General features: G+C 47.2%; 67 protein-coding genes and 1 pseudogene. 58 read left to right on the top strand and 10 right to left on the bottom strand.

The genetic code is table 11. The annotated features are described in order from the left end of the window. Window positions 1-114: 114 nt before the first annotated feature. The 4 genes from Selli1_RS03320 to Selli1_RS03305 all read left to right on the top strand — a co-directional run bounded on the left by Selli1_RS03320 (window position 115) and on the right by Selli1_RS03305 (window position 6,329). Window positions 115-294, top strand: coding sequence for a hypothetical protein (locus tag Selli1_RS03320; protein ID WP_281872291.1), 180 nt, complete (start codon window positions 115-117; stop codon window positions 292-294). 214 nt (window positions 295-508) lie between these two features. Further along, entirely contained in the window at window positions 509-3,562 is a 3,054-nt protein-coding gene (gene lacZ, locus Selli1_RS03315; RefSeq protein WP_191436794.1) for a beta-galactosidase, LacZ type, read from the top strand. A gap of 221 nt (window positions 3,563-3,783) precedes the next feature. Continuing rightward, a complete protein-coding gene (locus Selli1_RS03310) occupies window positions 3,784-5,028 on the top strand; it encodes an aspartate aminotransferase family protein (protein WP_191436791.1) in 1,245 nt (414 codons plus the stop codon). A gap of 56 nt (window positions 5,029-5,084) precedes the next feature. After that, entirely contained in the window at window positions 5,085-6,329 is a 1,245-nt protein-coding gene (locus Selli1_RS03305; RefSeq protein WP_281872289.1) for a (S)-ureidoglycine--glyoxylate transaminase, read from the top strand. Here the strand turns inward: Selli1_RS03305 and Selli1_RS03300 are convergent. After that, entirely contained in the window at window positions 6,296-7,159 is an 864-nt protein-coding gene (locus Selli1_RS03300) for an oxamate carbamoyltransferase subunit AllH family protein (RefSeq protein ID WP_140398863.1), read from the bottom strand. The genes Selli1_RS03305 and Selli1_RS03300 overlap by 34 nt on opposite strands. A gap of 223 nt (window positions 7,160-7,382) precedes the next feature. Here Selli1_RS03300 and Selli1_RS03295 point away from each other — a divergent pair, with 223 nt between their 5' ends. From Selli1_RS03295 to Selli1_RS03280, 4 genes are all read left to right on the top strand, one after another. Further along, on the top strand, window positions 7,383-8,630 hold the full coding sequence (locus Selli1_RS03295) for a dicarboxylate/amino acid:cation symporter (RefSeq protein ID WP_087169048.1): 1,248 nt from the start codon (window positions 7,383-7,385) through the stop codon (window positions 8,628-8,630). Between the two features lie 147 nt (window positions 8,631-8,777). After that, entirely contained in the window at window positions 8,778-10,151 is a 1,374-nt protein-coding gene (gene allB / locus Selli1_RS03290) for an allantoinase AllB (RefSeq protein ID WP_087169049.1), read from the top strand. A 28-nt stretch (window positions 10,152-10,179) separates the two neighbouring features. Beyond that, entirely contained in the window at window positions 10,180-11,547 is a 1,368-nt protein-coding gene (locus Selli1_RS03285; RefSeq protein WP_087169050.1) for an NCS1 family transporter, read from the top strand. A 2-nt stretch (window positions 11,548-11,549) separates the two neighbouring features. Then, window positions 11,550-12,104, top strand: a complete 555-nt coding sequence (locus Selli1_RS03280; RefSeq protein WP_087169051.1) for a peptidylprolyl isomerase — start codon at window positions 11,550-11,552, stop codon at window positions 12,102-12,104. A gap of 87 nt (window positions 12,105-12,191) precedes the next feature. Here the strand turns inward: Selli1_RS03280 and Selli1_RS03275 are convergent, their stop codons facing one another. The 3 genes from Selli1_RS03275 to Selli1_RS03265 are packed head-to-tail and all read right to left on the bottom strand — an operon-like array spanning window position 12,192 to window position 14,896. Further along, complete coding sequence (locus Selli1_RS03275) at window positions 12,192-13,010, bottom strand: class I SAM-dependent methyltransferase (RefSeq protein WP_087169052.1); 819 nt, start codon at window positions 13,008-13,010, stop codon at window positions 12,192-12,194. A gap of 15 nt (window positions 13,011-13,025) precedes the next feature. After that, entirely contained in the window at window positions 13,026-13,880 is an 855-nt protein-coding gene (locus Selli1_RS03270) for an alpha/beta hydrolase (RefSeq protein WP_087169053.1), read from the bottom strand. Window positions 13,881-13,912: 32 nt separating this feature from the next. After that, a complete protein-coding gene (locus Selli1_RS03265; RefSeq protein WP_087169054.1) occupies window positions 13,913-14,896 on the bottom strand; it encodes an Rpn family recombination-promoting nuclease/putative transposase in 984 nt (327 codons plus the stop codon). Window positions 14,897-15,198: 302 nt separating this feature from the next. On the opposite strand from Selli1_RS03265, the gene allE reads away from it, so the two are divergent. The 24 genes from allE (at window position 15,199) to Selli1_RS03145 (ending at window position 40,469) form a co-directional block, all read left to right on the top strand. Further along, window positions 15,199-15,987 carry a (S)-ureidoglycine aminohydrolase gene (gene allE / locus Selli1_RS03260; protein ID WP_087169055.1) on the top strand — a complete coding sequence of 263 codons (789 nt, stop codon included), beginning with the start codon at window positions 15,199-15,201 and terminating at the stop codon, window positions 15,985-15,987. A 316-nt stretch (window positions 15,988-16,303) separates the two neighbouring features. Continuing rightward, a complete protein-coding gene (gene allD / locus Selli1_RS03255) occupies window positions 16,304-17,356 on the top strand; it encodes an ureidoglycolate dehydrogenase (RefSeq protein WP_087169056.1) in 1,053 nt (350 codons plus the stop codon). Window positions 17,357-17,370: 14 nt separating this feature from the next. Then, a complete protein-coding gene (locus Selli1_RS03250) occupies window positions 17,371-20,376 on the top strand; it encodes a bifunctional FdrA/YlbE family protein (protein WP_087169057.1) in 3,006 nt (1,001 codons plus the stop codon). A 28-nt stretch (window positions 20,377-20,404) separates the two neighbouring features. Then, the gene (gene arcC, locus Selli1_RS03245; RefSeq protein ID WP_087169058.1) at window positions 20,405-21,340 is read left to right on the top strand and encodes a carbamate kinase; all 936 of its coding nucleotides are present in this window, start codon (window positions 20,405-20,407) and stop codon (window positions 21,338-21,340) included. Between the two features lie 15 nt (window positions 21,341-21,355). Next, window positions 21,356-22,966: an L-lactate permease gene (locus tag Selli1_RS03240; protein WP_087169059.1), complete on the top strand. Its 1,611-nt coding sequence runs from the start codon at window positions 21,356-21,358 to the stop codon at window positions 22,964-22,966. A gap of 13 nt (window positions 22,967-22,979) precedes the next feature. Beyond that, window positions 22,980-23,183: a hypothetical protein gene (locus tag Selli1_RS03235; protein ID WP_087169060.1), complete on the top strand. Its 204-nt coding sequence runs from the start codon at window positions 22,980-22,982 to the stop codon at window positions 23,181-23,183. A 19-nt stretch (window positions 23,184-23,202) separates the two neighbouring features. Continuing rightward, complete coding sequence (locus tag Selli1_RS03230; protein WP_087169061.1) at window positions 23,203-24,441, top strand: M20 family metallo-hydrolase; 1,239 nt, start codon at window positions 23,203-23,205, stop codon at window positions 24,439-24,441. 171 nt (window positions 24,442-24,612) lie between these two features. After that, window positions 24,613-26,277 (top strand): PucR family transcriptional regulator, encoded by a 1,665-nt coding sequence (locus tag Selli1_RS03225; protein WP_087169062.1) that lies wholly within the window; start codon window positions 24,613-24,615, stop codon window positions 26,275-26,277. A gap of 137 nt (window positions 26,278-26,414) precedes the next feature. Beyond that, window positions 26,415-27,656, top strand: coding sequence for a Zn-dependent hydrolase (locus Selli1_RS03220; RefSeq protein ID WP_087169063.1), 1,242 nt, complete (start codon window positions 26,415-26,417; stop codon window positions 27,654-27,656). Window positions 27,657-27,684: 28 nt separating this feature from the next. Further along, the gene (locus tag Selli1_RS03215) at window positions 27,685-28,842 is read left to right on the top strand and encodes an NAD(P)/FAD-dependent oxidoreductase (RefSeq protein ID WP_087169064.1); all 1,158 of its coding nucleotides are present in this window, start codon (window positions 27,685-27,687) and stop codon (window positions 28,840-28,842) included. A gap of 79 nt (window positions 28,843-28,921) precedes the next feature. Next, window positions 28,922-29,716, top strand: coding sequence for an electron transfer flavoprotein subunit beta/FixA family protein (locus Selli1_RS03210; RefSeq protein WP_087253780.1), 795 nt, complete (start codon window positions 28,922-28,924; stop codon window positions 29,714-29,716). Beyond that, complete coding sequence (locus tag Selli1_RS03205; RefSeq protein WP_281872288.1) at window positions 29,716-30,696, top strand: electron transfer flavoprotein subunit alpha/FixB family protein; 981 nt, start codon at window positions 29,716-29,718, stop codon at window positions 30,694-30,696. The genes Selli1_RS03210 and Selli1_RS03205 overlap by 1 nt, the downstream gene beginning before the upstream one ends. A 24-nt stretch (window positions 30,697-30,720) precedes the next feature. After that, window positions 30,721-31,245, top strand: coding sequence for a nitroreductase family protein (locus tag Selli1_RS03200; RefSeq protein WP_087169067.1), 525 nt, complete (start codon window positions 30,721-30,723; stop codon window positions 31,243-31,245). A gap of 164 nt (window positions 31,246-31,409) precedes the next feature. Beyond that, the gene (locus Selli1_RS03195) at window positions 31,410-31,868 is read left to right on the top strand and encodes a hypothetical protein (protein ID WP_087169068.1); all 459 of its coding nucleotides are present in this window, start codon (window positions 31,410-31,412) and stop codon (window positions 31,866-31,868) included. Between the two features lie 42 nt (window positions 31,869-31,910). Further along, window positions 31,911-33,203, top strand: a complete 1,293-nt coding sequence (locus Selli1_RS03190) for a TrkH family potassium uptake protein (protein WP_330677465.1) — start codon at window positions 31,911-31,913, stop codon at window positions 33,201-33,203. Window positions 33,204-33,223: 20 nt separating this feature from the next. Further along, window positions 33,224-33,889 carry a potassium channel family protein gene (locus Selli1_RS03185; protein WP_087169070.1) on the top strand — a complete coding sequence of 222 codons (666 nt, stop codon included), beginning with the start codon at window positions 33,224-33,226 and terminating at the stop codon, window positions 33,887-33,889. Window positions 33,890-34,015: 126 nt separating this feature from the next. Next, complete coding sequence (locus Selli1_RS03180) at window positions 34,016-36,013, top strand: beta-galactosidase (protein WP_138373346.1); 1,998 nt, start codon at window positions 34,016-34,018, stop codon at window positions 36,011-36,013. Between the two features lie 319 nt (window positions 36,014-36,332). Next, window positions 36,333-36,668: a hypothetical protein gene (locus tag Selli1_RS03175; RefSeq protein ID WP_138373345.1), complete on the top strand. Its 336-nt coding sequence runs from the start codon at window positions 36,333-36,335 to the stop codon at window positions 36,666-36,668. Window positions 36,669-36,730: 62 nt separating this feature from the next. Next, window positions 36,731-36,901 (top strand): sigma-70 RNA polymerase sigma factor region 4 domain-containing protein, encoded by a 171-nt coding sequence (locus tag Selli1_RS03170; RefSeq protein ID WP_195481779.1) that lies wholly within the window; start codon window positions 36,731-36,733, stop codon window positions 36,899-36,901. 6 nt (window positions 36,902-36,907) lie between these two features. After that, window positions 36,908-37,573: a zf-HC2 domain-containing protein gene (locus Selli1_RS03165; protein ID WP_087255508.1), complete on the top strand. Its 666-nt coding sequence runs from the start codon at window positions 36,908-36,910 to the stop codon at window positions 37,571-37,573. 152 nt (window positions 37,574-37,725) lie between these two features. Further along, window positions 37,726-38,088 carry a hypothetical protein gene (locus Selli1_RS03160; RefSeq protein ID WP_138373344.1) on the top strand — a complete coding sequence of 121 codons (363 nt, stop codon included), beginning with the start codon at window positions 37,726-37,728 and terminating at the stop codon, window positions 38,086-38,088. A 167-nt stretch (window positions 38,089-38,255) separates the two neighbouring features. Next, window positions 38,256-39,035 (top strand): hypothetical protein, encoded by a 780-nt coding sequence (locus Selli1_RS03155; protein ID WP_138373343.1) that lies wholly within the window; start codon window positions 38,256-38,258, stop codon window positions 39,033-39,035. 360 nt (window positions 39,036-39,395) lie between these two features. Further along, a complete protein-coding gene (locus Selli1_RS03150) occupies window positions 39,396-39,944 on the top strand; it encodes an AAA family ATPase (protein ID WP_281845011.1) in 549 nt (182 codons plus the stop codon). A 72-nt stretch (window positions 39,945-40,016) separates the two neighbouring features. Continuing rightward, window positions 40,017-40,469, top strand: coding sequence for a DUF4143 domain-containing protein (locus Selli1_RS03145; protein WP_281845012.1), 453 nt, complete (start codon window positions 40,017-40,019; stop codon window positions 40,467-40,469). Window positions 40,470-40,661: 192 nt separating this feature from the next. Here Selli1_RS03145 and Selli1_RS03140 read toward each other — a convergent pair whose 3' ends face one another. Next, a complete protein-coding gene (locus tag Selli1_RS03140) occupies window positions 40,662-41,720 on the bottom strand; it encodes an Rpn family recombination-promoting nuclease/putative transposase (RefSeq protein WP_281845013.1) in 1,059 nt (352 codons plus the stop codon). A gap of 392 nt (window positions 41,721-42,112) precedes the next feature. On the opposite strand from Selli1_RS03140, the gene Selli1_RS03135 reads away from it, so the two are divergent. The 12 genes from Selli1_RS03135 to Selli1_RS03080 all read left to right on the top strand — a co-directional run bounded on the left by Selli1_RS03135 (window position 42,113) and on the right by Selli1_RS03080 (window position 56,742). Then, on the top strand, window positions 42,113-42,970 hold the full coding sequence (locus tag Selli1_RS03135; RefSeq protein WP_281845014.1) for a tyrosine-type recombinase/integrase: 858 nt from the start codon (window positions 42,113-42,115) through the stop codon (window positions 42,968-42,970). 314 nt (window positions 42,971-43,284) lie between these two features. Then, on the top strand, window positions 43,285-43,719 hold the full coding sequence (locus Selli1_RS03130; protein WP_281872285.1) for a hypothetical protein: 435 nt from the start codon (window positions 43,285-43,287) through the stop codon (window positions 43,717-43,719). A gap of 100 nt (window positions 43,720-43,819) precedes the next feature. After that, window positions 43,820-48,466: a DUF7601 domain-containing protein gene (locus Selli1_RS03125; protein WP_281872283.1), complete on the top strand. Its 4,647-nt coding sequence runs from the start codon at window positions 43,820-43,822 to the stop codon at window positions 48,464-48,466. Between the two features lie 114 nt (window positions 48,467-48,580). Next, window positions 48,581-49,963: a SpaA isopeptide-forming pilin-related protein gene (locus tag Selli1_RS03120; protein ID WP_281845017.1), complete on the top strand. Its 1,383-nt coding sequence runs from the start codon at window positions 48,581-48,583 to the stop codon at window positions 49,961-49,963. A 105-nt stretch (window positions 49,964-50,068) separates the two neighbouring features. Then, the gene (locus tag Selli1_RS03115) at window positions 50,069-50,992 is read left to right on the top strand and encodes a class C sortase (RefSeq protein ID WP_281845018.1); all 924 of its coding nucleotides are present in this window, start codon (window positions 50,069-50,071) and stop codon (window positions 50,990-50,992) included. Further along, window positions 50,992-51,876, top strand: coding sequence for a class C sortase (locus Selli1_RS03110; protein ID WP_281872282.1), 885 nt, complete (start codon window positions 50,992-50,994; stop codon window positions 51,874-51,876). The genes Selli1_RS03115 and Selli1_RS03110 overlap by 1 nt, the downstream gene beginning before the upstream one ends. Before the next feature lie 49 nt (window positions 51,877-51,925). Then, the gene (locus tag Selli1_RS03105) at window positions 51,926-52,936 is read left to right on the top strand and encodes a DUF5979 domain-containing protein (protein ID WP_281872281.1); all 1,011 of its coding nucleotides are present in this window, start codon (window positions 51,926-51,928) and stop codon (window positions 52,934-52,936) included. A gap of 13 nt (window positions 52,937-52,949) precedes the next feature. Then, complete coding sequence (locus Selli1_RS03100) at window positions 52,950-53,486, top strand: hypothetical protein (RefSeq protein WP_281872280.1); 537 nt, start codon at window positions 52,950-52,952, stop codon at window positions 53,484-53,486. After that, window positions 53,486-54,253, top strand: coding sequence for a hypothetical protein (locus tag Selli1_RS03095; protein ID WP_087169667.1), 768 nt, complete (start codon window positions 53,486-53,488; stop codon window positions 54,251-54,253). The genes Selli1_RS03100 and Selli1_RS03095 overlap by 1 nt, the downstream gene beginning before the upstream one ends. A gap of 15 nt (window positions 54,254-54,268) precedes the next feature. Continuing rightward, window positions 54,269-55,093 carry an LPXTG cell wall anchor domain-containing protein gene (locus Selli1_RS03090; protein WP_087169668.1) on the top strand — a complete coding sequence of 275 codons (825 nt, stop codon included), beginning with the start codon at window positions 54,269-54,271 and terminating at the stop codon, window positions 55,091-55,093. Next, window positions 55,090-56,193: a MucBP domain-containing protein gene (locus tag Selli1_RS03085; protein WP_281872279.1), complete on the top strand. Its 1,104-nt coding sequence runs from the start codon at window positions 55,090-55,092 to the stop codon at window positions 56,191-56,193. Before Selli1_RS03090 ends, Selli1_RS03085 begins: the two co-directional genes overlap by 4 nt. 30 nt (window positions 56,194-56,223) lie before the next feature. Continuing rightward, window positions 56,224-56,742, top strand: coding sequence for a signal peptidase I (locus Selli1_RS03080; RefSeq protein ID WP_243424936.1), 519 nt, complete (start codon window positions 56,224-56,226; stop codon window positions 56,740-56,742). Window positions 56,743-56,817: 75 nt separating this feature from the next. On the opposite strand, the gene Selli1_RS03075 is transcribed toward Selli1_RS03080, so the two are convergent. Next, a complete protein-coding gene (locus tag Selli1_RS03075; protein ID WP_281872278.1) occupies window positions 56,818-57,909 on the bottom strand; it encodes an Rpn family recombination-promoting nuclease/putative transposase in 1,092 nt (363 codons plus the stop codon). Window positions 57,910-58,239: 330 nt separating this feature from the next. Between Selli1_RS03075 and Selli1_RS03070 the strand changes: the two genes are divergently transcribed. The 5 genes from Selli1_RS03070 (at window position 58,240) to Selli1_RS03050 (ending at window position 61,991) form a co-directional block, all read left to right on the top strand. Next, a complete protein-coding gene (locus tag Selli1_RS03070; protein ID WP_087169671.1) occupies window positions 58,240-58,854 on the top strand; it encodes a lactate utilization protein in 615 nt (204 codons plus the stop codon). Window positions 58,855-59,267: 413 nt separating this feature from the next. After that, a complete protein-coding gene (locus tag Selli1_RS03065; RefSeq protein ID WP_330677460.1) occupies window positions 59,268-60,041 on the top strand; it encodes a GNAT family N-acetyltransferase in 774 nt (257 codons plus the stop codon). Between the two features lie 89 nt (window positions 60,042-60,130). Further along, on the top strand, window positions 60,131-60,424 hold the full coding sequence (locus Selli1_RS03060) for a hypothetical protein (RefSeq protein ID WP_144289697.1): 294 nt from the start codon (window positions 60,131-60,133) through the stop codon (window positions 60,422-60,424). Window positions 60,425-60,636: 212 nt separating this feature from the next. Continuing rightward, window positions 60,637-61,176, top strand: coding sequence for a helix-turn-helix domain-containing protein (locus Selli1_RS03055; RefSeq protein ID WP_281872277.1), 540 nt, complete (start codon window positions 60,637-60,639; stop codon window positions 61,174-61,176). Window positions 61,177-61,181: 5 nt separating this feature from the next. Continuing rightward, window positions 61,182-61,991, top strand: coding sequence for a HipA domain-containing protein (locus Selli1_RS03050; RefSeq protein ID WP_281872276.1), 810 nt, complete (start codon window positions 61,182-61,184; stop codon window positions 61,989-61,991). Window positions 61,992-62,338: 347 nt separating this feature from the next. On the opposite strand, the gene Selli1_RS03045 is transcribed toward Selli1_RS03050, so the two are convergent. Beyond that, window positions 62,339-64,093, bottom strand: coding sequence for an ABC transporter ATP-binding protein (locus Selli1_RS03045; RefSeq protein ID WP_087168859.1), 1,755 nt, complete (start codon window positions 64,091-64,093; stop codon window positions 62,339-62,341). A 232-nt stretch (window positions 64,094-64,325) separates the two neighbouring features. Between Selli1_RS03045 and Selli1_RS03040 the strand changes: the two genes are divergently transcribed. The 9 genes and pseudogenes from Selli1_RS03040 to Selli1_RS03000 all read left to right on the top strand — a co-directional run bounded on the left by Selli1_RS03040 (window position 64,326) and on the right by Selli1_RS03000 (window position 77,413). Then, entirely contained in the window at window positions 64,326-65,024 is a 699-nt protein-coding gene (locus Selli1_RS03040) for a response regulator transcription factor (RefSeq protein ID WP_087168858.1), read from the top strand. 23 nt (window positions 65,025-65,047) lie between these two features. Beyond that, a complete protein-coding gene (locus Selli1_RS03035) occupies window positions 65,048-67,720 on the top strand; it encodes a sensor histidine kinase (protein ID WP_118636905.1) in 2,673 nt (890 codons plus the stop codon). Between the two features lie 104 nt (window positions 67,721-67,824). Then, a pseudogene (locus Selli1_RS03030) lies at window positions 67,825-68,960 on the top strand (class I SAM-dependent methyltransferase). 16 nt (window positions 68,961-68,976) lie between these two features. Beyond that, window positions 68,977-71,487 carry a hypothetical protein gene (locus tag Selli1_RS03025; RefSeq protein WP_138374097.1) on the top strand — a complete coding sequence of 837 codons (2,511 nt, stop codon included), beginning with the start codon at window positions 68,977-68,979 and terminating at the stop codon, window positions 71,485-71,487. 54 nt (window positions 71,488-71,541) lie between these two features. After that, the gene (gene asnS / locus Selli1_RS03020) at window positions 71,542-72,933 is read left to right on the top strand and encodes an asparagine--tRNA ligase (RefSeq protein ID WP_191436780.1); all 1,392 of its coding nucleotides are present in this window, start codon (window positions 71,542-71,544) and stop codon (window positions 72,931-72,933) included. 26 nt (window positions 72,934-72,959) lie between these two features. Further along, the gene (vanR, locus tag Selli1_RS03015) at window positions 72,960-73,652 is read left to right on the top strand and encodes a VanR-ABDEGLN family response regulator transcription factor (RefSeq protein WP_087168854.1); all 693 of its coding nucleotides are present in this window, start codon (window positions 72,960-72,962) and stop codon (window positions 73,650-73,652) included. A gap of 1 nt (window position 73,653) precedes the next feature. After that, window positions 73,654-74,850, top strand: coding sequence for a sensor histidine kinase (locus Selli1_RS03010; protein ID WP_087168853.1), 1,197 nt, complete (start codon window positions 73,654-73,656; stop codon window positions 74,848-74,850). Next, window positions 74,804-75,868: a metallophosphoesterase family protein gene (locus tag Selli1_RS03005; protein WP_087254135.1), complete on the top strand. Its 1,065-nt coding sequence runs from the start codon at window positions 74,804-74,806 to the stop codon at window positions 75,866-75,868. The genes Selli1_RS03010 and Selli1_RS03005 overlap by 47 nt, the downstream gene beginning before the upstream one ends. 39 nt (window positions 75,869-75,907) lie before the next feature. Beyond that, on the top strand, window positions 75,908-77,413 hold the full coding sequence (locus Selli1_RS03000) for an ATP-binding protein (RefSeq protein WP_191436782.1): 1,506 nt from the start codon (window positions 75,908-75,910) through the stop codon (window positions 77,411-77,413). Here Selli1_RS03000 and Selli1_RS02995 read toward each other — a convergent pair. Genes Selli1_RS02995 through Selli1_RS02985 form a run of 3 tightly spaced genes read right to left on the bottom strand, consistent with a single transcriptional unit; the run spans window position 77,410 to window position 80,712 of the window. Then, the gene (locus Selli1_RS02995; RefSeq protein ID WP_087254141.1) at window positions 77,410-78,594 is read right to left on the bottom strand and encodes a ribose-phosphate pyrophosphokinase; all 1,185 of its coding nucleotides are present in this window, start codon (window positions 78,592-78,594) and stop codon (window positions 77,410-77,412) included. The genes Selli1_RS03000 and Selli1_RS02995 overlap by 4 nt on opposite strands. A gap of 11 nt (window positions 78,595-78,605) precedes the next feature. Continuing rightward, window positions 78,606-79,589, bottom strand: coding sequence for an ATP-binding protein (locus tag Selli1_RS02990; RefSeq protein WP_087254144.1), 984 nt, complete (start codon window positions 79,587-79,589; stop codon window positions 78,606-78,608). Between the two features lie 16 nt (window positions 79,590-79,605). Next, window positions 79,606-80,712, bottom strand: a complete 1,107-nt coding sequence (locus Selli1_RS02985; protein ID WP_191434276.1) for a DnaD domain protein — start codon at window positions 80,710-80,712, stop codon at window positions 79,606-79,608. Between the last annotated feature and the right edge of the window lie 112 nt (window positions 80,713-80,824).

Genomic DNA, 80,824 nt, shown 5'->3' with positions numbered 1-80,824 from the left:
GCACTGAGCTGAAAGAATGCAGGAAAAGAGGCATGACCGTGTCGTTGAGATGCGATTGTGCTTTTTTTCTGGAAAAGTTGGCGATTATAAAATGCTGTTTGTGGCTACCAGAAAGTGTCGCTCGACAGTCTGGAATCTGCCGCAAAACGGATTTCTGCCTGGCTTTCCAATCCAGAGCAGCCGCTTGAAGAACTGGAAGAAAAGAGGGTATGCTTTTGGCCGGAGGAAGACAGAATCTATTCCTTCAACCGCTGGGAACAGATTGTAAGCGCATCCAACATGAATGCATTATAAAGAAGAAAGTATCTGGATAGGAAAGGGAGCTGGTTTCTGCCTGATGGCGGGAATCCGGCTCTTTTTTCACCACCCTGCGCAATGAAATGCCGGAATAAAAACATGGATTTTCCGGAAGCCGTATTGCAAAAAGAAAAACCTGATTTTATACTGGTTACAGGCGGTAAAATATAATAAGAGGATTACGGAAAAATAAAATGAACATGGAGGAACTATGAAGCGAGAAAAGATCAAAAGACACCTGGCTGATCCGGAGTTTTTTCAGGAAAACCGGATGGATCCGGTATCGGATCACAAATGGTATGAGACCGAGACAGAAGCGCTTCGGGAAGAGGAAATGACCTGGCGCCACAGCCTGAACGGGCGGTGGAGATTTTTTTATGCACTGAATCCTGACAGTGTACCGGAAGGATTTGAAAAGAAAACTTTTTCCTGCGAAGGATGGGATACGATTCCGGTACCGGCTCAGATGGAGCTTTGCGGGTACGGAGCGCCGCTTTACCGGGATACGGACTACCCGTGGGACGGGATCGAGGCAGTAAAGCCGCATGAAGTTCCGGAAAAGGAAAATCCGACCGGCTGCTATGTGACAACATTTACGGTACCGGCGCAGATGAAGGGAAAACGGATTCAGATTCACTTTGAAGGAGTGGAGACGGCATTTCACTTCTGGATCAATGGAACATACGTGGGATACAGCGAGGACAGCTATACTCCGGCGGTATTTGAAATTACGGATCTGCTCAAAGAAGGGGAGAATAAACTTGCCATGGAGGTATACCGGTTCTCTTCCGGCTGCTGGCTTGAGGATCAGGACTTCTGGCGGATGGGAGGAATCATCCGTGAGGTGGCGCTGACAGCTGTGCCGGATCTGCATATCCGGGATCTGGATGTGGAGACGGACCTTGATGAAACGTATACCGATGCAAGCGCCAATATCAGGCTGACACTGGACGGAAGTCTTTCAGAAGAAGGGGAAGTGTGCTGGTGTCTGCTGGACGGGGAAATCCGGATGGAAAAGCTGCATGAAATGGATGAAAAGGAAATTCTGTCGGGATGTGAAAAGATCCGGAACGGAAAGGCAGAGATTTCCCTTGATGTACCGAGTGCAAAGCTTTGGAGTGCTGAACTTCCGTATCTGTACCGGCTGATTCTGACGGTCAGGGATAAGGATGGAAATGTCTGTGAAGCGGTTCCGTATCTGATTGGTTTTCGGAAGGTGGAAATCCGGGATGCAGTCCTTCTTTTTAATGGAAAGCGTCTGCGGTTAAACGGTGTCAACCGGCATGAGTTTTCGCCATCGAAGGGTAGAGCGATTGGCATGGAAGAGATGGAATGGGATATCCGGTTCTTTAAGAAAAATCATTTTAATGCCGTGCGGACGAGCCATTATCCGAACCAGAGTGCCTGGTATGATCTTTGCGACCGGTTCGGTATTTATGTGATGGATGAGGCGAATCTGGAAACACACGGAACCTGGCATACTATGAAGTTTGAGCATACCCTGCCGGGAGATTTCCCGCAGTGGCGCGAGGCGGTATTAAGCCGTGCGGAGGCGATGCTGGAGCGGGATAAAAATCATGCCTGCATTTTCTGCTGGAGCATCGGAAATGAATCCTGGGCAGGAAAAAATCTGTATGATATGAGTATGTATTTCCGAAACCGTGACAAGAGCCGGCCGGTACATTATGAAAATGTGTGCCATACGCCGGAGTGGGCGGACACAACGGATCTGGAAAGCCATATGTACGCTTCGCCGGAAAAAGCGGAGGCATACTTGAAAAATAATCCGAAGAAACCGTATGTGCTGTGCGAGTATGCGCACTCTATGGGAAATTCCACCGGAAACCTGGATGAATATACAAAGCTTCTGGATAAATATCCGCAGTACTGCGGCGGTTTTATCTGGGACTATATTGATCAGGCACTGTATAAGACTGGACCGGACGGAAAGCAGTTCCTTGCGTACGGAGGAGATTTCGGTGACCGGCCGTCCAATTATGCGTTCTGTGCTGACGGCGTGATTTTCGCAGACCGTACGCTTTCTCCGAAAATGCAGGAAGTAAGATACCTGTATCAGCCGTATGAGCTGATTCCGGAAGCAGACGGAATTGTTATCAGAAGCAGACAGCTGTTTGAAACATCAGAATCCTGGAAGCTTTGCTGGACACTGGAAAAGGAAGGCCGGATTCTGCGCAGAGGAACGAGTGATGTTGTGGTAAATCCGGGGGAAGAGGTAAAGGTGCCGTGTGATCTTGCTCTTCCGGAAGAAGCAGGAGAGTATGTCCGGACAGCAAGACTTCTGTACAAAGAAGCGACTTCTTACGCAGAGGCAGGGGAGGAATTCTGCTTTGGACAGTCGGTGGAGACGGTGGAAAAGACAGAGCCGGAATTTGGCTGCGGGACAGAGCCGGAAGTGGTTGAAGGAGATTTTTCTCTTTCGATTGTGGGAACAGGTTTTCGCCTGACATTTGATAAGGTGACCGGAAAACTTGTGGCCTGCAAGATCGGGAAAAAAGAGCTTGTGTATGATGGCATCCATACGTTGAAACCGGAGTTCTGGCGCGCGCCGACAGACAATGATGCCGGATACCATATGGCAGAAAAATGTGCGCCGTGGAAGCTTGCATCCCTGTATCCGCAGGTGAAGAAGGTGGATATCAGAAAGGAATCTGGTTTTGTGACAGTTGAGACGGAATATCTTCTGTTCTCCGGTGTGACCTGCAAGGTATCCATTCAGGTGGACGGACAGGGTACCATGAAGGTATGCGAGACTTATGACGGATTCCCGGATACGCCGGCAATGCCGTGCTTTGGAATGTCCTGGAAACTTCCGAAGGAATTTGACCAGATTACCTGGTACGGAGTCGGGCCGGAGGAGACATACTGTGACCGGAAATGCGGAGGAAAAACAGGTGTCTTCCGTGCTACGGCAGCAGATGGAATGACGCCGTATGTCAGACCGCAGGAATGCGGCAATCATGTGGAGACCAGATGGATGGAGCTGACCGATCAGGAAGGTAGCGGTATCCGGATTGAATCGGACGGAACATTTGAATTTTCGGTTCTTCCATATACTTGTCATGAAATTGAGTCGGCGGAACATGCATATGAACTTCCGGCGGCATACGCTTCGGTGCTTCGTATTCTGGACATGCAGACCGGAGTGGGCGGAGATAACAGCTGGGGCGCATGGGCCCATGAGCCGTACATTGTCAAAGGTGAAGAAGCGCGGACATTTACATTTTATGTGCGCCTCCTTGGCTGATACAAAATTTTCCCAAAGAAGAAAATTTCGGAAAAAATATTTGACATACCGGAGAAAACGGGGTAAACTATCCATATCGCGTGACAATGGTGTCAGATCGAAAGAAGATCTGGCACCATTTTTTTATTCTGCGGGAAAGTTTTCCGGACTTTCTTATAGAATAATAAGTCCTCCGGACAGCGCGGCGAAATGAAAAGGAAGCAGAAAGGAAGAAGATTGGTATGAGATTGAAAGATGCAGGGCTGACAGCCGAGAAACTGAAAAAAATCGTGAGCAAATATATGGTGGAAACATATGAACGGTATCCATTTATCGCAGAACGGGCAGAAGGTATGTATCTGTATGACGAAAAGGGAAATGCCTATCTGGACTTTTACGGCGGTGTGGCAGTAAACAGCGCAGGAAACCGTAACCCGAAGGTTGTGGAGGCAATCCACGAACAGACAGATGATATCATTCACACGTTTAATTATCCATATACGGTTCCGCAGGCCTTGCTTGCAAAGAAAATCTGTGATACCATCGGCATGGACAAAATCTTCTATCAGAATTCCGGAACGGAAGCAAATGAATGCATGATCAAAATGGCTAGAAAATACGGAACAGAGAAATTCGGACCGGAACATTATCATATCGTAACTGCCAAAAACGGTTTCCACGGCCGGACTTACGGCGCGCTTTCCGCGACAGGCCAGCCGGACAATGGATGCCAGTTGGGATATAAGCCGGTACTCCCGGGATTTTCCTATGCAGAATTTAATAATCTGGAAGACTTTAAGAGTAAATGTACCGAAAATACGATCGCGATTATGATTGAGCCGGTACAGGGCGAAGGCGGAGTGCATCCGGCCAGTCAGGAATTTATTGAAGGCCTGAGAAAGCTCTGTGACGAGAGAGGCATGCTTCTGCTCTTTGACGAGGTACAGACCGGATGGGGCAGAACCGGAGACATCATGGCGTTTATGGGATATGGCGTGAAGCCGGATGCGGTCACCATGGCAAAAGCAATGGGAGGCGGAATGCCGATCGGCGCATGCTGCATGTCAAAAGAGCTTGCAAAAGTCATGACATCCGGATCACACGGCTCCACTTACGGAGGACATCCGGTGGCATGTGCGGCGGCGCTTGCATCAATTTCAGAAATTCTGGATCAGAATTTAAGCGAAAACGCAAAAATCATGGGAGAGTATTTCATGAAGCGGATGAAAGAACTTCCGCATGTCAAGGAAGTCCGCGGAAGAGGACTTCTGACAGGATGTGAATTCGATATTCCGATAGCACATGAAGTCAAGGCAGAATGTATGAAGAGACGCCTTCTGATCACCGCGATTGGCGAGAGCACCAACCGGATGATCCCGCCGCTGATCTTAAAGAAAGAGCATGTAGATCAGGCGATTGATATTATGAAAAAAGCCGTCCATGCGGCAGTGCTTTCCTATCAGTCCGAGAATTTCCGGACTGCATAATAAAAGCAGGAATTCAAAAAGAAGGGTATGTTAAGTAGGAAAAGGAGTTAAGAAACATGAGAAAATTTAAAGAAATCAATCCATCACCACGCACACTGATGACACCGGGACCGGTAGAAGCGGATCCGCGTGTGTTGCGCGCGATGAGTGCACATATTCTGGGACAGTTTGATCCGGAGTTTACCGAACTGATGAATGAGACGATGGAGATGGAACGCTACGTGTTCCAGACGAAAAACCGTCAGACATATCTTGTGGATACCACATCCAGAGGAGGACTTGAGACAGTTCTTACCGGAGCCATCTGTCCGGGAGACAAAGTGCTGATCCCTGCATTTGGCCGTTTCGGATATCTGCTTGCGGAGATTCTGGAGCGCTGCGGAGCGGATATCACACTTCTGGAAAAAGAATGGGGAACCGTATTTGACCCGCAGGAAGTAGAAGACGCACTGAAAAAGGACAGCTACAAGGCAGTAGCCTGCATCCACGGGGAAACTTCCACATCCATGATGCAGCCGTTGAAAGAAATCGGGGAAATCTGTGAACGCTATGGAGTTCTTCTGATTGTAGATGCGGTGGCAACTCTGGGAGGAACAGAAGTGAAGGTTGACGACTGGAAATTATCTGCCTGCATCTCCGGAACACAGAAATGTATTTCCGCTCCATCAGGTTCTGCGCTGATCACTTATAATGAGCAGATCGAGCAGATTGTCAAAGCGAGAAAACGTGTGGAGAAAGGAATCCGTACGGCGGATGATGTGGCGGGGCAACTTGCCGGAATCCCAAGCAACTATCTGGACCTTGGACAGCTGGAAGATTACTGGAGCCCGCGCCGGCTTAACCACCATACAGAGGCAACCAGCATGCAGTATGCGGTGCATGAAGCGCTCCGCTGTATCGTGGAGGAAACGCTCGAAGCACGGTTTGCAAGACATCAATTAAATGACCGGGCACTGACAGCCGGATTACAGGCGATGGGCCTTACCATCTTCGGAGATCTGGAACACAAAATGCCGGTTGTGACAGCGATCAATATTCCGGAAGGAGTTGACGGAAAAGCGATCCGCGGCATGATGTTAAATGAATTCGGAATCGAGATTGCAACTTCTTTCGGACCGCTGGACGGAAAGATCCTGCGAATCGGAAACATGGGCTACTCAAGCCAGAAGAGAAACATCCTGATTCTTCTTGGCGCACTGGAAGCAGTCATGAAGAGAAACGGCGTCAAAGTATCTACAGGCGAAGCTGTGAACGCAGCGATGGACGTTTACGAGAACGCCGCAAAGAAACAGGAAGCATAGAAAATTCCGCAGAGTGTGTCGATCCCGGAGGAGTGGCCGATCTGAGAAAATGAGGAAAGGATCTTGCGGGAATCCGGGCAGGGAAGCTCTTTTACCGGACGGCTGAAATGCCCCTGGAGAGCGCAGGAAAGAAACGTCCGGCTGATATCGTTCGTATCGCCAAGATGCTGTGAAATTTCTTTCCGGAGAAGCCGGGCAAAAGGGTGCTCCCACTGTCCGGCAAAGCGCAGGCCCGCAAGGAAACCGCAGAGAAAATCGTCTCCCGACGGAGTCAGGCCGATGCCAAGGCCGATCAGACCGGCAAGCGAGGTGGAAGATTCCTCATAACAGGAAGAAGCGGCCAGATGCCTGGCATCTTCGAGGCGTTTTCCGGCAACGGCAAGAAAAGCCTCTTTCCCAAAATCAGAAGAATCCTTTTGCGGTTCCGGAGAAAAAAGCTCGGAAAAGCCGCCGGAGCCGGACAGACAGATAGCCTCTTTTACGGCGGAAGTATCAACCGGAACAGCCTGATCCGGGAGAAACGAGTCAAAAACCAGGGCGTCGGACAGATTGAAAATGATCCGGGTGCCGTGGGAATGGATCGTAATGCTTTGGCCGTCTGTGGATACCGGATCTTCCGGCTGGATAGACAGTGCTTCCATTTCCGGAGCCTGCAGATCTGTGATCAGGCTGACCGGGGATAAGGGAGAGGAGGCTGCCTGCAGGGCAACGAGCGCCGGACCAAGGTGCAGATTGATTGTTTTCCGGTATACAGAATGAACCGTTCCGGTGGAATATTGACTGAGTATACCGGCAGCAAAAGATGCCGTCTCCGTAATGTGGTATTTCATATATAAACCCTCTCTTACGCGGAATATTGTTTCTATATCAGGTAAAATTTTAGCAAAAAGACGAGAAAATGGCAAATATAACGGGTAAATTATACAAGGTGGATAAAAAAGAAGTTTTTTTTTACTTCTTTTCTACATTGTAACTTGACACTTTATCCGATAGAATTACAATATATCATCTGGTTAGGCAGTAACCAAGTTTTGAGAAAGGAAGGAAAGATGGATGGAGAAAAAGAAAAAATTCTCAATTTCATTGACAACGCAGATCCTGATTGCTACAGTCGGCGGTCTTGCCTTTGGAACGATTGTAGGACCGTGGGCATCTAATCTGAAATTTATCGGCGATATCTTTTTACGTCTGATTCAGATGTCAGTAGTGCTTCTGGTTATGTCCGCTGTGGCCGGCGCTGTCGGTGGAGGAGACGGACGGGATGTAGGAAAGATGGGCTTCCATACATTCAAATGGATTATCGTGTTTACGATTTTCTCAGCTGGACTGGGCGCCGCGCTGGCGATGCTGGTTAAGCCGGGACTTGGAGCGGATTTATCTTCTGCGGAGGAAGTTGCGGCAGCAGCGGTTGAGTCCACATCTTTACAGGACACGCTTACAAATTTTGTACCGACGAATATTATTCAGGCGATGGCAGAAGGTTCCATGGTACCGTGTATCGTATTCGCCCTGTTCTTTGGTGTTGCGATGGGACAGTACACAAAGCAGACCGGAAACAGAAATATTGCAGATCTGGTAATTGGCGTGAATACGGTTATCACCAATATCATCAAGATTGTCATGAAAGTTGCTCCGATCGGTATCTTCTGTCTGCTGGCAGACGTTGCAGGAAAGACAGGATTGGACGTAATTAAGCCGATGCTTAAATTCCTCGGAATTCTCCTTGTCGGCGACGCGATTCAGTTCCTCGTATTTGGACCGCTTACCGCGGCTCTGTGCAAGGTCAACCTGTTTAAGATGCCGAAAAAATTTGCCAAGATGTCTATGATGGCGATCACAACGACATCCGGTGCAATCTGTCTTCCGACGAAGATGGAAGATGCAGTGGAAAAATTCGGTGTCAGCCGTAAGGTTGCAGACTTCACAGGACCGATCACCATGTCTATGAACAGCTGTGGTGCGGCTCAGTGTTACGTGGTTGCGATCTTCTTTATGGCACAGGCTACAGGAGTTGAGTTAAGTGCATATCAGATGGGTATGGCGATTCTTCTTTCCTGCCTGATGTGTCTGGGAACAATCTCCGTTCCGGGCGGATCTGTAATTGTATATACATTCCTGGCATCCTCACTGGGACTGCCGATGGACAGTATCGCAGTACTGATCGGTATCGACTGGTTCGCAGGAATGTTCCGTACACTGATGAACGTAGACGTAGACGTTATGGTTGCAATGCTTGTTGCATGCAAGATCGGTGAATTTGATTACGACGTTTACAACGGCAAAAAGACTGTAAAATATTAATACATAGTAAAAAGCACAAAGAGGTGTGCGGATTCGGAAAACAGCCGGGTCTGCGCACCTTTTCTTTTGTTGAATTCGGAGAGCCGAACTGGTAAAATCTATAGTAACAACGTGAAAAGAAGTGAAAGGAAGAGAAGGAGGAGAGAGATGTACGAATTATTGGTGAAAAACGGAAAAATCGTGACGGCAGATTCTGTGGAAGACGGAAACATTGCCGTAAAAGACGGGAAGATTGCCGCGATTTTAAGTCCGGGAGAGGAGCCTGAAGCCGAAAAGGTGATCGATGCAGGCGGGAAATATGTGTTCCCGGGTGCGATCGATACCCATGCGCATTTAAACGATCCTGGATATGAATGGAGAGAAGATTACGCGCACGGTACGGCGGCAGCGGCAGTCGGAGGTTACACGACAATTATTGATATGCCCCTTCAGAATGAACCGGCCATGACGACGGCGGAGCTTTTTGACAGGAAAGTGGAGGCGGTGGATCTGAACGCTTATGTGGACTACTGCTTCTGGGGCGGCCTGATTCCGGACAACTTTGATGATCTGGAAGGACTTCATGAGAAAGGGTGCGTCGCTTTCAAATCCTTCATCGGTCCGGTATCTCCGGATTACAGTTCTCTGAATTATGGACAGGCGTATGAGGCCATGCAGAGAATTCAAAAGTTCGGAGGCAGGGCAGGTTTTCACTGTGAAGATTTCTCCACCATCAAGTGGCAGGAGCAGCGGATGATCCGGGAAGGCCGGCTTGACTGGCAGGGATTTCTGGACTCCCGTCCGGTGATCGCAGAGATGCTTGCGATGGTGGATATTATTGAGATTGCAAAAGCAACCGGATGTAAAGCGCATATCTGTCATGTCAGCAGCCCGGATGTAGCCCAGAAGATCAAGGAGGCACAGCAGGAAGGCTATGATATCACTGCTGAGACCTGTTCCCATTATCTGAGCATGACGGATAAGGATGTCCTTGAAAACGGACCGCTCTTTAAATGTGCTCCGCCGCTTCGCTCCCAGGAGGAAGTAGACCGTCTCTGGTCCTATGTGGAAGACGGCACATTCAGCGGAATTGCAAGTGATCATTCTCCGTGCTCCTACGATGAGAAATACAATGAGATTCTCGGAAAGAAGATTGAAAATGTGTTTGATGTCTGGGGCGGTATCAGCGGAATCCAGAGCGGTTTCCAGACGGCGTTTTATGAGGGATGCGTAAAGAGAAATCTTTCTCCAAGTGTTCTGGCAGATGCCATGTCAGTGCGCCCGGCCAAAGCGTTCGGTATCTACGGGAAAAAGGGAGATATCCGGATCGGGTTTGATGCGGATCTTCTGATTGTCGATCCGGAAAAAGAGTGGGAGATTACGGCGGATTCCCTTCTCTATGTAAATAAGATTTCTGCTTTTGTCGGAATGAAAGGAAAGGGACTTCCGGTGTGTACAATCCTTCGCGGAAAAGTGGCTGCGGAAGATGGAAAAGTAACAGGAGAAAAAGGAGCAGGCATGCTGGTCAGAAGATTATCCTGATCAGCCCGCAGGAAGGAAAGGAAAAATTATGAGTAATATTGTTGACAACAAAAATCTGAACCCGGAACTGGCGAAAAACGTAGATCCGGATTTGCAGCCGACGAAAAAGAGAATTATGGATCCGGTATCCTATGCGGCAAGCTTCATGGGCGGCTGTGTATCGATCGGTACCTTTTCCATGGGTGCAGGACTGATCGGAGCCCTGACCGTGACACAGGCCATACTTGCCATGGTGATCGGATGTCTGGTTATCGCGGTTGCCCTTGTCGTGATCGGACAGTGTGGGCATAAATACGGAATTCCGTTTACGGTACAGCTTCGGAGCAGTTTTGGTACGACAGGAATCAAGGTGCCGGGACTTTTACGAGGAATCCCGGCGATCATCTGGTTCGGATTTCAGAGCTGGGTCGGAGCAGGAGCCATCAACAGCTGTCTGGACATCCTCTTTGGGTTTGACAATCTTCCGGTTGTCTACGTCCTGTTTACGATTCTTCAGGTGGCACTGGCAATCAAAGGATTTGAGGGAATCAAATGGATGGAGAATATTTCCTGTATCTTCATCATTGCCATCCTGATTTATATGCTGTACGTGGTACGGACACAGTTTTCTACGGAGATTGATGATGTATTTTCCGGAATCAAGGGGACATGGGGAATGCCGTTCTGGGCAGCCACCACATCATTCCTTGGTATTTATTCCACGATGATTATCAATGCATCCGACTATTCCCGTAACGTAAAGGAAAATGTAGGGCCGGTCAAAACAGGATCGATCTATACGATCGCAATTCTTCCGGTTACTCTTTTCATGGGGCTGATCGGACTGCTTGTTACAGCGGCAACCGGAAACAGTGACCCGGTTGTAGTATTCTCTACAACAATGGGAAGCAAATTCCTCACTGTCGTTACCCTGCTTTTCATCGCATTTGCACAGGTGACGACAAACGTGCTGAACAACATCGTGCCTCCGGCTTACGTGCTGATGGAAGCGTTCCACGTAAAATGGAAACTTTCCACCGTCATTGTCGGTGTCCTTTCCATCTGTTGTATGCCATGGAAGCTGGTAACCGATGAATCCGCAGCAGGACTGAATCTGTTCACACAGTTCTACTCCGCGTTCCTAGGACCGATCTTCGCGGTAATGGCAGTAGATTACTTCATTCTGAGAAGACAGAAGCTTGACATCAATATGATGTACGATAAACAGGGATCATTTAAGGGTGTGAACTGGGCGGCGATCATCGCCATTATCGTCGGTTCCCTCTGCTCCCTGCTGATTGTGGAGCTTTCATGGTATGTCAGCCTCATCCCGACGGGAGTTGTATATTACTTCCTGATGAAGAAGATGAAGAGTGCGGCACCGTTCTGCAAGGGAACGATTTTTGAAAGGGAATAGAAATGAAAAATCCAATGGCGACAATGGAACTGGATGACGGGCGCAAGATTGTTCTGGAACTGTATCCTGACATAGCGCCAAATACAGTAAATAATTTTATTCAGCTTGCAAACAGCGGACGGTATGACGGGCGGAAGATTCACCGCATCGTGAAAGAATTTGTGCTGCAGGGAGGCTCTTTGACAGGAACCTGCCATCAGCCGAATGATGAGTTCTCTATCAAGGGAGAGTTTGAAGAAAATGGATTTCATAATCCACTGAAACATGAGACAGGCGTGATTTCCATGGCCCGAGGATCACATTTTGACAGTGCGGCGACACAGTGGTTTATCATGCACCGCCCGGCGGAACGGCTGGATGGAAAATATGCAGCCTTCGGAAAAGTAGTGGAAGGACAGGAAGTGGTGGAAGAACTAGGATATCGTCCGACGGACGAGACACCGGGAAAGTATAACCCGCCGCTGGAACCAGTCTATACGACACGGATTCGCGTAGATCCAGGGGATTGGAATTACACCGAGCCGGAGCGGATTGTGCCTGGCGTACCGGAAGATTAAGAATGGAAAAGAGAAACTATTTGTTATGGAAAGACACCCCAAAGCAAAACACCGGGGTGTCTTTTTAACTGTTTCGATCGTGAAAATTTAGTTTTTAGAACCAATATACATGGCATGCCCGCAGGTTTCAATAATTTCCTTAATTTCCGAAGTTTCTTCTATGAGGTGAAGGATTTCATCAAACATTCCCCTGTCAGGGATATGATATAACTGTTCCTCTTTTTCGTAACCAAAGCCGCGTATAGATGAAATAGAAATTTTCGTAAAATGATGCTTTGCAAATAATTGTTCGATTTGATCAGAGGAAGGATAATAGCCTTCCTGAAATCCGTTCTGATCCATGTTGGTAAATTTACCTGAATGGAATACCTCACGCAAATTGGTTTTGTTTACCTGTTCTGGATGTCGGCAATATCTGTCTACAATTGCGATACTTCCGGAAAGATAAGGAATAAAGCTCGCAAAAACCAAACCGCCATTTTTCAGAACCCGAGACACTTCGCTGATACATTTTTGCCGTTCGCTTTCTTCTAACAGATGGTATAGAGGGCCAAACAATAAAACTACGTCAAATTGATTGTCTTCATAAATATTTAAATCTATTGCGTTTACGACATTGCAGGAAATTACATTTTTTTCGTTCAAAGCATCTACTTTTTCTTTTGCTTTGTCAATTAGTGTTTCTGATAGATCGGCCAGATACATTTGGTATCCAAGAGATGCCAGGGGAAATGTATAAGCTCCTGCGGCACCGCCTAAGTCCAATATTGCTGCGGATTCAGGGAGGTATTTTTTCAGTTTTCTCATGGTCATGTCATATTCCAGTTTTCCGCTGTAATCAGTGGTTAATCGTTCATCTTCGTTAAATACGCTATAATACTCCTGTATTTTTTTAAAATCAGTCATAAAAGCCCCTCACTGTTAACTCTGTATAATTTCATCCAGAAATTTCACTGTTTCTTCAAGAAGCCGGGATGTTTCCGGCGCCTCCTCGTCCCGGTCAAAGTCGTGGACGTTTCCGGCGGAAATGAAACGTGCCGGTTGATATTTTTCACACAGTGCCAGAAATTCTGAGTACGGTACATCCGGATCGTTTGTGCTGTGTGCCGCAAAGAGCGGACATGGGAGTGTGTCACTGGTACGAAGAGAGTAGTCAAGGTAGAAGAACTTCTCCCGGCCCTCATAGACGAGGGATTTCCAGTTTCCGGTCTGGCGGGCGTAAACATAGACACTGTAGTGGGTACTAAGATCTCCGGAGCAGTGAATTTCCTGCGGAACAGCGTCAAGGCATGATGCAGATACGGCAGGGAGATTCTGATAGTAAGGGCTCGGGGAGTCAAACCAGTTGTCACAGAGAAATCCATATCCATAGTAAGAAAGAACTCCGGCAGGTTTCTCATCCGGATTCCCGTGGGCCGCCGCAATCAGACAGAGGTAAGCTCCGGCGGAACGTCCAAAGAGGATGTACGGAAGCTTTTTCGGCACATACTGTTCCCAGTGGCGCAGATAATGATTGATGGAATCTGTGACACTTGAGAGGATGGTATCCAGCTTCGCGGCCGGGGCCAGAGGATACTCAAAAGAGACAACCGGGTATCCGGCTCCGGTAAGAGTACGAAGATGCAGGGACGGCAGGTCTTCGGCATTGCCGTAAAGCAGGCCGCCTCCATGAAAATACAGGATACATGCCTTCGGAGTGACAGTCGGGTCTTCATACAGAATGGCCCGTACCGGAAAAGCACTGTCTTTTGTTTCAAATTCTTTCATCAGCATCATAATCTACGATCCTCGTCTTTCTTGTTGTTCTCTTACAATAAAAATTTTCGGAATTCTTCTGTTGTTGTACCATATTCCTCTGCGGCCTGTTCCAAAGTCAGCAAATGTTTACGGTACAGATTGACCAGCAGTTCTTTCTTTTCCAATGCTTTGCCTTCTTCCCTTCCGATGGTCTTACCCTCTTCTCTTCCGATACTTTTACCCTCTTCCATACCGGCGATTCTGCCATCCTCCCAGCTTTCCCGCCGAAGATCTTCCTCATATTTTTCCTGATCAAATTCTTCCAGGATCACATCGCTCACCTCCGCGCTGTTTTGTTCCAGGAATTCCTTCAGGATATCCTTTTCGATACAGCTTTTCTGCGCTTCCTGGACCGCTGTTTCTATGGCAAGCCCCTGTTTCTGGTTCTCTCTTACTTCATTTATAAAGTAGGAGTATTCCCATAGAACTTTACAGCTTTCGAGAAGTTCCTGATTGTGCCCAAGATTGATGTTGAGCATCAGTGCCCGGCATTCCAGTGCCGCCTGTCCCGCAAACGCAGATTTCATAAAGGAATCTGAAAGGTTTAATTCCCGGTATTCCGATTCTTCGCTTTGTCCATTATAGAATACCACATATACCGGTACGGGTAAAGGAATCCGTCGTGTGCTGTAAAGATTCAGTCCGTGTTTCTTGATATAGTTCTGGTAAATTCGCGCCATATAAAACAGGCCGCGGATTGGCATATTGGGATTTAAGGTGCTTTGATGTTCGTACAGATTCAGAGTACTGGAAAAGAGAAAAGATACGTCATTTTTCATTCCTACATAGATGACGTCTTCCAGAGTGGTGATTTCAAGATCTTCTTCGTTCGTATAGGAAGAGTGGTTTAATGCGTTATAGAGGGATAAGAGATTGTGTCTGTCCCGGAAAATCATACGAAAAAGAGTATCTTTGTACTTCCGGTTGACAGGTTTGCCCAGAGACCGGTTCCGTTTTTTAGTTTTAGATGTGATTTTTCTTTGTTTTTTCTTCATAGGCAGAAGCCCCCTTTGAATTGAAAATAGAATTGAATCAATAGATAACAAGAAGTGTCCCGGCCTTGTAGGAAAAGGCGGGAAAGAATGTGCCCCTAGTATAGCAGTAGAAACTGTGAAAATCAACACTTTCCGGTACAAATTGGAAGAACACCGGCCCATACAGGAGAAAAACAGGGGAAACATGGATAAAAAAATAGAGGGATTTTATCCTATATTTTGCTTGAAAAAGAGAAATGAAATTGCAATAATAAAGACATAGAGACTGAACGGTCATTAAAAATGAAAGAGAGGTTAATGTTATGAGCTATTTAAATGGTCAGACAGGATATCGTGAAGATCTTCTGAATACAAGATCCGTTGTAAAGATGGGAAGCTATGCTGTGATCGAGCCGGACGGAATCGTAAAGAACGCAATCCCGGGATATGAAAACTGTGACGTGACGATCCTCGGATCCCCGGCAATGGGAGCGACATTTGCAGATTACCTGATCACTGTACATGAAAATGGAGGCAACCCGGCATTCGGCGGAGAAGGACTGGAATCTTTCATCTATGTGATCGAAGGAAGCATTACAGTAAAGAATGCAGATGAGGAAGCAACTCTGACAGAGGGCGGATACATTTACTCCCCTGCAAGCAACACGATCGCAATTAAAAACGAAGGAAAAGAAGACGCTAAACTTTTCGCATACAAACGTAGATACGAAGCAGTAGAAGGATACAGCGCACACACTGTTGTCGCAAATATCAATGACACACCGTGGATGCCATACGAAGGAATGGAAAACTGCCACAGCAAGGATTTCCTTCCGGCAGCAGGAGATTTCGGTTTTGATATGAACATGCATCTTCTGAAATTCAAACTGGGCGGATCCCACGGATACATCGAGACACATATCCAGCAGCATGGTATGTACTTCCTTCAGGGCAAGGCAATGTACCGGATCGGAGATGACTGGATTCCGTTAAAGAAAGGCGACTATGTATTCATGGACTGCTACTGCCCGCAGGCATGCTACGGAGTAGGCAAGGATGAAGATCTGATCTACATCTACTCCAAAGACTGCAACAGAGACGTACAGCTCTAGGCAGTACCGGAACAGACGATTCCCTAATAGTTTAAATAGATTTGTTTGCGCAGAGACCGGCATTATCCAGTTTGGATAATGCCGGTTTCATTATTCCGGACCGGGAAAAAGCCTTTTGACATGCCTGACAGCGGGCTTTCTGCTGTTTTGCACAGAAGGACGGCTGAAATTGACAAAAAACAGACAAAATGCACAAAAATAGATAAAAATGAAATTTCAGTTTATCTAGTTATCTGCTTGAAAAGAGAGCCGCAAATTGGGATAATAAAACTAACATATCTCAGAAGGGAATAAAGATTAAGGAGAGGATGAATCTATGAAACTATCTAGGGAAGAACTGAAAGGCCTGATGAAAAACAAACTGATGAATGCGGGCCTGAACGAAGCGCATGCAGAGATTGCAGCAGAAATTCTGACATGGTCAGATGAGAGGGGTTATCATTCACACGGAGCGGTACGTGTGGAGTACTACAGCGAGAGAATCGCAAAAGGCGGAATTACAGCAAATCCGCATTTCACATTCAAGGAGACAGGACCGTGTTCTGGAATGTTTGACGGGGACAATGGATGCGGTTATGCGGCTGCCAAGGAAGCGATGGACAAGGCCATCGAGATGGCGAAGAAAAACGGAATCGCAGTGATCGGAATCAGCAACATTTCCCACAGCGGCTCCATCGGTTACTACACAGAGATGGCTGCAAAACAGGATCTGGCGGCGATTTCTTTCTGTCAGTCAGACCCGATGGCAGTACCTCCGGGAGGAACGGAGCCTTACTATGGAACCAACCCGATTTCCTTCGCGGCACCGACAGCAGACGACCGGATCGTTGTATTTGATATGGCAACCACCGTACAGGCGTGGGGCAAGATTCTGGACAAGAGATCCAGAGGAGAATCCATCCCGGATAACTGGGCAGTAGATGAGAAGGGAAATCCGGTGACGGATCCGAACAAGGTAAACGCCCTGCTTCCGATTGCCGGAGCAAAAGGCTACGGCCTGATGATGATGGTGGACGTATTCTCCGGAATCATGACAGGTGTTCCGTTCGGAAAACATGTCAGCTCCATGTACCATGACTGCTCCAAGGGAAGAGAACTTGGACAGATGCACATCGTCATGGACCCGGCACGGTTTGTCGGACTGGAAGAGTTCAAAAAGAACATGTCCGCGACATGCGATGAGCTGAACGCAATGCCGGTAGCGGAAGGATATGACAAGGTCTACTATCCGGGCGAGCGCGCGCAGATCAGAAAGAAAAAAGCGTACGAGACCGGCGGAGTAGAGATTGTAGATTCAATCTATGAATATCTCAAGAGCGACGATATTCACTATAACAGATACGATCATAAAAACAGATTTGCAGAATAGGAGAGATACGAAACATGTTAAAAACAGTAGTGAAAAAGGGCAGTTATCATGACTCTGTTGTGCTGATGCTTCTGACGAACAAGATCTCGGCACTGGACGGAGTGAAGAAGGTCTCCATCATGATGGCGACTCCTGCCAACAAAGATATCTTCAAACAGAGCGGCCTGGATACCGAAGAGCTGATGGAAGCGACCGCAAACGACATGGTAGTTGTTGCGGACGTGGATGATGAAAGCCTTCTGGATACGATCATGGACGAGACAGAAGAGTTCTTCCGTCAGCAGTCTGCAAAGAGCGGCGGCAAGAAGGAATCTGAGAGTGTGAAGTCCTGGGACAAGGCGCTTGACAAGCTTCCGGATGCAAACCTGGCAGTCATCTCCATTCCGGGAGCGTATGCAGCCCTGGAGGCGGACCGTGCGCTTGACGAAGGCATGAATGTCTTTATGTTCAGCGACAACGTGACACTGGAAGACGAAGTCAAACTGAAAAAGAAAGCACATGAAAAGGGACTGGCTGTGATGGGACCGGACTGTGGTACAGGTATCATCCAGAGCGTTCCGATTGCATTTACAAATAATGTGGCACCGGGTTCCATCGGTATCATCGGAGCATCCGGAACCGGAATCCAGGAGCTGACAACGATTATTGACCGTCTGGGTGAAGGTGTGACCAACGCGATTGGTATCGGCGGAAGAGACCTAAATGCTGCAGTAGGCGGAATTACCATGATGGATATGATCGACGCCATGGAAGATGACGATACGGTAAAGGTTGTCATCATCGTTTCCAAGCCGCCGGCAAAAGAAGTGCGTGACAAGATTTCCGCAAGACTGAGCAGCTTTAGCAAACCGGTTGTAACGCTGTTTGTAGGAGAAAAGCCGGAATATCATGAGGAGAACTTCTACCATGCCTATACACTGGATGAGGCCGCAAGACTTGCAGTCGGTCTGGTGAGAGGAGAAGAAATTCCGGAAGCAGAAGCGGATGTAGATGAGAGCACCTTCTACAAAGCAGAGGACAAGAAAACGATCAAGGCATACTATTCAGGCGGAACGCTTGCAAATGAAGCTGCAATGCTGATCAAAGATGCTCTTGACGTGAAAGTACCGCCGGAAGATATCGAAGGATATATGCTTCAGCTTGACGGCAATGTTGTTGTGGATCTGGGCGATGATGCTTATACACAGGGTAAACCGCATCCGATGATCGACCCTGCAAAACGAATCGAATGTATGCAGGAAGCGGTCGATGATGAAAGTACAGGAGCCGTTCTTCTGGACATCATGCTTGGATATGGTTCTCACGAGGATATGGCAGGGGCCCTGCTTCCGACGATCAAAGAGCTCAAAGCAAAGGCAGAAGCTGCCGGAAGAAAGGTATTCTTCATCGCTACTGTCTGCGGAACGAGAAGAGACTATCAGGGATATGACGATGCAGTCAATAAATTAAAAGAAGCAGGCGTGATTGTCTGTGAAAATAATAAACTGGCGTGCCGTACGGCAATCCGTGCCATCGGAAGAGATTTCGCAGAGCCGGTGAAGGAAGTACGCCCGAAAGAAGCGGCAGATGCACCGAAGGCAGAGCCGTCTGAGAAGCTTCGCACTCTCCTTTCTGAGAAACCGAAGATCATCAACATCGGACTCAAGAGCTTTGCGGAAGTGGCAGAGCAGTTTGGATGCGAAGTCGTACAGTATGACTGGAATCCGCCGGCAGGAGGAAATGTGGAACTGATCAAAATCCTGAATTTCCTGCGCCACTATGACGGACTGGATATCGATGAAGCAAACCGGGAAGTGATCGCAAAAGTAGTAGCGAGCCAGCCGGTGATCATCGACAACGTAAGAGCAAAAGATGTGATTCCGGAGCTGAATGAAGGAAAAGTCATCCTTCACGCAGGCCCTCCGGTTGCATATGAAAACATGCCGGACCCGATGCAGGGTTCCTGTGTGGGAGCTGTCCTCTTTGAGGAATGGGCGGACAACGAAGCGGACGCAAGAAAGCTTCTGGAATCCGGAGAAATCAAATTTATGCCATGCCACCATGTCAATGCGGTGGGACCGATGGGCGGTATTACATCCCCGAACATGGCAGTGTTTGTTGTAAAGAACATGACAGACGGAAACGAAGCGTACTGCACCATGAACGAAGGAATCGGAAAAGTACTCCGTTTCGGAGCATACTCCGAGGAAGTCGTAGAACGTCTCCGCTGGATGAGAGATATTCTGGGACCGACACTTGGAAAGGCAATACGCGAGCTTGGCGGCATTGCGGTTAATCCGCTGATCGCAAAAGCGATTGCCATGGGAGATGAATTCCACCAGAGAAATATTGCAGCGTCCCTTGCCTTCTTAAAAGAAGTAGCGCCGACCATCACGAAGATGGAGATGGACGAGAAGGACCGCTACGATGTCATCAAGTTCCTTTCCGATACAGACCAGTTCTTCCTGAACATCATGATGGCCACAGGAAAGGCTGTAATGGATGCGGCACGGACGATCCAGAAGGGAACAATCGTAACAGCAATGTGCCGGAACGGATACGAATTCGGTATCCGGATCGCGGGCATGGGAGATCAGTGGTTTACCGGACCGGTGAATACTCCGCAGGGACTCTACTTCACAGGATACGACGGAGAAGACGCGTGCCCGGATATGGGAGACAGTGCCATCACAGAGACCTTCGGTGTCGGCGGTATGGCAATGATCGCGGCTCCTGCCGTAACAAGATTTGTCGGAGCAGGCGGCTATGAGGACGCTCTGCGTACAAGTACGGAGATGACAGAAATTACCATCGACCGGAACCCGAACTTCATCATTCCGAACTGGAACTTCCAGGGAATCTGTCTTGGAATCGATGCAAGACTTGTTGTAGAAAAAGGAATTACACCGGTAATCAATACCGGAATCGCGCATAAAGTGGCCGGATACGGACAGATCGGAGCCGGAACAGTTCATCCGCCGATCGAGTGTTTTGAAAAAGCGGTCAAAGCTTATGCAGAAAAACTGGGCTTTACTTCATAAAGAATAACAGCCGGAAAAGGAGGAAGCCGTGGAAAACAAAAAGATTGTGATTGCCCTGGGCGGAAACGCTCTGGGGAATGACGTGGAAGAGCAGAAAGAGGCGGTTGCGAAGACGGCGGAGGTCATCGTCGATCTGGCGCAGCAGGGCTATCATCTGATCGTGACACACGGGAATGGACCGCAGGTCGGAATGATACAGACCGCAATGGATAACTTTGACAAAGATCTGGCGGCATCCAAGAAAGTTCCGCTTCCGACGAGCGTGGCCATGAGCCAGGGATATATTGGAATTGACCTGCAAAATGCCATCAAGTACGAGCTCTACAGAAGAGACCTTGACATGAAGGTTTCCACCATTCTTTCCCAGGTGGAAGTCGATGAGCAGGATGAGGCATTTGAACATCCTTCCAAGCCGATCGGAAGATTTATGACAGAAGAAGAAGCAAAAGAAAAAGAGGCAGAAGGGATCCGCTGCATGGAAGATGCAGGCAGAGGCTACCGCGTGGTGGTAGCCTCCCCGATGCCGAAACGAATCCGGGAGCTGGAGACCATCCGGACGCTGATGAACGCAGGGCACATTGTCATTACCTGCGGGGGAGGCGGCATCCCGGTGATTAACAAAGGAGGAAAACTTGTCGGTGTGAGCGCAGTCATCGATAAGGATAATGTAAGCAGCCTCCTGGCATCCAAAATCGGGGCAGATTATCTTGTAATTCTGACCGCGGTGGAAAAGGTTGCCATCAATTTTGGAAAGGAAAATCAGGAATGGCTGTCCGACCTCACGGTAGAACAGGCGAAAGAATACATTGCACAGGAGCAGTTTGCAAAAGGCTCCATGCTTCCTAAGATCGAAGCGGCGGTGCGTTTTGCCGAGTCCGGAGAGGGAAGAAGAACACTGATTACGCTGCTTGAGAAGGCAGCGGACGGAATCGCGGGAAAGACGGGTACAGTCATTCATATGTAAATCGGGAGAGATAGTATGAATATACCAGTAAATCTATTTATGTGGGTTTTGGCATGTCTGCCGATCATCGTACTGCTTGTGCTGATGATCAAGTTTCAGTGGGGAGCGACAGACGCAGCTCCGGTCGGACTTGCCATTACCGTATTCACGGGAATCGTATTTTATAAGGCAGATTTGAAAGTGATTGTATCGGAGGGGAGCAAGGGAATCTGGAATGCATTGACCATTCTGATCATTGTATGGACGGCAGTCCTTCTCTATCAGGTCGGGAACGAGACGAGGGCCTTCTTCGTCATCCGGGACGGTATGAGAAAGCTCCTTCCAAACGAATTGCTTTTAGTCCTGGCTATGGGATGGATCTTTGAAAGTTTCCTCCAGGGGATCACAGGATTCGGCGTGCCGGTGGCAGTCGGCGCTCCGCTTCTGATCGGGATTGGAGTCAAGCCGATGTGGGCGGTTATCATTCCGCTTCTTGGACAGTCCTGGGGCAATACCTTCGGGACTCTGGCGGCGGCGTGGGATGCCCTCGCCATGAGCGCCGGACTCAGCGCGGGAAGTAAGGAATATCTGATTACCGCATTCTGGACCGCACTCTTTATCTGGTTCTGGAACATGATCATCGGTATGACAATCTGCTGGTTTTATGGAAAAGGCAAGGCGATCCGCAAAGGCTTTCTGGCCGTGGTTCTGCTTTCGGTAATACAGGGAGGCGGAGAACTTCTGCTGACCCAGGTCAACACGACAATCGCATGTTTTGTTCCGGCCTGCATTTCTCTGATCGCCATTTTGCTGCTCGGGAGGCTTCCGGCGTTCCGAAAGGAATGGAGCGTGGAGGACAGCCGGGTTATGGAGCGGGGAAAAGATACACAGGAAACAGAGGAAAAACCGGAAGGTATGACACTGCTGCACGCATTTGTGCCGTACATCCTCTTATCCGTGATCGCGCTGGTTGTGCTTTTAGTGGAGCCGGTACATACCCTCCTCAGCAAGGTGCAGATCGGATTCTCCTTCCCGGAGACCGTGACCGGATATGGATATGTGAACGAGGCAGTGGAGAGTTTCTCACCATGGACACCGTTTACCCATGCGAGTATGTTCCTTTTTGTATCGGCCGTAATCGGAATGATCTACTATAAGAAAAAAGGGTGGATCCAGAAAGGCGGAATCGGCCGGATCTTTGTCAGGGCAGTCTCCATGACGATGCCGTCCGGCATGGCGATCATCGGACTGGTCATCATGTCAAAGATTATGGCAGGAACCGGACAGACCGAAGTCCTCGCAAATGGAATCGCAGGCGTGCTCGGAAAAGTTTACGTGATCCTTTCACCGTTTATCGGTCTTCTCGGATCATTTATGACCGGAAGCAATATGAGTTCCAATATCCTGTTCGCAGGCTTCCAGTCTACGACGGCGAACCTTCTGAATGTCGATCCGTCCATTGTTCTGGGTGCACAGTCATCCGGCGGCTCGATCGGAAGCGCCATCAGTCCAAGCAACATCGTGCTTGGTACAACAACAGCCAACATACTTGGAAGCGAAGGAAAGGTACTCAGAAAAATTATCGTTATCACGGTGCCTGCAGCGCTGATGATCGGTGTCTTTGTACTGGCACTGACCAGCCTGTAAGAAGGAGGATCACATGGAAGAGAAAGGATTTTTTCAGACAAGACCAGGAAGACTTACAATCGCGTTTTGTGTCATCATGGCGGCGTTTGTCCTCATGCTGACAGGACTTCATTTAGAGAATGACATCCTATGTCTGATCGGATTTATCATGACAGCGGCGGCGATGCTGTATTCCCCGATCGAAGGACATCTGTATGCACGTTTTAAAAATAAATAGAAAGGCGAGGTAACACACTATGGGAATTGAAGAAGTAACAGGAAGAATTGCAGAAAATCTGGAGCACCTGAAACAGTACACAGCCACACCTGGCGAAGGCTGTACAAGACTTCCTTTCACAAAGGAGGCAAGAGACGCGGCTGAGTACCTGAAAGGGCTGATGGAGGCTGCCGGACTGGAGGTCCGTGAAGATGCAGCAGGAAACGTGATCGGAATCATGAAAGGAGAAGACCCGTCACTTCCATGCGTTATGATGGGATCGCACTATGATTCGGTTGTAAACGGAGGAAACTTTGACGGAATCGCCGGCGTCATCTGTGCCATCGAAGTTGCAAGACAGCTAAAGGAAAAAGGCATCAAGCCAAAGAGAAACTTTGCTGTTGTCGGATTCTGCGATGAAGAGGGAATGCGTTTCGGTACCGGCTACTTCGGATCCGGAGCAATGCTCGGACACCGGGATGTAGAGTACTGTAAGAAATTTAAAGATACCGATGGCGTTTCCATTTATGACGCAATGAAAGGTTACGGACTGGATCCGGAGAAGATCGAGGACGCAAAATGGCCGGACGGATCCATTGGATACTTCCTTGAGGCCCATATTGAGCAGGGACCGGTTCTGGATGCTGAGAACATCGAAATCGGACTGGTTGACTGTATCGTAGGTATCCAGCGTTACATGGTGACTGTACATGGAAGATCCGACCATGCAGGAACCACACCGATGGATATGAGAATGGATGCTGTGGATGCTGCCACAAAAGTAATTTCCAAGATTGCTGACTGGGCAAGAGAAAAAGCAGACGGTACCGTTTCCACAGTCGGATATATCAACACCGTACCGGGCGGAATGAACATTGTGGCAGAAGAATGCCAGTTTACAGTGGACATCCGTTCCAAGAACAATGACAATATCAACGATATCGCAAACCGCATCCGTGCAGCACTGGACCGTGAGGTAAAGGCAATGGGCGGAAGCTACGATATCGAAACCAAACTGGTTATCACACCGGTTGACCTTTCCAAAGACATGCTCGGCATCATGGAAGAAAGCTGCAAGGAACATGGATACAGCTACAAATATCTTCCAAGTGGTGCAGGACATGACGCACTGGAAATCGGTCAGGTGCTTCCGACAGTGATGCTCTTTGTACCGAGCAAAGAAGGAAGAAGCCACTGCCCGGTAGAATTTACAAAATACAGCGATTTTGCAAAAGCTTCCACGATTATGACAGAGCTTGCCGAAAAGCTGCTTGCATAAGCATAGCAGAAAAATACCCAAGCCACACCGGCCGCGCTGCAGGATGTTCTGTGGCGCGGCTTTTTGCAACCATTGTTCCGGGGAGTGGACAGAAGGGGAAGCAGGGTATTTCATGACTGGTGAAAGCATGCTATACTGTAGATATTACGAAAAAGAAACGGATGAGGAATCATGGGATTTACAGTAGAAGATCTCCTGCGGACGGAAGAGTGCAGAGAGATGAAACTGCTTTGCGGGGAGCAGGGCCTGAAAAATGAAATCAAAGGGGTAACGATTATCGAAGCACCGGATATCGTCAAGTTTATCAACGGAGGTGAACTTCTGCTTACGGGACTTTATGCATTCAAATCCTGCAGCATAGAAGAGTTTGAGAATTACATTTCAGAATTCCGGAAAAAGAAAATCAGCGGGCTGATCGTAAAGAGGGGACGTCTTGTGGAGCAGGCGGACAGAAAGATCCAGCTTTTACAGGAGTACGCAAGGAAAAACCAGATCCCGCTTCTGGATGTTCCGTTCGGAATCTCGTTTCAGAAGATTCTGGCCATCGTTATGGAGCATCTGTTCAATGAGGAAGTCACGCAGTTAAAGTATTTCAAGACGACCCACGACAACTTTACGGCGCTGACTCTTGGAAACAGCGGCTCAGACAGTATGATCCGGGACATCCTCGACATGCTGGAAAAGCTGATCCGTAATCCGGTGGCTCTCTACAACCAGAACCGGACCTGCTATGCGTCTACGTCGGGTGAGACAAAAGATCTGGAGTTTCTTGAAAATCTTCAGGACTATGATCCGGAAGTGCTGACCAACTATCAGTACTGGAGACAGGAAGGCGAGGAAGTGCAGTATCTGATCCGGATCCGGCTCAATGTGGGTGTTCAGATGTATCTGGTAGTGACGGAGAGAACAGCACCGTTTACAAAGATGGACTGCATTGCTATCGAAAATGCCATTGTGGCGCTTCAGTACGAGTTTTCCAGACAGTTCGCCATCCAGGAACTGGAGAAGAAGTTCCAGAATGATATCCTGAATAATATTCTCAACGGCAAGGTAACGTCCGAGGCGGAGATGGAGAAAAGCGCAGGACTTCTTCAGATGGACAAGGACGGAACTTACCGGGTGATTGTTTTTGGCACAAAAAATGAGGGACATTCACAGAAAGACATCAATGAAAAGCTGATGCATGTCAGTTGTCTCGAGGAAGCGGTCAGAAGGTGTCTTCCGGATCTGAAGATTCACCGGGATCTGGATAAGATTGTTGCCATCAAGGAGGCAGATCCGACGAAAACCCAGGCGGAATGCAGAAAAGAGATGCAGGAAATCCTCAGCCGAGTGCAGGCGGAGATGAAGTATCAGAATAAGAATTTAAGCGTCCGGGCGGGCGTCGGAAGGATCGTAAAGGGGATTGAAAACCTTCCGGAATCCTACAAGGAGGCGGACGATGCGCTCTCCTTCATCGACATCGCAGGAGATATTTCCGGCGACGGGGATGCTTCTGTCATGATGTTTTCCGATTTTGGAATCTTTAAGCTTCTCTGCCAGCTGGATGATCCGCAGACGCTTATGGAATATATACCGGAGTCACTGCAGAAGCTGCTTCAATATAAGAAGCCGCAGCAGGAGGATCTGATTATTACACTGAAATCGTATCTGAAAAATAATCAGAATCTTTCCAAGACCGCGCAGGAGCTTTACGTCCATTACAAGACCGCGGCCTACCGGATCGAGAAGATCGCCCGGATCACGGGCATGGATTTTGACAATGCCAATGAGATGCTTGCCGTCCGGATCGGACTGGTCGTCTGCAAAATGATAGAAAATTACAACAAAAAGTAAAAGAAGAAGATGCTTTTAGGCAGTTTATCCAATCTGGATAAACTGCCATCTTTTTTTTATCATCTTCCGCCGATGTAATTTGTTAAATAATTATCTATACTGATCTCATAAGGAAGAGCCGGAAAGGAAGGGATTACGTGGAAGTTGATGTAAAAAAAGTCATGGAACATCTGGACGAAATCTATCAGTGCGGTGCAAAGCCGGACGGCACTTTTACAAGAATGGCATACTCCGAAGAGGATAAAAGAGGAAGAGCACTTTTCCGGAGCTGGTTTGAAAAACTTGGAATTCCGACACGGGTGGACGAGGCAGGCAACCTGATTGCCCGCATGGAAGGATCCGATCCGTCACTGCCGGCGATTCTTGTCGGCTCCCACCTGGACACGGTGCCGGACGGAGGAAAGTACGATGGAGCAGTCGGATGTATGGGAGGGCTTGCCGTATGTGAGACACTCAAAGCGGCGGGACAGATGCTCCGCCATCCGCTGGAAGTCATCGTCTTTACCGATGAGGAAGGCTTCCGATTTGGAAGCGGCCTGACGGGAAGCAGCGCCATCTGCGGAGAAAAGCTGGATATCAGTCCGGATGATCTGGATATGGACGGAAGAACGAGACGGGAAGTCTTTGAAAGCTGCGGAATTGACATTGAACGTATTCCGGAGGCAAAACGGGATCCGAAGTCCATTCACTGCTTTATCGAGCTTCACATTGAGCAGGGAGGAACCCTTGATAAAAACCAGATTCCGGTAGGAATCGTATCCTCCATTGCAGGCGTGAGCCGGTACGAGGTGACTATCACAGGCGAGGCAAACCACGCAGGAAGTACGATGATGGAGGACAGAAAGGATGCCCTTGTAGCAGCATCGCAGTTTATCGCAGAAGTGCCGAAGACCGTGAAGGCCTGCGGCAACCCATACACCGTAGCGACGGTGGGGACGATCCGGGTGACACCGAATTCTGTCAATGTGGTGCCGGGTACCTGCACATTCCAGCTGGAGATCCGGGATCAGCATGCGGAAGTTATGAAAGAGATCGAGACGAAGATGTTTGCATATCTGAAGGAGATCTGTGAAGAGGGAGGCTATACTTACTCCGTTTCCCCGATTTCCTACCACGCGCCGGCCCCGATGCACGAGGCGGTCAAAGGCGCGATCGAGCGGGCCGTGAAACGGACCGGAACGAAGTACACGGTGCTCCCAAGCGGAGCATTCCACGATTCCCTGCTGATGACAGGGTTCGTACCGACGGGCATGATTTTCGTGCCGAGCGAAAAAGGAATCAGCCATTCCAGATATGAATTTACAAAAGAAGAAGATATCGGACGCGGCTGTAATGTATTACTGGAAACTGTTTTAGAAGCAGACAATATGAAAATGTAATGAAAAAGAATAGAAAGGAGAACATCTTATGGAGAAGAAAAAAATTGGAATCATCGGCGGAGGAATTTCCGGAACATGTCTGGGCTATCATTTAAGCCTCTATGACAACGCGGAAGTGATCGTATTTGAAAAAGCTACGATCGGCGGAGCTTCCACAGCTAAATCCGCAGGAACAGTATGTCTTTTTGATGACTCTCTGAAAAACAGATACTGGGACGTAAGACTTTACGGATTTGAATCCTATCTGAAAATGGAAGCGGAAGAAAAAGGATCCGCTGGATTTGACAAGACCGGCACACTCGTTGTCGCTACAAACGAGCAGGTAGAAGCAACAATCAAAACCGGTATCGCACTTGCAAAAGCAGCAGGATATTCAGGTGAATATATCACAGATAAAGACAGAATCAAAGAGATTCTTCCGGACATCTCCACAGAAAATATTCTTGGAGCCGGATATACACAGGATGACGGCTACTTTGACGGAACCATGATCTCCAACACTTATGCAAAGAAACTGCAGAAAAACGGCGGAGTGATCAAGACCGGCGTAAAAGTGACAGAAGTCATTGTGAAAGACAATAAAGTCAAAGGATTAAAGACAAGCGAAGGCGAAGAATATGAATTTGACTATGTTGTAGACTGTACAGGACCATGGAGCAAATTTACAGGGGAACTTGTAGGTCTGGATGTACCGATCTGGCATACAAAAGCCGAGGCATTCTTCCTTTGCCCTCCTGGAAAGAAACTCAGCTACACATTCCCGGTACTGAAATATCCGGAATTCTATGCTTTAAGAGCGGGAGACAACATCTTTATCTGCAAATCCCACCTCTCCATGGATCTGAACAATCCGATGCATGCAGGACAGTGGGATCCGGATAAACTTCCGGAAACAGGCGGAACAGACGATTACTTTATCGACTTCCTGCTTGATCAGCTTGAAGTAAAAGTTCCTGGAATCGTAGACAGCGGTCTTGTATCATCATGGCTGTCTTACCGTGCAGAGCCGAAGGATTTCCTTCCGATTCTTGGAGAAACTCCGGTAGAAGGATACATCCTTGCTACAGGCTACGGCGGAAATGGTGTCATCGAAGCACCGGCAGCAAGCCGTGATCTTGCAAAACTGATTATGCGCGGCGAGTCCACTCCGTTACTGGAAGACTGGGCATTCAAACGTCTGCTTTAATTTTAGATAAAAATCTGGTGCAGTCCGGCAGTGAAGTTTCTTCGCGGCCGGACTGCTGTGAAAATTTCAGGAGGAAAACATGGATATAGCGGTTCTTATTAAACAGGTACCTGTTTCAAACAATGTATCAGTAGATCCGGAGACACATGCCCTCATCCGTGCAAGTGCAGAGGGAATGATCAATCCGGCTGACTTAAATGCAATCGAAGAAGCCATGATGCTCAAAGAGCAGACAGGCGGAAAGGTTGTAGTTTTCACGATGGGCCCTCCGGATGCCGAAAAGGCACTTCGTGAGGCAATGGCACACGGCTGTGATGAAAGCTGCCTGATCACAGACAGGGTAGTAGCAGGAGGCGATACGATTGCGACAGCAAGAGTACTGGCCGAAGCAATCAAAAAATATGGACAGTTCGATCTGATTCTTGGCGGCGCTCTGTCTGCGGACGGAGCAACAGGTCAGGTTGGAGCAATGGTTGCGGAATGTCTTGGAATTCCTCACATCTGTGAGATTCAAAGCATCAAGTATGATGAAGCTGCTCCGGACAAAATCGAAGCGGTGAAAAAAGTATACGGGGAACGTTTCCTTGTACGTACTTCGCTGCCGGCAGTACTGTCTGTAAACTTTGGATGCAATGTGCCAAGACTTGCTACACTTCGTAGTACAAGAGCGGCAAAGAACAAACCGCTTGCTGTCTATACTAACGCGGACCTGAATCTTCCGGAGGACCAGGTCGGAATTAAAGGTTCTCCGACAGCAGTCATCGATTCCTTCGAACCGACAGGAGGAAGAATGGCAGAAATGCTGACCGGAACACCGGAAGAACTGGCTGTGAAACTGAAAGACCTGATCGATGAGGAGAAAGGAAATTTATAATGGCTAATGGAATTTGTATTTTCGCAGAAAATTATAATGGAAAATTAGAGCCGGCTTCTGCAGAACTTGTCTCCGCGGCACGTCTGATTCAGGAAACAACAAAAGAGCAGATCAGCGCGGTTGTTGTGGCAAAGGACTGCGACGGTATTATTGAAGAATTAAAAAATATTGGCGTAGAGAAAATATACGCTGTAAAGACAGATCATGATATCCTTTTTCAGGATGATGCTGCAAGTCAGGTACTTGCTGATATGATCAGAAAGATAGATCCGTCTTCTGTTCTGATTCCGGCGACACCGGCAGGACGTTCCATATTCTCAAGAGTAGCGATGAAATTAAACTGCGGACTGACCGCAGACTGTACAGAGCTGCTGGTGGGCACAAAAGAGGATGGAGCCTACTATATTAAACAGAACAAACCATCTTATGGAGAAAACGTTTTTGTTACCATCGTTACAAGAGACGGATACTATCCTCAGATGATGACAGTACGTCCGGGTGTTTACACAATCCCGGAAAAGTCAGAGGGAAACGCGGAAGTTGTCTACATGGATGATATTCAGATCCCGGAATCCAGAATTGAGATCGCGGAAATTCTGCCTCAGGAAGATTCTACAGACAGCATTCTCTCCGCGGAGATTGTTGTCGTAGGAGGAAGAGGAACTCTGGAAGACGATAATTTTGAACTTGTAAAACAGTTTGCGGATAAGATTGGAGCTGCTATCGGCGGTACCCGTCCGATGGTAGATACAGAGACAATTCCGTTTGACCACCAGATCGGTCAGACCGGACTGACAATCCGTCCGAAAATCTGTATTTCTCTTGGTGTATCAGGAGCAATCCAGCACACAGAGGGTATCAAGGATACCAAACTTTTTGTTGCAGTTAATACCGATGAGAATGCGGCGATCTTCAAAGTGGCTGATTATGGAATGGTAGCCGATCTCCGTGAGGTTCTGGAAAATTATCTGAAACTGTAGTACAATACAACTGAGGTGAGACAAATGGAATTATTAGAATTAATGAGAACAAGACACAGCATCCGCAGCTATGGCGATGCGCCGGTATCTGAGGAAGACATCACAAAAATCCTTCAGGCAGGAATGCTTTCCGCGTCAGGAAAAGCAATTCGTCCATGGGAGTTTATCGTCGTGACAGATAAAGATGTCCTGCAGAAAATGTCCGACTGCCGGGCAGGATCTGTGAAGATGCTCAAAGAAGCAGCCTGCGCTATCGTGGTAGTCGGCAATGAGGACGCATCAGATGTCTGGATCGAGGACTGCTCCGCAGTGATGAGCAACATGCATCTGATGGCTCATGCACTGGGACTTGGCAGCTGCTGGGTACAGGGAAGACTCAGAAAAGCAGAGGACGGAAGAGACACGGAAGCATTTGTACGGGATATTCTCGGATATCCGGAAAACTACAAGCTTCAGGCGATTCTTACGGTCGGAGTGCCGGCGGAGGAAAAGAAACCTTATGAGTTAAGTGATCTTCCGACAGAGAAGATTCACTACGGAAAATTCTGATAAAACCCGGTGTCATGCGGGGTGGATCTGTACAGAAAACTGTATAAATCCACCCCGCTTTTTTTGCGTTTTTTTGCGGTTGACAAACGGTATTTTTCGTGATATGTTTAGGACAATTTCGTTATAAACAAGAAGAGAAATCAAGGTGAAAGGCGGTGGAGAATATGGATCTGGTCAAGAAGGTGATAGTGCTTGTCTGCAGTATCATCCTGGTAGGGTTTACCCTGACCGATTTCCATTCTGTCATTGCGGAGGATCCGGCGTATGCCGGACATCTTTTTGTCAATAAACCGGAGAAGCAGACACTCACAGCACACGAGAAGAAAAGCCATCCTGATTCGGACGCCAACAGAGAAGAAGCCGGAATTATGTGGAAGTATCTGAGAAGTGGAAAACAGAAAGCGGCCAGAGGACTGGCACTTTCCACGATCTTTCTGGCCGGGTCGGCTGCTGCATTGTTCCGGATTTTTGAAAACCGGCATTATCTGGGAGGTCTTCTCCTTCAGGTAGTTTATATGGCACGGTTCCTTTATGAACTGTCAGTGCAGAAAGACAAGGACGGCAAGAAAAGAACTTCCGCACGGAGGCTTCTGCTTTCGTTCCAGGACAGTTCAAAAATATAAGGAAGACGTGAAAGGAATTAAGGGAAAACCATGGAACGGTTTATGAATTTTATAAAGCGTCAGTCACCGGGGCTTGTCATCACATCAGGGTTTGCCATTGTGATTTTCATTGGAGCTCTGCTGCTTTTGCTTCCGTGTTCCGTGAAGGACGGGGCGACAGTGACATTTGTGGACGCACTCTTTACATCCACGAGCGCAGTCTGTGTAACCGGACTGATAGCCATTGATACGGCAGATCATTTTACTGCGATTGGACAGGCTGTTGTAGCACTGCTGATTCAGATCGGAGGTCTTGGAGTGACATCTGTCGGAGTCGGAGTTATGATCGCGGTAGGACACCGCGTCAGCTACAGGAGCCGGACACTGATCAAAGAGGCACTTAATGTGGATACCTACAGTGGAATTGTGAAGTTTGTAAAAGCGATTCTTCTGACGACGTTGTTTTTTGAAAGTTTGGGAGCAATTTTAAGCTTTATCGTATTCAGTCAGGATTATCCGACACTTCATGCCCTTGGAATCAGTGTATTCCATTCCATTGCGGCGTTTAACAATTCGGGATTTGATATTCTGGGCGGATTGAGAAATCTGATCCCGTATCAGGAGAATGTCCTGCTGAATCTGACCACCTGCGGATTGATTTTCTTTGGCGGTATCGGTTTCCTTGTCATTATGGATATTCTGAAGCAGAGAAAATTCAAGAAGCTTATGTTTCATTCAAAAGTTGTACTGACAACAAGTATTGTCCTGATTATTGTAGGGACAGTCCTGCTAAAGCTGACCGAGCACATCACATGGCTTGGCGCGTTGTTTCACAGTGTTTCGGCGAGAACAGCAGGTTTTTCAACATATCCGATCGGAAGCTTCAGCACAGCCGGACTCTTTGTCCTCTGTGTTCTGATGTTTATCGGTGCTTCTCCGGGATCAACCGGAGGCGGTATCAAGACGAGTACATTCTTTACCCTTGCACAGGCAGTCCGGAGTATGTTTTCAAAACGTGCGGTTGGCGCATTTAAGAGAAGCATCTCAAAACAGAATGTCAGCAAGGCGTATGCGATCACACTGCTTTCTGCAATTGTCGTGGTCGTAGCGGTATTTTTGATGTGCATTATTGAGCCGGATATCGACTTTATGAAAATCCTTTTTGAAGTGATTTCGGCGTTTGGTACCGTAGGACTTTCTACCGGCATTACGCCGGATTTGAGTGATCCGGGGAAATTGATCATTATCCTTGTCATGTTTATTGGAAGACTCGGAGCTATGACCCTGATCACCATGTGGGTAAACCGGCCGGAGCCGAATATCCGGTATGCGGAAGAACAGATTTCAGTTGGTTAAGAGAAAGGAATAAAATAGAGATGAAAAAGAAAGCATCAGCAAAAACTTTTGGAGTGATCGGGCTGGGACGTTTTGGTATGGCGCTTGCCATGACGCTTGCAAAAGGCGAGAAAGATGTCATTGTTATTGACGAAAATGAAAGTAAAGTAAGAGAAATGAGACCGTACACGGATTATGCATTTGTGACAAGCAATTTGAATGAAGAAAGCCTTCGGGAGGCGGGCATCCAGAATTGTGACGTGGTAATTGTCTGCATTGGTACGAATGTAGGAGTTGGAATATTAACAACACTTAGTGTCATTGAGATGGGAGTACCAAGAGTGATCTCCAAGGCGCTTAGTACAGAACAGGGAGCGGTTTTGAAAAAGATCGGTGCAGAGGTTGTCTATCCGGAAAAGGATATGGCATATTTCCTCGGGAAACGTCTGATTTCCGATAATTTTCTGGACTTCATCCATCTGAATGACAGCGTAGAGATCCGGCAGGTACGTGTATCCGGAAGCGCGAGCGGAAAGAGTATTGAAAAACTTGCTCTTCGGAAACACTATCAGTTGAATATTATCGCTTTGGAAAGAGAGAATAAGACAACGATAGAGATCCACCCGGAAGACACTCTCAGAGAAGGCGATATCATTTCTGTAATCGGAAAGGTCGAAGATATCGACGCTTTTGAAAATCAGCTTTAACAGATAAGATAAAAGGTTCTCCTGACAGGAGAGCCTTTTTCGATGTGCAGAACAGTCAAAAAAGAGGTGCATTGTGAGCTGATTTCTATATAATAGAAAGCAGGAATGAAAGGAGTGAAACAGACGATGGAAAAGGAAATCTTGTTTGGCGCTGCATACTATCCGGAGTACATGCCGTATGAAAGAGTAAAAGAGGATATCCGGATGATGAAAGAAGCGGGAATGAATGTGGTGAGAATTGCGGAATCTACATGGAGCACGTTGGAACCGGAAGATGGTGTATTTGATTTTTCCTATATCGACCAGGTTATAGAAGAAGCCGGTAAAGCCGGAATGAAAGTGATTATCGGGACACCGACCTACGCGGTACCGTCATGGCTTTGCAGGAAAGATCCGGGTGTACTGGTAGAAACCGGACAGGGAGAGTCTTACTACGGAAGAAGGCAGATTTTCAATCTCCTCAATCCGACCTTCCGATGCCACGCAGAGCGGGTTATCCGAAAGCTGGCGGAACATACGGCCGGAGCCGGACCGGTAATAGGATTCCAGATTGATAATGAGACAAAACACTACGGAAATATGGGCAGGGAGATACAAGCCGCATTCAGAAAGGCCATGGAAGAAAAATTTCAAACCACGGAGAATCTGAACAAGGCCTTCGGACTTGCATACTGGAGCAACTCGATTCATAACTGGGAGGATTTCCCCGACATGAGAGGCTGTATCAACGGCGGTCTTGCCTCTGAGTTTTCTGCGTTTCAGAGAAAGATGGCAGCGGATTATCTGATGTGGCAGGCGGATCTGATCCGGGAATACAAGCGGGAAGATCAGTTCATTACCCACAATCTGGATTTTGAATGGAAGAAATTCGGGGCCGATATCGCGCAGGACGGCTATTCCTACGGGGTGCAGCCGGACATTAACCATTATGAGGCAGCAAAAGCGCTGACCCTTGCAGGTACGGATATTTACCATCCGACACAGGACGATCTGACCGGAGCAGAGACGGCCTTTGGCGGAGATTCGGTCCGAAGTCTCAAAGACAGCGGATATCTTGTTCTGGAATGTCAGGCACAGGCTTTTAAATACTGGACGCCGTATCCGGGGCAGCTGAGACTTCAGGCATACAGCCATCTGGCATCCGGTGCCATCGGAACACTTTACTGGAACTGGCACTCCATTCACAGCGGATATGAGACATACTGGCGGGGAGTTTTAAGCCATGATCTGGACACGAATCCGGTCTACGAAGAAGCCGCTGTTATTGGAAAAGAATGGTCAAAACTGGGAGAAAAAATCAACGGACTGCAAAAAAAGAACGAGATTGCCCTTGTAATTGACAACCATTCGATGTCAGCATTGAACTGGTTCCCGATTGATAAGGATCTCAGTTACAACGACGTTGTAAGGTGGATGTATGACAGCCTTTATGAGATGAATCTGGAGTGCGATGTGGTGGATGTCCGGGCGTTGGACCCGTCCAGATATAGGATGATTGTGACGCCGACGCTTTACAGTGTGCCGGAGGAGATGCTGAAAAAGCTGGAGACATTTGTCAGAAAGGGAGGCGTTCTGGTCAGCTCTTTCCGATCCTTTGTGGCGGATGAGTACCTCAGAGTGTACCATGACAAGGCACCGCATATCCTGCACGAATGCTTTGGAATGAGCTACAATCAGTTCACCGAGCCCGGGCGTACCCGGCTGAAAGGGAAGGAGGTCCGGTATTTCGCGGAACTTTTGAAAATGGAGGGAGCCGAAAGCATGGCGGACTATGAGCATAAATACTGGGGCCGGTACGCGGGAATGACGCATCACACGTTTGGAGAAGGACATGCATATTATATGGGATGCTGGACCTGCAAAGAAACGCTGAAAGAACTGTACCGGAAGGCAGCAAAATCCGCCGGAATCTTCTGCCCGGAACTGGCCTGGCCGGTGACAGTAAGAAGCGGAGTGAACCGGGAAGGGAAACAGATTCATTATCTGCTGCATTACAGCGAAGAGGAACAGGAAATTCTCTGCCCGTATGATAATGCCGTAGATCTGCTGACCGGGAAATCATACCGGAAAGGGGAGCCAATCTGTCTTTCGGACTGGGATGTGAAAATACTGGAGGAAGCGTAGATGAAAGCGTTTTTATATACGACAACAGAACAAGTCGAATTTTCCGGAATTTGCTCAGGATTCATGACAGGACATTGCCGGTTCTGTATGGCCGGGACGGTTAAAAATGAAAGAAACTCTATTTTCTCCGTAGCATATCAGGTCCGAATACGGTTATAAATGGGAATTTCTTTTTTTAATCCGTAGTAAAGCAAGTTCTAATACGGTGCGAATAATAGAAAATGGATTTGTAACCGTAGTAAATTGGATCGGGATACGGTTTAAATATAAGAAAATATATTTTTGACCGTACAAACCGCACCTAAAATACGGTTGTAATATGGAAAAATCAATTTGCAACCGTAGAGACCAGGTAAAAAATACGGATGAGGGAGCAATAAGTTTGTTTTTAACCGTACCAGCTTCAATAAAATCAGGTTTTGAAGCTAAAAACTTGATTTGTAACCGTAGAGGAATGCTTGCAGGGGGCAGGACGCATTCACATGTTTTAATAAAATTGAAAAATCTATGTAACGAAATCATCCTTTTTCGGATATATGGGCACAAAGGAGGTGAGGGGGAAGATGCAAAGTTTCCACCTGGCTGTGTCAGATCGCGAAACATCTCTGGTATCAGGAACTGGCGAGGCGCAGGCGGAAAGGCACCAGTGAATTAAATGAAAAGCTTGCCTCCTCCGGCGCAGATCTGTCCGAGACTGTCTCTATCAGGGAAGAGAAGATGGAACTGTTCAGGAAAGTGCACATTCTGGACGAGACTGCGAAGGAGGTTGTGTTTCTCAGGCTTACAGGAGCCTTTTCCTTCCGGGAGATCGGAGACATCTTCGGGAAAAACGAAAACTGGGCCAGAGTGACATTTTATCGGGCGAAACAAAAACTTGTGAAAGGATGATGAAGTATGAAATTAAATTGTGAAATAATCAGGGATTTACTGCCGAGTTATATTGATGGACTGACAAGCCAGGAGAGCAACAGACTGGTTGAGGAACATCTGGAAAGCTGTGCAGAATGCAGAGAATATCTGAAGGAAATGCAGGCGGATCTTTCATCAGAGGCTTCTGTAGAAAAGAACAAGAAAGCCATCCGGCCATTCCGAAAGCTGAACCGGAGGGTAAAGCAGAGGATTGCGGCAGCGGCTGGAGCTGCGGTACTGGTCTGTGTGGTTCTCTTCGGAGTAGGAACGTGGTACTATGGCCGCACATGGACTGCGGATTCCTCGGATGTCAAGATGAGCGTGGAAGCCTCGGGGAGCATTGCAACATTAAGATTCACCCCACAGGAGGACACAGTCCTCTATGTAGAGGCAGATGAAAACGAGGAAAATACGATTGTGATTACAGAAGGATACCGCAATCCGCTGAAAAAGGTATATCAGAAATCCGCCTATTATGGCTATACATTTATTGATAAAAATACCGTGATGGGGCTGAACGGAAAAAGCACAAAAATTGACGAGGATGATGTGCTGACCATCCGGTATGAAGATAAGACAGAAACAATCTCCATGCAGGAACTGGCAAAAGAAGCGCTGGCAAACAATCCGGAACGGACATTCTCTGAATAGAGAATGTCCGCCCGGTCGTTGGGAACAGAAGGGCGGACAAAAGATGAAATAGAGTAAAAGATCAGACGAAAAAAGTACTTTACAATCCTGTAGATATATTGTAAACTCTTGGTTAGTTATTGCTAACCAAGAAAAGACTTGCAGGAGGTACTATGACAATATTAAATCTGATTATGACTGTTATTTCATTGATACTGCTGATCCTCTGTATTATGGCACCCTTTCGGAAAAGCGGTGCGGCAAGAGGACACCAGATGATTCAGGCGGTTTTAAAGCCCCACACGATCTATGGGATTCTCCTCCTTGTGACATCACTTGTCCACGGAATTCTCTCCGGAAACAACCCGGCGATGATGAGCGGAAAGCCGGCATGGCTCTGCCTGTTGATTCTTCTGATTTTCTCGGCGTTCAAAGGCAAGATGAAGACCAGAAACTGGATCAAAATCCACAGAGTACTTTCAGTATTGCTCTGCCTTCTGATTGTGGTACATATTGTACATGCCATTGTAGTATAAAAGCTACGGTTGGAAATGGAAAAGGCAGCGGATGAACATTGTACTTACACAGTGCGTATGGTACAATGGATAAAAGAGCAGAAATACAAGTTGTTCAAGTTTTAGCAACAGATACGACCCTCGAAGCGGCAACTTCGGGGGGGTCTTTTACGAGAGGGGCTGTTTTTATGTTAAAGAAAACCGTACTTTCCGGATGCGCAGCAGGAATCTTTCTGGCAGTATTGGCAGGAACAGTTGTGACAGGGGTAAAAAGTCCGATTGAAAGCCAAATTGCACCGGGACTGAAAAAGGAAGCAAAAGAGATGAAGTCCTTTTTTCGCTCGCCCGAATCAGAAACAATGATTGCTGAAATACAGAGAAATCTTACAACATCACATACCGGAGAAGAAAATTCCGTGGAACTCTATGAGGGCCTGGCGTTTGAACCGAAAAAAGCGTATGAAGTTTACACATTAAAAAGTGAACACGTTATTCGTGAATTTGACCAGAATGGCACGTTTAAGGATAATATATCCGAAGAATATGTATTACAGGTACCGCTCAGCAACAGCCAGAATGAACTGGTCGGCCTGACCTTGTTTTATCAGGAGCAGGGAGGTTTTGAATTAGTCGCCTATGGAGAAATGGAAGAAAAGCAGGAAGTCCTGACAGATATGGAAGAGTTAAACGCACTTGTAAACGGTCAGGAAGAACTGAGAGGGCAGAAAGAAATCAAAGATGCAAAAACAGTTGTTCTGTATCAATATAATACATATGCAATTTATATCGAGACAGCAGACGCAGAATATATGATTCCGATTTCGGCCAACAACGTCATGACACAATTAGAAGAAAACAGAATTTATACAGCAGAAGAATTTATAGATGTGCTGCGATTGACTTCCAGTGAAGATATAAACAGCGAAAACCCGCTAACCTTAAAGGTTGGCGGGTTTCGCTGTTTATAAGTTATCTAAAGGAATGAGAGTAAAGTGCGGCACTTTGAAGTGCCTTACTTTATGAGGGGGGAGATAGTGATTTGTTTATCAACTATCTGATTCTTAGTATAACCAGAAAATGTGTCTAAAATATGTGCAGATCATAAAAGAAAACGAAATTTTCTTAATAGAGGATTAAGATTTGCTGGTAGATACTGGATATACCGGGGTGAAACAGGGGTTTTTGAGTAGAAATCCCGGTGGCAATCCGTTAGGAAAAGTCAAGGACTGTCTGGTGTTGGAAAAACAATATGATAAAAATGTGTAAAAATGAACACGAAATTCCTTAAAAAATGTGTAATAATAACACAGAAGGGAGCGTGATGGGACTTGAAAAGAACTGCAACAGAAAATCTGCTTAGATGGAAAGAGAGCAAAGAACGTAAGCCGCTCATCCTAAAAGGGGCAAGGCAGGTAGGAAAAACGTGGTTAATGAAAGATTTTGGCAATCGCTACTATGCTAGTTATGCATATTTTAACTTCAATGAGGAAGAAGAATTGAAATCGATTTTTGAGAAAAATAAAAATCCGAAGCGAATTGTAGAATTACTTAGTATGCTTACAGGAGAAAAAATTGTACCGGGCGAGACGCTGATTATTCTGGATGAAGTACAGGAATGTCCGGAAGCGCTGAATTCTTTAAAATATTTCCGGGAGAGTGCAAATGAGTACCATGTTATGGCAGCAGAAAGTCTGCTTGGAATCTTGCTTGCAAAATCGAAATCCTATCCGGTAGGGCAGGTTAATCTGCTTAATATAGAACCGTTGAAGTTCGATGAGTTTCTTGCTGCTTTGGATGAATCCCTGTATGAATATTATTGTGGAATAGAAATCGGTACTCAAATTGAAGAAATTTTTCTAAACACAATGGAAAAATAAACAGTGGCCGCATTTTGATGGTTTTTCGGAGTATAGTGACACAGCTTGCAAAAGAGAATGAGAAATTTATATATGGTGTGGTTAGAGAAGGGACCAGAACACCCTCTTCCTGTATTTGACCGGCTTGATGCATTCAAGTTATTCCTTATGGATACGGGGCTTTTGAAACATATGGTGGGTATTGATAATTCAGCCATACTTTTAAAGGCCGATTATCAATTCAAAGGTGCGCTGACAGAAAACTATGTATTGCAACAGCTGAAAGGTCAGTTCTCAGTAGAGCCAAGATACTATTCCACTTCACGGGAGGAGATCGACTTTATTGTTCAGCATGGGATGGAAACCGTGCCGATTGAGGTGAAGGCAGGGGCAGATAAGTCAGCGGCTTCTTTTAAAAATTATATAAAAAAATACAACCTATGCGGTACGTCTATCAAAAAGAGAATATCGAAAAGATGGTACAATTACCAATATTCCGCTTTATCTGGCAGGAAAACTTCCGGTATTTTTAGATTAGTTGCCTGATTGCATTGTTTATTTAGAAAGGCCTTCGGTTATCAGGTGTTCTGATAACCGGAGGCTTTTTGTGAAAAGTGAGGACTGGAGTATATTCCAGAAGCAAATGAAAATGACTTGTCATTGCCCAAAATACCCCGGGAAGAGACCGTGACAGAAACTCTTCCCGGGTTTTTACGCATCCAGACTTGCGGGCGATTCTTATGATTCCTTCAACTCCGGCAGATATTCCGTAATAAATCCCTCCACGGAGGCTGCTCTGGCAGCTCCCTTGACCCAGGTTGTAAGAAGATCCAGATCCTGCTCTTCAAGAATACGTGTGCGCAGATTGTCAGGCACACGGCCAAGATCTTCTAAAATCGAGAGTACAGATTCCGCTTTCCCCTCTGCTTTGCTTTCTCGTCTGGTTGCCTGCACGTCATAGTATTCAAAGTGATCGAAAAACATTTTTAAATCCCTCCGTTCAATCTGATCTGTGAAAGTGCCGATCTCTTCTTTCGGGATATTCAGGCGGTGCAAAAAGGCGGCAACGATCTTTGAAATCAGCTTCAGGAGAGTCTGTGGAGAGTCCCGGCTGATATTCTCAAAGTAGTCGTCCGGAATTTCTTTCAGCTCGTGAAAATCGGCGGCACTTCTTAGTTTGTCAATCAGCATGATCAAAGACAGTTCATCCTCTTTTTCAATAAGTTCCTGATTAGAATAGCGGGAGAGCGGTACAACCAGATACTGAAAGTTTGGAATATATTCTCCCAGAAGATCGGAAAGTGCAGTACGCTCTTGAAAGTTTTTGACGGCTGTCCAGTTCTGTTCCCCATCATAAAAGACAATCGGAAGAACCGGAGGATACCGGAATCTTTTTAAAGCTGTACATCCGGGCTGCTTCTTTTCCGCTTCTGAGGCATAATCTGTCAGGATCAGGACAATATACCGAAGAATCCGGAAAGACATATCATAGTCCACCTTGGTCTGATGCTCGATCAGCGTGATCAGATAAAGCGTGTCCATTTCCCCCTGATTTTTCAGATGAATCTTCTTGACCGTATCGGAATCCCGTTCTTCCTGCCACATGGAGATGAAGCGGTTTGTGACATCTTCAATATCTTCCGGCTGGACATCTTTTAAAAGTTCAATATCCGTATATCCCCGAAGAAACTGGGCACAGAGGATGGGATCGCCGAAAATGAGTTTGGCGCTGCTGTCTTTGAATTTTCTGTTTTGACTGGTAGTTTTTGTTGTTTGCTCTGTTTGTCTGCTGGTCATAAATCTCCTTTCCGAAGGGAGCAAAGACAAACAGACAGACATTGAAATTAATTCTATTGTACCAGTGAATAAAGTGAAATACAATAAACAGCAAGTCCTTTCTATTCTGTTTTCTCTGTTCCCGTCTGTAAAAATGAATCATTGAAAAATATGGCCGAACGGCCGGAAATCAAAGGACAAAAAGAATAACTTTCCTGATTTGATTAGGGACAGTATATACCCGGAAGAGGGGAAAAGCAAGGAGAAAACGTCTATTCATAGCATATTCCGATAGTTATGACAAAAAAATAAGGCAGAAACAACGAAAAGCTGCACCTTTTTTGAAGTTCAAACCGTCTTTATTTAATAGAGGGACAAAAGATGGGGAGCAGTAGGTGCAAGGAGGAATTAACATGAAGGAAAAAGTGACATTGAAGATACAGGGGACAGAAATCAGGGAGTTTGAGATGTATATGTATGAAAGAGAAAATGCAGAGGCGACAATCCGGAAATATATCACGGATCTGAAGTGCTTTTTTTCGTTTCTTGGGGAAGAGCGGGAAGTGGACAAGCCGCGGCTTCTTTCTTATAAAGAATGGCTTCTCGAGCATTATGCAGTAAACAGTGTGAATTCCATGCTGGCGGCTCTGAATCAGTTTTTGATATTCTGCGGATACTGCGAGCTTAAAATCCGGCGCGTAAAAACACAGAAGAACCTGTTTTTGCAGGAGGAGAAAGAGTTGACCCGGAAAGAGTACAAACGCCTGGTGCAGACAGCGAGGGCGGAGGGAAAGGCACAGCTTGCCCTGTGCATCGAAACCATCGCTGTCACCGGAATCCGGGTCAGCGAACTGAAATATTTTACGGTGGAACAGGTGAAAAAGGGCAGAATCGAGGTACACAACAAAGGAAAATACCGGAGAATCTTCCTGACGGGAAGCATCCGTAAAAAACTGCTGATATATGCGGCAGCGCGGAAAATCCGGTCAGGATGTATTTTCGTGACGAAAAACGGAAAGCCAAAAGACAGGAGCAATCTCTGGAGCGAGATGAAAGCGTTGAAAGAAAAGGCGGGAGTCAGCAGCGAGAAAATCTTTCCGCACAATCTCCGCCACCTGTTTGCAAGAGTCTACTATCAGACAACCAAAGACCTTACAGGACTTGCGGATGTCCTCGGACACAGCAGCCTGAACGTGACAAGAATCTACACCTCCAATACAGGAGAACTCTATCAAAGACAGCTCGATCGCATGACCGTATTGCAGGTTTAAGAGGGAAAAGGGGAAAATAAAAAACACCACATAATATCAATTATGTGGTAATACAAAGTCGGCCTATCTCATCTAGTCACCAGTTTTTAGTTTTCTGCCCTATTTTATAGCAAAAAACGTACTGCGTCAATGCAGTGACGGAAGATTTCACAATTTTTATGCATCAAAATAACACCCGCCTTTTACATATCATCTGAAAAATCGACGGGACACCGAAAAACAGGACTTCACTTTTTAATTAAGGAAAAGCCATGTACCACATAATTGATATTATGTGGTTGTTTGCGTTCTATGGAATGAGGCAGAGGAAAGATATGGAAAATAGATGCAGTAGCCTGAAACGGGGAGACATCATAATCTCACCCCAGAGGATGAAATTTATAAACCATGGAATTCTGTTTGTAACGGAGGAAGGAAAGCCCGACAGCCTGGATGAAGACCGGATCCTGCTGGCCTGTATTGAGCAGAGCGGGAAGGACGGCACAATCCGGACCCGGCTTCCCGTGGAAGAGGTTACGTCTGATACGGAAGGACGCTTTTTCCTCGGCACGATTTACGGTACACGGTGCGAAATCCAGACGAACCGGATGGGCGCCACGGCGGGGGAACTGCTGATGGAAATTGTCCGGCATTATCCCTGGCTCTGGATCGGGGATCATGAGTGCCTGGACTCCGGGGACAGGAAGAAATGGCAGGAATTACAGAATATGGTGGAACAAATGCGTGCCTGCAGTATTTTGCTTGACTGAGGGGAGATTTGTTTCGATTAAGAAAGAAAAGAAGGGGGAAGGAAATTGAAACTGATGGATCAGGCAATAGAAAAGAAAGCGGAAGCTAAAGGAGGAGACCATGAAAAGTAAAAGAAGGAAGAGAGTCATAGCAAGCGTGCTTTGCATGGTTTTGATGCTGAGCACGGGAATGTCCACACTTGCGGAAGCAGATGCAGGAACAGTACCTGCAGTGGAAGAGACAACAGCAGCCCAGACGACGGCACAGGAGACGAAAAGCACTTCGACGGATGCGCAGACTGCGGAAACGGAAACACAAACCCAAACGGAGACCGAGAACCAGACAGAAACAAAGCAGACCGAAGAAGCAGCGCAGACAAAGCAGGAAGAAACGACAGCCGTTCAGCCAACAGAGGAAGCTTCCGGTGGAGAGACAACACAGACAGAGACAGATCAGACTGCACAGAATACGCAGGATCAGACTACATCTGCGGAAACTTCCGGGACAGAAACACAGAATGAGACAGTAGAGACACAGACGGAAGAGACAGAAACAACAACGAAGAAAGAGGAAACTCAGGAAACGAAGGAAGAGGCAAAAGTTTCTCCGGCATTTAGTGAGACCTATGAAAATAGTGAAGTCACTGTAAAAGTTACGGCAGAGGAAGGAATCGTACCAGAAGGCGCCAAACTTTCTGTTACTCCGATTGTGAAGAAAGAAATCACTGATCAGATGTCCGAAGAGGAAAAAGCTGAGGCAAAGAAAATCAATGATCAGTATGATCTGACAGAAAAGAAACTGAGCGAAGACAGTGATAAGAATAAGGAAACGATGGAGGGATTCCTTGCATATGATATCAGTTTTCTGGTAGACGGGAAAGAAGTAGAGCCAAGCGGTGATGTGAAAGTAGTCATCGATTTTAAAAAGGCAGCCGTACCGGAAGGTGTTTCTGAAGATTCGAAAGTTTCTATCAAGCATATGAAAGAAGATGTGAATGCTGAGAATGGAATTGTCGTAGAGGATATGGGGGAAAAAGCAGATGTCCAGACGACAGAAAAGACAGAAGTAAAAAAGGTAGAGTTTACAGCGGAAAGCTTTTCAGTGTTTACGATTACTTGGAAAGAAGATAGGCATGAAGGTTCTCTTACTATTATGGTAGTGGACTCCAATGGAAAGTCCATCGGAAATGAACGGGTGGCCTTTGATGAAAAAGATTTTAACTGGCGAGATGAAAAAGCTGTTACTGTAGATGCAATCCTGGATAAGGTAATTCAGAAAATGGAAAGTGGTGAGTGTAGTAAAGAAACTTTTTATAAAGCAGTCTATGGTGAAAACGGTGAGTTCAGTTTTTTTGCACCAGAAATAAATGGATTTAAATATAAAAGTACTGACAGTACATATGAGTTTCGCTATCAGCCTGTAGATAACGAGAAATCATGGAACCCCATTAGTAGCGAGGATGTGATTTACTTTATTTTCGGAGAAGATCCGGAATTAAGTTTTACTCCTATTGATACAGAATCCACGAAAGATACAATTGATATTAACTTATTTGATTATCAGGTTGGAAGTGATGGGGATGAGTCAGCGGACTGGGAGAATTCAGAAGGAATAAATAGAGACCATGTTTTAAAGTTTGTAGATGATAAGGGAGAGAATCATCAGACGGTAAACATTAACCAAGATGGCAGCAGTGGAAAGATAAACAGTGGGATGGTTGAAAACAAATTGGTTGATGGATATCCAAAACTTTCTACAGAAAAAACTGAAAAAGCAGAATTACTTGACTATTTGTTTGACCTAAGCGAAAAAAACAACGTAAAAAAAGTATACAGTGGTTTGGATAAACTGTTTACTATCGATCAAGAGGGATACCATGTATTTAACAGTGATCAGCACTATGCATATTTAAAAAATAACGGAAGTAGTTTTGCTAAGGAGTTTACAGTAGGAAATATAGCAGGCCAAAACAGTCCTGGATTCTATCCATTTTCTCAGCCAACATCATCAACAATTGCGGATATTAAAGAATCCAGCGATGCGGCTACCCTCGGTTATACCGGAGTTAACCATTACTACGGAATGACAATTGCAACCTCTTTCATCCAACCAAAGGGCGGCAAGATTAATAACAATCAAGACATGATTTTCGAGTTCAGCGGTGATGATGATGTATGGGTATTCATTGATGACGTACTTGTTCTTGACCTTGGAGGTATCCACGGTAAAGTATCCGGAACCATTAATTTTGCAAACGGAGAGGTTACAAGAACAGATATAAAGGGCAGCAAGGCTTCGGGAACAACCCTTAAAGAAGCATTTGATAAGGCAGGTGTTAACGTTGAATTAGAAAGCACGGGCGGTTTCGCTGACTATTCAACCCATACGATTAAGTTCTTCTACTTGGAACGAGGAAATTTTGATTCAAACTGCATGATTAAATTTAACTTTCCGACAATTCCAAAAGACTCTGTTGCAGTTGCAAAAGAGGTAACAGACGAAGATGGAAATGGAATTGATTACGCAGATGATATTGATTTTAAGTTCAATATAAAAGTGGATGGTTCCAATTATGCAAACAAAGAATACGCACTCTGGAAGAATGGTGAAGAGGTAGTAGATGAGTACGGACAACCGGTTACTGGAACAACAGACAGCGATGGTAATTTTACATTAAAACATTCCGAGATGGCAGTATTCAGTGGAATAAGTGCTGATTCGCAATATCAGGTAACGGAACTAGGGGCCTATTTAAATGGATATACTGTATATATTGATGGAACGGTGCATGAAGTAAATCCGGATTCTACGAGTGGAATTACCGTTCCAAGTGTACAAACGGATATGTTGACTGTTGGAGAAGATCAAAGTGTTGTTTTCAGAAATGAAATTAAAAATAGGGCAACACTTAATATCAAAAAGCAGCTTGCTACAGGCGAAGAAGCGACAAATAAGGAGTTCCAAATAAAACTTAAAATCCAGGGCGTTGAATATGAAGGAACCTACAGCGTTGGTGCTCAATCCGGCTTTGAGGCTAATGATGGAATTATAGCATTGAAAGCTGGTCAGACAGCCACTATTACGGGACTTCCGTATGGCGTAAGTTTTGAAGTGGAAGAAATGTTAGATGGTGTTTATCAGCCGACATATGGAATTGACGGAAGCGTAACAGATATTGTTATCCCAAGTAATGGGGATGAAGATAATACTGTTACAACTGCTTCAGCACAGATGATTGGAGAAAGTGCCAATGTTACAGTTACAAACAGTAAGTTGGAAAAAGGAGCAGGAACTACAGATGTTGCCGTTGATAAAACATGGGATAACTCACAAGGAAATTATGAGCTTCCCAAATACGTAACGGTTACTTTGTATGAAGATGTAAATCGAGATGGTCAATGGGATATAAACGATAAATTGGTTAGCGACGTAAGTCCAATTCAGCTTAATGCATTAAATGGCTGGCATGGCAAGTGGGAGAATCTGTCTGGCGATACAGACTTCGTTGTAAAAGAAGAATATCCGGAAGGGTATAAACTTAAAATAACAGAGTCAGTAAATGATATTACCAATGTTGTCTATATTGACCGAATAGAGACATGTAGAAATTTGAAATGGGACTTACAAAAAAATAACATGCTTGTAACCAAAAAAGGCAGTGATTGGGTAATCTGGACTCTCCATGACTTAGATCTGTCAGATGATGAAAAGAAAGAAGTTATAGACTGGATTCAAGAAAAAGTAAACGGAAATATGCAGTTTGACAATACCGAGTTTGCATTTGGAGAGGGTGGATTTGGTGAAAATTCAAATATTAATTTGGTGGACATAGGGGATGGAGACTGGCAACTTCAATTTGGACACAGCAGTACATGGTCAATGTTCTGGTATTTCAAGTATGACCGTACCCAGAAAATAACGTTAACAAATAAAATCATTCCAGATTATAAAACGTCTCTTAACGTTACGAAAGTATGGAGCGATAATAACCCTTCCGGATTAACGGTGGAAATTCAGCTTCTGCAAAACGATAAACCATATATCGTAAATGGTAGTGAGGTAAAAATTACTCTTCTTGGCGAGAATAATAGTTGGAGCTATACTTTTGAAGATTTACCTTATTTTTCGTCGGTTGACGGTGGGTGGATTGTTAATGAATACACAGTAAAAGAAACCAAGATAGGTGATTCAGAGGTTGTTGATAATTATGCCAATGGTTATATTTCCAGTGTATCTGGTTCTATGGAAAATGGTTATGTCATTACCAATGAAAAAACAACACCATGGCAAATTATAAAGGTTAGTTCAAGCGATCAGGATATTACATTGGAAGGGGCGAAGTTTACCTTAAAAACTAGCGAAGCTGATGATGCTAATCCGGAAACAGATGTGACTTATTGGGGAAAATCTGATGGTTCAGGTATAGTGAAGTGGTTTAGTGATGATCAGTTCACTGAAGGGAATGAAATTGATTTTATTCCAGATGGAACTTATGTTTTAACGGAAATAGGGGCGCCAGATGGATATTCGGTTAATAAAACGAATTGGACAATAACCATCCAATCCGGAAATGTAACAATTAGTGGAGAAACACCAACAAAGATAGGTAATGTACTAACCTTTTACTACAAAAACACCCCGCTCTATGAACTTCCTTCTGCAGGAGGCCCGGGAATCTACTGGTATACTATCGGCGGTATGCTACTGATGATAGCAGGTACGTTGGTATTATATAAAAACAAACGCAGGGAGGTGCTGAAGAGATAAGATAATGACTTTATACTTTTCAGCGGTCCCTGTACCGCTAAAGGATGCAACGAGAAAGTGAGGATTTCAACAAAAAATATGAGGGGAATGCCCCAGGAAAAGGAGACAGACAATATGAAGAAAATAAAAAAAATCTTAGCTGCATTATTGACATTGGTAATGGTGCTTGGAATGTCAATGACGACATTTGCAGTGGAGCAGACAACTCCTACGTCAGATATTAAAGTTTCTAATCTTGCAGAAGGAGTTGCGACTGATTTGGAATTGCATAAAATCATTTATTTGGATAAGACCACAGAAAATGGTGTTGAAACACAGTCATGGAAATTATTCGATTGGGTACAAGGTGTTACAATAAATTCGCAGAGTGGAGAAGTAGCAATTACTGACGCGGAGGCTTTAAAAGCTGCAGCAGAAGCACATACAGCTGACGATATTGAAAATGATGTCACAGGGACAACATATACATTTGAAAATGTATCAATAGGTGGATATGTAGTTCTTGCAAGTGACGCCGCAGGAACATATGGACTTATGGTAGCTAATACATATGACAGTGATGCAAAATACTTAAAAGCAAAAGACGCTGAAGTTATAGCAAAATGGGAAAGCCATGTTATTACGAAAGAGACCAATGACAATTTTGTACACAGAGGACAGACGGTGGAGTTTACTGTAACAACCACATTCCCACCGAAAAAGAATGCTGCTGGGACTGCAGATTTAACAACATTTAAGGTTATTGATAAACCGGAAGGCTTAAAGATTACAGGTATAACCAGCATTACAATCGGGGAAACATCTCTCGATGCGGATGATTACTCTGTAAGCGAAACAGAAACTAACTTTGATGGAAGTACAAAGACTTATGTAATCGATTTGTCAAGCCAGATTAATAATTTTGATGCTGGGTCAAAAGTTGAAATCAAATATACAGCAGTAGTATATTCAGATACCGAATATAACAACAGCGTAGATGTGGATTCTAATACAGTAGAATATAGTCCAGCTTCGACAGAAGGATTTGAGGCTAACATTACAGTTACTAAAGTAGATGAAGATGGAGATTTCTTAACGGGAGCACAATTCCAGGTGTTAAAAAATGATACGGCACTTTATTTTATAAAAACAGATGATGGCGTTTACAAGCAGGCATTGACTAGTGAGGAAAGCGGTGCTACTCAGAAATTAGATGTTTCAACAGCAGACGGTACTCTTAAAATTACTGGTTTAGATGAAGGAAGCTATACCTTTAAAGAGATAAAAGCACCAGACGGATATTCTGGTGGTGTTGAAAAAACAATAACAGTAACAGCAGACACAGAGAAACAGGTTACTATCTCAGCCTCATCCGAGACGAATATTGTTAACACCAAACTTTCCTCTCTTCCTTCCACAGGTGGTATCGGTACAACTATCTTCACCATCGGCGGATGCGTAATCATGATTGCAGCAGCAGGAATGTTCTTTGCAAGCCGCAGAAAAGAGAGCAAATAAGTAACACAGAAGTTACAAACCTAAGGGAAAAATAAGGAACATCGGGGCAGATTACCTGCCCCGGGTCCATAAAAAGAAAGGAATACAACATTAAGGAGAGCCCGGATGAAAAAAAGAACTACAACCATTATTTTTGCAATACTGTTTTTAGCTGGTTTGTCCTTGCTGCTGTATCCGTTTATCGCAAACGAGTGGAATAACTACAGACAGAAAAGGCTCATAAGTAATTATGAAGAAGTGGTGACTGAAAGAGAAGCTGCCGGGGAAATTGCTTATGAGGCGGAATGGGAAAAAGCTAGAGTTTATAACGACTCGCTTCTGCCTAGTGTCCTTCCAGATTCCTTTGCTGTAGCCGAAGCTTCTGACGAAGATGAGGAATATATGTCCGCTTTGAATCTTGCGGGAGACGGAATTATGGGAAGTGTGGAAATCCCGAAGATTGACATTACTCTTCCAATCTTCCACACTACAGAGGAAGATGTACTGGAGCAGGCGGCAGGCCATCTGGAAGGAAGTTCCCTTCCGGTAGGCGGGGAAAGCACCCATGCTGTAATATCCGCCCACAGAGGCCTTCCAAGCGCAGCACTTTTCACAGACCTTGACAAACTGGTGGAAGGCGACCACTTTCTGCTACACATACTGGACGATACCCTCTGCTATGAAGTGGACCGGATAACCGTGGTAGAGCCGGAGGAAACCGACACGCTAGCAGTGGTGGAAGGGGAAGACCTAGTAACGCTTTTGACCTGTACCCCCTATGGAGTGAATTCACACAGACTCCTAGTCCGGGGGCATCGGGTACCATATGTTCCAGAAGAAGTAGAAGATGAATCCACTTCAGGTATCAGCCTCCACACCAGTTACCTTCTCTGGGTAGTAGTCGGGGTGGCAGTAACCGGGGTAGTAGTGGCAGTACTCTATCACCGGGAGAAAAAATTAAGAAACGCGGCAGTGTCCGCCGGTCCGGGTTCAGAGAATCTGGAGACGGTAACCATAAATGAACCTGAGAATCCACCGAAGGAGCAGTAATGAAGAAGAGAAAGATTCTTAACATCCTGTTCGGCCTGATGTTCCTTATTGGATTCGGGATACTTGTCTATCCCACCATTGCAGATCAGTGGAATACTTATCGGCAGAGCAGATTGATTAATAATTATAAAGGCGTTATCGCGGAGATGGAGCCGGAAGATTTTACAAGAGAATGGGAGGCAGCCCGAAGCTTCAACGCCACGATTCCTCAGAATAATATCTACGGAGATGTGTTCGGGGAAGACGGAAAGGAAGCGGAAAATACTGCTTACTGGCAGGTGTTAAATATCGCGGGAGACGGAGTGATGGGATATCTCTCCATCCCGAAAATTGATGTGAAACTGTCAATTTATCACGGTACCTCCGACGAGGTCCTGCAGACGGGCATCGGCCATCTGGACGGGACGGCCCTTCCGATCGGAGGGGAGAGCACCCACAGCGTGCTGGCGGCCCACCGGGGACTGCCAAGTGCAAGGCTCTTTACTGACGTGGATCAGTTACAGGAGGGAGATAAATTTTACATCCATGTGCTGGATGAAGTTCTGGCATACCAGGTGGACCAGATCCTGGATATGGTAGACAAAGACGACCATGAAACACTGGAGGCAGCCCTCCAGACAGAAGAAGGAAAAGACTATGTAACCTTATTTACCTGTACTCCATACGGCGTCAATTCCCACCGGCTGTTAGTCCGGGGCGTAAGAGTGCCGTACAACGGGGAGGAAGATGTGGAACCTACGGCAGCAGAATCCATGCTGCAGTCCATACAGGATTACTATATGTTGTATCTGATTCTGGGTCTTGCGGTGACCTTCCTTGTCATCCTGCTTTTGCGGTTTTTGATGAAACCGAAACGGCAGGGAAAGGAAAAGAAGCAGGAGTAACCGGATCAGAGCGAAGCAAGAAGAGATCAGAGGAGGGTAACGATTGAAGATGAGAAAACGAATCAGACAGGGAGGAGCAGTCATGCTGGCTCTGGCGCTGGCATGGCAGACAGGGCTGGTTTCCCACGTTACGGCGGCGACGGCAGTTGAGACCGGCCGGGAATGTTCGGTGACGGTGGAGCTGGATGGAAGCAGTGAAGAACTGAAAAGCTTATCCATTCCGGTGAAGCTGTACCGGGTGGCGGAAGTCAGCGAAAGTGGAAGTTATACGATGCTGCCGGGCTATGAAAGCCTGAAGCTTTCTGAGGTGGACAGTGACACGTCCGCTCAGGAATGGGAAGAAAAAGCGAAAACAGCATCCGATCTTGTCAAGGAGCAGACCCCGGAAGCAAATGCAGAGCTTACCGTAACCGGAGGAACCGGGACAGAGGACGGCCTGCCGACGGGCATGTATCTGGTGGAGGCAGAAGAAGTACAGTCTCCGGAATACACTTATACGTTCAGTCCGTTTCTGTTGTCCCTGCCAAACAATTACTATGGATCCGGCGGATCGGATGACTGGGTATATGATGTGACTACCGGATTGAAACCGGATCAGGAAGAGCGGCTGGGAGATCTGGAGATTGAGAAAACGCTGACATCCTACAATGCAACAGTCGGCGGAGCGACCTTTGTCTTTTCCGTGGAAGCGGTAAAAGAGGACGAAGTGGTGTACAGCGATGTGGTTTCCGTGGCATTTGACCGGGCAGGTACCAGACAGATCCTGGTGGAAGACATTCCGGCAGGCTCCGAAGTAACGGTAACCGAGGTCTACAGCGGATCCAGCTATGAGAATACCGGCGCGGCATCACAGACCGTGGAAATCCTGGCGGACGGAACAGCCGGTTCTCCGGTACAGGTTTCCTTTACCAATACATATGACCATGGACTGAACGGCGGCTCCGGCGTAGTAAACCACTTTGATTACACGGAAGCGGAAGGCGCACGGGAGGCCGGACAGAGCGGCTCCGGCACCTGGGAATGGAACCAGCTGCGTGACAACACGGCGGCAGAGGAATAAAGGGGGAGACGAGATGAGAAAAGGATGGAGTAAAAAGACCATAGGTCTGGCTGCCGCGGCCTGTATTCTTGCAGCAGGAGCCACAGCAGGCAGCGCCATGGCATATTTCACCACCTATGCAGAAGCGGAGGGAAGCCAGACATTAAGTCTTGGCATGACCACCACCATTCCGGGTGAGGAAGTATCCGACTGGACGAAGCACATCCGTGTGCAGAATACCGGAGACTATTCCTGCTATGTGCGGGTGAAAGTCTTTGCGGGAAGCCAGCTGGAAGGAAGGCTTAGTTTTTCCGATGAAAGCGGAAAATGGACGCCGGGAGCGGATGAATACTATTATTACAGTGACATTGTAGCACCGGACGCATCCTCCGATGAGATGAAGATCAAGATCGACAGTACCGGACTGGATCAGGATTTCAACGTAATTGTGGTTCAGGAATGTACACCGGTTCTGTATGATGAGAATGGCAATCCGTATGCTGACTGGAATGCGGTAGCGGATTCCACAGAATCATCCTATACCGAGGCTGACGGGGAGGTGGCTGAATAATGAAAAAGAAAAACAACAAGCACACGTTCCCGATTGTGCCGGCAGCACTGATCGGCGCGTCTGCCCTGCTTTTAATCGGAAGTACGGTTGGAAGCACCCGGGCAGCCCTGACTTATTACAGTGAAAACTACGGTGCCCGGATTCAGGTATCACGAATCGGCGTGACGTTAAAGGAAAACGGAAATGCCATCAGCAGCCGGGATTACACCGAGGACAGCCGGTGGAGCGAGACGAAAGGAACCTTGCTGGAAGGTCTTCTGGAAGAAGGGGAAACCATTCAGCCGGGAAAGGCGTATGACGAGACGTTATCCGTCAGCAACAGCGGGTCTATTGATTCTTTTGTCCGGGTCGTGCTCAAAAAGAGCTGGGCGGGTCCGGAAGGAGAGAAAGATACAACCTTGTCACCGGATCTCATTGATCTGAACCTGACGGAAGGAAGCGGCTGGGTGATCGATGAATCAGCCTCTACTGCAGAGCGGACGGTGCTGTATTATACAAGAGCACTGGCGCCGGGCGAGAGTACACCGGACCTGTCCGACACCCTGCGGATTGATCCTGCGGTTCTGACCAAGGTAACCGAGACGGTGACGGAGGATGAAAACGGATACAAGACGATTGAGACGTCCTATGATTATGACGGCTATCAGTTCCGGATTGAAGCAGAGGCGGACGCAGTCCAGACCCACAATGCGGAAGACGCCATCAAGAGTGCATGGGGCGTGGATGTGACGGCTTCCGAAGACGGGACCGGCATCAGTCTGGAATAGAGGGGGTACAACATTATGAGAAAGAAAATGTGCAGCCTGATCCTGGCATCGGCCTGCAGCGCGGCCCTTGTGGTTCCGGCCTGGTGTATGGGACCGGTCCATGCGGAAGAGCTGACAGGAAGCCGGAACTGGCTGGTGGAGTTTGACGGGGAGGAAATGCAGAGTAATTTCAGCTCCGACGAGATGGCAGAGGAGATTTACGGAATCCTGCCGGGAGATACCATGGACCTGCAGGTGGCGATTAAAAATTCCGGCGAAGAGGCGATGGACTGGTATCTTTCCAATGAAATTCTGCAGAGCCTGGAAGAAGGAAGCGAAGCCGAGGGAGGTGCATACACCTACCGGCTTGTCTATACAGATGACGCAGGGGAGGAGACCATCCTTTATGACAGCAACACCGTAGGAGGAGAAGGAGCATCTCAGTCCGGAGAAGGACTTCATCAGGCAACGGACGCTCTGGAAGACTTCCTGTATCTGGACCAGCTGGCTCCGGGAGCGGACGGAGAAGTGAACTTAAGTGTTACTCTGGACGGCGAGACGCAGGGAAACGGCTATCAGAACACACTGGCAGCCCTGCAGATGAATTTCGCGGCAGAGACGGCAGCGCCGGAGACCATTACTCAGAAAGGCGAGGACCAGATCGTTGAGCGAACCGAGCGGGGCGAGAATACCGTGACGACAGTATATGAGACACAGCACCAGACGCCGAAGACCGGCGATACCGCACCGCTGCTTATTCTGAGCGCGTTGATGCTGTTCAGCGGAATCGTTCTTCTGGTATTTGCGGTTCTTTACTTCAAGAAACACCGCCGGAGCGGGGAAGGAGGGCTTCAGTCATGAGAAAGATCAAAAAAGTGATGCAGTCCCTGATTGCGGCGGCAGCCCTTCTGGGGATAACAGCCCTTCCGGTATCCGCGGCGGATAATTATACTTATACCGTGACTTTTTACGCGGGAAATCAGGGAACCTTTGCAAGCGCATCAGGCCTGACCGTAGCAGGACAGGGAAATGTTTCCATCCAGAATACCGGAGACCGGATCACGGTCAGCGGCCTGCAGACCGGCGATACTGTTTCCTTTGATATCCAGCAGGGAGCAGTCCGGCCTGGAGATGACAGCCGGTATTATGTACAAGGCGTACGTCCGAGTGCGCGGGACAATGACACGGCAAGTCTGGCACCGTCTGCATTCCGGGTAACCGAGGATGCTGACTACGTGGTAGCATACGGAATCCGGGGAGACCAGGTGGCTTATACGGTCAATTACGAAGATGAAGACGGCAATACTTTGGCACCGTCTCAGACATATTATGGAAATGTAGGAGATAAGCCGGTGGTAGCCTATCTCTATATCGAAAACTATCTTCCGGAGGCCCTGGCACTGACCAGGACGCTGTCCGCAGATGCATCGGAGAATGTATTTACGTTTGTATATCAGGATGCATCTCCGGAAGTCATTACGGAACCGGGTGACATCGTGACGATCACGACTGTAATTCCGGGTACGAATACGGTACAGACGATTCAGGTTCCGGCTCAGGCAGCCGGTGTGGCAGGAGCTGCAGGTGCAGGAGCGGGAACGACAGCAGGAGGAGCCGGAACTGCCGGTGGTACGGGGACGGCCGGTACAGCCGGAACGACGGGCGGCACCGGAACAGCAGCCGGAGGTGCAGGCACAGCCGGAACAGATGCGCAGGCACAGGGAGGAACCCAGGAAGCTGGAGAAAATGCAGACGGCCAGGGAGAAACCATCAATCCGGACGAGACCCCGCAGGGTGTTGTAGATCTGGATGAAGACGAGACTCCGACAGGGGACGGCTCTGACGTAGTGGAGGAGACCGGAAAAGACGGACTTCCGCTGGCAGCCGGTATCGGAATCGGTGTGGCAGGTCTTGCGGCACTCTGTGTGATCCTTGCGCTGATACGGAAGTTCCGCAGATAACCGGATCAGACAGCGAAAGGACGGACAGGATTGAAAAACAAAGAGAAAAGAAAAACTCACCCAGTGGCTGCATTTTGCAGTGCACTGGGTACGGTTTTGCTGATTCTGGTAGTTGTGGCCGCAGCCCCGGCGGCAGTGCCCCGGGCCTTCGGGCTTCAGGTTTATGAGGTCATCAGCGGCAGCATGGCGCCGGAGATTCCGACCGGCAGCCTGGTGTATGTAAGAAAAGCCAAAGCTGAGCAGATACAGGCAGAAGATGTAATCGCCTACGATGGAGGAGGCGGCGCGCTGATCACCCACCGGGTAGTAGAAAACCGGACTCTGATGGGAGAGTTTGTGACAAAAGGGGACGCCAATGAAAAGGAAGATCCGAATCCGGTGTCCTATGACCAGCTGAGAGGAAAGGTCGTGTGTTCCATTCCGTATCTGGGATGGATTGCAGGACTGCTCTCCGAGACAACCGGGAAACTGGCAGCGGCAGGAATGATTGCAGCGGCGGTTCTTCTGCATGTGGCGGCAGGCATTATGTTCAGGAAAACAGAATCGTAAAAGAGGACGGAAGTTTCCGTAAAGAAAAACAGGATGTACATTCATGGAGATATGAAAGGTACATCCTGTTTTTGGTTATGCTTCTTTTAAATCAGGCAGATATTTCTCTGTGAATTCCTCTACAGAGGAAGCTCTGGCAGCACCCCGGATCCATTGATCCAGACATTCCATATCTGTTTCGTCCATGATCCGTTCACGAAGTGCCTCCGGAACCGCCCCAAGATCGGATAAAAGCAGCAGTATGGAATCGGCTTTACCCCTTGCTTTACCTCTTGCTTGCCCCTCCGCTTCTCCTTTGGCTCTGGCTTTTGCTCTCTCCGCCTGCACGTCATACGCTTCAAAATGCTCAAACAACATGGTAAAATCCCTCCGTTCGATTTGATCAGTGAAGTCGCCGATTTCTTCTTTCGGAATGTTCAGTCGATGCAGGAATGCCGCAATGATCTTGGCGATCAGTTTTAAAAGAGACTCAGGGGAGTCACGGCTGATCTTCTCCAAATAGTCATCCGGAATTTCTGCGAGTTCGTGAAATTCGGCGGAGCTTCGCAGTTTGTCAATTAGCATGATCAAAGACAACTCATCTTCTTTTTCAATCAACTCCTGATTGGAATAGCGGGAGAGCGGCACGACCAGATACTGAAAGTTTGGAATATACTCTCCCAGAAGATCGGAAAGTGCGGTGCGTTCCTGAAAGTTTTTTGCAGCTGTCCAGTTCCGGTCTCCATCATAGAAGACAATTGGAAGAACAGGAGGATACCGGAAGCCCTTTAAAGCTGTGCACCCGGCCTGTTTTTTCTCGGCCTCTGCGGCATAATCTGTCAGGATCAGGACGATATAGCGCAGAATCCGGAAAGACATATCATAGTCGACCTTGGTCTGATGCTCGATCAGCGTGATCAGATAAAGAGTGTCTATGTCTTCCTGATTTTTCAGATGTATCTTCTTTACCGTATCGGAATCCCGTTCTTCCTGCCATACGGAGATGAAGCGATCTGTGACGTCCTCAATATCTTCCGGCTGGACATCTTTTAGAAGTTCGATATCCGTATATCCGCGAAGGAACTGGGCGCAGAGGATGGGATCACCAAAGATCAGCCTGGCACCGCTGTCTTTGACTTTTTTGTTTTGTGTACTGGTTTTTGGTTTGTGACTGTTCGTCTTCGTCATAAGGACTCCTTTCCGAAAGGGAGCAAAGACAAACAGTCAGACACTGAAATTACTTTTATTGTACCAGTGAATGATGTGAAATACAATAAATGCTCAGTTCTTTCCCGTTGATTTCTCTGTTCCCCATCTGTAAAAATAAAATATTGAAATTTGTGGCCGAATGGCCGGAATCATGCATCAGCGGGAAAAGATTCCCGAAGGGACAAAAGAATGCTGTCCCGATTTGATGTAAGGCCAGTATATACCCTCAGTGAGAAAATAACAAGAGAAAAAAAGGGGTGAATTCTGATATAATGAGAGCAGGATCAAAAGCAGAAGGAGGCAAGATACATGGGAAACAAAAGCTTTGACAAGGTAGAAAAGAATTTGAAGGAGAGAGGATATCAGGTACGGTGCTTTGACACGGCGCAGGAGGCAGCCCGGTATCTGGATGAGCAGATTGACGGCCGGACAGTTGGCATCGGGGGATCCGTGACAATGGATCAGATAGGAATTTATCCGATGCTGGAAAAACACAATACAGTGTACTGGCATCTGCGGATGCCGCAGGGCATGACTGATGCGGAAGTGCGTGCAAAAGAAAATGCTGCGGAAATCTACCTCTCTTCGGTGAACGGACTTGCCGAGACAGGCGAGATGATCAACATTGACGGACGATGCAACCGGGTGGCGTCCATTTTCTACGGTCATGAGAAGGTGTATCTGGTGATCGGGGAAAACAAGCTGGAGAAAGACTATGACAGCGCGCTGTACCGGGCACGGAATGTGGCGGCTCCGCGCAATGCAAGAAGAGTCGGAGCCAATACTCCTTGTGCAGTAAACATGGACCGCTGTTATGACTGCAGCAGTCCGGACCGGATCTGCCGGGGGCTGTCTGTTTTGTGGGGAAAACCGATAGGAAGCGAGTTTGAAATCCTGCTGATTCATGAGGAACTGGGCTATTAATGTCCGGGAACAGGCGTATTGTTAGAGTCAGCCTTGCGATTTTCACCTTGCTACGGTTGAAAATAAGATGCTTGAGTTCAGAGCCGTAGTTCATTCGTGGTGAATACGGTTATGAGCAAGTTTGTTGGTGATACAGCGGTAGTTTTATCGGTCGAATACGGTTATGAGAAAACTTTTTGAAAATACAGCGGTAGTTTTAAACGGTCTGGTACGGTTAAAAGTGTGTATTCAGAATAAGATAACCGTATTCAAATCGGAAGAAATACCTCTGAAATAGAGCAATCGCTATTTTTAACCGTATTTTGATTCAAATCCGTACGGTTAAGACAGAGCATTTATAAAAAAGAACCGTAATTGCTGCAGGCAGCTTCAGTTGCAATGAAAATAACTTGATAAAAAGAGAGGAAAAAGCGATGATGACAAATAAGGAGATCCTTCGGACTGCCATGGAGCAGTCTGCTATTGACGCAAACTGTCAGCCGGAGGATTTTATGAAAACGGAACCGGTTATTGTAACATCCAGGAAGAATCCGGATGCGCGCAGATATCTGAAACTGCCGCTTGCGTGCAACCTGATCTCTTATGGAAACAATATTGTGGCATCCATTGATAGAAGATATGAGGAAATTGTCCGGAATTATATTCAGAAATATCCGGTGGAGCACTGTTTTGAGACACCGAATCTGTATGTGCTGAACGAAGCATTTGCAGAGCACGATCTGATGGTGTGCTTTATGGCAGAGTATTTTCTGCCGGATGTGAATGCTCTCACAAGGGGAGACTGCCGATATGAGATGCGGCTGCTGGAAAACAGCGATTTTCACGAGCTTTATCGGCCGGAGTGGCAAAATGCGCTTTCTGAGGGCAGAAAAGAACTGGATGTGCTTGGGGTCGGAGCGTATGACAATGACGGCCGCCTGATCGGGCTGGCAGCGTGTTCAGCGGACTGCGACAGTATGTGGCAGATTGGAATTGACGTACTGCCACAATACCGCCGTCAGGGAATTGCGTCGGCACTCACCGGCACCCTTGCACTGGAAATACTGGAACGTGGGAAAGTGCCGTTTTACTGCTGTGCATGGTCCAATATCCGGTCTGCCAGAAATGCGATACGAAGCGGATTCAGGCCGGCGTGGGCCGAACTGACCGTGAAACCAAAAGAGCTTGTAGAACGGATGAATCGATAATATTCCTGAAGTCCAATTAAATCATGGCCAGGCTGTAGATTTTTTATCGAAACAGATGTATAATGAAAAAAAGGAAAGAAGGGATGAATATGAAGCGGTTTGCAATGTTATCCGAGCGTTTGCAGGAGTCCATATCATTTGGATATTTTATGGCAGTCTGGCTGATGAGTGCTGTCGTCCTGATGTTGCTGAACTATCTGACGGTGAACAGCAGAATTCTTGAATTTCTGATTAAGTCCACCTGGGGTGTCTTTTTATTCCTTGTTCCGGTATGTCCGCAGAATCTGGTATTCCGTTACGGAAGAGAAAACTGCCGTTTGTTTATCCGTGTTCTGGCTGTGATGATGATCGGGCTTTATGGGATAGCATTCTTTAGCGTATAAAAGAAACAACTTTCAGATATCCATAAAATGAAAAAATGCCGTTGCTGTGTGATGCACAGTGACGGCAGTTTTGTTTAACAGGAAACTCAAACACTACTAAAATTTAGTAGTTATTTTAAAATATATTTCTTGATTTTAGGGATAAAAGAGATATACTTATATCAAAGGACGACATTTAAACGACATATAAAAGGAAAATCCGGAGGTGTGATATGGAATTTGCCATACAGAAGACAGTATCCGCAGAAGAAGTAAAGGTGATACGGCAGAGACTGCATTTGAAGCAAAAAGAACTGGCAGATCTGATGAATGTATCGGTTAAGACAGTGGAACATTGGGAAAGCAGCCGGGGGACGGTAAAGGGTGCTGCGGCTGTACTGCTTGGAATTCTCTGGGACAGGATTTGGCTGGCAGACGAACTGGAAATACCGGAAAAAACATTTCCACTTCGTCTCAGATACATGTATCATGACCGCCTTTGCACAGTGATTGATGTGGAGGAACGACAGAAAAGAATAAAAATAAAAAATTTTGTGCAGGATCCGGTTTTCTGTGCGTTTGGAAGAAATGAAAATCCGGGCTACAAAGATTATGAGGAATTTTTAGAATCCCGCTGTTTCCCCAGGACACGGGATAAAATGAAAATCATGCTGGAAGAGCTGAATCTTCCATTTTATGATCCGTTCCTGATTGTTCAGAAAACAGAAGGGCGGATGGCAGAGGATGATTTTTGGATTCAGATTGAGGAGTAAAGATCATGGTTAGACTGTTAGAAAAAGATTTGAGAAATTCCCCGATACAATCATCCAAGGGAAATCAGCTGAAATGGGAAGAGGATGGTACCTGGTATAAAGCGGACTATATCGGATATGAAGGACTGGCGGAATATATGGTTTCATCTCTTCTGAAGTATTCTGATATGGATGAAAATGAGTATATTATGTATCAGACAGAAAAGATTGAATATAAAAGCAGCACCTACTGCGGATGCAAAAGCAGAAATTTCCTGCCGAAAGGATATCAGCTGATCACATTGGAGCGGCTGTTTGGAAGTTTTTATGGAGGAAGCTTGTATCGAAATATATTCAAGATACAGGGAGTCAAAGAACGAGCACTTTTCCTGACAGAACAGGTGGAAAAGATGACTGGCTTAAAGGAATTTGGAAGATATCTGTGCAGAATGTTGACAATAGATGCGCTGTTTCTGAATGAAGACAGGCATATGCATAATATCGCGGTACTATATGATCCGGTCGGAGTTTATCACTATTGTCCGATCTTTGATCATGGATCTGCCCTGTTGTCTGATCTGACAGTAGATTATCCAATTGGAGAAGATAGTGTGGAGCTGATTCCGAAGGCACAGGCAAAAACAATAAGCTCAAGCTTTGAGGAACAGCTGGATGCAGTAGAAGAACTATATGGACAAACGGTATCTTTTTCATTCGACGACCGTGTGATCACCCGGTTTCTGGATGAAGAATCATACTATCCGGCGGAGATCAAAAAAAGAGTACGAAACATTCTTCTGCAGCAACGGAGGAAATATGAGTATTTATTCAAGTAGTATGATTAGTAGATATAGTGTATTTCAAAACCCATAAACAGCGAAAACCCGTCAGTCTTTCAACTGACGGGTTTCGCTGTTTATAAGTTATCTAAAGGAATGAGAGTAAAGTGGCACTTGGAGGTATCTCTCCGAAGTGCTTACTTTATGAGGGGGGAGATAGTGATTTGTTTATCAACTATCTGAGTCCTAGTATAACCAGAAAATGTGTCTAAAATGTGTTGATTCTATAAAAGAAATGCAAAAATTATTAAGAAAAACAGAAGCCGGGGTACTGGAAAAGTCCCGGCTTCTGCAGTTTCGTGCGCTGGGAGGCGCACATTTTTAAGGGATTTACCCTGTATGTTTTACATCATTTCTTCGGTTTCCAGACCTTCAAACTGCATCTTGTAATAGTGTGCGTAGATGCCGTTTCGTTTCAGAAGATTCTGGTGGGAACCGCGTTCAGCGATACCGTTTTCCGTGATGACGATAATCTCGTCGGCGTTCCGGATCGTGGAGAGCCGGTGTGCGATTGTGATGGTAGTACGGTTCTTTGCCAGAGCCTCAAGACTCTTCTGAATATGGCGTTCGCTTTCGTTGTCCAGTGCGCTGGTCGCTTCGTCGAGGATCAGGATCGGCGGGTTCTTCAGGAAGACACGCGCGATGGAGATCCGCTGCTTCTGTCCGCCGGAGAGCCTTGTTCCACGTTCGCCCACATAGGTGTCATAGCCATCAGGCAGAGACATGACGAAGTCATGGATATTGGCGCGTTTGGCAGCGTCCACGATTTCATCCATGGAAGCGCCCGGTTTTCCGTAAGCAATGTTTTCCTTAATGGTTCCGCAGAACAGATAGACATCCTGCTGGACAATTCCGATATTATTCCGAAGGGATTTTAATGTCAGCCCTCGGACATCTTTGCCGTCGATGGTGATGCGTCCGCCTGTGACATCATAAAAGCGCGGCAGCAGGTTGCAGATTGTCGTCTTTCCGCCGCCGGACGGGCCTACCAGTGCGATGGAGCGGCCGGCCGGGATCTGGAAGGACACATTCTGGAGAACCGGTGTATCATCGTCATCATAACAGAAAGATACATCCTCGTAGGAGACAAGGCCTTTCACATCGGTCAGGTCTTTTGCGTCCGGCTTGTCCTGAATGGACGGCTCTGTATCCATGACATCGAGGAAACGCCGGAATCCGGAGAATCCCTTCTGAATCATCTCTGCCAGCTCCACAAGGATCTGGATCGGGCTGATGAAGATTCCGATATACAGCGCATACATGGCAAGATCCGCCGGATCCATCTGTCCGTGTGCGATGAGATATCCGCCGAATACCAGTGTGACAAGATACATCATGCCCTGGAAGAACAGATTCCATCCCATGAACCCGCCCATGCAGTTATAGTTGGCGTCCTTGGAAAGCAGGAATGCATGGTTGCTCTTTGAGAATTTTTTCTTTTCAATTTCTTCGTTTGCAAAGGACTGCACAACACGGATTCCGCCGAGGGTATCCTGCAGGCTTGCATTGACATCACCGATCTTGCGGCGGTTCTCCATAAAGGTTTCCTGCATACGTTTGTTCTGCTTCATGGAGAAGAAGAACATGATCACAACGATGACTGCCAGAGGAATGGCGAGCCGCCAGTTGATCAGGAATAAAAAGATAAAGGAACCGATGATCTTGATCAGTGAAATGAACAGGTTTTCCGGTCCGTGGTGGGCGAACTCGGCAATATCAAACAGGTCGGATACGAGTTTGCTCATCATCTGGCCGGAATTGTGGCTGTTATAATAGGAAAAAGAAAGCGTCTCGTAGTGCTCAAACAGCTGCTGGCGCATATCCCGTTCCATATTGGCACCCATCATATGTCCCTGGTAGCTGACGTAGTACTTGCAGAGACTCTGGATGGTGTACATGACGAAAAGTCCGATACCGATCGGCAGAAGCATCTTCAGGATGGTGCTGCTGTCTCTGGTGAACAGAGAGTTTGTAGCGGTCCTTAGAATCTGCGGGTAGACAAGATCGATCAGACTGATGACAGCCGCGCAGAGCAGATCCAGAAAAAAGACCGTCCGGTAAGGTTTATAATAGTGAATAAAACGTTTTAGTGTATCCATAGACTAACCTCTCTTTCATTTTAAAATTTCCCCTCCTAATAATTTACCATACTTGATTGGACCCTGCAATGAATAAAAACGGACATATTCATCAACAATTAAGAATTTATGCTTTGGCTCTTAAAAAATTTCTGGTATTCTAATAAGTAGAAAAAAGAGCGGGGATTCTGCGTGCGAAAACAAGGGGGGAGGCCCGCTTTCTATTTCAGGAATAATAGAGAGGTGAGAGACGATGTATACCGTTTTAGTATGTGATGATGATAAGGAAATTGTAGAAGCGATTGAGATTTATCTGTCTCAGGAAGGATACCGGATACTGAAAGCGTATGACGGGGAGCAGGCACTGAAAGTTCTGAATGAGGAGAAAGTGGATCTGCTTGTGATCGATGTGATGATGCCAAGGCTTGACGGGATCCGGGCGACGCTGAAGATCCGGGAGAAGATGAGTCTTCCGATTATCATTCTTTCAGCGAAATCAGAGGACTCAGACAAGATTCTCGGGCTGAATATCGGAGCCGACGACTATGTGACAAAGCCGTTCAATCCGCTGGAGCTTGTGGCGAGAGTCAAGTCACAGCTCCGCAGATATACGAAGCTTGGCAGCACGGTCGGCGCCGGAGATCAGGAAGAGATCTACACGGTGGGAGGTCTTACCATCAACGATGATCTCAAGGAAGTGACGGTGGACGGCGAGGTTGTGAAGCTGACGCCGACGGAGTACGATATTCTCCTCCTGCTTGTAAAGAATCAGGGCAAGGTCTTTTCCATCGACCAGATCTATGAAAACATCTGGAACGAAGAGGCGATCGGGGCGGATAATACCGTGGCGGTTCATATCAGGCATATCCGTGAGAAGATTGAGATCAATCCGAAAGACCCGCGCTATCTGAAGGTCGTATGGGGAGTCGGATATAAAATTGAAAAGCTTTAGGAAGGAGCAGATAGAAAAACGATATGAATAAATGGTTTTATTCTGCAACATGTAAGGGACTGCTCCTGATTCTGGCGCACCTGTGCATTGTCGTAAGTGTGGTGAGCTTTGTCTGGGTCGGGACCTCGGCAGGACTTCGTTATCTGATTCCGTTTGAAAAGGTGCAGAGCCATTATGAATCAACTGCCCAGTTTGAGAACAGGATGAAGACAATGTCCCGGGAAGTCCTGGATCAGCTGGATACCAAAGCAAAGTTCGAGACAAACGGAAGCTACAATCCCGATAAGCTGATTGATGTGGTACGTTATGATAATGGAAGCCTGGACCAGGACGGGACAAATCATTCCGGCATCGCCTACCGGCTGAAAGACCTGGAGCAGTGGAGCCGGGGATATCAGAACGCGGCGGCGGATCAGGAAAGCTGGGACCAGTTCCTGCATGACTATGTGACAACCGTGATTGTGTGCCTGAAAGAGGACGGAAGCTACCACTATTATTATGGGGATGATTTCCGGAACAAAATGTCCGCAGGAGAGCTTGTCTTTGCGTCAAATGGTGAATTTGTTTCCAATGAGGAGAAGCTTTCGGCACTTCTGGAAGATGATTACAATACGGCAGGCTATGGAGAAGTGCTGGATCAGAACGGGCAGAAACTTTATGCGGACTGCTGGAATCTGGGGCTGGGCGAAGAAGTTTTAAAGGAACCGTATTCTCTGGATGGAGCTGCAAATCTGGTGGAGCTTGCAAATACAGATGAGCGGTGGAATGGAAAGCTTGCAGATGCATATCATGCCCTGTCCAACACACTGGCGGCGATTTCAGGTGATATTCAAAACTATAAAGAAGCGCCGGGAGGATGGGAAGAAGGAAATACCAATTACAGTTACATTTATGTAGACTATGACGAGAACGAGATTTATTCCAACCGGCAGGAATTCCAGGATATTAAAGAGATTGATCATTATCAGGAGAAGATCAAGCAGGCAGGTGCATACGTTATTGTGACACCGAAGCTTGCCGGGTTTGAGTCAACGTTTGAGAATCCGGCGCAGAGCGCGCAGGAGTGGAAATCGGATATTGTGGAATCCCACCGGATCATCGGACGTAATACCAATTATGTCTTTATGGCATCCGTTGATACGACCTACTCGGTTCCGGATGAGTTTGAGAGTGACAGAGAATATTATCAGGAGATTGTGCCGTATATCACGATTGCGTGTGAGGTGGCATGGGGAACGCTGATTCTTTTCTTTATCCTGCTTGTATGTCTGACTGTAATCTCCGGACACAGCAACCGTTCTGAGAACGGGGAGATTGCGCTGTCCGGATTCGACCGGTGGAAGACAGAGCTGGCGGCGGCATTTGTAATCATATTCTGGATCGTGAGCATGTATCTGATTTCCGAGTGGGGATCCCAGTACGTGATGGCATACGATTATTACTACTCTTCCGATATCTGGAGGGAAGACGGACTGCCAATCTACACTATGGTGATGGCGGGAACAATCGCTTTTGTAAGCTGTCTGTTCTTCTTCTGGTTCTACCTGAGCATGGTTCGGAGGATTAAGGCTCATACGCTCTGGAAGAACAGTATTATGAAAGCGGTCTGCGAGATTTTCAGACATGGATGGAGAAATAAGAAGACGACAACCAAAATCGTGGTGGCTTACATTGCCTTCCTGCTCGTAGAACTGATTACGTGGGGAAATACTCCGCTGATGATTATCGGCATTGTGGTCAATATCGGAGTGGGCGTATTTCTCGTAAGGTATGCTTTGGCAAGGCAGAAGATTAAAAAAGGGCTGCTTGAGATTGCGAAAGGAAATGTAAACTACAAGATTCCGCTGGATGATTTAAGAGGCGAAACGCTGGAAATCGCCCAGACAATCAACCGGCTGGGCGAGGGCCTGAACCGTGCACTGGAGAAAAGTGTCCGGGATGAGCGGCTCAAGACTGATCTGATCACGAACGTGTCGCATGATATCAAGACGCCGCTGACGTCCATTATCAATTACGTGGACATCTTAAAACGGGAAAATTTCCAGGATCCGAAAATTCAGAATTACCTCAACATTCTGGAGATGAAGGCCCAGAGACTGAAGACCCTGACAGAAGACGTGGTGGAGGCTTCAAAAGTCAGCAGCGGAAATATCAAGCTGGAATTTATGACGTTGAATCTGGTGGAACTGATCTATCAGGTGGAAGGAGAATACGAGGAGAAGTTTGAAGCGCGCAATATCAAAGTGATCCTCAATATGCCGGATGAACCGGTAACTGTCCGGGTGGATGGCAGAAGGATGTGGCGGGTATTTGCCAATATCTTTAACAATGCGGCAAAATACGCCATGGAAGGAAGCCGCGTCTATGCGGATCTGATGCTCCAGCCGGGGACGGCAAAGTTTATCCTGAAAAATGTTTCGGATCAGCAGCTGAATATTTCAGCCGATGAACTGACAGAGCGGTTTATCCGGGGAGACGTATCACGGAGCACAGAGGGAAGCGGACTTGGCCTTTCCATCGCGAAAAATCTGACGGAGCTTCAGGGAGGAACGTTTGAGCTTTATCTTGACGGCGATCTGTTTAAGGTAATCATTACTTTTCCACGGGTGAGACGGCTGATCAAGGAGCAGACGCCGAAAAAAGAAGACAAGAAAACGGAGCCGGAGACAAAACCGGAAGAAACAGATAAAAAATAAGGAAATCTTTAGATTCAGGAGAGGGTATTTCGATATCCTCTCCTTGCGTTTTGGCGGAATACGCATTACAATAATACAAGAAAAAAGTGGAAAGGAAGTTCCAAATGGAAGAACTGAGAGCATACCTGGAACAGGTATTTTGCATAGAGCTTCTGTCCGCGGTTCTGAGTAACCCAAGAGACAGAGAAAAAGCGTTCAAGGGCCGGATCCGTCCGGTGCTTAAAAAAGGAAATCTCGTATATCAGTTTGAGATTTTTAAAGGGAAACAGGTTTTTCATGAGAATCTGGAAGCGAAGGCAGCGGTGGACCGCGCCTGTGAGTGGATGGAGCATTTCCGCCAGATGCAGATTGACACAAAAAGCGAACGGGCATCGGTGCTGATCAGCAAGAAGGGGAAAGTGACCATCAACAGAAAAAAGGTAACACGCCCGGATCAGGGGAAACAGGATCTTTCCCACAACCGGGAGAAACAGTATATATTAAAGGAAGGAATGGATATTCCGTTCCTGCGTGATCTTGGAGTCATGACGCAGGAGGGAAAGATTGTCCGCTCCAGATTCGACAAATTCCGCCAGATCAACCGGTATCTGGAATTTATCGAGGATGTCCTTCCGAAGCTTCCGAAAGACCGGGAGATCACGATTCTGGATTTCGGATGCGGGAAGTCGTACCTGACCTTTGCCATGTATTATTTTCTGCATGAGATGAGAGGGTACGAGGTCCGCATGGTGGGACTGGATCTGAAGGAAGATGTGATCGAGCACTGCAACGCACTTGCAGAGAAATATGGCTACGACCATCTCCACTTCCTGACCGGAGACATTGCGCAGTATGAAGGAATGACGAAGGTCGATATGGTGGTGACGCTCCACGCCTGCGATACGGCAACAGACTATGCCCTTGCAAAGGCGGTTTCCTGGGGGGCGGACGTGATTCTTTCCGTGCCGTGCTGCCAGCATGAGCTGAACCGGCAGATTGAAAATGACATTTTAAGCCCGGTATTGTCCTACGGGCTTCTGAAAGAAAGAATGGCGGCTCTGGTCACAGACGGGCTCCGCGCCGAGTATCTGAAAAAAGAGGGGTATGATACTCAGATTCTGGAGTTCATCGACATGGAACACACGCCGAAAATATTCTGATCCGTGCAGTTAAAACAGGGAAGAAAGCGGAAAATCAGCACATAATAAAAGCGTGCGAGGAATTTCTTCATGTGAAACCGACAATAGGAAAGCTTTTATAAAAAAGGGGAGTTATTCATGAGAAAAAAAGCGATACATGCAGGTATTCTGGCCTGCGTATTCGTAGTGGCGATTATCATATTCAGCTATGCGGTGAACAGAAACCATGTGGATATGACGGCAGACATTGGAAATGCGTCGCTTCCGCAGGTTTCTTTTACCCATGATTCTTATACATTCAACACGCTTGCCGGATATACGAATGAGATGGAAATGGCGACCATGCGGGATCAGATCACACCGGTCATGGACGGCAAAATCAGCATGCAGGTGAAGGAAAACGACAAAACGGTCCGTTCCGCATCCTATGAGATCTATTCCATCGACGGCAGAAAAAAGCTGTATTCGGCCGATCTGGAGCTGAAAGAAAATGCGGCTCAGATCGAAATTCCGGAGAAGGTTCTGGAAGAGGGAGAGCGCTTCCTGAGAGTGACGATTTCCTTTGACGATGACGAACGGGCATATTATTACACACGGATTTCAGACGGATCCAACTGGAATATGAACCGCTGCATGGCCTATATCAAGAACTTTTTTGACAAAGAGAGGGACAAAGATGCGGCAGCAGAACTGCAGTCCGCGCTGGAGCCAAGCAGCGAGGGCGACAACACAACGTACCAGACTGTCACGATTCACTCGGATTTTGAGCATGTGACATGGGGAGACCTTGCGCCTGAGATCGTCGGGGATGTCCGGTGGGATATCAAGGAAGCCAACTCGATGTACATGTCTGTCCTTCTGACCTATCAGGTTGACTGTAAAGGGGAAGGCGAAAACGAGACAGACCGGTATAATGTCAAAGAGTTTTTCCGTGTCAGATATTCGGAAAATCAGCAGATGTATCTTCTGGACTATAACCGGACGATGAACCAGCTTTTCGACGGGGAAGAGAATGACATCGATGAGAATGGTGTTCTTCTCGGCGTGACAGATTCCGATGTGGATTATCTGATCAATCAGGAGGGAACAGTCGTCTCCTTTGTACAGGAGAGGGAGCTTTGGAACTACAATAAGGAAAATGACGAACTCTCCCGTGTATTCAGCTATGCGGACAGCGGCAGCCAGAATGCGCAGAATGCCTACGACCAGCACAGCGTACAGCTTGTATCCATGGACGAGGATGGAAGTACGACATTTACGGTGTCCGGCTATGTAAACAGGGGCACTCATGAAGGCGAGGTCGGCGTCAGCGTATATTACTACGATATCAATAAAAACTCTGTGGAGGAGAAGGTATTTATCCCAAGTACGAAGTCCTACCCGGTGCTGACAAATGATCCGGGCAAGCTTCTTTATTACAGCAATTCCAGCGGAAAGCTGTATGTGATGCAGGAAGGAACGCTGTATGAGGTAGATCTGGTTAATAATACGCGTACCACCCTTGTGACCAATCTGGAAACGGGGCAGTATGTAAGCTCCGGGGACGGCCACCTTCTGGCATACCAGAAGGACGGGGAGATCAATAACGCGACTCAGATAGAGGTGCTGAATCTTTCCACCGGAAAGGGATATCAGGTGGAGGCAGGTGCGGATGAAAGCATCCGGCCGCTCGGATTTATCCGGAATGACTTCGTGTTTGGAACTGCAAGGAGCGGCGACTCGGGCACGACAGCATCCGGCGAGACAGTGCTTCCGATGTACCGTCTGGAAATCCGCAACCAGAAAAACGAAACGGTCAAAGACTACCAGGCGGATAACATCTTTATTCTGGACGTCGTATTTGAAAACGATATGGCGACGTTGAAACGTGCCGTAAAAAGCGGAGATTTCTATACGTATACAAGCGAAGATTATATTACGAACAATGAAGAGAGGGAAGAGAGCAATATCACGATTGATTCCTATACAAGCGAGCTCAAAGGCCGTGAAATGCGGATTACCTACGAGGATGGAGTGGACGACAGTTCTCCGAAGATTCTAAAGCCGCAGCTTACGATCGCAAGGGAGCAGATGACGCTTTCCTTTGATTCACCGTCCCGGAAGGGAACCTACTATGTCTATGGATACGGTGAACTTCAGGGGATTTACCAGAATGCGGGATATGCGGTGCAGAGAGCATCCGAATTCAGCGGAGTAGCGGTGACCTCCAGACTGGCAAATGTATATGAAAGCGGCAACAGGCCGTCTGCGTATGAGATTTCGGATCTTGGGGATACTGCGGTCCGTGAGGGTGAGAGCACACTGGAAGCATGTATGAGAATCATCCTTGCCTCAGCAGGAAATGAGATTGATTTCCAGAAGGATATGGAGGATGGAGAATCCATCATTGACTTCATAGGCAGCCAGGTTTCCGGGGAAGCGCTGGAACTTTCCGACTGCCGGACAGAAGACGTCCTTTATCTGATCGGACAGGGCACTCCGGTGGCGGCGCTGACAGGAAACGGCAATGCAGTACTTTTGACGGGATACAGTCGGACGAATGTTCAGTATCTCAATCTTTCCACACAGGAAGTGGACACGGTGACATTTGAAGAGATGGATCAGATGGTAAATGCAAGCGGGAATACGTTTGTGGGATATACACAATAGCACAAACCATGCTATAATGATACAAAGTCGAAAAGAGACTGGAGGATAATAAAGATGGAATTAGTAACAGTAAAAGAATTATACAGGAAAACAGATTCGTACCTGGACAAGGAGGTATCCATCGGAGGATGGGTAAGAAGCATCCGGGATTCCAAGGCGTTTGGTTTTATTGTAGTAAATGACGGCTCTTTCTTTGAGCCGATTCAGGTGGTATACCACGATACGATGGAGAACTTCAAAGAGATCTCCAGATTAAACGTAGGGGCAGCCATCGTAGTAAAGGGAACTCTCGTTGCGACGCCGCAGGCAAAGCAGCCGTTTGAGATTCAGGCAGAAGAGATTACGGTAGAAGGAGCTTCCGCTCCGGACTACCCGCTTCAGAAGAAGCGCCACACACTGGAATTTTTAAGAACAATGACACATCTGCGCCCAAGAACAAATACGTTCCAGGCAGTGTTCCGCGTACGTTCTCTTGCAGCCTACGCGATTCACCAGTTCTTCCAGGAGAGAGGATTCGTGTATGTGCACACTCCGCTGATCACCGGAAGCGACTGTGAGGGTGCAGGAGAGATGTTCCAGGTAACGACAATGGATCTTCAGAATCCGCCGAAACTGGAAGATGGAAGCATCGATTACAGCAAGGATTTCTTCAACAAACACACAAGCCTGACGGTAAGCGGACAGCTCAACGCAGAGACATTTGCACAGTCCTTCCGTGATGTCTATACATTCGGACCGACATTCCGTGCGGAGAATTCCAACACGACCCGCCATGCGGCAGAGTTCTGGATGATCGAGCCGGAGATCGCATTTGCGGATCTGGAAGACGATATGGATCTTGCAGAAGCAATGTTAAAATATGTGATCCGCTACGTGATGGAAAACGCACCGGAAGAGATGAAGTTTTTCAACTCCTTTATTGACAAAGGACTTCTGGACCGTCTGACAAATGTGGTCGAATCCGAATTCGCAAGAGTGACATATACAGAAGCGATTGAGATTCTGGAGAAAAACAACGACAACTTCGAGTATAAGGTATCATGGGGATGTGATCTTCAGACCGAGCATGAGAGATACCTGACCGAAGAAATTTATAAGAAACCGGTATTTGTAACCGACTATCCGAAGGAAATCAAAGCATTCTATATGAAGCAGAACGACGATGGAAAGACCGTTGCCGCCATGGACTGCCTTGTGCCGGGAATCGGTGAAATCATCGGAGGAAGCCAGAGGGAGGACGACTACGGGAAACTCCGCAACAGAATGGAGGAACTCGGCATGGATCTGGATGAATACGGATTCTATCTGGATCTGAGAAAATACGGATCCACCCGTCACGCAGGCTACGGACTCGGATTTGAACGGTGCATCATGTACCTGACCGGAATGTCCAATATCCGTGACGTACTGCCGTTCCCAAGAACGGTCAACAACTGTGAACTGTAGATAAAATTCAGAAAAGGGGAGAAATCATGAATCATATTCTGGTTGTGGATGATGAGAGGGAGATAGCGGATGTTATTGAGCTGTATTTGAAAAATGACCAGTATGAGGTGTTGAAATTCTATACGGGCGAGGAGGCCCTTGCCTGTATAGAAACCACGAAGATTGATCTGGCGCTTCTGGACGTCATGCTGCCGGATATCGATGGATTTACGATTCTGAAAAAGATCAGGGAGAAGTACAATTTCCCGGTGATCATGCTGACGGCAAAGACCGAGTATATCGACAAGATTACCGGACTGACACTCGGAGCGGACGATTACATCGCAAAGCCGTTTAACCCGCTGGAGCTGGTTGCCAGAGTAAAGGCACAGATCCGCCGCTACACGAAGTACAATGACGGCGGCAGGGCGGAGAGCGATGTCATTGATTTTGGCGGTCTGTTTCTGGACCGCAATTCCCACGAGTGTGTCTTCAATGAAAAAAATCTGACACTGACTCCGATCGAGTTTGACATTCTGTGGCTGCTCTGTGAGAACAGAGGAAAGGTCATCAGTTCGGAAGAGCTCTTTGAAAACGTGTGGCACGAGAAGTACTATAAGAACAGCAACAATACCGTCATGGTACATATCAGACATCTTCGGGAGAAGATGAGCGGTCCTATGGGAAAATCAGATTTCATCAAGACGGTCTGGGGAGTGGGATACAAGGTTGAAGAGTAGATTGAAAAAATTTAAGAAAAGTAAATACAGGAAACTGAAGATCAGCCTGCTTCTGCAGACAGTATTGATCACCGCGCTTACAGTTCTGGTCGGTGGATTTCTGCTGGAATACATCATCGATGGGGTCTACAACGATGACGTATCCGAGATTTTCATCGGCTTCCTGAAATTCTTTCATGTAGAAGAGCAGCATGCCATCGCATTGTACTGGCAGATTCTTGGAAACAATAAGACGTTCTTCATGATGATCGGGTTTTTGGCACTGTTTGCGCTTTTTTTCTATATTGCGCTGTCAAAAATGATTACGTATCTGGAAGACGTTGAAAAAGAGATCGGGAAACTCGTCTCCCGTTCCCAGGAGCCGATCCATCTGATTCCGGAACTGGAGCCGATCGAGACAAAGCTGAACAATATCAAGTATACGCTGGAGCGGCAGGAGCGTGAGGTGCAGGAAAGTGAACAGAGAAAGAATGATCTGGTCGTCTTTCTGGCGCATGACCTCAAAACGCCGCTGACATCCATTGTGGCGTATTTGAGTATGCTGGAATCCCATCCGGATCTTCCGGAGGAGGAGAGGATCAAGTACACGGGGATTTCACTTGAGAAGGCAATCCGACTCGGGAAACTGATCGAAGAGTTTTTTGAGATCACGAAATTTAATGCACAGGACATTGTTCTGGAAAAGACAGAACTGAATTTAAGCAGAATGCTGGAGCAGATTGCAGATGAGATGTACGCGGTCCTTCAGGGCAAGAACTTAAAATGTGAGGTGGAGGCGGATGACGATATCGTTGTCCGGGCCGACCCGGACAAGCTTGCCAGAGTATTTGACAATCTCATGCGGAACGCCATTGCCTACTGCAGGAAGGATTCGACGATCCGGATCCATGTTTCACAGGATGAGAGTAACGCGCTGATTGTCTTTGTCAACGAAGGACCGAAAATTTCCAATGACAAGCTGCAGCATATTTTTGAGAAATTCTTCCGGGCGGACGATTCCAGGTCCAGTGAAACCGGAGGAGCGGGGCTCGGTCTTGCCATCGCAAAAGAGATCGTGGAACTTCACGGCGGCAGAATCTCTGCCCAGAGCGATGATCATGAGACCCGGTTTATCGTAGTCCTTCCAAAGAAAGAGAAAGGGGAACTTCAGGATGAAATTCATACATACATCGGACCTGCATCTCGGAGTGAGGCCTGATGCGGGACCGGAATATACGAAGAGACGCCCGGAAGAGATCTGGGAGACCTTCAAAAGCATTCTTGACCGGTGTGAGGACGAGCAGATTGACCTGCTTCTGATTTCGGGGGATGTGTTCCACAGACAGCCGCTTTTACGGGAACTGAAAGAGCTCAACGCCATGTTTGCGGGACTGTCTCATACAAAAGTCGTATTTACGGCCGGAAATCATGATTACTTAAAACCTAATTCCATGTACCGGAATTTCAAGTGGGCGGGCAATGTCGTCCCGCTTCTGGAAGGACGCCTTCTGAAAGTCGAGTTCCCGGAATTTCGGACCGCAGTATCCGGATTCAGTTACCTGGACAGAGAATTGCAGGGCGGAATCAGGGTAGAGTGGAAGTGTGTCCGGAGCATGGAAAACGAGATTCTTCTCCTTCACGGAGGAGACGAGAAACATCTTTCGTTTAAGAGGGCAGAGGTGGATCTGCTCGGTTATGATTATACGGCTCTTGGACACATTCACAAACCGGATCCGGAAATAACGGGAAAATGCCGGTACAGCGGTTCTCCGGAGCCGACAGACCCGAATGACACCGGAAAACACGGGTATGTGATAGGAACCGCAGAGAATGGCGTAGTCGAGACGGAGTTTGTTCCTGCGGCAAAGCGGGAGTACATCCATCTGGATATTCCGGTGGACGAGGACATGACAGGCCGTCTCCTTCTGGATACCCTCCGGGAGAAGATCGAGGAAAACGGCGTGGAAAATATGTACCGCTTTACACTGAAAGGACTCCGGGACCCGGATATCCGTTTTGATACCGTAAATATGGATGCGGGCGGAGGTGTCGTTGACATCCGGGATATGACAACCCCGGCTTATGACTATGAAAAGCTGTGCGCTTCCAACGGCCAGAACCTCCTTGGAAGATTTATCCAGAGTTTTCTTGAACAGGAAGAGGAAAGCCGCGGCGAAGTAGAGCAGATGGCGCTGTACGAGGGTGTACAGGCGATTCTGGAGACGAGAAAAGAGTAACCGATACACAAAAGAGAGAAAAAGGGGATACAAGAAGAGATGAAGTTAGAGCGACTGGAACTTTGGAGTTTCGGAAAATTCCATAACAGAACGATTGAACTTTCCGACGGGATCAATCTGTTCAGCGCAGAAAATGAGGCGGGGAAATCGACGGTCTATGCGTTTATTAAAAGTATGCTCTTTGATGTGGAAAGAGGACGCGGAAGAGGCGCGGCAAAGGATGAGTTCCACCAGTATGAGCCGTGGAGGAATCCGACTCAGTACTGCGGAATGGTCCGGTTTGAGAGCGGAGGACGGCATTTCCAGCTGGAAAGGGATTTTGCCAGAAAGGGAAAGAAGACAAGGCTTTTCTGTCTGGATGATGGAGAGGAACTTTCCGAAGAGAGCGGGGATCTTCAGGCGCTGCTGCTGGATCTGGATGCTGCCGGGTTTGAAAATACAGTGGCAGTCGGACAGTTGAAGGTCAGGCCTGGAGAAGAGCTTTCCTCTGCTCTGAAAAATTATGCGGCCAACTATTATGCATCGGGTGCGGGAAATATGGATCTGGAGGCGGCCCTTGCAGGACTTCAGAAGCGAAAAAAGGAGATAAGCATTCTTCTGCGCGAGGAAGCCCGGAAACGGCTTCAGAAACGGGAAGAGGCGGAACGTGCGGCCGAATATATCGCAAAAGATCTGGACCGTATTCAACGGGAAGCGGCAGCAGGCGAAGAAGAGATCCGGAGAGGGAAGCGGCTCCTGGATACGTATGAGCAGGCGCGGGGTGAACAGAAAAAGAAGAAGTTCCCGCTGAAAGGAGCGGCGGTCTGGTTTGTAGTGCTGATTCTCCTGATGATACTTCTTCCATCCTCCATCCGTTATTTTACAGCTGTGATCTGGGCAGTGGCAGGGCTTCTGGCCGAACTTTGGGTAATGCGGCCGGAGCCGGAGAGAGAGCAGACAGAGGAAGAACAGGCTGTCAGAAGAAGAATTGACAAGCTGAAATGGAACAGGGAGAAGCTGAGATCGGACCGAAGAGACAGACAGGTGGAATATGAGAACCTGCAGGAAATGATTTCCGAGGCATGTACTGTTTCCGAAGAGGAGAAGAACCTGGAACAGAAAAAAGCGGCACTGGAACTTGCGGCCGAAAGAATGCAGGAGGTATCCGGAGATGTAAGAAAAGAAACAGGAAACCGCCTTGCAAAGCGGGCAGCTGAAATTCTGGGAGAGCTTACGGACGGACGCTATACCAGGATCTTTATCGAAGAAGGGCTGGAAATCAGCATTTTTGACGGCATCCGTAAGATTCCGATTCACATGATGAGCCGGGGAACGATTGAGCAGATCTACTTTGCGGTAAGGATGGCGGCATCTGAAATTCTTTACGAAGAACCACTCCCGATCATTCTCGACGACACCTTTGCGTATTACGATGATAAACGAATGGAAGCGGCACTCCGGTGGCTGGCCGGACAGAAAAAACAAGTGCTCCTCTTCACCTGTCAGAACAGGGAAAAAGAAGCACTTGATCATATGCATCTTGCATACCGTGACGGATGGGATTAAATCTCCTCTCCGTTGCGGTATTTGTTTACTACATGCTGGATACGCTCGCTCGGACTTAAGATACTGCTGATAGAATCGTCATGATTCAGTGTATCGATCAGAAGAGCGATGTACTTGCTCATGTCGCAGTTGATATAGTACGGACGGCTTAAAAGCTCCGGCGTCTGATAAATCAGGTTAGTTGTGAGGATATTGTTGATGATGCCTTCCTCGTATGCCTTGTCGAATTTCTCAAGACCATTTGTGAACAGACCGAATGTTGCAGCGGCAAAGATCCGGTTTGCCTTTCTTTCTTTCAGCTGTTTTGCGACATCGATCATACTGTCTCCGGAGGAGATCATATCGTCAAGAATGATCACATCCTTGCCCTCTACGGAATCACCGAGGAACTCGTGGGCAACGATCGGATTGCGGCCGTCAACGATTCTTGTGTAATCACGGCGTTTATAGAACATACCCATATTCAGGCCAAGGACATTGGCAAGATAGATTGCACGTCCGGTCGCACCTTCGTCCGGGCTGATTGCCATCATGTGATCACTGTCGATCTTCAAATCTTTTACAGTTCTTAAAAGTCCCTTTACAAACTGATAAGTCGGACGGACAGTTTCAAATCCGCTCAGCGGAATCGCGTTCTGTACTCGTGGATCGTGGGCGTCAAAGGTAATGATATTGTCCACACCCATTTTTACAAGCTCCTGAAGAGCCAGGGCACAGTCCAGAGACTCACGGCTGCTGCGCTTGTGCTGGCGGCTCTCGTAGAGGAACGGCATGATGACATTGACACGGCGCGCCTTCCCTCCGATCGCGGCGATGATACGCTTCAGATTCTGAAAGTGGTCGTCCGGGGACATGTGGTTGATCTGACCGTTCAGGGAATAGGTCAGGCTGTAGTTGCAGACATCCACCATCAGATAGATATCCTTTCCACGGATGGATTCGCTGAGTACGCCTTTTGCTTCTCCTGAGCCGAAACGCGGTGTAGCGGCGTGGATCAGATAATTGTCTTTTTCATATCCGGTAAAAACAACGTCGTCTTTGAAGACATGTCCATCTTCTTTTCGCCATTTGACAATATAGTCATTGACTTTCTGGCCCATCTCCTCACAGCCCGTCAGGGCGATAATGCCAAGGGCTCCTACAGGGATATTTTCCAGATTTCGTTCTGTACGGTGCAGCATTGCTTTGCCTCCTATTTCATTAGTTTCTTTTTGATTCTGATATCGTCACCCGCAAGTTTGAGCAGGCGGTAGTTACTGCTGATGCGGGAAAACGTTCTTTCGCTATATATTGATTTTATCTCATTTAATGACAAATTGGTAGAGATAATAGTAGATTTCTTCTGCAAAATCCGGTCATTCAGGCAGATAAACAGCTGGGAGACCGTAAAGGAATTGGTAAGCTCCGTCCCAAGGTCATCGATAATCAGAAGCTCGCACTCGTCCAGCAGGGCGCCGGCCTGGCGCTTTTCCGGATCTGTATCGAACTCTCTGCTTCCCAGAATATCAAAGAGCTGGGAGGACGTCACGTAAATCACCGAGTGAATATGATCCATCAGCTCTCTGGCAATACAGTGGGTCAGAAAGGTCTTTCCGACTCCGGTATTTCCATAGATCAGAAGATTCTGGAACTTGCTTCCAAAGCTGTCCACAAAGGATCGGCACACATGAAGCGCCTCTTTTGCCATATCCAGCGAACTTTTGCCGCTCACCGGATCAATAAAATCCGAAGAATAGTAATCCATCCGGAAAGAAGAAAAATTTTCACTCTCTAAAATATCCTGCAGGTTGGACTGGGTGTAGAGCAGGTCAATCTCCGCCTTCTGGAAACAACGGCATTTCCGGCCGTCAAGATATCCTGTGTCCTGACAGTCCGGACATTCATAGGAAGGTTCCAGATAGTCCGAAGGGTAACCGGAACCGGCAAGCAGTGCCTGCTTTTCATCCCTCAGGGCATGAAGCCTTTCCCGGAATCGGGCAGGCGCATCGGCATTGCCATCGATCAGCGCTTTGGCTCCTGCAACACCAAGGTGTGAGATCTCCTCATCAATCTCACGGATCCGGGGAATCTTTTCATATATTTCACTGTAATGGCGGGTCAGCCTGTCGTGCGTCCGAAGATGCTTCTGCTCGTAGATCCGCATGATGGCGTCATACTGTGAATTCGTCAGTGCCATGAAACTTCTCCTTTACTCAGCTCTGTAAAAGCTGTCTCTCCAGGTCGTCCATATTGTAGTCGCGCTCCTCGAAATTGCTGAACTTTGTCTTTTTCCCGGAAGCCGGAGCCGGCTGGGAAGCAGACTTCTCGGAACGCTTCTTGATGTAGGCGGCATCGATAGCCGCAATATCCGCAAGGTGATGCACACCTTTCTGGTGCCAGTTCGTCAGGATCTTGTCCGCGTATTCAAAACTTGGCTGATGGATGGCGGAAACAGTCCGGCTGCATGCCTCCACAATAATATCAATGGTAAAGCCGTACTGCCCGGTCCACTTCTTCACAAGCTCTGTCTCAACCGGAGCGGCCATGCGCCCGGTGATGCCGAATGCTTTCAGAACCGCTGTGCAGTCCTTATTGTAAAAGGAAGCGGATCTTCTTGCCTCTGATACGGTCCGGATACCGGCATCCGCCCAGGCAAGAGCTACGGACTTGATGTAGTGCATGCTCCGGTGTCCGTTCTCTACGCAGTACTCGATCAGATACTCGGTCAGCTCCACGGAGAACTGTAAGGTGTCATAGAAATAAGTAAGTGTCTCCACATCGGAAGGAGACAGGGTACGTCCGATGTACTGCTCGGCGATGAACAGAAGCTGCTTGAATTCCCGGCGGCTTTTGTACTCGCTGATATCACCGATCAAAGGAGCCGCAGGGGCGGAATCCACAGGACTGTCCACGGCAGGAACAGGCGTATCCTCCGGAACAGAGGCCGGAGTGGCAACCTGGCTGTCCGGCACAGGTATGTCCACAGATGCAGAAGGAGCGTCCGCCTTTTTCGCGGCATCCGATTTCTGCGGTGCGTCCATCTGAAGTCCGCACATCTCGCCGTCCGGGCCGTATTCGATCGTGAGAAGCCCTTTCTTCGCCCAGTATTTCAAAGCGCGGATAATATCTCCCTCTGTGTTATCCAGAATCTCCGCAAATTCGGAAACCGAAAAAGGAGAACTGCTCTCCATACGGCGCAGCAAAAGGAGGTATACTTTAACGTATTCCCCGTTTGCCTTTGCCATGTAGGAGTCGATAAATGCATGATCAACACATGTAAAATGTTGTTCCGTACAGTCTGTGATTTTTAACATGCCCATTCCTTGAAACCTCTGTCTTTCTTTCTAAAGTAAAGGTATTATAGCACTTTAAGACCGGGAGAAAAAGCATTATTTTTCCCACACTTTGTGGATAAAACAGTGTGGATTCTGT

It is taken from the genome of Sellimonas catena, assembly GCF_027924685.1.
Classification (GTDB): domain Bacteria; phylum Bacillota; class Clostridia; order Lachnospirales; family Lachnospiraceae; genus Sellimonas; species Sellimonas catena.
The sequence above is the reverse complement of the archived record's forward strand: the minus strand, read 5'-3'. Positions and strand labels throughout refer to the sequence as shown.

Bases quoted from the DNA above. Each gene is read 5' to 3' on its own strand.
- lacZ (WP_191436794.1), top strand. From the start codon at position 509: ATGAAGCGAGAAAAGATCAAAAGACACCTGGCTGATCCGGAGTTTTTT.
- Selli1_RS03310 (WP_191436791.1), top strand. From the start codon at position 3,784: ATGAGATTGAAAGATGCAGGGCTGACAGCCGAGAAACTGAAAAAAATC.
- Selli1_RS03305 (WP_281872289.1), top strand. From the start codon at position 5,085: ATGAGAAAATTTAAAGAAATCAATCCATCACCACGCACACTGATGACA.
- Selli1_RS03300 (WP_140398863.1), bottom strand. From the start codon at position 7,159: ATGAAATACCACATTACGGAGACGGCATCTTTTGCTGCCGGTATACTC.
- Selli1_RS03295 (WP_087169048.1), top strand. From the start codon at position 7,383: ATGGAGAAAAAGAAAAAATTCTCAATTTCATTGACAACGCAGATCCTG.
- allB (WP_087169049.1), top strand. From the start codon at position 8,778: ATGTACGAATTATTGGTGAAAAACGGAAAAATCGTGACGGCAGATTCT.
- Selli1_RS03285 (WP_087169050.1), top strand. From the start codon at position 10,180: ATGAGTAATATTGTTGACAACAAAAATCTGAACCCGGAACTGGCGAAA.
- Selli1_RS03280 (WP_087169051.1), top strand. From the start codon at position 11,550: ATGAAAAATCCAATGGCGACAATGGAACTGGATGACGGGCGCAAGATT.
- Selli1_RS03275 (WP_087169052.1), bottom strand. From the start codon at position 13,010: ATGACTGATTTTAAAAAAATACAGGAGTATTATAGCGTATTTAACGAA.
- Selli1_RS03270 (WP_087169053.1), bottom strand. From the start codon at position 13,880: ATGATGCTGATGAAAGAATTTGAAACAAAAGACAGTGCTTTTCCGGTA.
- Selli1_RS03265 (WP_087169054.1), bottom strand. From the start codon at position 14,896: ATGAAGAAAAAACAAAGAAAAATCACATCTAAAACTAAAAAACGGAAC.
- allE (WP_087169055.1), top strand. From the start codon at position 15,199: ATGAGCTATTTAAATGGTCAGACAGGATATCGTGAAGATCTTCTGAAT.
- allD (WP_087169056.1), top strand. From the start codon at position 16,304: ATGAAACTATCTAGGGAAGAACTGAAAGGCCTGATGAAAAACAAACTG.
- Selli1_RS03250 (WP_087169057.1), top strand. From the start codon at position 17,371: ATGTTAAAAACAGTAGTGAAAAAGGGCAGTTATCATGACTCTGTTGTG.
- Selli1_RS03240 (WP_087169059.1), top strand. From the start codon at position 21,356: ATGAATATACCAGTAAATCTATTTATGTGGGTTTTGGCATGTCTGCCG.
- Selli1_RS03235 (WP_087169060.1), top strand. From the start codon at position 22,980: ATGGAAGAGAAAGGATTTTTTCAGACAAGACCAGGAAGACTTACAATC.
- Selli1_RS03230 (WP_087169061.1), top strand. From the start codon at position 23,203: ATGGGAATTGAAGAAGTAACAGGAAGAATTGCAGAAAATCTGGAGCAC.
- Selli1_RS03225 (WP_087169062.1), top strand. From the start codon at position 24,613: ATGGGATTTACAGTAGAAGATCTCCTGCGGACGGAAGAGTGCAGAGAG.
- Selli1_RS03215 (WP_087169064.1), top strand. From the start codon at position 27,685: ATGGAGAAGAAAAAAATTGGAATCATCGGCGGAGGAATTTCCGGAACA.
- Selli1_RS03210 (WP_087253780.1), top strand. From the start codon at position 28,922: ATGGATATAGCGGTTCTTATTAAACAGGTACCTGTTTCAAACAATGTA.
- Selli1_RS03205 (WP_281872288.1), top strand. From the start codon at position 29,716: ATGGCTAATGGAATTTGTATTTTCGCAGAAAATTATAATGGAAAATTA.
- Selli1_RS03200 (WP_087169067.1), top strand. From the start codon at position 30,721: ATGGAATTATTAGAATTAATGAGAACAAGACACAGCATCCGCAGCTAT.
- Selli1_RS03195 (WP_087169068.1), top strand. From the start codon at position 31,410: ATGGATCTGGTCAAGAAGGTGATAGTGCTTGTCTGCAGTATCATCCTG.
- Selli1_RS03190 (WP_330677465.1), top strand. From the start codon at position 31,911: ATGAATTTTATAAAGCGTCAGTCACCGGGGCTTGTCATCACATCAGGG.
- Selli1_RS03185 (WP_087169070.1), top strand. From the start codon at position 33,224: ATGAAAAAGAAAGCATCAGCAAAAACTTTTGGAGTGATCGGGCTGGGA.
- Selli1_RS03180 (WP_138373346.1), top strand. From the start codon at position 34,016: ATGGAAAAGGAAATCTTGTTTGGCGCTGCATACTATCCGGAGTACATG.
- Selli1_RS03175 (WP_138373345.1), top strand. From the start codon at position 36,333: ATGGAAAAATCAATTTGCAACCGTAGAGACCAGGTAAAAAATACGGAT.
- Selli1_RS03170 (WP_195481779.1), top strand. From the start codon at position 36,731: ATGGAACTGTTCAGGAAAGTGCACATTCTGGACGAGACTGCGAAGGAG.
- Selli1_RS03165 (WP_087255508.1), top strand. From the start codon at position 36,908: ATGAAATTAAATTGTGAAATAATCAGGGATTTACTGCCGAGTTATATT.
- Selli1_RS03160 (WP_138373344.1), top strand. From the start codon at position 37,726: ATGACAATATTAAATCTGATTATGACTGTTATTTCATTGATACTGCTG.
- Selli1_RS03155 (WP_138373343.1), top strand. From the start codon at position 38,256: ATGTTAAAGAAAACCGTACTTTCCGGATGCGCAGCAGGAATCTTTCTG.
- Selli1_RS03145 (WP_281845012.1), top strand. From the start codon at position 40,017: ATGGTGTGGTTAGAGAAGGGACCAGAACACCCTCTTCCTGTATTTGAC.
- Selli1_RS03140 (WP_281845013.1), bottom strand. From the start codon at position 41,720: ATGACCAGCAGACAAACAGAGCAAACAACAAAAACTACCAGTCAAAAC.
- Selli1_RS03135 (WP_281845014.1), top strand. From the start codon at position 42,113: ATGAAGGAAAAAGTGACATTGAAGATACAGGGGACAGAAATCAGGGAG.
- Selli1_RS03130 (WP_281872285.1), top strand. From the start codon at position 43,285: ATGGAAAATAGATGCAGTAGCCTGAAACGGGGAGACATCATAATCTCA.
- Selli1_RS03125 (WP_281872283.1), top strand. From the start codon at position 43,820: ATGAAAAGTAAAAGAAGGAAGAGAGTCATAGCAAGCGTGCTTTGCATG.
- Selli1_RS03120 (WP_281845017.1), top strand. From the start codon at position 48,581: ATGAAGAAAATAAAAAAAATCTTAGCTGCATTATTGACATTGGTAATG.
- Selli1_RS03115 (WP_281845018.1), top strand. From the start codon at position 50,069: ATGAAAAAAAGAACTACAACCATTATTTTTGCAATACTGTTTTTAGCT.
- Selli1_RS03110 (WP_281872282.1), top strand. From the start codon at position 50,992: ATGAAGAAGAGAAAGATTCTTAACATCCTGTTCGGCCTGATGTTCCTT.
- Selli1_RS03105 (WP_281872281.1), top strand. From the start codon at position 51,926: ATGAGAAAACGAATCAGACAGGGAGGAGCAGTCATGCTGGCTCTGGCG.
- Selli1_RS03100 (WP_281872280.1), top strand. From the start codon at position 52,950: ATGAGAAAAGGATGGAGTAAAAAGACCATAGGTCTGGCTGCCGCGGCC.
- Selli1_RS03095 (WP_087169667.1), top strand. From the start codon at position 53,486: ATGAAAAAGAAAAACAACAAGCACACGTTCCCGATTGTGCCGGCAGCA.
- Selli1_RS03090 (WP_087169668.1), top strand. From the start codon at position 54,269: ATGAGAAAGAAAATGTGCAGCCTGATCCTGGCATCGGCCTGCAGCGCG.
- Selli1_RS03085 (WP_281872279.1), top strand. From the start codon at position 55,090: ATGAGAAAGATCAAAAAAGTGATGCAGTCCCTGATTGCGGCGGCAGCC.
- Selli1_RS03075 (WP_281872278.1), bottom strand. From the start codon at position 57,909: ATGACGAAGACGAACAGTCACAAACCAAAAACCAGTACACAAAACAAA.
- Selli1_RS03070 (WP_087169671.1), top strand. From the start codon at position 58,240: ATGGGAAACAAAAGCTTTGACAAGGTAGAAAAGAATTTGAAGGAGAGA.
- Selli1_RS03065 (WP_330677460.1), top strand. From the start codon at position 59,268: ATGATGACAAATAAGGAGATCCTTCGGACTGCCATGGAGCAGTCTGCT.
- Selli1_RS03060 (WP_144289697.1), top strand. From the start codon at position 60,131: ATGAAGCGGTTTGCAATGTTATCCGAGCGTTTGCAGGAGTCCATATCA.
- Selli1_RS03055 (WP_281872277.1), top strand. From the start codon at position 60,637: ATGGAATTTGCCATACAGAAGACAGTATCCGCAGAAGAAGTAAAGGTG.
- Selli1_RS03050 (WP_281872276.1), top strand. From the start codon at position 61,182: ATGGTTAGACTGTTAGAAAAAGATTTGAGAAATTCCCCGATACAATCA.
- Selli1_RS03045 (WP_087168859.1), bottom strand. From the start codon at position 64,093: ATGGATACACTAAAACGTTTTATTCACTATTATAAACCTTACCGGACG.
- Selli1_RS03040 (WP_087168858.1), top strand. From the start codon at position 64,326: ATGTATACCGTTTTAGTATGTGATGATGATAAGGAAATTGTAGAAGCG.
- Selli1_RS03035 (WP_118636905.1), top strand. From the start codon at position 65,048: ATGAATAAATGGTTTTATTCTGCAACATGTAAGGGACTGCTCCTGATT.
- Selli1_RS03025 (WP_138374097.1), top strand. From the start codon at position 68,977: ATGAGAAAAAAAGCGATACATGCAGGTATTCTGGCCTGCGTATTCGTA.
- asnS (WP_191436780.1), top strand. From the start codon at position 71,542: ATGGAATTAGTAACAGTAAAAGAATTATACAGGAAAACAGATTCGTAC.
- vanR (WP_087168854.1), top strand. From the start codon at position 72,960: ATGAATCATATTCTGGTTGTGGATGATGAGAGGGAGATAGCGGATGTT.
- Selli1_RS03005 (WP_087254135.1), top strand. From the start codon at position 74,804: ATGAAATTCATACATACATCGGACCTGCATCTCGGAGTGAGGCCTGAT.
- Selli1_RS03000 (WP_191436782.1), top strand. From the start codon at position 75,908: ATGAAGTTAGAGCGACTGGAACTTTGGAGTTTCGGAAAATTCCATAAC.
- Selli1_RS02995 (WP_087254141.1), bottom strand. From the start codon at position 78,594: ATGCTGCACCGTACAGAACGAAATCTGGAAAATATCCCTGTAGGAGCC.
- Selli1_RS02990 (WP_087254144.1), bottom strand. From the start codon at position 79,589: ATGGCACTGACGAATTCACAGTATGACGCCATCATGCGGATCTACGAG.
- Selli1_RS02985 (WP_191434276.1), bottom strand. From the start codon at position 80,712: ATGGGCATGTTAAAAATCACAGACTGTACGGAACAACATTTTACATGT.